We start from the raw sequence: 110,898 nt of genomic DNA on the forward strand, positions 1-110,898 counted from the left end.
ACGCAGGGAGATCTGAGCAATCCGCTCAAACCAAATATCCACTTGGAGATTACCTCGGGGGAAGGTATTGCTGGCGTTACCAGCCCATCCTCCCTATCCACCAAGCAAATTCAAGCCCTGTACGACACCATCGTCAAAACCATCCGTATCCGTCCAATCGGCGGACACGACAAAACCTCCGATGCCACGCCTGCCGCCCCAAAGGTTCCAGATCGTCTGCCCTTAGGTAGCAAGGTGGCCAGTGGCCGGCCTTGCCCTGAAAGCGGTCTATGGCAATGCACGCATCCACAGGCCATGCCACGGCAGCAGTCGTTCACGATAGGCCAGACTATGCCGTCGGTGCTGGTGCCGAACCAGCGTAGTCTTTGGCAAAAGCTGAAAGGCACGCCAGAGGAACTGGCCATCGATAGCGAATGGGAATTAGTGCAGCATGGCTAGGTGTTTCCTATGCTGAGACGAAACCTCACTCCCAAATTCGACAGTCTTCCCCCTGCCGTCAAAGAAGCGATCCAGGCCTGGGTGCCGCTTAAAAACGGCCGGCCGCCGCATCATCCGGAACGCATGGCCTGTCTGGCGGTGATGCAGGCCATTGCCCGTGCCTGGGGCGGCGAGTGTCTGTCGAGGCTTTACCTGAACATGCAGCGCCCGCTGACATTCCGCTGCAAGGAGGGCCATGTTTGGCAAGGCACGCCGGCCAATCTGTTGTACGGCACATTCTGCCCGCAGTGTTACAACCATGGCCGGGAAACCTTGCAAGGCGTCAAAGCGTTCGCCAGATCGCGGGGATTGACCTGCTTATCGAAGCATTACATCAAAAACTCACAGCCACTTCGCTGGCGCTGCGGCAAGGGGCATGAGTGGACGACGCCATTGTGTAATTTGCGCAGTGGCACGGGCTGTCCAGAGTGCTATCGCGAGCGGGTTTATCACACGCTGCAGGAGATGCAGGACATTGCCAAAGCGCGCGGCGGGGTCTGCTTGTCAGAGCACTATGGCAATGTCGATCACAAGTTGACCTGGCAGTGTCATCGCGGTCACATCTGGGATGCGCCACCTGCGCGCATTTTGACGGGGGCGTGGTGCCGGCAATGCGCCCAGTTGGAACGTATCGGCAAATCGAACCCCACCGCCAAGCTCAAATATCTGCCGGCCAAGAAATAATCGCGGCTCGGCCAATCCTGAACCGATGGCACGTAATTTCAGCATTTTCTGACGGTCGCGCTTGGTTGTCAGTGTGTGTCTGCCTGGGTAATCTACTGGTGCGGCATTTGCCGCGAAGAGGCGCGGGCTCGGGGTGTTCTCACCACCCCGGACCCGCTGGCCAAACCAACTCATCATAGGAGTCAGTATGGTTGCCAATCATGTTAAAGCAGTCCCTGTCTTTTCTCAAAACCCGGATTCCCGCCAGCAGCAACTCTTTTCGCTGATTTCCATGTTGTGCACGCCGCGTCGCAGTCGTCCAAATTCCGACGAGTGCCGTTTGATCGTCGATAGCCGCTTGCCGTGGGCGTTCGAGCCGATCGATGGCAACACTTCATGGTTATATCTACCGCAGGTCGCGCAGGCGCGTCGGCTGGCAGGTTGCCTGGTTCTAACGGCCGATTAACGGCCTTCGGCGGAGGCGGGGAGCGAAGCTCCCCGGCCGGGATCGGTCAGACCTTCGGGCCGCGGAAGCTGTCGTGGCAGGTCTTACAGCTTTGCGATACCAGGTCGTACTGCTTGCGGATGGTGGCCAGATCGGCATTGTGCGCGGCCGCGTCGAGGTCGTCGACGGCCTTGAGGAAATTCTCTTTGGCGGTCTGGAATTTGGCCGGTTGGCTCCAGATCTCGGGTTTGGCCCGGCTCTTGGCGTCGATGCTGTGCGGCGCGAACAGGGTGAACGGCTGGGTTGCCGCCAATTTCAGCGCATCGGCGTGTTGAATAAAGTCGGCCTTGTTGTAGGGCGCGCGACCGCGGACGACCACGCCCATCGGTTCGAATTGCTGCAGGATTTTCTTGAAGGCTTGTTGGCGTTCTGCGCCGCCGGGTTCGGCAGCCACCGGCATGGCGAGTATGGCCAGCAGCGTTGTCAGAAGCAGTTTCTTCATGGTTTCAAATTCATGGTTGGGTCGATAGGCACCGCTGTGTTGCACGGTGAAATGTGGGTATTTTATCACGATGGGATAAAGTTGCTTAAGCAGGGCGGTTAAAACTTGTAAAGGCAAAATGTTATAATATAACATCTTGTTTTTTTATACGGGTAGCGCTTGATGGATGTGCAAAGCTTTGTGGCCGAGGCCGAGCGCCATTGCCTGTCGCGCGGCTGCAAAATGACGGCGTTGCGTCGTCAGGTGCTGGAGCTGGTGTTGCGCCATGATGGCGTGGTGAAGGCCTATCAAGTGCTGGCCGACCTGCAGCAGGAACGCGGAGGCAGTGCGGCGCCGCCGACGGTATACCGGGCACTGGATTTCCTGGTGGAGCAGGGGCTGTTGCATCGGGTCGAGGCGCTTAACGGTTATATCGTCTGCGACCATTTCGGCTGTGCGCACGAATCGTTGTTCCTGGTGTGCGGCCGCTGCGGTGCCATTTGCGAATTGGATGCCGCGTCCAGTCTATCGAGCCTGTCCGCCGCCACGGCGGCGGTCGGCTTCGTATTACAAGCGCAGAACCTGGTTTTGGCCGGAACATGCCAGCGGTGTCTGTCATGAAGCAAACCGTCGTCAATCTTTTTACCGGCTTTCTCGGTGTTGGCAAGACCACGGCGCTGCGTTATCTGATCGCGCATCAGCCGCCCGATGAGAAATGGGCGATTATCGTCAACGAATTCGGCGAGGTGGGGATCGACGGTGCGGTGCTGTCGGACGGCGAGGTGCCGGTGGCGGAAATCGCCGGCGGTTGCTTGTGCTGCGTGGCCGGGCCGCAGATGACGGCGACGGTGGCGACGCTGCTGCGCCGCGCCAAGCCCGACCGGTTGCTGATCGAGGCCAGTGGCCTGGCGCACGCCGCCGGGGTGATCGACGAATTACGTCAGCCGCCATTGTCGGAGGCGCTGACGGTGGGCGCGGTGCTGACCCTGGTCGATCCGCGTCAGTTCGTCGACGGCCAGTACCAGCGTCAACCGATGTATCGCGATCAGATCACGCTGGCGGATGTGCTGGTGGCCAATAAGGTCGATCTGGCGGATGTGCCGACATTGGAAGCGTTCCGGCATCAGACGGCGGCACTGTTCCCGCCCAAGGCGCTGGTCGCCGAGGTGCGCGACGGTGCCGTGGATCCCGCATGGCTCAAATTGGACAATACCGCGCGCACACAGCTCTACCGGCCGCGGCTGACGCGCGAAATGCCGTCGGATTGGCAGTCGCGGGGCTGGACGTTGGCGCCGGAACTGGCCTTCGACGGCGAGCGGCTGGTCGCGTTTTTCGATAGCCTGCCGCGCCGTGTTCCCGGATTGCAGCGCGCCAAGGGGGTGTTTCGCGTGTTGGACGATTGGGTCTGGCTCAATTGGACCGATGGCCAGTGGGGTGCAACCCAGGTGGCTTGGCGGCGCGATAATCGTTTCGAGCTGATCGCACCGCAGATCGACGAGGCCGAGGTCGAGGCCGCCCTGCGTGCCTGCCTGTGCTAGGGTCCCTAGATATTTAGAACAACAGGCGCGCCAATTGAACCGCGCCGAGAATGGATACCGCCAGGCCGGCGGCAGTGCGCACGGCCTGGCGCTGCAGGCGTTCGCGCAGCGCATCGGCAAATAGGCCCATGGCCAGCAGATTGGGCAAGGTGCCCAGGCCGAAGCACAACATGATCAGCGCGCCATCGAGCGCATGGCCGCTGGCCAGCGCGGAGATGCCGGCGCTGTAGACCAGACCGCACGGTACCCAACCCCAGACTGCGCCGGCCAGTACCGCTTGGCCGGCATGGCGGATGGGCAGCAGGCGTCGAACCAACGGCTGCAATCGGCGCCAGATCGGTTGCCCGAGGCGCTCGATGCGGGTGACAAACGCGGACAGGCCGGCCAGGTACAGGCCGATCGCGATGATCATCACGTTGGCGAGCAAGTAAAGGGCGAACTGTAGCGGCTGGGCGCGCAGCAAGGTCGCGCCGGCCAGTCCGCCGAGCAGGGCGCCGATCAGTACGTAGCTCGTCAGGCGTCCGAGATTGAATCCCAATAGCATGACGTATCGGTTTTTGCCCGCCGGCAGATTGAAGGTCAAGGCGGCGACAATACCGCCGCACATGCCGACGCAATGCCCGCCACCAAGCAATCCTGCCAGGAAAATAACCAATAGGCTGGTTTCGATCATCTGGAAAATGGCAAGTAAAAGGCCATTTTACCAGCACTTATTACATACCTGTTTGTCTACATTATCTTCAATGTCATAAATTTTTAGGCGGCGATTGTTGTTGCATTTGATTGGCCGCCAACTAGAAACAAAACAAAGGGGGCGTTTGCCTGCGTAAGCTGGCGGGCGTCATTCTTTCCGATGCATGGCAAGGAAGACCATGATGCCTTTTCTGACGTTGGAACACTTGGGCCGAACGGCCATCGTGACCATGAATCATCCGCCTGCCAACTTGTTGACGGCCGAGAGTCTGCAGGCGCTGTCGGCCCAGTTGTCGATATTGCAGGGCGACAAATCCGTTCGGGCGCTGGTGTTGACCGGTGCGGGCGAAACCTACTTTTCGGCGGGACTGTCGCTGGTGATGTTGGCCGCCGGCGAGCAGGCGCCGGCGGAAGGTCTGATCGATTTGCTGAGCGGAGTATGTCGGCAACTGCGTGAATTCCATGGCGTGACGGTCGCGGCGGTGAACGGGGTCGCGCTCGGCGCCGGCCTGGAGTGCGCATTGTCCTGCAATTTCGTTATTGCCGAACGTGGCGCGATTCTGGGGATGCCGCAGGCGCGGGTCGGGTTGATTCCGGGGGCGGGCGGCATCAAGTTGTTGGCTGACAAGGTGGGGCAGGCGTGGACCCGGCGTATGGTGCTGGCCGGCGAGACACTGGATGCGGAACGCGCTTACCAGGTTGGCTTGATCGAAGAGGTGGTGGATGGCGGCTTCGCCAAGATCGTCGCGGTCAGCTTGGCGGACAAAGTTGCGCGCCAGGGGCCGGAAGCGACCGCGTTGGCGCAAAGCCTGATCGATGCGGCGCCGCTGTTGTCTTTCGACGAGCATCTGCGGCAGGCGCGTCATGGCTACTTGCAACTGATCGGCGGCGAGGAACAGCGGCTCGGTGTGGCCGCCTTTCTGGACAAGCGCTCGCCGCCGTGGTGCGAGGATGAGGACTAGCGCCCTTAGCACGACCCTAGGTCGCGATCGACGTTGTCTCCTTGCTCTAAGCGAGTCAACTCCTCACAGCGTACAATCCGGCCGGCCTGGATGGTGAAGACGGCGATGACTTTATAGAACGTCTGCGTGGCGTCGGATTTTTTGACTGTGACGTAGTGCACACTGACGACTTTGTCATCTTGTGCGATCAGTTGGTCGATTCGCAGATCGAGACTTTCCACCCGCTGATGTAGCGTGGCCAAGTGGCGCACAAAGGATGTGTAATCGAGTTGCTTGCCGTCGACCAGTTGGGTGTAGGACGGCGCGAAATAGCGTTCGACCAGTCCGGGCTCGGTCGCGCCGCTTAGTACCGTTTGCAGGGCTTCGGTGACCAAATTTGCGTGGTTCATGTTGTGTGCCTCAGTGGTTGCGTGAGTCACCATTGTCCGGCAAGACGAATCGATATAATTTCTGTATTTTTTCAATGAATATCTTGATCGGATCAATGTGCCCAATGTAACCGTGATGCCATTGCACCATGATCGTTCAGCCGAGACCGGGCCGCACGCGCATGAAACCGGCCAGCTCTTCGTGGTGCGCGCCGGAACCCTGAGCGTGGCCGCCGATCACGTGCGCTGGTTGGTGCCGGCAGGTTGCATGGGGTGGGTGCCGCCCGGTTGCGCGCACGAGGCGCGATATCCGAGTGTGGTCGAGGGCGTGTCGGCCTATGTCGAGTTCGCTTGGTCCAGTCGGAACATGCCGCGCACGCTTAAAGTGGTGACGTTGACACCGTTAGTGAACGAATCGCTGGTGCTGGCGCTGGATGAGGCTCTGCCGCCGGCGCGGCGCGAACTGTATTGGCATGTCCTTGCCGACGCGTTGACCCATCTGCCAGCCATGGCCGCCGGGGTGCGCATGCCGCAGAACCGACGCTTGTTGCGTGTGGCTCAGACCCTGCTCGCGGCGCCGGACGACGATGCCGGGCTGGATGTTTGGGCGCTGCGGGCGGATATGTCGCGCAGTACTTTCATTCGCCATTTTCAAGCCGAGACCGGCTTGGGGTTCGGCGAGTGGCGGCAGCAGTTGCGGGTCTGGCACGCGCTGGGTCTGTTGGCCGAAGGTCGGTCGGTCACCGAAGTGGCGCTGGCGGTGGGGTATCGCAGCCCGAGTGCCTTTATTCAGGTTTTTCGTCGGCTGCATGGAGTGACGCCGTCGGCTTTCTCGGGAAGGGAATAAATGCCGAAGCCGCGACTTCTTGCGAGGTCGCGGCTTCGGTTGTTCGGCGCGAGGCCGAATTACTGCTGGATCTTGGCCTTGGCCTTCAGATCGGCGATGTACTGCTGGATGCGTTGCGATTGCAACTGTTGCTCAAGTTGCGGGCGCAGAGCGTCCATTTGCGGGAATGCTTCGGTACGCACGTCGTCGAGCTTGATGATGTGCCAGCCATACTGGGTTTGAACCGGCTTGCTGCTGATCTGCCCCTTGGCCAGCTTGGTCATCGCATCGCCGAACGGGCCGACAAAGCTTTCCGCATCGTTCCAGCCTAGGTCGCCGCCGTTGCCCTTGCTGCCCGGGTCGATCGATTTTTCCTTGGCAAGCGCGGCAAACGGTTTGCCCTTCTTGAGTGCGACGAGCACTGCGTTGGCTTCGGCCTCGGTTTTTACCAGAATGTGCTGAGCGTGATAGCTCTTCTTCGGCGGTGTGGCGGCCTTGAGCTTATCGTACGCGGCCTTGATGTCGCTATCGGTGACCGGGGTGGTGGCGACGAATTGCTTGATCAACTGGTTGGCAAGCGTCATGGCCTCGGCGTTCTCGATTTCGGCGCGCACATCCGGCTGCTTGTCGATGCCCTTGCGCACGGCCTCTTGGCGCAGTACTTCGGCGGTGATCAGTTGCTGCTTGACCATCTCCGGCAGGCGCGGATCGGCCTGCTGCCCTTGGGCTTGTGCCTGGGCGCTCATCATCTTGGTGACGGCGTCGACTCGTGCCTGGGAGATCTGGCTGCCATTGACTTGAATGTCGGCGGCCAAGACGGCGCTAGCGGCGAAGACGCAGGCGAGAGCGCCCGCGATCAAGGTCTTTTTCATTTGTGTTCCGTCTTCAATTCAATCGGTTATTGGATTTTGGCTTTGTTGCGCAGGTCGGTGACCGCTTGTTCGATCTGCTCTTCTTGCAGCTGGCGCGCGATTTGCGGCTTCAGCTGTTCGAGCGGCGCGGGCTTGGCCGGGCGGGACTCGACCAGCTTGACGACGTGCCAAATGTTGCCGGACGAGAGGACCGCGACTTGACCTGCCTTGAGGTTCTTCACGGCATCGACCAGTACCGGCGGCATGTTCGCGCTGTTGAGGATGCCCATTTCGCCGCCGGATTCCTTGGCTGCCGGGTCGATGGAACGGGTCTTGGCGAGCTGTTCGAAGCGGGTGCCAGGCTTCTTCAGGTCGGCGACCACTTTCTTGGCGTCGGCTTCGCTGCTGACGACGATCTGTTGCAAGTGCATGTCGGTCGAGCCGTTGACCTTGGCGGCGAAGGCGTCGTAACGGGTTTTGATGGCGGCGTCGTCAACCGGATGTTGCTTGACGATGTCGGCGGCCAGGGCTTCTTGCAAGATGCCGTTGGTGGCTTGGGCGACCTGATCCTGCACCTCGGAGGTCTTGTCCAGGCCGCGGCGCTTGGCTTCCTGCAGCATCAGTTCCTGGTTGATCAGCGAGTTCTTGATCTTTTCGCGCAGCGCCGGGGTGTCCTGGGCCTGGCCGTTGCTGTTCTTGACGATCTGGGCGATGACCTGGTCGACCTTGCTCTTGTCGATCGAGGTGCCGTTGACGACGGCGATGGATTCGGCCATGGCCAGGCTCGGCAGGCAGATGGAAGCGGCAATCAGGAGACTGGCCAGTTTGTTGAGTTTCATAGTTACCCCTTGAGTTGAATTCAGGATTCGTCGGGTGCCAGCGCATCGATCGCCAGCGCATGAATCCGGTTTTGCATCAGATCGCCCAGGGCTTGGTAGACCAGGCGATGCCTTGCCAGGCGGCTTAAGCCGCCGAATTGTTTACAGGTGATGGATAAACGGTAATGACCGCCGCCTGCGCGTGCGCCGGCATGGCCGGCGTGCAGGGCGCTGTCGTCGCTGATCTGCAGGTGCAGCGGCGAAAGGGTGGCCAGGCGCTGCTCCATCAGGGCCACGGTGTCGCTCATGCGGGAAACACCTTGCGCCAGGGTTTGATCTCGACCTCCGCATAGACGCCGGCCGCGACATAGGGGTCGGCGTCGGCCCATTGACGCGCCGCCGCCAAGTCGACGAATTCGGCGACGATCAGGCTGCCGCTGAAGCCGGCGGAACCCGGATCGTTGGCGTCGATGGCCGGGAAAGGACCGGCGACGATCAGACGTCCCTGGTCTTGCAATGCGGTAAGCCGCGCTAAGTGAGCCGGGCGCACCGCCAAGCGTTGCGCAAGCGAATCGGGTACGTCGCGGGCCATGATGGCGTACAGCATAGCTTCAATCTTCCTTGATGTAGCGCGACAGGGCCAGGCTCTGTGCGATGGCGAATACCACCAAGAGCCCCAGCACGCCGAACATTTTGAAGTTGACCCACACGGCTTCGCTGAAGCTGTAGGCGACGAACAGGTTGAGCGCTCCCATCAATAGGAAGAACGTCGACCAGGCGTAGCTCAGCTTGCGCCAGACGGTTTCCGGCAGTTCGATCTGCTTGCCGACCATGGCGCGGATGCCGTTCTTGCCGAGCATCTGGCCGATCAGCAGGCCGCCGCCCATGATCCAGTAAAGCGCGGTCGGCTTCCACATGATGAAGTGCTTGTCGTGCAAGAGCAGCGTGGCGCCGCCCAATACGACGATCAGCCCGAAGCCGACCCATTGCATGGGGTCGACTTTGCGACGGCGCGCAAGCGCCCAGCCGATTTGCAGCGCGGTGGCGACGATTGCGGCGGTGGTTGCCAGGTAGATGTTGCGGCTAAAGGAATAGGCCGCGAAAAACAGCAGTACCGGGAATAGGTCAGATAAGAATTTCATCGGCGAAGCGGCTATTGATATCCGGTGATTATGGCGGCAGCCGGCCAGCAATTCAAGCTAGAGCCTGTTTGCGCTCTTCTTGCGGTTGTGGCCGGCTGCCGGGTGCTTAGGCGTTCGATTGCTTGACGATGGTCATGGCACTGGCGATCAGGCCGCCCAGGTCGGCGACGTTGGCCGGCATGATGACGGTGTTGGTTTCCTTGGCGAGCTGGCCGAACGCGGCGACATATTGTTCGGCCACCTTGAGGTTGACCGCGGCCATGCCGCCTTCCTTGCCGATGGCCGTGCCGACCCGGGCGAGCGCTTCGGCGGTGGCCTCCGCGACCAGGCGCATGGCTTCGGCCTGGCCCTGCGCCTGATTGATGGCGGCCTGGCGTCGACCTTCGGATTCCTGGATGGCGGCTTCGCGCGCGCCGGTCGCCAGGTTGATCTGCTCCATCTTGCGCCCTTCGGATTCGGCGATGCGGGCGCGCTTGCCGCGCTCGGCGGTGATTTGCGCCTGCATGGCGTGCAGAATTTCCTGCGGCGGCACCAAGTCCTTGATCTCGTAGCGCAATACCTTGACGCCCCAACTGGTGGCCGCCTCGTCCAGCGCGGCGACCACGGCGCTGTTGATTTCGTCGCGCTCTTCGAATGTCTTATCGAGCTCCATCTTGCCGACGACCGAGCGCAACGTGGTTTGCGCCAGTTGCGAGATCGCCAGGACGTAGTCGCTGGAACCGTAGGAGGCGCGCTGCGGGTCGGTGACCTGGAAGTACAAGATGCCGTCCACCTTCAATTGCGTATTGTCGCGCGTGATGCAGATCTGGCTCGGTACGTCGAGCGGGATTTCCTTCAGGCTGTGGCGATAGGCGATGCGGTCGACAAAGGGCACGATGATGTTGAGGCCCGGGGCCAGCACGCCGTGGAAGCGGCCCATACGCTCGAGAATGAAGGCGTGCTGCTGTGGAACGACGCGTACCGACTGCAGGACGAATAGTAAAACCACGATGAAGAGTGCAATGGCGAATTCCATGTCGTTATGGGCTCTCTGTAGGGTGAAGGGATACGTAAAGCAAGTTGCCGTCGCGGCTGACGATCTGGCCGATCTGGCCGGCGGTCGGCGTCGGCTGGACGAGGTGCGCGTCCCAGGCGGCGCCGCGATAGGACACGCGAGCGCTGGCGGGGTCGGCCGGGTCGATCGAGAGGATGCGTACCGATTGGCCGATGTCGGGATCGTCCTGCGTGCGGTCGCGCGGCTTGGGTTGTCGACGTTTCCAGGCGGAAACGGCCGCGAAGGCGATCACCCCGGCCAGGCTTGCGGCAAGAAAAGGGGTCGAGCGGGATGGGCTGAAAAGCGCGTCGATGCCGCCGGCGGCCAGTGCGATGGCGAAGACCAACAGGTACAGCGTACCCGTGAGAAATTCCGTCGCCAAGGCTATCAGCGCCAAAACCAGCCAGGGCGTCGCGGCGGCATCGAGCAATGTGTTGATGGGCATTATTGTCTTGATGGCAAAAGTGCGGTCACTGGCGCCGCGGCGCTTTCAGAAGCGGTTGAGATCGGGGATGACGTGGGATAGCCGTTCTTCCCATTCGTCGTCAAGCCAGACATGCTCTTCCACTAGCGCCAGCAGTGCCCCCAACGCGACGAGTCCAATGAGCAGAATGATCATTTTTTTCTCCTTTGTTTTCAGGTGGATACCTGATTTAAGCTTAGGAGTCTGCTTGTGGAACGAGTCGGTTTTTTTATCTGAAGTAAACGGCCTCAGTATAGACGCATGGCTGGCTGGGCGGAAAGTAATGTGACATCGGGGCAAACCGCCCAGAAAAGTCATGCCTCTGGTATAGTGGACTGCAAGGAGGGGAAATGGTTCGATCGATATTGGTGGCCAATCCCAAGGGCGGGAGCGGCAAGTCGACGTTGGCGACCAATTTGGCCGGGTTTTACGCCAGCGCCGGTCGCCGGGTGATGTTGGGCGACGTGGATCGACAGCAGTCTTCATTGCGCTGGCTAGCGGGCCGCGCCGACGATCTGCCGGCGATCCAGGGCTGGGAAGTGGTGCCGGGCGAGCCGGCGCGTCCGCCGCGGGGCACGCAGGTGATGGTGCTCGATAGTGCGGCCGGGCTGCATGGCAAAAAACTGACGGCGCTATTGCGCCGGGTGGATCGCGTGCTGGTGCCGATTCAGCCGTCGCCGTTCGATATGTGGGCGACGGAAGACTTCTTTCAGCAGATTCTGGCCGAAAAGGCGTTGCGCAAGAGCCGGGTGTTCATGGGAGTGGTCGGTATGCGCGTCGACCCGCGCACACGTTCGGCCAAGGAGCTGGAGCAGTTTCTCGCCAGTCACGATATTCCGGTGCTGGGCTGGTTGCGCGATACCCAACTGTATGTGCAAGTGGCCGCCGGCGGTTTGAGTCTGTTCGATCTGCCGTCTAGTCGCAGCGCGCGCGATCGCGAAGCCTGGGCGCCGATCCTCGACTGGCTCGGCCAAAGCGGCAGCGATGATTGGTGCGATAAATAGCCGGGCGTCGGATGTTGTTTTTTTTGCCGGCGCGGTCTACTAAGATGAAGGATGGTAAAAAATATCTTGACGTTGAGGTTTGTCGCACGTACATTCGCTTCGTAATTGCGTGTGCGACCGACAAACGGAAGCGCAGGGCAAGCTGCAACAAGGGAGCCATGACGGCTCCCTTTTTGTTTGGGGCCCTCACTTTTTCCAATCCCGAAACGGACGAACATGAACACCGAACTGAATTACGCCGATATCTACCTGGTACCGAAGAAAACCGTGGTGGACAGCCGCAAGGAGTGTGATACCTCCGTGCAGTTGGGTAACCACCGCTTTGTCATGCCGCTTTACGCGTCGAACATGAAGAGCGTGGTCGATGCCGATACCTGCGAGTACTTCGCACGTCAAGGCTGGTTCTACACCATGCATCGCTTCAACGTCGACGTGGTGCGTTTCGTGGCCGATATGCAGGCCAAGGGGTTGTTCGCCTCGATCAGCGCCGGGGTTAACGAGGACACCGTGGTACAGCTGAACGAGCTGAAGGCCGCCGGTCTCACGCCCGACTACATCACCATGGACGTCGCCAATGCCTGGTGCGTCAAAGCCGAGCGCATGATCAAGGTGATCAAGGACATGTTCCCGGAAAGCTTCCTGATCGGCGGCAACATCGCCACCGCCGAGGCGGCGCGCGACCTCGAGGTGTGGGGTTGCGATGCGATCAAGGCGGGCATTGCCGGCGGTCGCGTGTGCATTACCAAGAACAAGACCGGCTTCCATCGTCCGATGGTTTCGACGACGCTGGATTGCGCGCATGCCGTCAAGGTGCCGGTCATCGCCGACGGTGGCGTGGTTGAGCACGGCGACGTGGCCAAAGCCATTGCTTGCGGCGCCACCATGGTCATGGCGGGTTCGCTGTTCGCCGGTTACGACGAGTCGGCCGGGAACATCGTCGAAATTAGCGGCAAGCACTACAAGGAATACTTCGGCAGCGCCTCGCAGTACAACAAGGGTGCCTACGTCAACGTCGAAGGCAAGAAGATCCTGGTCGAGTACAAGGGCAGTATGAAGAAGTTGTTGATCGAACTGATGGAAGATCTGCAATCGTCGGTCAGCTATGCCGGCGGCCGCGATTTGAACGCGTTGCGCGATGTGGAACGCATCGTCGTAAATCGCTGACGCGTTCCACCCGCCCAGGACGGGAAGCCGAGGTGGGGCTTCCCGACTGTCAGTCGAACAGCGGCGCGATCAGCGCCGCTAGTTTTTCCAGATATTCCGCATCCACCGAATCGAAGGCGTACAGCTGTTCGCTGTCGATATCCAGTACGCCGGTCACCGTGCCGCTTGTGTCGATGAGCGGCACGACAATTTCCGACCTCGACGCCGACGAACAGGCGATATGTCCCGGAAAGGCATCGACGTCCGGTACGACAAGCGTTTTCGCTTGTGCCCAGGCACTGCCGCACACCCCCTTGCCGTGCGCGATGCGCGTGCAGGCCAGCGGGCCCTGGAACGGGCCCAGCACCAGTTGATCGTTCTTGACCAGGTAGAAGCCTGCCCACAACCAGTCGAAGCTCATTTTCAGCATGGCCGCCAGGTTGGCCAGGCCGGCGATTAGGTCGGTTTCTCCTGCGAGCAGCGCCTCGGCTTGCGGTATGAGGGTCTGGTAGCGCTCGGCCTTGTCGGCGTCGGGACGGACGGTCAGGGTTTCTGCCATGGTGTCATACTCGAATTGAACGGGCTAAGATGATAGCGCGAGCGATGATTTTCGTCTTGCTAACCGCCTATTTTCCGTAAATGACAGGAATAACTGGAATGACAGGAATATGAAGAATCTGTCGCCGCTGGCCGAGCGTTTCGTGCTGCACGCCGGTGAAATGGGCCGTCACTGGGGCATGAGCCGGACGACAGGCCAGATCTATGCCTTGCTATATCTGTCGGCCCAGCCGCTCAATGCCGACGATATCGTCGATTCCCTCGGCATGTCGCGCTCCAATGTCGGTGCCGGGCTCAAGGCGCTGGCGTCGTGGCGCTTGATCGAACAGGCGCCTCAGCCGGGCGATCGACGCGAGTTCTTCATGACGCCCGACGACAGCTGGGAGGTCTTGCGGCGCTTCGTGGTGGAAAAGCGCCGCCGCGAGGTCGAGCCGACCCTGCTGTTGCTGCGTGAAGTCTTGCATCGCGAGGCGCTGCAGGAAGATGAGCGACAGGATCAGGCCCGGTTGCGCGCACTCTACGATCTGCTCGATTTGGTCAATAGTTGGTTCGACGATGTGCAGAAGCTGTCGCCGCAGACTCTGGAGCGTCTGATGCGGCTCGGCTCGCGCGTGGCGCGCGTGCTGGATGCCTTGCCGCCGGGGCGGCGCGAATAGCGCGATGCATCGGTCGGCAGGTCCCGGTGTTTCATTCAGCCCGGTATCAGGTGCTTGTACATGACGAAGGCGTCGACATAGCCCAAGGTGGGGTGTTTGAAAGCATCGGGTAACGTGCCGACGATCAAAAAGCCAAGTTTGCGCCAAAGGCGCACGGCTTGCGCATTGGTGGAAACGACCAGGTTGAACTGCATGGCGCGGAAACCCATCGCAACGGCCATGTCTTGCGAATGCAGGCACATTGCCGAGGCGGCGCCCAGCCCCCTCGCGTTTGGGCTGACGACATAACCGCAATTGCCGACATGGTTGCCCTGGCCGGGCTGGTTGGCTTTCAGGAAGTAAGTGCCGATCATTTCGCCTTGTGCGTCGAAGCAGACGAATGTCTTGGCCGGCGTCTCCATCCAGAACTGCCTGGCCTGTTCGGACGTGATGTCCTGGGGGAGGCTATAGGTTTCGCCCGCGCGAAATGTCGGTTCGAGAATGGTCCAAATGGTCGGCCAGTCCCCAGAAGTTGCCTCTTTAATCGATATGGTGTCGTTCATGTGCGAGTACCTATTGATCGCCGGTTGAGGTCGATGGCGCTGATGATTCGTTCGTTAGGCGCCAGCGTAGCGCAATAGACCGGCCAACACGGTGAGCGCGCCCGCCACGCCAACGGCATTGGCGACGATGAGCGGCGTGTTGCGAATGGCGATGCCGTAGATCAACCAGCTCGACAGCCCGACTACGCTGATGGCGAAGCCCGTGAACGAGACGGCGCCCGCGGATCGGCTGACAAAAATCTCATAGGCCTGGAAGTAGAACATCAGATTGCCTAGTGGGCCGATGCAGTTCATATATCGCTGAAGCCAACGTAATCGCTTGTCTCCTAGTGCCATGTGTTCTCCTTCCTGAGCGGGAAGAAAATCAATGTCTCACCGATTAGACAAATCCGCGGCGGGATCGTGAGCGGCCGCTTGGGCCGCCCACGGCATCGACGGCATTACTTGGTGTGCTGGCCGCCGTTGATGGCGATGTTGGCGCCGGTGATGAAGCCGGCGATGTCCGAGGCGAGGAACGCCACCAATGCGGCGATTTCCTCCGGGCGTCCCAGGCGGCCGACCGGAATTTGCGCCACGATCTTCTCGCGCACGTCTTCCGGTACCGCCATCACCATGTCGGTGGCGATATAACCCGGCGACACGGTATTGACGGTGATGCCCTTGCGCGCCACTTCCTGTGCCAAGGCCATGGTGAAACCGTGCATGCCGGCCTTGGCCGCCGAATAGTTGGTTTGGCCGAATTGCCCTTTTTGTCCGTTGATCGACGAGACGTTGATGACGCGCCCCCAGTTGCACTCGATCATGGTTTCGATCACCGGGCGGGTCATATTGAACACCGAATCCAGATTGGTGCGTAGTACGGCGTGCCAGTCGTCGAAGGTCATCTTGCGGAAAGTGCCGTCGCGCGTGATGCCGGCGTTGTTGACCAGGATGCTGATCGGGCCGATTTCGTCGTGCACTTGGTCGACCATGCGGCTGCACATGTCGGCGTCGGTGACGTCGCATAGATAGGCGTGTGCCTCGATGCCCAGAGCCTTCATGTCGGCAAGCCAGGCGGCTTCCTTGCCGGACTTGCTGTAGGTGGTAACGACGGTGTGGCCTGCCTGGCCCAACACCTTGCAGATGGACGTGCCGATGCCGCCCATGCCGCCGGTTACCAGGGCGATGCGCTTGGTCATGGTTTTCTCCTCCGTGGTGAATCCTGCTGAGCCATGGGGTCATGGCGCAGCGGATTCTTGGCTATGCAACGATTTGGCTCGTTTGCATTCGTTATACGTCAGAGAATACGGGGTGACTAAAAAATTGTAAACGGATAGTTCTATATAAAAATTTATGCTTAACAGATGGTTTTTGCAAAATCATTACAACAGTTCGTTGGTTAGACGCTGAAGTAAGTTGAGCCGGAACGGTCGGATTTTGCCTGCCTCTGCCGCCTGTTTGATCGCACAACCTGGCTCGGCTCGATGGGTGCAGTTATGGAAGCGACATTGCCCGATCAGGGGGCGCATTTCCGGGAAGTAGTGGATCAGGTCGGTCGCTTTTAGATGCTTGAGGCCGAACTCCTGTAGCCCCGGGGAATCGATTAAATCGCTTTTTTCATCAAGGTGATACAGCGTGGCGTGGGTGGTGGTGTGCCGGCCGGAATCGAGCGCTTCGGAGATTTCGGCGGTGCGCGCGCGCGCTTGCGGTAAGAGTGCGTTGGTCAAGGTGGATTTGCCCATGCCGGACTGCCCGACCATGACGCAAGTCTCGCCGTGAAGCCAGGGTAGCAGTGCGTCGGCGCCAAGCTTCGCCGATAGCTGAACCAGCGGGTAGCCCAGCGCCCGATAGGGTTCGAGCGCGGCCAAATAGTCTGCGCTTTCTGCCAGGTCGGCCTTGTTGATCACAATGACCGGCTCGATGTCGGCCGCCTCGGCGGCGATCAGACAGCGATTGAGGAATTCCTCGCTCGGCGTCGGCACGGCAGCGGTGACGAACAGGATGCGCGTGACGTTGGCGGCGATGATCTTGGTGCGCCAGTCGTCTTGGCGGTAGAGTAGGCTGCGGCGCGGCTCGGCGCCTTCGATCACCGCCTGTTCGCGGTTTTGAATCAGGATTTGTACCCGATCGCCGCAGGCAAAGTCGACACGCTTGCCGCGCGTGGTGCAGTCGTACTCCCGGCCATCGGCCTCAACGACGAAACGGCGCCCATGGCTGCGAATGATCTGTCCGGTCGATGGTTCTGTCATGCTGCGTCCGCTTGTAGCGCCTGGCATCGCGCGGCGCAAATGAAATCGTTCAAGGTCAGGCCGCCGGCATCGTGGGTGCGCCATTCGACGCGCACGCGGTCGTAATGCACCGACAGGTCGGGATGGTGGTCTTGCTGATGCGCGACCCAAGCCAGCGCGTTGACGAAGGCCATGGTGCGGTGATAATCGGCGAAACGGTACAGCTTGACCAGCGCCCGATCCTCGATTTGCCAGCCCGGCAGCTGTGCGAGCAGGCTCGCGGTGTCGGCTGCGCTGGGTAGATGTTGGGCCGATGCCGGCGTGCAATGCTGGTCGAGCAAGTTCATGACGGTTTTCCTTTTAGATGGGCGATGCGCAGCGTGGCCGGCGGATGCGAATCGTAAAACGCCGAGTAGAGCGGGTCGGGCGTCAGGGTGGAGGCGTTGTCGCGATATAGTTTGACCAAAGCGCTGATCAGGTCGCGTGCGTCGGTCTGGCGCGCAGCGAAGTCGTCGGCTTCGAACTCATGGCGACGCGATAGCCGACTCATCAGCGGCGTTAGCGGGAAGGTGAAGGCCGGCAGAACCAGGAAGAACAGCAACAATGCCTGGGCAGGCCCTGTGCTCGCGACGCCGAGCCCCTGGTAGAACCATGAGGCATCGACGAGTTGGCCAAGCAGCCAGAGCGAGATCAGCGATAGCGCAAAGGTGGCCAGTATTCGTTTGAGCACGTGGCGCAACTTGAAGTGCCCGAGCTCATGCGCCAGCACGGCTTCGATTTCCGCCGGGGTCAGGTGGGTGATCAGCGTGTCGAAAAATACAATGCGCTTGGCGCTGCCGAAGCCGGTGAAGTAAGCGTTGCCGTGGCTGGAGCGTTTCGAGCCGTCCATGACGAATACACCCTGGCTACGAAAACCGGTGCGCGCCAACAGCGCCTCGATGCGGGCTTTGAGCGCTTCGTCCGCCAACGGCGAAAAGCGGTTGAACAAGGGGGCGATCAGCGTGGGGTAGATCACCATCAGCAACAGGCTGAATCCGGACCAGACGAACCATAGCCACAGCCACCAGTGTCGGCCGCTGATGGCCATCAGCCACAGCGCCAGCGCGACGAGCGGCAGGCCGATGAGCGCGCCGATCAGCAGGCCTTTGATGCCGTCGCGCAGAAATAGCCCGAGGGTCATCTTGTTGAAGCCGAAGCGTGCTTCAATCGAGAAGGTCGAGTACAGCGACAGCGGCAGTGAAATCAGGCTGCTGACCAGTGTGCTCGCGGCGATGAACAGCGTGCCTTGCCAGATGGGCTGGCGCGATAGGGCGCCGGCCAGCGCCCACAGTAGATCGATGCCGCCGCCCAGCGTCAAGGCCAGCAGCAGCAATAGGTCGATGGCGGCCGAGGTCAGGCCTAGGCGGATCTTGGCGCGGGTGTAGTCGGCGGCCAGTTGATGCTCCGTCAGCGGTACGTCGGCGGCGAATTCGTCCGGCACGGCTGCTCGGTGCGTCGCGATGTGCCTGCTGTGGCGCAAAGCCAGCCAGACACGCAGCGAAAAGGTCAGCAGGACGACAACGAGAAACACCTTGGTAAAGACGGCAGCCATCAAATATCTTTTCTTGTGAGGTTTGCCGGATAGGCGGCAATAGCGGAAAATGACTAGATACTAGCAAAGACGAGTAAGTATGGCACAAGATCAAAACAACCTCATCTGGCTCGACATGGAAATGACCGGGCTGAACCCCGATACCGACCGGATTATCGAGTTGGCCGCGGTCATTACCGACAGTCAGCTCAACATTGTCGCCGAGTCGCCGGTGCTGGCCGTTCATCAGACCGACAGCGTTCTCGACGGCATGGACGACTGGAATAAGTCCACCCACGGTCGTTCCGGCCTGATCGAGCGCGTGCGCGCCTCGACATTGTCGGAAGCCGATGCCGAGACCCAGATGCTGGCCTTCCTGCAGCAACACACCTTGCCGCGGTCGTCGCCGATGTGCGGCAACTCGATCTGCCAGGATCGCCGTTTCATGGCGCGCTGGATGCCGACCTTGGAAACGCATTTCCACTACCGCAACCTGGATGTGTCGACCCTGAAGGAATTGTGCAAGCGCTGGAAGCCCGAGATCGCGCGCGGCGTGGTTAAAAAGGGGAAACACGAAGCCCTGGCCGATATTCTCGAATCTATCGAGGAAATGCGTTACTACCGCGATAACTTCATCAAGTTGTAAATCGCTTCCCGGTCCCGTCAGGCGGGGCCGGGCTATTCCGGACTATCCGCATGCCCGTCATTCGCACCAACGATATCAATGCTTCCTCGGCCTGGGCCCGGCTTCATCAGCACCAGCGCGCCACGCGCCACATGCATATGCGCCAGTTGTTCGAGGCCGATCCGCACCGTTTCGAACGCTTCACCATCGAACTCGATGGCTTGCTGCTCGATTACTCTAAAAACCGCATCACCGAGCGCACGCTGGAGCTGCTGTCCGATCTGACCGAGGCGGCCGATCTGGCCGGCTGGATGACGCGCATGAAGCAAGGCGAGCATATCAACGTCAGCGAGGACCGCGCCGTTTTGCACTCGGCGCTGCGTCTGCCGGCCGATGCCAGTTTGCCGCTCGATGGCCGCGACGTGGTGCCGGAGGTGCACGCCGTACTTGCGCGTATGCGCCGGTTCTCCGATGCGGTGCGCGCCGGTGCCTGGCTCGGCGCCACCGGCCAAACGATCACCGACGTGGTGAACCTCGGTATCGGCGGCTCCGATCTCGGTCCGTTGGTGGTGGCCGAAGCGCTCGCGCCTTATGCCTGCGCGCATCTCAACGTCCATTTCGTTTCCAATGTCGACGGCCAACACATCGCTCAAACTTTGCAGAAGCTCGATGCCCGGCGCACGCTGTTCATCGTCGCCTCCAAATCCTTCACCACGCCCGAAACGCTGCTCAATGCCCAAGCGGCGCGTCGCTGGCTGACCGGGCAATTGGGCGAAGCGGCGGTGGCGCGCCATTTCGTCGCCGTGTCGACCAATGGCGACGCCGTGACCGCGTTCGGCATCGATCCGGCCAATATGTTCGAGTTCTGGGACTGGGTCGGCGGGCGCTTCTCCGTCTGGTCGGCCATTGGCTTGCCGGTGATGTTGTCGGTCGGTTTCGAGCACTTCAGTGCCTTTCTCGCCGGCGGCCATGCCATGGATCGCCACTTTTTCGAAGCGCCGTTCGAACGCAACATCCCGGTGGTGCTGGCGCTGTTGGGGGTTTGGTACAACACATTCTATCGCGCGCATACCCACGCCATCATGCCCTACGACCATGGCTTGCGCCGCCTGCCGGCCCACATCCAGCAACTGGACATGGAGTCGAACGGCAAGCGGGTGGGGCGCTACGGCGAAAGGCTGGATTTCGATACCGGGCCGGTGATCTGGGGTGAAGAGGGTGTCAATAGCCAGCACGCCTTCTTCCAATTACTGCACCAGGGAACCCGGCTGGTACCTTGCGACTTCATCGTCCCGATGAACAGTCACTACGATTGCGGCGATCAGCATCAGGTGCTGGTCGCCAATTGCCTGGCGCAAACCCAGGCGCTGATGCACGGCAAGACCGAGGGCGAGGTGTTGTCGGAGATTGGCGATTTGCCGGGCGATGTCGTCGACATGTTGCTGCCGCAGAAACTGTTCCCGGGCAATCAACCGTCCAATACCATCGCGCTGAACAAGGTGACCCCCTATACGCTGGGCATGTTGATGGCGATGTACGAACATAAGGTGTTCGTGCAAGGGGTGATCTGGGGAATCAATTCGTTCGATCAATGGGGGGTCGAGTACGGTAAGCAATTGGCGCGGCGGATCCTGCCGCAATTGTCGCCGCAAGGTGCGGCGGCCGATCACGATTGCTCGACCAATGGATTGATCGCACATTTTCGGAGTCGACATGACCGATATTGACGCACTGTCGCGCAAGGTGGGCGAACTGCTGAAAAAGCGCGGCGAGCAGGTGGCGACGGCCGAATCCTGCACCGGCGGCATGATCAGTGCCGCGTTGACCGATATTGCCGGCTCGTCGGACTGGTTCGGCTACGGTTTCGTCACCTATAGCAATCAGGCTAAGCAAGATCTGCTGGGTGTGCGTGTGGAGACCCTGAACGAAGTGGGCGCGGTCAGCGAGCACACAGTACGCGAGATGGCCGACGGCGCTTTGCGGCGCTCGGGTGCGCATTGGGCTTTGGCTGTGTCCGGTATCGCCGGGCCGGGCGGTGGATCTCCCGATAAGCCGGTGGGGACGGTGTGGTTTGCCTTGGCGGGGACGTCAGGCGTCAGTGAGGTATTCGTCCGTCGTTTCGATGGCGATCGCGCCGCTGTGCGGCGCCAGACCGTCGAGGTGGCGTTGGCGAGATTGATCGATCTACTTGCCGCGCCGCTACTTGTCTGAGTCCTTGTTGCGCTTGGCACGCGGGTGCGCGGCGTCGTAAACCTGTGCCAAGTGCTGGTAGTCGAGGCTGGTGTAGATCTGCGTGGTGGAAAGATTGGCGTGGCCGAGCAGTTCCTGTACGGCGCGCAGATCGCCGGATGATTGCAATAGGTGCGAGGCGAACGAGTGCCGCAGCATGTGCGGGTGCACATGCTGGCTTGCGCCGCTCTTTACGCTCCAGCTGGCCAGCCGTTTTTCGATCTGCCGGGCGCCAAGCCGACGGCCTCCCTTGCCGGTGAAAAGCGCGGTTTCGCCGTCTTGCGCCAGGCGTTGTCGCAGGTAGGCCTGCAACGCTTGGCGAGCCACGCTGCCGACCGGCACGATACGCGTCTTGTTACCCTTGCCGAGTACGCGTGCCAATCCCTGCTCGAAATCCACATCCGGGATGTCCAGTCCGGCCAATTCCGATAGCCGTAGCCCGGAGGAGTACATCAGCTCGAACATCGCCTTGTCGCGGCAATCCAGTGCGGATGTCGGTTCGACGCCGTCGAGTAGCGCTGCGGTGGCATCCACGGCCAGTGCGTGCGGCAGGCGCCGACCTTCTTTGGGTGGGCGTAGCCCTTGGCAAGGATTGGTACTTTGCCCTTGTTGCGCGATACGCCAATCGAACAGGCCGCGCCAGGCGGATAGCATGCGACCCAGACTGCGGCCAGACAGGCCGCGGGCATGGAGTTGGGCGATGAAGTGGCGGATATGCGAAGCGGTGAGGGAACCGGGCGGTCGAGTACCGGCCAGTTCCGCCAGAGCGCTGAGGTCGCGTCGGTACGCGTCGATGGTGTGGCGGCTTTTTCCCTCGCGCCGCAAGGCGTCGAGAAAGCCGTCGAAATCCTCAGTCCAGGGCATTCTGCGTCTGGGCGCTGCCGGCATGCCGGTGCGTCTTGACGATGCTGGCTTCGATATCGGCCAAGGTGATGTCCCAGTGCTGCATCAAGTGCCGCAACAGCGCCATTTCCGGTGGGCTGATGTCGCCGTCCGCCTTGGCGACGTCCATGGCCAGCGCGCAGGTCAGTAGGCGCTTGCCGCGATCGGCGACCTCTTCGAGCAGGGCGTCGATGCGCTGGCGATCGATCAGATGGATGGTGCCATCCTGCTCCGCCTCGTCCGAAATGTCGTCGCAGTAGTCGACCAACACCTGGGTAAACTGTTTTCGGCTTAGACCCAGAAGGTCGTATGCCATGATCTTTTCTAGCGTGTCGAGCTCGCGCTCGTCCATTTGGCCGTCGGTGATCATGAACATGGCGATGAAGCGTGCCATGGCCTGGGGAGAGTTGACTCGGTAGGATCTCATGGTGTTGTGCCTCCTGCGGCCGCCTGAAAGCGCGCCAGAAATGCCGGCGGAATCAGAGCTATTTTTCTGTTTGAGTAATCGAAGAATACGATCCCTGTTTTCAATCTTGCCACTTCTCTACCGGTCTTGTCATCGATTGCCTGGTAAATCAGATCGAAACCATGGCGGGCGTGGTCGCTGACGCCGATGCGGATGCGTAGTTGCATGCCATGGAAGACCTCTGCCTTATAGCTGATGGCGGCATCGGCAACGATGATGCCGTAGCCCTCGATGTCCAGCTCGCTATAACCTAGATGCTGCAGGAAGCGCAACCTGGCCTCATGTGCATATCTTAAAATTGCATCATTTGCCATGTGATTGCCATAATTGATGTCGCCGATGCGCACATCGAGCACGGTTTCGAACAAAACAGGATCTGGCAGGCTAAGCTGAATTCGGGCCATGGTCGGGATCTCGAAGCAAATGGCGCTCAGTCTAATCGACTGTTTTAATCTGTATCAACCACCTAGTGGAATGCTTTGCTAGACTGGACTTGCGGGGGGCTAAACTCCCAACAAAGGAGGGGCATCATGTACCAACGAATTTTCGTGCCGGTGGACGATAGCGAAACCTCGAACCTGGCGTTGGCGGAAGCCTGCAAACTGGCCTCTGAATGTCATGCCCAGCTACGGCTGGTGCACGTCGTGGATCTGGCTCAGTTTGGCTGGGGCGGCACCGAGTTTCTCGATGCTTCCGAATTGCAGAAGTCGGTCAAAGAGGCCGGCGAACTGGTGCTCAAGCAGGCGCACGAGAAGGCGCGGGCGTTGGGGGTCGAGCCGGAATGCAAAATCCTGGAAAGTTGGGGCGACAAGATCGCCGCGGTACTGGTGGAGGATGCCAGCGCGTGGGGTGCCGACCTGCTGGTCATGGGGACGCATGGTTGGACCGGGGTGATGCATTTGCTGATGGGTAGTGTGGCCGAGGGCGTGCTCAAACTGTGCGACGTGCCGGTGCTGCTGGTGCGCTATAACGGCAAGTAAACCCTAGCACCTTGACATGAAAAAGGCGGAGTCGCGTTAAAACGCTCCGCCTTTTTGCTGGCCGGCTAGCGGCTGGCGTATTAGCCCAGCAGTGCCTCGGCACCGCTTTCCTGGGTTTCCATCTTGGCGCGTACAGCCTTGCGCAGGCTCTTGTACAGGTCAGGGTGGGTTTCTTTCAGGTATTCCACGATTTCGAAGTCTTCGCGGCGTACCTTGGATAGGTCGATCTGTTCGACATGAACCAAGCGCAGCAGCTCGCGCACAGGCTTGGGCATATTGCGGCCGCTCTCGTAGCGCGAACCGCCGGATTGAGTAACGCCGATGCGGCTCCAGAACTCTTGTTGGTTCAGGCCGAGCTTGCGACGGATTTCACGCGGATTGGTGATTTTCTCGAACAGTTTCATTTTGATGTCCTCTCATTGGCTATGCGAAATCGGCACTATTAGTTGTTCGGCATCGCCGACAATCTAACACTAGCAAAATATCTAAATTGGGTATCCCAAAACTTTGTAAAAAATTTGAAAGCTTGGGGCTAAGTAATTTTACGCAATGTTAGCTGATTCTAATTGTTAAGAACAACGGGATTTTATGCCAATGTCGCATAGTCATAAGAAAATGACATAATTTGAAACAAAAGAGAGGGGAGGGGTGGCGAGCCTGACCCCCGGCACTTGCACGATGCGGCTTTGGCTGCTTCCTTCCGGACCTGACCAGGTGAACCGCGATGCAATGCGGGGAGACCCGCCATAGAGGAACGAAGTATATCGATTCGGGTTTGGGCTGTCACGATCTTTTTCCGGGCCGGGATGCCTGCCATTGCCGTAGGCCCTGGATGATGCTTTGCTATTGGCTAAGCGCGATAAGCCGCCAAGCGGCACCCACAACGAAAGCGAACCATGCGAACTGTTTCCGAATCCCTGCTGGCCAGGCTGGTGGCCTTCGATACCACCAGTCGCCATTCCAACCTGGCATTGATCGACTGGGTCCGGCAGTATCTGGACGACCTGGGCGTCGAGTGCCGGCTAACCTACAACGATGAACGCAACAAGGCCAATCTTTTCGCTCTGCTGGGCCCGGCCGATCGGCCGGCGCTGATTTTGTCAGGCCATAGCGATGTGGTGCCGGTGGATGGGCAGGCATGGTCGATGGCGCCATTCGAGTTGACGGCGCGCGACGGCCGCTTGTATGGGCGCGGCACGGCCGACATGAAGGGATTCATCGCCTGCGTGCTGGCATGGTTGCCTTCGGTGCTGGCCGCGCACGCCGAAGGGCGATTGCGGCAGCCGGTTGGACTGGCGCTTTCCTACGATGAGGAAATCGGCTGTCTGGGGGTGCCTCGCCTGGTATCCGATCTGATCGCGCGTGGCGTGCCGGTCGCCGGTTGTGTGATCGGCGAGCCCACGTCGATGAAGCCGGTGGTGGCGCATAAGGGCATTGCTCATTTTCGCTGCCGGGTTCTGGGTCGTTCGGTGCATTCCTCACTGACGCCGAAGGGCGTCAATGCCATCGAATACGCTGCGCGCCTGATCAGCCACATCCGCAAACTGGCCGATGCCGAGGCGCAGTTCGGCCGCGCGCGTCCACTGTACGATGTGCCGTTCGCCACCCTGCAGACCGGCACCATTCGTGGCGGAACCGTGGTCAATATTGTGCCGCGCGAGTGCGAATTCGTGTTCGAATGCCGCTGGCTGCCTGGCGAGTCGTTGGCACGCTACGTCGATTCGGTGCGCGACTACGCCGCGTCGCTGGTGGAAGAAATGCGCAGACAGGCCCCCGAGGCCGACATCGAAATCGAGCAGTTGGTCGACTGTCCGCCGTTCGAATCGCCCGAGGACGGTCAGTTGATGGGCTATATCGACGAGTTGTGCCCCGGCGCGGCGCATCGGGCGGTGGCCTATACCACCGAGGCCGGCTGCTTCAGCGCCGCCGGCTTTGCCTGCGTGGTGCTTGGGCCGGGGTCGATCGAACAAGCGCACCGGCCTGACGAATATATCGAAATTGCCCAATTATCGGCATGTACCGAGTGGTTGAACGATTTGCGGGAAATTTTGTGTCGTTTGTAGATTGAATACAAAGAGTTTCTTTGCACCGCTCCAAAAAACCTGCAAAATCATCTTTGTCTGACAAGTATTCTCTTGCCAGTTATTTACCCTGGCGTTTGGCAAAAAATAGTTCGAATGCAAGGCGCATAACGCAGCTGGCAGTTGTTCTGCGAGCCAAGGAGGTGCATAAGGACAGTGGTACCTGCGGCAAGGATGCAGGTGATGTAGTTTGGGCACAAAGAGATAATTAGAGAAAAAATTCATGAAACAAGAAACAGTCGCCGCGCCTGCGGCAACCCGCGATGGGTTTACTTCCAGTTTTGGCGTCTTGGCGGCAACGCTGGGCTCTGCGGTCGGTCTCGGCAATATCTGGAAATTCCCCTATCTGACCGGCACCAATGGCGGGGCCGGATTCCTGGTCGTCTATGTGCTGGCCACATTGCTCGTCGGCCTGCCGGTGATGATCGCCGAGATCATGTTGGGCCGCAAAGCCAAGGCCAACGCCTATACCACCATGAAGACCCTGTCGCCTCGGGGCCAGCCGTGGTGGCTGATCAGCGTGGCCGGTGTGTTGTCGGCTTTTCTGATCATGGCCTTCTATTCCGAAGTGGCCGCCTGGGTGTTCGCCTATGTGTTCAAAGCCGCGGGTTCCGGCCTCTTGACCAGCGATCCCAAGGTTACCGAGGGCGTGTTCGGCCAATTGATCGGCGACCCGATGCAGTCGCTGATGTGGCAATGGTTGGTGCTGGTGCTGATGGGCGGTATTTTGTTGCTCGGGGTCTCCAAGGGCATCGAGGCCGCCACCAAGAAACTGATGCCGGTTCTGTTCATTCTACTGGTGGTGGTCGGCGTGCGTAGCTTGATGCTGCCGGGCGCGGCCCAGGGCCTGGCGTTCCTGTTCAAGCCGGACTTCAGCAAGATCACCGGCGCCGTGGTGTTGACCGCCGTCGGGCTGGCGTTCTTCAAACTGTCGATCGGCATGGGCACCATGATGACTTACGGCAGCTACTTCCGCGACGATCAGAACATCCCGCTGACCGCTTTCCGCGTGATGTGCGCCGATCTGTTCGTCTCCATGCTGGCCGGTATCGCCATCTTCCCCGCGGTGTTCGCCTTCGGTTTCAAGCCCGCCGCCGGGCCGTCGCTGCTGTTCATTACCATTCCGGCCGTGTTCCACAACATGCCGTTCGGCCACGTGTTCATGTTCGCCTTCTTCGTGCTGACCGCCGTGGCGTCGATGGGCGCGATGCTATCGATTCTCGAAGTGCCGATCGCGCTGCTTAACGAACATTTCAAAATGAAGCGCGCTACCGCCACCTGGTTGTCGCTGGCGCTCTTGGCGTTGGTTGGTGCCACTTGCGCCTTGTCCAATAGCAGCATGGCCAACGTCAAACTGTTCGGCATGACGGCCTTCGATCTGTTCGACTTCGCGACTTCCAACATCATGATGCCGCTGGGCGGTATCGGCCTATGTCTGTTCGTGGGCTGGGTGTGGGGCAAGCAGCGCTTCGAGGCCGAATTGAGCAATCAAGGCGCATTGCAAAATCAGGGGCTGCTGCGTGCCATCTTCACGGTGTTGCGCTGGGTGTCGCCGGTGCTGATCTTGATCGTCATGCTCAAGGGCTTGAACGTCTTCTAAAATCGTGTGCAATGAACGATAAGAAAAAGGCAGCCAGTGGCTGCCTTTTTCATTTGGGTGCTTCGCCGCTGGGCGAGTCGGGGTCGCCCACGCTGGCCTCGGCATGCTGCATCGGGCAGAAGCCGTTGACGTCGGCGGCGGGCTTCTCCAGCAGAAAGACAACGGCGGTATTGAGTGCGCCGAATGCCCAGGCCGCCAACAAGAAGAAGGTATAGGCCGCGCGTTTGTCACTGAATAGCTGTGTGCCGTGTAGCCTGAGCTCGTAGGGGTCGAACAGCGCGAAGAACGTCACCGAGGCCAGGCAGGCGATGACGAAGGATGGCCAGAACAGCAATATGAGTTTACGCACGAGGTCTCTCCTTGACTTGTTATGTTTTCCAGCTTAGGAGGGACGTACCGGGAACGCAATATGTCTTTATTGCGTTTGTCATTTAATTATTTTATATAAAATTCTTTTGGAATTTTTTATGTGACGACCGAGAGGGGCGGCATGCCACGTCATCGGTGGCATGCCGCGAGTGTGCTGCTTAGCTCAGCGCCTTTTCGATGCGCGCCAGTGCTTTTTCCAGGTTGCCCATGCTGGTGGCGAAACTAATACGGAAGTAGCCTTCCGCGCCGAAGGCCGAACCCGGCACCACGGCAACGTCTTGCGTTTCCAGTAGGTAGCCGCCGAGCGCCATATCGGTCGCCTCGCCGATCTTACCTTCGGCGTGCAGGTGTGCGATGGCTGCGCGCGCGTCGACGAAGGCGTAGAACGCCCCGCCGGCCGGCAAGCATTTCAGGCCACGGATACGGTTGAAATAGTCGACGACGTACACATGGCGTTGATTGAACGCTTCCAGCATCGGCGCGATGCAACCCTGATCGCCGTTGAGCGCCGCCTCGGCCGCAACCTGCGAGATCGAAGTCGGGTTGGAGGTCGATTGCGATTGGATATTCTCCATGGCTTTGATCAGCCATTCCGGCCCGCCGGCGTAGCCGATACGCCAACCGGTCATCGAGTAAGCCTTGGAAACGCCGTTGAGCAAGATGGTGCGTTCTTTCAGCTCGGGCGCGGCGTTGAGGATGTTATAGAAACGCGTGTCGCCCAGCAGTACATGTTCGTACATGTCGTCCGAGGCGATCATCACCTGCGGGTGGCGCTTGAGGACTTCGGCCAGTGCGGTCAGTTCTTCCAGCGTGTAGACCGCGCCGGTCGGGTTGGACGGGCTATTGAGCACCAAGAGCTTGGTTTTCGGCGTGATGGCGGCTTCCAGTTGCGCGGCGCTCAGTTTGAAACCTTGCTCGATACCACAGCTCACCACCACCGGCGTACCTTCGGCCAACAGCACGATGTCCGGGTAGGAGACCCAGTACGGCGCGGGAATCACCACTTCGTCACCCGGCCCGATCAGTGCCATGCACAGGTTGAAGAAGCTCTGCTTGCCGCCGACCGAAACCAAGATCTGCTTGGCGCTGTACTCGACGCCGTTGTCGCGTTTGAATTTATTGATCGCCGCTTGTTTCAGACTTGGCGTGCCCGCCACCGGGGTGTATTTGGTGAAGCCTTTGTTGATGGCATCGATCGCGGCGGCCTTGATGTGCGCCGGGGTGTCGAAGTCAGGCTCGCCGGCGGCGAGTGCGATCACGTCGCGGCCCTCGGCCTTGAGTTTTTGCGCCTTGGCGGTAATGGCGAGTGTCGGGGATTCCTTGATGGCGAGAACACGCTTGGACAGTTCCACTTTACTTTCCTTGGGTCTGGTCGTGAGGTAAAAAATGCGATGGCTAACGCGTCGATCATACCGCCAAGCCAGGCCGCGAGCTAGGGTCGCGCCTGGATGGTTTTAGCTGAAGAGGGTGCGTGCGCCGTCGAAGCGGGCGGAGAAGTAGCGGTTATCCAGCCGGTCGATGCGAATCACGCTATTGCTATGCGGGGCGTGCACGAACTTGCCGTCGCCGATATAGATGCCCATGTGCGAGTAGGGGCGGTTTAAGGTGTTGAAGAACACCAAGTCGCCCACCCGCAGCGATGAAGTGTCGATCGGTCGAGACAGGTTGGCGATTTGCGCGGCGTTATGCGGCAGTTTGAGGCCGACCGCGTTGAGATAGATATAGCTGACCATACCGCTGCAATCGAGCCCGGCGGCCGGATTGCTGCCGCCGAACTGATAGCCGACGTCCAGCAGGCTCAAGGTGTACATCAGGATCTCGCGCCCGGCGCCCTCGGCTTCCAGATGCGATAGCTGATACTGCTGCCCGCCCGCCTGTGGCCGCGGCCGCTGCTTGAGCGGCGGGGCGCTGCTGCATGCGGCCAGCAGCAGGATCAGCAAAGTTGAGCAGAGGCGGCGCATCATTTCAGTTTGGCTTCCAGTTCTTCCCAGCGGGCCAGTTTCTCCAGTAGCAGCCCTTCGATTTCCTCGATGCGCGCCTGCCAGGCGCGCGCGTCGCTCGGGGTGTCGCGATAACAGTTGGGGTCGAGCAGCTTCTGATTGAGCGCCTGCTGTTCGGCTTCCAGCTTTTCCAGTAAATCCGGTAATTCGGCCAACTCCCGGTTCTCATTGTAGGACAGCTTGGCTTTTCCGGCTTTGGGCTTTTCCTGCTTGGCTTGGGGCTGGACCGAGGCCTGTGTGCGCCCGGGGGCGGGTGCTTGCAAACTGGCCATGCGATCCTTGGTGTCGAGCCAATCCTGGTAGCCGCCCGGGGCTTCCTCCAGTCGGCCGTCGCCTTCGAAGGCGATGACCTGGGTCACGACGTTGTCGAGAAAGGCACGGTCGTGGCTGACCAGGAAGACCGTGCCATCGTAATTCGCCAGCAGTTCCTCCAGCAGTTCCAGGGTGTCGATGTCCAGGTCGTTGGTCGGCTCGTCGAGCACCAGGACATTGGCCGGCCGCGTGAACAGCCGCGCCAGCAGCAAGCGGTTGCGCTCGCCGCCCGAGAGCGAGTGTACCGGGCTGCGCGCACGCGCCGGGGCGAACAGGAAATCCTCCAGGTAGCTCATGACATGCTTGCGAGTGCCGCCGATGTCGAGGAATTCGTTGCCCTGGCTGATGATGTCGACGACGGAGGCGTTTTCGTCCAGTTGTTCGCGGAATTGGTCGAAATAGGCGATCTGAAGGCCGGTGCCGCGGCGCACGCTGCCGCTGTCGGGTTCGAGTTCCCCCAGGATCAATTTGAGTAGCGTAGTCTTGCCGATACCGTTGGGACCGATCAAACCGATCTTGTCGCCGCGCAGAATGCGGGTGGTGAAACGATCGATCAGCGTTTTGCCGGCAAACCCCTTGTTGACTTGCTCCAATTCCGCCACCAGCTTGCCGGAACGTTCGCCGCTGGCGAGTTGGAAGTTGACCTGGCCGACGCGTTCGCGCCGCGCCGCGCGCTGTCGACGCAGTTCCTCCAGTCGGCGCACCCGGCCCATATTGCGCGTCCTGCGCGCCTCGATGCCCTTGCGGATCCAGACTTCCTCTTGGGCGTGGAACTTGTCGAATACCCGGTTCTGCTCCTCTTCGGCGGCCAGTTCCTCGGCTTTGGTGCCCAGGTAGGCGGCGAACGAGCCGGGATAGCTGCGCAAAATCCCGCGGTCGAGCTCGACGATGCGGGTGACGGTGTTGTCCAGGAAGCGGCGGTCGTGAGTGATCAGCAAAACGCTGCCGCCATAGGACTTCAGCAAATCTTCCAGCCAGACGATGGCATCGACGTCGAGGTGGTTGGTCGGTTCGTCCAATAGCAGTACGTCCGGGCGGGCGCAAAGGGCGCGAGCCAGTGCCACGCGTTTTTTCCAGCCGCCGGACAGCTCGCCGATGCGCTTGTCGGCCGGCAAGCGCAAGTGGCCGAGCGCGGCGCTGATCTGCGCGTCGAACTGCCAGCCGCCAAGCGCTTCCAGCTTGTGCTGGATCGGCGCCATCTCCGCCAGTAGCGCATCATGGTCGGCCTCCGGCCGCTCCAGGGCGGAGGTCAGGCGGTGGTAGTCGGTCAGTAGTTGCTTGAGTTCGCCCAGTCCCTCGGCCACGGCCTCGAACACCGTGTGTTCCGCATCGAGCGCCGGCTCCTGCGGCACATAGGCGACCGAGATGTCGCCCTTGATGTTGATGCGCCCGTCGTCGAGCCGGGTCGTGCCGGCGATGGCCTTGAGCAGTGAGGATTTGCCGGCGCCGTTGCGTCCGATCAGTCCGACGATTTCGCCGGGCTCGAGGGAGAAGTCGACGTGATCCAGCAGTGCGTGGTGGCCGTAGGCCAGGCAGGCCTTTTCGACGGTGATGAGTGCCATGGTGTGTCTATACGGGTAGGAGAAAATCGACGGGTATTGTAGCGTGCATTCGCCGAAGGCAATGCACGAATATGCGATACAATGCTGCCCTGGTCAAAAACAGTAGAAGGACGACTCCATGTTTTTTGTCGATCGCTCCGTGGCGGTAATCAAGCCCAAACAACCGTTCCATCAATGGCTTCATGCGCTGCCGGACAATGACCTCGATCTGACGCTCGATACGCTGCGCAGTAACTGCAACGCCATTCTTTTGCCTGATTTCGACGAGCCTGAAAAGTGCGTGGCTTATCTGGACGAAATCTACGAGCAACTGTTCAAGATGGAGTTGGCGGGTTGGTGCGAAGATACCGCGCTTTGGCCGCAAGATATGTCGCTCAAGGCGTTCTGGGAATGGTTCGACGTCGAAATCCACTCCCAGGTGTTCGACAGCGTCGAGGGCGATATCACCAACCGTCCGGCCGGCGAGACCGAATGACCGGGCGACGCGTCGCGTTGGAATCGGCGGCGGATTTTACCGTGCCGCTACGTCGGTCGCGCTGGTGGCTGGCCGTGATCGCCGGTTGCTCGCTGGCGTTCTGGGTATGCTGGCCCGATGCCGCGCCGCTGTGGTGGCTGATACCGCTGCCTGGCCTGCTCTGGTGCCTCTGGCGCGAGGCGGGCGACCTCGAGGCGCTCGAAGTGCGCGGCGGCGAACGGTTGGCTGTCCGCCAAGGCGGCGAATGGACCGACGTCGAGCTGTGCGACAGCAGCGTGGCGCTGCCCGGATTGATTGTGCTCCACTATCGGCAGGCAGGCCGGCGCCGACATTGCGTGCTGCTGGCCGATTCCGCGTCGAGCGACGCATTGCGTCGCCTGCGGATGTTCATTCGCTGGCGCGTTCATGCGCCGGTGTTCCAGGGATCCCGATGATGCAAACGCGCACCTTGCCCGAGTGGCTTTCCTATCTTGAAACCCTGCACGCCAAAATGATCGACCTGGGCCTGGAACGGGTTGGTCGCGTGCGCGATGCCATGGCGCTCGCACCGGCCTGTCCGGTGATCATGGTTGGCGGCACCAACGGCAAGGGCTCGGTCAGCGCCATGCTGTCCACCATGCTGATGCGTGCCGGTTTCCGCGTCGGCACCTACACTTCCCCGCATATCCTGCGCTACAACGAGCGCGTCGCTATCGATATGCGGCCGGTCGACGATGCGGCATTGCTTGATGGTTTCGCGGCGGTCGAGGCCGGGCGCGGCGACGTGCCGCTGTCCTATTTCGAATTCGGCACCTTGGCGGCGGTGTGGTGCTTCCTGCGCGCGGAGGTGGACGTGATCGTGCTGGAGGTCGGGCTGGGCGGTCGGCTCGATGCCGTCAACGCGTTCGAGCCCGACGTGTCGGTCGTGGTCAGCATCGACCTCGATCATCAGGACTATCTCGGCGACAACCGGGAAAGTATCGGCTTCGAAAAAGCCGGAATCTTCCGCTCCGGCAAGCCTGCCGTCTGCGCCGATGTCGATCCGCCGCAAAGCCTGCTCGACCACGCTGCCGCCATCGGTGCGCCGCTCTACCTGGTCGGCCGCGATTTCGGCTTCAACCGCCTCGAACAGCAGTGGTCGTTCCATCTGGGCGAACGGCACTGGCACGCGCTGCCCTTGCCGGCGTTGCGCGGTACTTACCAACTCGGCAACGCATCTGCGGCGCTGGCGGCGCTGGCCTTGTTGCACGATCGCCTGCCGGTCGATCTGGGCGCCATCAAGCGCGGCTTGCTCGAAGTCGATTGGCCCGGGCGTTTCCAGGTGCTGCCGGGGCGGCCGCAGGTGGTGTTCGATGTCGGCCATAACCCACACGCGGTGCGCGCCTTGGTGGCGAACCTCCGCCAGTTGCCGTTCGCCGAAAGTCGTTATGCGGTGTTCTCGATGTTGGCCGACAAGGATCTGGAGACCGTGGCCGCTTTGGCGGCGGACGAATTCGACGGCTGGTTCGTCGGGGGGCTGGACATGCCGCGCGGGCAGAGCGGGGCGCAGATCGCCGAACGGCTCAAGGCGCAAGGGGCGAAAAATCTGCGGGTTTTCGATACGGTTTCCGACGCATGGAAGAGTGCCTTATCGGTTGCCGCGGAGAATGATAGAATCGTCGTTTTCGGGTCGTTCCATACCGTTGCCGAGGCGATGTCCGCCCGGCAGTCACTAACCTGAGGATTGCATGGCCGGTCTGTCCGCTCAAGAAGAACTGCTGCTGCTGAAAAAGCGCGCGCGCCGACGCCTGGTGGGCGCCGTGGTGCTGGTGCTGATCGCCACCGTGGTGTTGTGGAAGGTGCTGGGCCGCGGGGCGGAACAGCCGATGCGACCCGAATCGGTGTTGGTGGTCGGTGTGGCTTCGGGGGCGGCGCAAAGCGCGGCGCCTGCCGCGCCGGTCGTGTCCTCCGCGCCGAAGGAAGCTTCGCGCCCCGAGGCGACGGCCTTGCCCGAATCCCTCTCCACGATGTCGCAGCCGGTCGCGCCGGATCTCAAGGCGCGCGCCGAGGGTTCTGCGCCGCAAAACGCCGTGCCGTCCCACAAATCCGCTGGCGGCGAGGCTTCCGCCCCCGCGCACAAGCGTGCGGCCGACGCTTCCGCCGCACATGCCAAGCCGGCGCATGCCAAGACGCCGCCAGCGGCCGCCAAGCCGCATAAGGCGGTCGACCCGGCCGCCATTCTAGAGGGACGCGCCGAGGGGGGCGACGCCGCGCCGGTGGCCAAGCCAGCCGACGGTGGCGGCAAGTTCGTCATTCAATTGGCCGCGCTATCCGATTCGGCCAAGGCCGACGCCCTGAAGGCGCGACTGGCCGATTTGGGTGTCGATGCCCGCTTTAGCCGAGTGCAGACCAGCAAGGGCGCCGTCACTCGGGTGCGGGTCGGTCCCTTCGCCAGCCGCGCCGAGGCCAATGCCGTGCTGAAGAAGCTGGCCCATGCCGGCGTCTCCGGCATCGTGGTAGGGCAATAAGACCATGACCGCGCTCGATTACGTCGTGATCGCCATCCTGATCGGTTCCGTGGTGGTCGGCCTGGTGCGTGGCCTGGTGGTCGAGGTGCTGTCGCTTGGTGCTTGGCTGATCGCTTTCTGGTGCGCCAAACAGTTCTCCCCGGCGCTGACCGGTTTCGTGCCGAGTACCCTGGCATCGCAAGGTTTGCGCATGGTGGTCGCCTTCCTCGCGGTGTTCTTCGTTGTCTGGCTGCTTTCCTGCTTGTTGCGCGTGGTGCTGACCGGTTTGTTGGACTCGGCCGGACTCGGCGGAGTCAACCGATTGTTGGGCGCCGGTTTCGGGCTGGCGCGCGGCGCGCTGGTGCTGGCGGTGCTGACCCTGATCGCCGGGTTGACCGATCTGCCGCGCGAGCCTGTCTGGCGCAATGCTTTGTTGGCGCCCCCGCTGGAGGCTGGGGCACTGGTATTAAAACCCTGGTTGCCGCCGATATTGGCCGGCAGCCTGCATTACCCGGATAAAGGGTGAGACAAGCGGAATATCTTGATATCTTCAACTCAAGATTTCCGCTTTTTTTTATGGTCATTTCGGTTTCTGGAAGAGAGCGAATATGTGTGGAATCCTGGGTGTGGTCGGTCAGTCGGCCGTCAATCAATTGCTATATGACGGTTTGCAGGTGTTGCAGCATCGGGGTCAGGATGCGGCCGGCATCGTTACCGCTTCCGGCAAAACCTTTCACATGCACAAGGGTAGCGGCATGGTGCGCGACGTCTTTCGCACACGCAATATGCGTTCGCTGCAAGGTACGGCCGGCATCGCCCATGTGCGCTATCCGACAGCGGGCTCGGCCACCTGTCTGGCCGAGGCGCAACCGTTCTACGTCAACTCGCCCTTCGGTATCGTGCTGGCGCACAACGGCAACCTGACCAATACCGACGAACTCAAAGCCGATATGTTCCGGCACGATCTGCGGCATATCAATACCAGTTCCGACTCGGAAGTACTGCTCAATGTCTTTGCGCACGAAATCGCACAGCGCGTCGAGGGCTATGAGCTGTCGGTCGATGCGGTGTTCGGGGCCGTCGAGGAAGTGCATCGCCGGGTAAAGGGCGCTTACGCCGTGGTCGCTATGATCGCCGGCTACGGCCTGGTGGCTTTCCGCGATCCGAACGGCATCCGCCCGCTGGTCATGGGGGTGCATGCGCATAACGGTAAAACCGAAACCATGTTCGCCTCCGAGTCGGTGGCGCTCGATTGCTCCGGCTTCGAACTGTTGCGCGACGTCGAACCTGGCGAAGCCGTGTTCGTGTCCTTCGACGGCGACGTCCATGCGCGCCAGTGCGCGGGAGCCACACGGCGTGCGCCTTGCCTGTTCGAGTATGTCTACTTCGCCCGGCCGGATTCGGTGATCGACGGTGCCTCGGTCTACCTGTCGCGCATCGCCATGGGTGCCAAGTTGGCCGACAAGGTGCGCCGCGTGCTGCCCGAGATCGATATCGACGTGGTGATGCCGATTCCCGATACCAGTCGGCCGAGTGCGCTGCAACTCGCCAACTGCCTGGGGCTGCCGTACCGCGAGGGCTTCATCAAGAATCGCTACATCGGCCGTACCTTCATCATGCCCGGTCAGGCGGTGCGCAAGAAATCGGTTCGCCAGAAGCTCAATCCGGTCGCCTCCGAGTTCAAGGGGCGCAATGTGATGTTGGTCGACGATTCCATCGTGCGCGGTACCACTTCCAAGGAGATCGTGCAGATGGCGCGCGACGCCGGCGCCAAGAAAGTCTATTTCGCTTCCGCCGCACCTGCGGTACGCTTCCCCAATGTCTATGGCATCGACATGCCGACCCGGGCCGAATTGCTGGCCACCGGGCGCAGCGAGCAAGAGATCGCGCGCGAGATCGGCGCGGACGCCGTGATCTACCAGGATCTGAGCGCCTTGATGGAAGCGGTGCACAGCGTCAACCCGAACCTGAGCGAGTTCGAGACCTCGTGCTTCGACGGCAAGTACATCACCGGCGATATTTCGCAGGCCTACCTCGACGCTATCGAATGCTCGCGCCTGGCGGCCAAGGCCGGCGAGGAAGATGCCTCGGCACAGCTTATCGACTTGAACCTGAACGTGGCCGAGCAGAACTTGATTTAGGGGTTGTCCGGCAAGCGACGGCATAAACAATAAAAGAGCAACCATGAGCGCATCCAACCCACCATTGCATCCTGAAACCCTGGCCGTGCGCGCCGGCCGCGAGCTGAGCGAATTCGGCGAGCACAGCCAAGGCGTATTCCTGTCGTCAAGCTTCACCTTCGGCAGCGCCGAAGAGGGCGCGCGCCTGTTCTTGGGCGAACAGGAAGGCTATACCTACTCCCGTTTCACCAATCCGACCGTCAGTGCGTTCCAGAACAGGCTCGCGGCGCTGGAGGGCGGCGAGCGCGCCATTGCCACCGCCAGCGGCATGGCGGCGATACAGGCCGTCATGTTGAGCAATCTGCAGGCGGGCGACCATCTGCTATCGTCGCAAAGCTTGTTCGGTTCGACGTTGAATCTGTTTGCCGGCACGTTGTCGCGTTTCGGCATCGAGACCAGCTTCGTCGCGCCGACCGACTTGGCGGCCTGGCGTGCAGCCATTCGGCCCAATACGCGCATCCTGTTCGTCGAAACGCCCTCCAACCCATTGACCGAAGTGGCGGACATCGCTGCGCTGGCGGCGTTGGCGCACGCGCATGGTGCGCTGCTGGTGGTCGATAACTGCTTCTGTTCGCCAGCTTTGCAGCAGCCGCTCTCACTCGGCGCCGATTTGGTGGTGCACTCGGCCACCAAGTTTCTCGATGGCCACGGGCGGGTGCTCGGTGGCGCGGTGGTAGGCAGCGATCGCCTGATCGAACCGATCTATCTGCATGTGCGTACCGCCGGTCCGTCGCTGTCGGCATTCAATGCCTGGGTGTTGCTCTCCGGGCTGGAAACCCTGTTCATCCGTATGGATCGGCAGTGCGCGACGGCATTGCAACTCGCGGGCTGGCTCGCCGAGCTGCCGCAGGTGGAGCGTGTTTACTACCCGGGGCTGGCCAGTCACCCGCAGCACGAGCTGGCCATGCGTCAGCAGCGCCAGGGCGGCGCCGTGCTGTCCTTTGTGGTCAAGGGCGGGCGTGAAGCGGCCTGGCGTGTTGTCGATGCGATCGAGTTGATTTCGCGCACCGCCAACCTGGGCGATGTCAAAAGCACGCTGACGCACCCGGCATCCACGACGCATGCGCGCGTCACGCCCGAGGCGCGCGAGCGGGCCGGCATCGTCGAAGGTCTGCTGCGCGTCGCGGTTGGGCTTGAGCATGTCGATGACCTGAAGAACGACCTCTTGCGCGGATTGTAGCCCGCAGGGATGCGCGAGCCGCGCATCCTTTGTTCGCCTGTCGCCGCCTAGCGCGGCGACGTCTCTCTGCGGCTTGTGCCGGCCATCTCCGCATTTCTGCTCGTCTAAGAACCCAGTGAATAGTACGTCTGTTTGAAACGGTGTTTGTTTTGTCGCCGGTTTTAATTATATTGTCATGGCCTGCCGGATGGACGTGGGCGTCGCATGCTATACGGCTATTGACATGGATCAAATTAAAACGTAAGTTTCAAACGTGTGTTCTAAACGCGCTTAGCATCAAAAGCGCGATAACAAGATGACAGGAGCAGGAAACAGTATGGACACAGCCAAGCCCGATACCACCAGCCGGATACTCGACGTATCCGAGCGTCTATTCGTCGAGCATGGTTTCGAGGGAACGTCGCTGCGCATGATTACTCAGCAAGCCGGCGTCAATCTCGCCGCGGTCAATTACCACTTCGGCTCGAAGGATGCCTTGTTCGAGGCGGTATTCCTGCGTCGGCTAGCGCCGCTGATCAATGCCTGTCTGTCGGAATTGGATACGCTCGAAACACAGCCCGAGCCCTCGGTCGAAGGCTTGGTCATGAGCTTCATCCGTCCCTGTTTGATGCTGTCGAAAGATCCTTCGCGCGGCGGAGCGATCTTCGTGCGTTTGCTGTCGCGCACCCTGGTCGAGAACCATCGCGTGCTGCGCGAAACGCTATCGCAGCAATACAGCCTATTCGTCGAACGCTACAGTGCCGCTTTTCAACGCGTATTGCCCGATCTGGATGCCGAAGAGCGCGCTTGGCGTATGCATTTCTCCTTCAGCGTCATGTTTAACGCCTTTGCCGGCAACGATGTCTTGAAGATTTTTACTCGCAGCCAGGTGGTCAGTGCTCGCGACCCGGACATGATCGTCAAGCACCTATTGCCGTATGTGGTCAGTGCCTTGGTGGCGCCGGCACGTATCTGAAGTTTGCAGTCATGGCTGGATATCCCGTCCGGCAAAACAATAAATCCCGGCAGATCAGGGCCATCGATGCCCGGCAAGCCGGAACATGGGTCAACACGAGGAGAAGTCTATGTTGTTATCTGTTGTCGTCCTGATCGTGCTCCTGGGGTCGCTGGCGTACTTCCGCGCCCCGGTTCTGCTGTGGAGCGTGGCGGTGGCAGCCTGGCTCGGCGCGCTGCCGGTGTTGGGTGCCGCGAGCGGCGTCGCCCCCTGGGTGTGGGGCGTGTTCGTCGTGGTGGCTGCGGTGCTGAACATCACGCCGTTGCGCCGTGTCGTGTTCACCGGACCGGTATTCGCCATTTTCAAGAAAATCACCCCGGCCATGTCGCAGACCGAGCAGGAGGCGATTAATGCCGGTACCGTGTGGTGGGATCGCGACCTGTTCTCCGGTAAACCCGACTGGCGTCGTCTCGAATCCTTCCCGGCGCCGAAGTTGTCGGCCGAGGAGCAAGCGTTTATCGACGGCCCGACCGAAACCTTGTGCGGCATGATCGACGATTGGTCGATCACCCACGAACAGATGGATTTGCCGCCGCAGGTATGGGATTTCATCAAGCAAAGCGGCTTCCTGGGCATGATCATCCAGAAGAAGTACGGCGGCCTTGAGTTCTCCAATTACGGCCACGCCAAGGTGGTCACCAAGATCGCCACCCGCAGCGGCTCGGCCGCGGTGTCGGTGATGGTGCCCAACTCGCTGGGGCCGGGCGAATTGCTGCAGCATTACGGTACCGAGGCGCAGAAAGATTACTATCTGCCGCGTCTGGCGCGTGGCGAAGATATCCCTTGCTTTGCCTTGACCAGCCCGTATGCCGGCTCCGACGCCGGTAGCATTCCCGATTTCGGCGTGGTTTGCCGTGGCGACTATACCGATCCGCGCACGGGCGAGCACCATCAGAATGTGCTGGGCATCCGCGTGACTTGGGAAAAGCGTTGGATTACGCTGGCGCCGGTGGCGACCGTGCTCGGCCTGGCCTTCAAACTGTTCGACCCGGATGGCCTGTTGGGCGATAAGCAGGATATCGGTATCACCTGCGCCCTGGTGCCGACGGCGCACGCTGGCGTGGAAATCGGCCGGCGCCATTTCCCTGGCGGCGCGGTATTTATGAATGGTCCGACCTGGGGTAAGGATGTCTTCATCCCGATGGACTGGGTGATCGGCGGCCAGGAGTACGTCGGCCAAGGCTGGCGCATGCTGGTCGAGTGCCTGTCGGTGGGACGTTGCATCTCGTTGCCGGCCATGTCGGTGGCTTCCGGCAAGCTGGCCAGCTTCGTGACGGGCGCCTTTGCCCGCATTCGCGACCAGTTCGGCCTGCCGGTCGGCAAGTTCGAAGGTGTCGACGAGGCGCTGGCCCGCGTAGGCGGTCACACCTACCAGATGGAATCCGCGCAGGATCTGGCTTTGACCGGTCTGGACCTGGGTGAAAAGCCGTCGGTGTTGTCGGCGGTGCTCAAGTATCACAACACCGAACGCATGCGCAAAGTGGTCAACGACGCTATGGATATCCATGGCGGCAAGACCGTGGTGCTGGGGCCGCGCAACTACCTGGGACGCGCTTATCAAGCGATCCCAATCGCCATCACGGTCGAAGGCGCCAACATCCTGACCCGCTCGATGATCATTTACGGTCAGGGCGCTATCCGCTGTCATCCGTTCGTGCTGCGCGAAATGCGCGCCGCCATGGATAATAATCTGGCCGAGTTCGACGATGCCTTCACCGGTCACATCGGCTTTATCGGCAGTAACAAGGTGCGTGCCTTCTGGATGGGCCTGACCTGCGCCGCGCTGGTGCGTAGCCCGAGGGGCGGGGCGACCGGGCGTTACTATAAGCAGATTACCCGTTTCTCCAGTGCCTTCGCGCTGCTGTCCGATATGGCTATGTTTAGCCTCGGCGGTTCGCTCAAGTTCCGTGAGAAACTGTCTGCCCGCTTGGGCGATATGCTGTCCGGCCTCTATATCGCCACCGCCGCGCTCAAGCGCTTCGAACGCGACGGCGCTCACCAGGATGATCTGCCCTTGGTGTGCTGGGCGGTCGAATCGGCGCTGCACGATGTTCAACAGGCCATGCACGGCTTCCTCAACAATTTGCCGAACCGTGCGCTGGCCTGGGCGCTGCGTCGCCTGATCTTCCCGTGGGGGCTGACGCTCACGCCGCCGTCCGACAAGCTGGGTACCCAGGTGGCGCGTACGCTGATGACCCCGGGCGCCGCGCGCGAACGGTTGACGCGTGGGATCTTTGTCTCCAAGGACGAGCGCGACGCCGTCGGCGTGATGCCGATTGCTCTGCAGGCGATCCTCGACACCGAACCGCTGGAGCAGAAGCTGCGCAAGTTGGCGCGCGAAGGTAAGTTCAAGACCCTGACCGCGCGCGAACGGCTGGCGGAAGCGCTGCAGCAGCAACTGCTGACCCAGGCCGAATTCGATGCCGTGACCCGTGCACGCAAGCTCAAGCGCGATGTGATCATGGTCGATGACTTTGACATGAAACTTGAAAAGCATGACGAAGGCTTGCTCGAACGGCTGATTTTCTGATTGCACTGCAACATATGTCTCGACCGGGCCGATATTTCGGCCCGGCTTGGGCGATGGAGGTGGTTATGACAAGCGATTCATCGCCCGCGCCGGCGCTGTGCGTTCAGGCGACGCAAGAGAGTCTGGACGATCATGGCAGGGTACGTGCCGGCTGGCTTTTGACCCAGATCGACCTGGCGGCGACTCGGGCCGGCGAGCGCCTGACCCAGGGGCCCGTTGCGGCGGTTTCGGTCAATGCCTTTCAATTGCAGGTGCCGATCTATCTCGGCGACATGGTGACGCTTTATGCCGAATGTTTACGCAAGGGGCAGCACTCGCTGGTGCTCAAGATGACGGCACAGGCCCAGAGGGGCGACGGCTCGATGGTTGCGGTGGCGGAAGTGATCATGACGTATGTGGCGGTCGATTTTCAGGGGAAGTCCCGGCAAATCGGTTAAATTTTGGTGATTGTATACAGATTTGGGTGGCGTGTTGCAAAGCGGCGATGTGAAACACGCGTTTGGAACAAGTGCTCGGTTTTTTAGTGGACAGACTCTAATTCTCTGGTAGTATCCCTGCAGGAACGCCTTGCGTTTCTCATAAAATACGCCAAATCAAATATTATATGCATCGAGAGGGATAACATGAGACTCAAGCTCCTCAGTCTGTCGGTGATGGCCATGGGCGCCGCGGCGCTGTCCGGTCAAGCACTGGCTTCGGGCTACAACTTCGGTTCGCAAAGCGTGGCCGCCCAAGGTACCGCGCACGCCAACGCCGCCGAAGCGGCAGATCCGTCCACGATCTATTACAACCCGGCCGGCATGTCCGAACTGGATGGCACGCAGTTCCAATTCGGCTTGACCGACGTCATTCCGGACTCGAAGTATACCGATAGTGGGTCGTCGCATCGTTACTTGAACGGCACTACCGGTTTGGGTCTGGGCGGCAATCAGACCAACAGCAGTTTCGCCCCGAGCTCCGTCATTGCACCGACCATGTACTTATCGCACAAGATCGACGACAAGTTCACGATTGGTATGGGTATTTTCGTGCCGTTCGGCGCCAAGCTGGGCTATGGCAGCAATTCGGTCAATCGTTATGCGCTGGAAAATATCAGCCTGCAAACGATCAACTTCAATCCGTCGATTTCGTTCAAGCTGGACGAGCACAACAGCTTTGGTTTCGGCCTTTCGGCGCAGTACATGAAGGCCAAACTGCAGAAGGCGGTCGATACCCAGACGGGGATCTTCCTCTATGGCGCAGGCTTGGTCCAGGCTGGCCAAGTGGCACAGGGTACTGCGCTGATGGGGCTTGCTCCGTCATTGGGCGACGGGCAGGTGACGTTGGATGCCGATGGCTGGGGCTATGGCTTCAACCTCGGCTGGTTGTACAAGATGGACGACCACACCCGCTTCGGTTTGGCTTACCGCTCGCGCATCCGTACGACGCTCGACGGTACCGCGACTTGGGATTACAGCGGTGTCTCCAATGTCCCGGCGGTACAACAAGCCTTGGCTGCCTCGGTTCACAATACCTCTAGTGCCCACACCACCGTGGACACCCCCGACTCTGCATCGGCCAGCTTTTATCACGATCTGACCGATAAGGTGGCTGTGATGGGTACCGCCACTTGGTGGGGCCACTCGGCGATGAAGAATATTACCATCAACTTCGATAAGTCTGGCGAAGGGGCGATGGTAATCCAGCAAGGCTGGAAGGATTCGTGGACCTACGCGCTGGGCATGAACTACAAGTACAGCGATGCCTTGCTGCTGCGTACCGGTGTCGCCTACGAGCAAAGCCCGGTGCCGAACGACAATCTGCGTCACGTCGCGCTGCCGGATAGCGACCGTACCTGGTTGTCGCTGGGTGCCAACTACAAGTTCAACAAGAATAATTCGATCGACTTTGCCTATAGCTACATCTGGTTCAAGAACGCCAACGTGAACTACACCGACAGCTGCAACCCCACCAATGTGAACAGCGCCGGTGGCTCCTGCACCGGTAACGGCGAAACCACGAAGGGTTCGTACAAGACCAATCTGCAAATGATCGGTCTGGCTTACAACTACAGCTTCTAATCAACCGATCGGTTAGAGGCGTGGTGGCGGGCGGTGCCGTAACAGGCGCCGCCCGTCGGCAGTAACGGTAGGGTTGAGGGGCCCGACCGAGAGGCGGTGGGTTCCGTCGTTCCAGGCGGAAGATACACCGTGACTCAAACATGAGTATTCAATCAACGAGGAAACCATGTCTCAAACCAAATTCATCGTGCGTAAGGTGGCGGTGCTCGGCGCCGGTGTGATGGGGGCGCAGATCGCCGCTCATCTGGCCAACGCCCGCGTGCCGACCGTGCTGTTCGACCTGCCGGCCACGACCGGCGACAAGAATGCCATCGCGCTCAAAGCGATCGAGGCGCTCAAGAAGCAAAAACCGTCGCCGCTGGCGGGCAAGGATGCCATCGGCGCCATCACGCCGGCCAACTACGACGATCACCTGTCGCTGCTGAAGGATTGCGACCTGGTCATCGAAGCCATCGCCGAGCGCATGGACTGGAAGGCCGATCTGTATCGCAAAGTGGCCCCGCACCTGGGCGAAAACAGCATTTTCGTCACCAATACCTCCGGTCTGTCGATCAACACCCTGGCCGACAGCCTGCCGGAAAGCCTGAAGCCGCGTTTCTGCGGCGTGCATTTCTTCAATCCGCCGCGCTATATGCACTTGGTGGAAATCATTCCTTGCCGCGGCTCCGACGCCGGCATGCTGGATAACCTGGAACGCTTCCTGGTGACCACGCTCGGCAAGGGCGTGATCCGTGCCAAGGATACGCCCAACTTCGTCGCCAACCGCATCGGCGTGTTCTCGATGCTGGCGACCATTGCCAATGCCGAGAAATTCGGCATTCGCTTCGACGTGGTCGACGATTTGACCGGACCGCGCCTGGGACGCCCCAAGTCCGCCACCTTCCGCACCGCCGACGTGGTGGGGCTCGACACATTCTCGCACGTGGTCAAGACCATGCAGGACACCCTGCCGAACGACCCGTGGCATGGCTTGTTCAAGTCGCCGGAGTGGCTGCAGAAGCTGATCGCCGCAGGCGCCTTGGGCGCCAAGACCAAGGTCGGCATCTATAAGAAGGAAGGCAAGCAGATGTTTGTCCTCGACCCGAAGAGCGGCGAATACGTCGGCTCGGGCGAGAAGGGCGACGACGCGGTCAAGGACATCCTCAAGAACCCGGATCCTGCAGCCAAATTCAAGGCTTTGCGCGAAAGTCAGCATCCGCAGGCGCAATTCCTGTGGGCTTGCTTCCGCGACGTATTCCATTACATCGCCGTGCACCTGGCCGACATCGGCCATTCGGCGCGCGACGTCGATTTCGCCATTCGCTGGGGCTTCGGTTGGAGCGTCGGTCCGTTCGAGACTTGGCAATCGGCCGGTTGGCAGCAGGTTGCCGGCTGGATCAACGAAGACATCCAGGCTGGTCGTGCGCTGTCATCCGCCGCGTTGCCGGCATGGGCATTGGCCACCGATCGTAGCGGCGTGCACTTCGTCGACGGTTCCTATGACGCCGCCGGCAATCGTCTGGTTGGCCGTTCCAGCCTCGATGTCTACAGCCGTCAACTGGCACCGGCGCGTGTATTGGGCGAACAGAATGCCCCGCTGGGCGAAACCGTGTTCGAGAACGACGGCGTGCGCGCCTTCACCACCGGCGACGACGTGTTGGTGGTGTCGTTCAAGAGCAAGGCCCATGCCATCGGACCGGACGTGCTCGAAGGCGTCAATGCCGCACTGGATATTGCCGAAGCACGTTTCAAGGCTCTGGTGATTTGGCAGACCGAAGAACCGTTCTCGGTCGGCGCCGACCTGCAGTCGATGATGCCGGCTTTCATGATGGGCGATTGGGATAGTATCGAGAGCATGGTGCGCCGCTTCCAGGACACCTCGATGCGCCTGCGCTACAGCCAGATCCCGACCGTGGCCGCGACGCAAGGTTACGTCTTCGGCGGCGGCTGCGAGTTCGCCATGCACGTCGACCGCGTGGTCGCCGCGTTGGAGTCCTACGTCGGCCTGGTGGAAGTGGGCGTCGGCCTGCTGCCGGGCGGCGGCGGCTGCAAGGAGTTCGCATTGCGTGCCTCGCAACAGGCCAAGGGCGGCGATATTCTGGCCGCGCTCAAGGACTCCTTCATGACGGTCGCTATGGCCAAGGTCGGCACCAGCGCGATCGAGACCCAGGAAATCGGTTACTTCCGACCGACCGACGTGGTGGTGTTCAACGCCTATGAACTGCTGTACGTCGCCAAGCAACAGGCACTGGCCATGGCCGAATCCGGCTATCGTCCGCCGCTGAAGGTCAAGTCTTTCCCGGTTGCCGGCCGTACCGGTGCAGCATCGATCAAGGGCCAACTGGTGAACATGCTCGAAGGGCGTTTCATCAGCCAGCACGACTTCTTCATCTCCGGGCTCATCGCCGATGTGATGACCGGCGGCGATGTGGATGCGGGCACCGAGGTCGACGAGCAGTGGATTCTGGATCTGGAACGCAAGGCCTTCATGACCTTGCTGAAGAACAGCAAAACCCAGGATCGTATTGCCAATATGCTGACCACCGGCAAGCCGCTGCGTAATTGAGGGAGATAAAGAATCATGGTTAAGCAAGTTCAAGAAGCCTATATCGTCGCCGCGACCCGAACCCCGGTGGGCAAGGCCCCGCGCGGTATGCTGCGCAATGTGCGCCCGGACGATTTGCTGGCGCACGTCATCCGCGGCGCGCTGGCTCAAGTGCCGTCGCTCGATACCAGTCTGATTTCGGACGCCGTGGTCGGTTGCGCCTTCCCGGAAGCCGAGCAGGGTCTGAATATGGCGCGTATCGGCGTGTTGTTGGCCGGCCTGCCGGACACCGTCGGCGGCGTGACCATCAATCGCTACTGCTCGTCGGGCATCAATGCCGTGCAGATGGCGGCCGACCGTATCCGTTTGGGCGAGGCCGACGTGGTGATCGCCGGTGGCGCCGAGTCGATGTCCATGGTGCCGATGATGGGCAATAAAATCGCCCTGAACCCGGAAATTTTCGCCAAGGACGAGAATTACGCCATTGCCTACGGCATGGGCCTGACCGCCGAGAAGGTGGCGCAGCAGTGGGGTGTCTCGCGCGAAGATCAGGACGCCTTCGCCGTCGAGTCGCACCGTCGCGCCTTGGCGGCGATCCAGTCCGGTGCCTTCAAGTCGGAAATCACGCCGTTTGAAGCCACCTATCGCCGCCCGAATCTGGAAACCGGTGAAGTGCAGATCAGCAAGAAGCTGCTCGATACCGACGAGGGTCCGCGTGCCGATACCACGCTGGAAGGTCTGGCCAAGCTCAAGACGGTGTTCGACGCCAAGGGTTCGGTCACTGCCGGCAACAGCTCGCAGATGTCCGACGGCGCCGGCGCCGTGGTGCTGGTCTCCGAAAAGATCCTCAAGCAGTTCAACCTGACGCCGTTGGCTCGCTACGTGACCTTCTCGGTCAAGGGGGTTCCGCCGGCCATCATGGGTATCGGTCCGAAGGAAGCGATTCCGCTGGCTTGCCGCCAAGCCGGCATCGGCCAGAACGATCTGAAATGGATCGAGCTGAACGAAGCCTTCGCCGCGCAAGCGCTGGCGGTGATCCGCGATCTGGAGCTCGATACCTCGATCGTCAACCCGCATGGCGGCGCCATCGCCTTGGGCCACCCTCTGGGTGCGACCGGCGCGATCCGTACCGCCACCGTGCTGCACGGTATGCGCAACAAGGGTATGAGCGGCTACGGTATGGTGACCATGTGTATCGGTACCGGCATGGGCGCTGCGGGGATCCTGGAAATCCTGTAATCCTTGTCGCATAAGAAAGTCGAAACCCCGCCGAACTCGCGTTCGGCGGGGTTTTTCTTGTGGGAGCGGCTTTAGCCGCGATCGTGGATGTCGGCCGTCTTGCCTCAGAGCGCATCCCAACAAAGCCACAGCACAATCGGTCCGGCCAGGATCAGCCATTTGAGCACGTAGTAGGTCAGGCGGTTGCGGGCCTTGATGCGTTTGCCAAGCAGGCGCACCTGTTGGACGTAATGGAAGGCGCGATTGAGGCCGCCGACCCGGTCGCCATCGTTGTTGGGGGCGCTGGCGGCGGCGAGCAGTAGCCGGCTGAGCAGGCGGTTGACCCAGGCTGCCGGTGCGAACCACATCGGTCGTTCGACATCGCAGAATAGGATGATGCGCGGCAGGTCGGTCGCGTTTTCGGCATAGTGCAGATAGGTTTCGTCGAATAACACCGCTTGGCCGTCGCGCCAGCTGTAGCGCTCGCCATCGACTTCGATATAGCAGTCGTCGTGGTTGGGTGTGACCAGTCCCAGGTGGTAACGTACCGAGCCGGCAAAGGGGTCGCGATGCAGCACCAGCCGGCTACCGGGTGGCAGCGACGCGAACATGGCCGCTTTGATATTGGGAAACTGCTGCAGCAGCGCCGTGGTGTAAGGGCACAGCAAGGTTGCCGATGGGTGCGGCTCGCCGTACCACTTCAGATAAAAGCGCTTCCAGCCCGATTTGAAAAACGAGTTGAAGCCGACATCGTCGTAGCGATTGGATGCTTTGATGTCGCCCATCCCGTAGAGCTGGATGGCTTCGTCGCGAATGCGCTGCCAGTCGGCGGTGAGTGTGGCCAATTCGGGAAAGTTGCTGGCCGGCAGGTATGGCTTGGCTGGCGCGCGCGCGAACAGATAAAGGAAACAGTTGATGGGCGCCATGAAGGTGGAGTGGTCGCTCAGTTGGCGCCAGAAGTCCAGCCGCACTCGACCGCGGAAGTGGATGTAGACGGTGGCAAGTGCAAAGGCGGCCAAAATCGCCAGCTTGATATAAGGCATTTTATGTCAGGCGAATAAAAAGTGTCGAATCATGATTTATAGCACGATAAAGCACGGGCTGTACTGTCCGCAGGACTGAGCAATAGCGTGGTAAAAATAATACGACCGGCGGTCAATTTATTATTTCCCGTTGGAGAAGCCGGTCTTTTCTGATGACAGGGTAATTTCGACGATGCTATTCTGTCTAGAGCCCGGGCTCTAAACGATCGTTCGATTCGTGGTCCGTTATCATTAGTGAGGAGAGATCATGGGGAATCCGCTTGCCGAACCGGTATTGCTGGGCGAGCCACTGGAGGCGGCATTCGCCGAGCTACGGCAAGCCAGCCGCGAGGCGCCGTGGCCGACGTTGGACGAACGTCGCCAACGCCTGGCTCGTTTGGCCGACATGCTGCTGGCGCGCCAGGACGCCATTGCCGATGCCATCAGCGCGGACTTCGGTCATCGTAGTCCGATGGAAACCCAGCTGGCCGAGCTATTCCCCTCGTTGGAGGGTATTCGACATGCAAGGAGCCGCTTGAAACGTTGGATGCGGCCGCAGCGGCGTGGCGTTTCCATCTGGTTCCGCCCGGGGCGCAATCGCGTGCTACCTCAGCCCCTGGGTGTCGTCGGTATTGTCGTACCCTGGAATTATCCCTTGTTCCTGGCGATTGGGCCGTTGGTTTCGGCCTTGGCCGCCGGCAATCGCGCCATGATCAAGATGTCCGAATTCACGCCGCGTACCGGCGCGTTGCTGGCCGAGTGCCTGGAGCAGGCGCTGGGGCGCGATGTGGTTCGGGTTTTCAATGGGCCGGTCGAGTTGGCACAACACTTCTGTAAGTTGCCTTTCGATCATCTGCTGTTTACCGGCTCGACGCCGGTCGGGCGCCAAGTGATGCGCGCGGCGGCCGATAATTTGACGCCGGTGACGCTGGAGTTGGGCGGCAAGTCGCCGGTGCTGGTGGCGCCGGATGCCGACTTGGCGCGCGCGGCGAAGTCCATTGTGGGCGGTAAGCTGCTTAACGCCGGCCAGACCTGCGTGGCGCCGGACTATGTGCTGGTGCCGCGCCGACAGCGCCAGACATTGATCGAGGCGTTGAGCGCCGCCGCCGCGAAACTCTATCCGCATTTGGCGGAAAACGCCGATTACAGCGCGATCGTCAATCAACGTCACTATGAACGACTGCTTGGCTGGGTCGAAGAGGCGCGCGCCGCCGGTGCGCAGGTGCTGGCGGTCAACCCGCGTGCCGAGTCGCTGGCGTCGGTGCGCAAGGTGCCATTGACCTTGGTCTGGCAATGCCCGGACGAAACGCAGCTTATGCGGGAGGAATTGTTCGGGCCGGTGTTACCGATCGTCGAATACGACGATCTGGCGCAGGCTATCGATTACATCAATCAGCGCCCGCGGCCGTTGGCGCTGTACCTGTTCAGCGACGATGCCCGCGTGCAGGAGACGGTGCTGCAGCGGACCGTCTCCGGCGGGGTGGTGATCAATGAAACCATGTTGCATGTGATTCAGGACGATTTGCCGTTCGGCGGGGTCGGCGCATCTGGCATGGGGCATTACCACGGCTACGAAGGCTTTCTGTCGTTCTCCAAGCTCAAGCCGATCTACCGCCAGCCGCGACTGAATACCCGTGGGTTTCTGCTGCCGCCATATGGCGCACTGGCGCGCTGGCTGATGAAAATGATGGTGCGTTAGCATGCTGACACGTCGGCAATTGATCAAAACCGGGCTGCTTGGCGGGGTGCTGATTGCCGGGGCCGGTTGGTGGGCGCGACCCGACGGCGATCTGGTGGCGGCCTTGCCGTGGCCGATGGCGTTCCTGACCGCGCACGATGCCATGCTGCTGAGCGTGGTGGCACCGGTGATGTTGGCGGTGGAGGGGTTGGATGCGCCGTTGGTGGTGCGCGGCGTCGATCAAGCGATTGCCGCACTGCCTTTGGCACTGCAGCGCGAGTTGCGTCAGTTGTTCGATTTGTTGGCCAATCGCTGGGGGCGACGCTATGTCGCGGGCGTCGTCGAGCCGTGGCATCGGGCCGATCCGGCCGATATCGCCCATTTTTTGCAGGCATGGCAACTCAGTCGCTGGCAGCTGCTGCGCACGGGCTATCAGGCGCTGCATGCACTGATCAATGCCGCCTGGTATGGTGATCCGATCAGCTGGCCTGGCATGGGCTATCAGCGGCCGGCGCGCATTGTGGGGCTATTGCGATGACGGCGATCAAAATGGCGATCCCCGACCCTTGGGAGACGGGGTTGAGCCAGGGCTGGCAGGTGACCGACGGTGCCGAGCTGACAGAGGATCTGACCTTGCAAGCCGATGTGGCGATCGTCGGTAGCGGCGCCGGTGGCGGCATGGCGGCCGAGGTGTTGGCCGAGCACGGTTTCTCTGTGGTGCTGATCGAGGAGGGCGGATTGAAAAGCTCGCGCGACTTCCATTTGTTGGAGCGCGAGGCCTATCCGACGCTTTATCAAGAAGCGGCGGCGCGTAAGACAGCCGACCGCGGCATCACCATTCTGCAGGGGCGAACGGTCGGCGGCGGAACCACCGTCAACTGGACTTCGTCGTTTCGCACGCCGGTATCGACCTTGGCTTGGTGGCGCGAGCAGCTGGGCTTGCACACGCTGACCGAGGCGACGCTTGCGCCATGGTTCGAGCGGGCGGAAACCCGGCTCGGCGTAGCCGATTGGTTGGTCGAGCCCAATGCCAACAATCAAGCGCTGGGTCGTGGCTGCCGCGCCTTGGGGATTCCTTACGGTCAGATCCGGCGCAATGTGCGCGGCTGCTGGAACCTCGGCTACTGCGGCATGGGCTGCGCCACCAACGCCAAGCAGTCGATGTTGGTGACCACCATTCCGGCGGCGCTGACCCACGGTGCGCGCCTACTGACCCGGTTGCGGGTCGAGTCGCTGCAGTTCAATGCCGCAGCGGATCGGGTCTCGTCGCTGCGCTGCCTGGCATTGGTAGGAGATGGTATTCGGCCCAGCGGCCGGACGGTCACTATCCAGGCACGCCAGGTGGTGTTGTCGGCCGGCGCCATCGGCACGCCTGCACTGTTGTTGCGTAGCGCGGCACCCGATCCGCACGGTTTGTTGGGCCGGCGCACTTTCCTGCACCCGGTGGCGCTGTCCGGCGCCCGTTTCAAACAACGCATCGATGCTTTCGACGGCGCGCCGCAAACGCTGTATAGCGATCATTTCATGCATACCCAGCCGATCGATGGGCCGTTGGGTTTTAAACTGGAGGTGCCGCCGGTTCATCCGTTGCTCATGGCGGCGACCTTATCCGGCTTCGGGGCGGCACATGCGGCGCAGATGCGGGATTTGCCGCATTTGCAGGTGATGCTGGCGCTCTCGCGCGACGGTTTTCATCCGGCGAGCCAGGGCGGCGCGGTGCGTCTTGGGCGCGATGGCCTGCCGCAGCTCGATTATCCGTTGGGCGATGTGGAGTGGGATGCGATCCGTCGCAGTTGGCTGACCATGGCCGAGTTGCAGTTCGCCGCAGGGGCCGAGTCGGTGCTGACCGTACATGAATTGGCACGTCCGGCGCGGAGCTGGGCCGAGGCGCGCCGCCAGATCGGCGACTTGCCGCTCAAGGCGGGGTTGGCACGGGTGGTCAGTGCGCACGTGATGGGTGGCGCCGCCATGGGGGCGGATGCCCGCAGCGGGGTGGTGGATCAATGGGGGCGGCATTGGCAGTTGACTAACTTGACCGTGATCGACGGTTCGGTGTTTCCCACCAGTATCGGCGCCAATCCGCAGTTGTCGGTGTATGCCTTTTCGTTGCGCGCCGCCGAGGCGTTGGCGACGCGCATGCGTCCGTAGACGCGGCCGTGGGAACGGCCTCAGCCGCGATTTACTTGCGGTGGCCCATCGCGGCTAAAGCCGCGCCTATGCGTGTCTAGCAGGGGTAGCGGTCGGCCAGCATCTGGTAGGCGGCGACGAACTGCGGCTGCACAAATGGCTTGAGTAGCGCCAGTACCTGGCGTACGCCGCGATAGCCCGACAGTTCGGTGATCGGCGCCTTCGGACGCGAAGTCTGCTCGAAGGCGAACCAGAACTTGACCACCAGCCAGATATTGGTGCCGACCGGACCGATATCTTCTTGCTCCATCTTCAATAGACCGAGGCGGATGAATTCCTCGAAATGCCGTGCCAGCAGATTCTGCAGGTCGGTATTGACGAATTGGTGGTACTCCGACTGCAACTGCGGATTGCGTGCCAGCAGGCCGGGCAGGTCGTAGAACATGAAGCGGAACTGCCACATCGCCTGGAACGCGGTATCCAGGTAGTTGACCAGATCGTCCACGGTCATGGTGCGGTTGTTCGGCGCCGCCAGACGTTGGTTGATGAAGTCGCGATACTGCAGAAAGATCTGGTAGACGATCTCTTCTTTGTTGCGGAAGTGATAGTACAGATTGCCCGGGCTGATGCCGAGGTGCGCCGCGATGTGGTTGGTGGTGATGCTGCGTTCGCCTTGCTCGTTGAAGAGCTTCAGGCTTTCCTGAATGATGCGGTCGTAAGTCTTGATGCGGGTTCGGCTCATGGCGTTCAGGCTTGTCGATTTTTCGTTATTGTCGCACGTTTGGAGCCCTTGCTCTAGGCGAAAATCGATTTATAAGCCAGTATCGATTTTCGCCTCTCTCAGTTGTCAGTCGTTCAGTCTCACGGCGTGTTCGCGGGTCTCGTGGAACACGATGTCCGGCCAGCGTTCTTGGGTCAAATTCAGGTTGACGCGGCTGGTGGCCAGGAAGGCCAGATTGCCGCCGGCATCGGTCGACATCTGTCCCACCAGCGCCGATTCGAATTCTTCCAGTTTTTTGCGATCTGCGCAGCTGACCCAGCGCGCGCTCCAGATGCTGGTCGAGTCGAACACCGCGTCGACCCCGTATTCCGCCGCCAGGCGCGAGGCCACGACTTCGAACTGCAGGACGCCCACGGCGCCCAGAATCAGATCGCCGCCGCTGTGCGGCTTGAACACTTGCACCGCGCCTTCCTCGCCCAGTTGCTGTAAGCCCTTGTGCAGTTGCTTGAGCTTGAGCGGGTTCTTGATGCGCACCGTGCGGAACAGTTCCGGCGCGAAGAATGGGATGCCGGTATAGGCCAGTGCTTCGCCTTCGGAGAAGCTGTCGCCGATCTGGATGTTCCCGTGGTTCGGAATGCCGATGATGTCGCCCGCGAAGGCTTCCTCGACGGTTTCGCGCGCATGGGCCATGAAGGTGACCACGCTGGAGGCGGCGATGTCGCGGTTCAAACGCAGGTGCTTGATCTTCATGCCGCGCTCGAAACGGCCCGAGCACACGCGCAGGAAGGCGATGCGGTCGCGGTGCTTGGGGTCCATATTGGCCTGGATCTTGAATACGAAGCCGGAGAAGGGCGTCTCGTCGGGGTGTACGCTACGCACGGTGGCGTCGCGTTCGCTCGGTGCCGGCGCCCAGTTGATCAGCGCATCGAGAATTTCGCGCACGCCGAAGTTGTTGATTGCCGAGCCGAAGAATACCGGCGTCAATGTGCCGTCGAGGAAGGCTTGCAGGTCGAATTCGTTCGAAGCACCCTTGACCAGCTCGATCTCCATGCGCAGTTGTTCCATTTCCAGCGGGAACAATTCGTCCAGGCGCGGATTGTCGATGCCCTGGATGACCTCCACGTCGGTCAGCAGTTTTTCGCTACCAGGTTCGAACAGGATGACCTCATCCGACAGCAGGCTGTAAACCCCGCGGAAGGTCTTACCCATGCCGATTGGCCAGGTAACCGGCGCACAGCGGATTTTCAGAATGTTCTCGACTTCGTCGAGTAGTTCCAGCGAATCGCGCACTTCGCGGTCGTACTTGTTCATGAAAGTGACGATCGGCGTGCTGCGCAGTCGGCAAACGTTGAGCAGCTTGATGGTCTGATCTTCCACGCCCTTGGCGGCGTCGATCACCATGAGCGCCGAGTCGACCGCGGTCAGTACGCGATAGGTATCTTCCGAGAAGTCCTGGTGGCCGGGGGTGTCCAGCAAATTGACCGTGTGCTCGCGGTACTCGAACTGCATGACGGACGAGGCAACGGAAATGCCGCGCTGCTTTTCGATCTCCATCCAGTCGGATGTGGCGAATTTCCCGGTCTTCTTGCCCTTGACCGTGCCTGCTTGCTGAATCGCACCCGAGAACAACAACAGTTTCTCGGTCAGGGTGGTTTTACCGGCGTCGGGGTGGGAGATGATGGCAAAAGTGCGGCGGCGAGCCACTTGCTCGGCAAGTTGGTTCAATTCTGTGGACATGTCGGCGGCGGATGCGGCTAAAAGGCGAAATTTTACCCTATTCGCAAACGGGAATGAATCTTTATGTTCGAATTCCGTCGCCGCTGTCGGATATCAATCTTCGAGCCAGATCATGCTGGCCATCCGGCCGGTGCGCCCGTCGCGCCGGTAGGAGAAGAAACGGCCGCGCTCGATTACCGTGCAGCAGTCCCCGCCGTAAACTTCGTCGATGCCGAGTCCGGCAAGTCGTAGTCTTGCCAATAGGTAGATGTCAGCCAGGTATTTGTCGTCATCGATCATGGAGAATGCCTGAGCCGACCGTGGGTCGGCCGCCATGAAGGCGTCGCGCACTTCGGTTCCCACCTCGAAGGCGTCCGGGCCGATGGCCGGGCCGAGCCAAGCCATCAACTGCGCGCCGGGTTGCCGCATGGCCGTCACCGTCGCCTCGACGACGCCGTTGCACAGGCCGCGCCAGCCGGCGTGCGCCGCGCCGACCACCGTGCCGGCTCGGTCGCACAGCAGTATCGGCAAGCAGTCCGCGGTCATGACGGTGCAGACGACATTGGCTGTACGGGTGAAGCTGGCATCGGCATCGGTGAGCGAGTCGACCGTCTCCGCGGCCACGACCCGGCTGCCGTGTACCTGCACAAGCCATGTCGGCTCCGCCGGCAGGTGCTGCGCGACCAACGCGCGGTTGGCGGCGACATTCTCCGGTGCGTCGCCGACGTGATCGCCCAAATTCAGGCTGTCGAACGGCGCCGGGCTGACGCCGCCTTGGCGCGAGGTGGTCAGTGTGCGCACCCGCTCGGGTGCCGGCCAGTCCGCGGTCAGCCACTCAGTCGCGGACATAGAGCACCTCGACGTCGTGGTCGTCGTCATCGTCCCAGTCGCCATCCTCCAGTTCGTCGTGGCCGGTCTGGACGGTGCCCGGCCGTTCGGCGCGGAGCGCCGCCAGCAGATTGCGCATGTCATCGGGAATGCGCGCGCGCCAGCTCATTTCCTGTCCGCTGGCCGGGTGCGTCAGCGTCAGTTGGCAGGCGTGCAGCGCTTGACGGCCAAGCGCCTTGACCGCCAGGGCGACCTCTTCGGGCATCGGGTGGCGCGGATTGCCATACAGCGGATCGCCGGCCAGCGGGTGGCGCGCCTCGCGTAGGTGTACGCGAATCTGGTGCGTGCGGCCGGTTTCCAGCTTGCATTCGATGTAGCTGTGGCTTGGGTAGCGTTCCAGGACGCGCAAATGGGTCACGGCCGGCTTGCCGCCGAATTTCACCACCGCCATGCGTAGTCGGTTGTGCGGGTCGCGGCCGATGGCGGCATCGATTTTGCCGTCGCACGGCACCTGACCGTCGGCGATGGCGCGATAGAGGCGGGTGACGGTGCGCGCCTGCAGTTGGCGCACCAGCTCGGTCTGAGCCGGCACGGTACGCGCCACCACCATCAGGCCGCTGGTTTCCTTGTCCAGCCGGTGCACGATACCTGCGCGCGGCACGTGCGCCAGCTGCGGGTCGTGGTGCAACAGACCGTTGAGCAGGGTGCCGGTCCAGTTGCCGGCCGCCGGGTGAACGACCATACCGGCCGGTTTGTTGATGACGATGATGTGCTCGTCCTGGTAGACGATGGGCAGATCCATCGGCTCCGGAGTGAAGGATAGCGTCTCTTCGCTTGGACGGATCTCGACGCGGATGTGCTCGCCGCCTTGTAGGCGGGTGCGCGGCGTGGCGGGCTTGCCGTCCAGCAGTACCGCACCGTCTTTGATCCATTGCGACAGGCGGCTGCGCGAATAGTCGGTCAGCAGTTTCGCCAGGGCGGCATCCAGTCGTTCGCCTGCCATCGACTGGGATACATCGAATTCTTGCGAGGTGGATACCTCGTTTTCCGAGTTGTCGCTATAATCCTCGGAATCAAAATAAGGATCGGTCATGAAAAGATACGTTGCAGCTATGTTGGTTGTGCTGGGATTGTCCGCCTGTGCGACGCCCGATACCTATGACGAGACACGCGGCTGGACCGTGGACAAGCTGTATACGGAGGCCCGTTCCGAGCTGGATTCCGGTAATTATACGCGCGCAGAGAAATTATACGAAACGTTGGAAGCGCGTTTCCCTTACGGACGCTATGCGCAACAGGCGCAGATGGACATCGCCTACACCTATTTCAAGGATCACGAAAGCGAACTGGCGCTGGCCGCGTGCGACCGATTCATCAAACTGCATCCGTCCCACCCCAACCTGGATTACATCTATTACCTCAAGGGGCTGGTCTATCTGAATAACGACGATAGCTGGTTCGGCAAGTGGGGCGGCCAGGATATGAGCGAGCGTGATCCCAAGGCGTCGGGCGAGGCTTTTACCGCATTCAACGAAGTGGTCAGCCGTTTCCCGAACAGCAAGTATGCCGAAGATGCGCTGAAGAAGATGAACCAGCTGGTGGATGCGCTGGGGGGGTATCAGATGCATGTGGCGCGCTATTACATGAAGCGCGGTGCCTACGTGGCGGCGGTCAACCGTGCCCAAACCGTGTTGCGGGAGTACGGCAATACCCGTTACGTCGAAGAGTCGTTGGCGCTGATGTCGGAGGGCTACGGTCGCCTCGGCATGACCAAGTTGCATGACGATGCGCAGCGAGTATTGGCGCTTAACTATCCCAAGAGTGCCTACCTGAGCCAGCCGTGGAAGGAAACAGAAATGCCTTGGTGGAAGTTCTGGCAATAATTTCCGCGATCGAAAAAAACAACGCACACCCTCGGGTGTGCGTTGTTTTTTATCTATTAGCAATAAATGATATTTATTGCATTGCTAGGCAGGCTGGCGCATCCTTTGCTGATGAATGGGCGGCTGTGCGCGCCGATCCTTAAATCGCGTTTTCGTTGGTTTCGCCCGTGCGGATGCGCACCACTTGTTCGACCGGTGTGACGAAAATCTTGCCGTCGCCGATCTTGCCGGTGCGTGCGGTGGCGACGATGCAGTCGATGGCCCGGTCGACCAGATCGTCCGGCAACACGACTTCAATCTTCACCTTGGGCAGGAAGTCCACGGCATACTCCGCACCGCGATAGAGTTCGGTATGGCCCTTCTGGCGGCCGAAGCCCTTGACTTCGCTGACGGTCAGCCCGTTGACGCCGAGCTCGGACAAGGCTTCGCGGACTTCGTCCAGTTTGAATGGCTTGATGATGGCTTCGATCTTTTTCATGTGGGGACTCCAGTGCGAAATTTATATAAATGCGGAGTGAATGTCCTGCTCTCGGACAGTATTAAGCAGATAGCTTAAACTGCCTGCATATTTGCTGGTATTATGACGCGCTTTCCTGAAACTTGTCGCGGGTGCTGAATGGCTCACATTATCAAGCTGCGGGGTGGGGTCGCCCTGTCACAGTTCCGTCTGGAAAAACTCATTGCGGCGGCTCAAGCTGCCGGTCTTCCTGAAATCAATCTGTCTGCCGAGTATTGGCATCTGGTCGAGAGCGATGCGCCACTCGACGCCACAGGCCAGGAATTGCTTGCCCGAATCCTGACCTATGGCGAACCGGCGCCCGAGGCTATGCCCGCCGGTGAACTATTCCTGGTGACGCCACGGCTGGGTACCTTGTCGCCCTGGGCATCCAAAGCCACCGATATCGTCACGCATTGCGGGCTATCCTCGGTGCGCCGCGTCGAACGCGCAACCGCCTTCCGCGCCGCTTCGGCCACTGCGCTGACGCCTGCTCAACGCACTACGCTCGCCGGCCTGCTGCACGACCGCATGACCGAAACGGTGTTGAGCGATTTCGAACAGGCCGAGCGGCTGTTCGTTCATGTCGCGGCGCAGCCGATGACCACAGTGGACGTGTTGACCGGCGGACGCGATGCGCTCGCGCGCGCCAACGTCGATCTGGGGTTGGCGCTGTCGGCCGACGAGGTCGATTACCTGGTGGAAAACTTCCGCCGTCTGGCGCGTAATCCCAGCGACGTCGAATTGATGATGTTCGCTCAAGCCAATTCCGAGCACTGCCGTCACAAGATTTTCAACGCCCAGTTCATCGTCGACGGGCAGCCTTGCGAAAAATCGCTGTTCGGTATGATCCGCGACACTCACGCCGCTCACCCCGAAGGCACCTTGGTCGCTTATAGCGACAATGCCTCGGTCATCGAGGGCGCGACGGTCGAGCGCCTGTACCCGGAGCCGGAAACGCACGGCTATCGCTACCACGATGAGCCGACCCATCTGTTGATGAAGGTCGAGACCCATAACCATCCGACGGCGATTTCGCCGTTCGCCGGCGCCTCTACCGGTTCCGGCGGCGAAATCCGCGACGAGGGCGCCACTGGGCGCGGTTCGCGTCCGAAAGCGGGCCTGTGCGGCTTCGCGGTTTCGAATCTCAATATTCCGGGTTTTGTTCAGCCTTGGGAGCATTATCAGAAGGATCGGCCGCAATACGGTCGACCGGGACGGATCGCCTCGGCGCTGGAGATCATGCTCGACGGGCCGATCGGTGCCGCCGCCTTCAATAACGAGTTCGGCCGGCCCAACCTCGCCGGGTACTTCCGTACCTTCGAGGAAATGTTCGACGACGAAATGCGCGGCTATCACAAGCCGATCATGGTCGCCGGCGGCCTGGGCAATATCCAGGGACGGCAGATCAAGAAGGATCGCATTGCCGAAGGCGCATTGTTGATTCAATTGGGTGGTCCTGGGCTGTTGATCGGTCTGGGGGGTGGCGCGGCATCCAGTATGGATACCGGTGCCAACCACGAAGCGCTGGATTTCGACTCGGTGCAGCGCGGCAATCCGGAAATGCAGCGCCGCTGTCAGGAGCTGATCGACCGTTGCTGGCAGTTGGGCGAAGCCAATCCGATCGTTTCGATTCACGATGTCGGTGCGGGCGGCCTGTCGAACGCCTTCCCCGAATTGGTGAACGATGCCGGGCGTAGCGCGACCTTCGAATTGCGTCAGGTGCCGCTGGAAGATACCGGCATGACGCCGATGCAGATCTGGTCCAACGAGTCGCAGGAACGATACGTGCTGGCGATCCAGCCGCGCGATCTCGAACGCTTCCGCGCCTTGGCCGAGCGCGAGCGCTGTCCGTTCGCCGTGGTCGGTACCGCCACCGACGACGGGCGCCTGCGTGTGCGCGACGATCATTTCGGCAACCTTCCGGTCGATATGCCCATGGAAGTGCTGCTGGGCAAGCCGCCGCGCATGACGCGAGAAGCGGTGTCGCGCGAATTGGCATTCAACGTCTTCGATGCCGCTTTGTTCGATCTGCGCGAAACGGCATACCGAGTGCTGCGCCACCCGACCGTGGCCGATAAATCCTTCCTGATTACCATCGGCGACCGAACCGTGGGCGGTATGACCGCGCGCGACCAGATGGTCGGGCGCTGGCAGGTGCCGGTGGCGGATGTGGCCGTGACCACGATGGGATTCAATACCTTGCGCGGCGAAGCCATGGCCATGGGCGAGCGCCCGCCGGCGGCGCTGTTTAATGCGCCGGCTTCCGGACGTCTGGCCGTGGGCGAAGCGCTGACCAATATCGCCGCCGCCCACATCGGCGCAATCTCCAATATCAAGTTGTCGGCCAACTGGATGGCCGCTGCCGGCCATGCCGGCGAGGATGCCAACCTGTACCGCACGGTCGAGGGCGTGTCGCACTTGGCGTGCGAGATGGGGTTGTCGATTCCGGTCGGCAAGGATTCGCTGTCGATGAAGACCGTCTGGGAGGATCAGGACGGCTCGCAAAAATCGGTGACCGCGCCGTTGTCGCTGGTGGTGTCGGCCTTCGCCCCGGTCGAGAATGTGAACAAGACCGTCACGCCGGATCTCAAGGACGAGAAGGATACCGACCTGATCCTGATCGACTTGGGTTATGGCCGCTGCCGTCTTGGCGGTTCGATCTACGGCCAGGTGTGGAAGCACATGCGCGGCCGTTCGCCGGATGTCGAAAGTCCGCAACAACTGGTGTCCTTCTTCGATACCGTGCAGTCGCTGATCCGCGACGACATGCTGCTGGCCTATCACGACCGATCCGATGGCGGTTTGTTCGTCACGCTATCGGAGATGATGTTCTCCGGTCGTGTCGGCTTGACCATCGACCTGCAGGAGTTGGTCATCGAGCGCCGCAAGACGCAGCGCTATATCGACGACTTCGTGCAGCCGACGCCGGAAGCCGCTACCCGCGGCCGTATCATGCGCGTGCTGTTCAACGAAGAGTTGGGCGCCGTGCTGCAGGTCAAGAAGGCGAACACCGCCGAAGTGATTTCGCGCTTCATGCAAGCCGGTATCGGCCGCGAGTTGTTCGTGCTCGGTCGCATCAATAACAAGGATCGCTTGATCGTCAAGCATCGTGGCCAAGAGCTGTTGAATGAAAGCCGTACCGACCTGCAGCGCGCCTGGTCCGAAACCAGCTATCGCCTGCAGCGCCTGCGCGATAATCCGGCCTGTGCCGACAGCGAGCATTTGCTGTTGTCCAATAGCAAGTCGCGCGGTTTGTATGCCGAGCTGAGCTTCGATGTGCATGAAGATCCGGCCGCTCCCTACGTGCAAACCGGCGCGCGTCCTCGCGTCGCCATCTTGCGCGAGCAGGGTGTCAACGGCCAGATCGAAATGGCCGCCGCCTTCGATCGTGCCGGTTTTGGTGCGGTCGACGTGCATATGAGCGACATTCTGTCCGGTCGCGTCTCGCTGGCGGACTTCCACGGGCTGGCCGCCTGCGGCGGTTTCAGCTACGGCGACGTGCTGGGCGCGGGCGAGGGCTGGGCCAAGAGCATTCTGTTCAATAGCCGCGCGCGCGATGCGTTCCAGGCTTTCTTCGCGCGCGGCGACGTGTTTGCGCTAGGGGTGTGCAACGGTTGCCAGATGATGTCGCATCTTGCCGGCATGATCCCGGGCGCCGAACATTGGCCGACCTTCCGTCGCAATGCCTCCGAACAGTTCGAGGCGCGTTTCGCCATGGTGGAAGTGCCGGAATCGCCGTCGATCTTCCTCGGCGACATGGTGGGTAGTCAGTTGCCGGTGGTGGTCAGTCACGGCGAGGGGCGCGCGGTGTTTGCCAGCGGCGAACAAAGCCAAGCGACGATCGCGCTGCGCTATATCGACCTGGAAGGCCGTCCGACCGAGACCTATCCGCTCAACCCGAACGGCTCGCCCGCCGGTATTACCGGTGTGACGACCGCCGATGGTCGCTTCACCATCATGATGCCGCATCCGGAGCGGGTGTTCCGCACGGTGCAGAACAGTTGGCATCCGGCCGAGTGGGGTGAGAACGGCGCGTGGTACCGTATGTTTGCCAGCGCACGTAAGTGGGTGGGTTGAGTCGTTTTCTAGGCAAGAAAAAAGCCGGTCAGTTAACGCTGACCGGCATTTTTTTTGATCGGGTAGGAGCGGCTTAGCCGAGATTTTTCGGACCGAATGCGCCCGGCAGCAGTTGGTCGAGCGTGGTGCTCACCGACTGTGTGCCGTCGCAGATGAGTCGTATCTGCATAGCCGGGCCAAACTCGTTGAGTACCTGGCGGCAGGCGCCGCAGGGCGGGGTGGGCGTCGGCGTCGGCGTGTAGACGCAGACGGCGATCACTTCCTGCATATTGGCCTGGGCGCGCGCCGAATACACGGCGGTGCGCTCGGCGCAGTTGGTCAGGCCGTAAGAGGCATTTTCCACGTTGCAGCCGGTGAATAGCTGCCCGTCCGCGGTCAGCAAGGCGGCTCCGACGGCGAAGCGGCTATAAGGCACGTAGGCATTGGCGGCGACAAGGCGCGCCGCCTCTTCGAGTTTAGGCCAGTTGATTTGGCTGTTGGACATGCGGGCTCTCGTCTGTGCTGAATGGGAGGTGGATATTCTCTCTTCATGTAGAAACTGTCAATCGTCCGGTTATTCGTTCTGCATTGTGAAGGCCGCGCCGAGGCTTGCTTTGTATCCTTTAATCAAATATTTAAAATGTTTATTGTATGTGGCAAAGATAATTCTTCTCTGTTAGTCTAGCGATTCAGACACGGCGTCGATGCAGGCAGTTTCGATGTCGGGGCAATTACATTGGAATAATCCGCAAAATGGGCTCGTCAGGGATGGAGAAAAGCGCTGGGGTCGTTCTCGAAGCGCTTGGCCGAATCGTCGGGTTGTCCGCCGAACATGTCGCCGTTTTGACGGCGTATAGTCATCTTCTGTTTTCCCGGCGCGAAGCGCTGGCCAAACAGCTTTTCTGGTATCTGCTCAAACACCAAGGCAATGCTCGGCCCGATGCCGCGCAGGCCGATCGAGTGGAAGCGCTGTTGCAGTCGCTCGAGCGGATGTTGACCCTTCCCGCCGACCCGGATGCGCCAGAGAGCGTGCTGACGCTGGCTGTGCGACAGGGGTTGCCGTTGGCCGCTCTCGGTGGACTCGCCGAATGCATGGCCGAATATCTGGCGAGCGAAGTAACGACCCTCGATGAGCCGGTCCTCATCAAACAAGCGCTGGAAGAGGCGCTACGCAAGCGGCTCTCCCTCGATTTGATCCTGCAATTGCAGCACTCGGGCCAGCATGACGCCAATGCCCTGGCCGCCCGCCTTTATGCCACCTTGAGCGGCGTGAGTCTGGCGCTGATCAACGCGCAGAGCCGAGAGCAATTGTTTCACGACATCTGTCGTATCTGCGTCGACGAGGGTGGCTTTGCTTATGCCTGGATCGGCCTGGTCGACCCGTTGGCGAAATGCATTGCGCCAGCCGCCATGGCTGGCACCGGGGCGGAGGATTTTATCGCCGATATCCGTGTCGATCTCGGCAGTCAAGCGCCGTCGGCGCTCGCCGTTGCCACGGGCGAAGTGCAATGCGTCGACGATACGCTGCAGCAGCCAAGTCTGCTGGCATGGCGCGACGCCATGCGCATCGGCGGCGTGCGCAGCATGTTGGCGATCCCGCTGCATCTCTATGGCCAGGCTATCGGCACCTTGGTGCTGTACGCGCGCCGTTGTCACTATTTCGATCGCGATACGGTCGGACTGGTGCGCGCCATGGCGGGCGAAATCAGCCATGCGCTGGAGCGCCAGGATGCGATGGCCCGTAGCCAGAAGGCGGAAAACGACCTGGCTTACTTGATTCAGCACGATCCTCTGACCGGACTGCCCAACAGGCAACTGATGCTCGAACGCATCGGACAGATGATTCATCTGGGGCAACCGGATAGTCAGATCGGTGTCGTGACCCTGGCGATCGACGGATTCCACGAACTGAACGCCCGTATGGGGCATGCCTCGGGTGATATGGTACTGCGAGAGGTTGCTCTACGGATGAGCCAGCGCGCCTTGCCGCACGGATCGGTGGGCCGGGTTGGCGCAGCACGCTTCGTCGCCGCGAGCGATGCCAGCGAGCCGCTCGACTGCCTGGTGGCCGATCTGCAAGACGCGATGCGCGAACCGATCCAATGCCAGGGAGAGCGCATCAGCCTGCGCTGTAGCATTGGGGTGGTGCAGGAGCACGCCGCCTCGGCCGAGGCCGCCGCGCTGATGCGCTGTTCCGACCTGGCTTTGATCCGGGCGCGAGAGGCGGGCGGTGGACGCTGTCGCTTCTATGACGAAGGTATGGATGTTGAGATTCGTCGCATGCATGCACTGCGCGGCGATTTTGCGCGCGCACTGGCCGACGACGAGCTCGAGTTGTTCTATCAACCCAAGATCAATCTGGTCGATCATCAAATCAGTGGTGTCGAAGCGCTGGTGCGCTGGCGCCGGCCGGACGGTTTTATGACCCCTGGCGAATTCTTCCCCGCCATCGAGCATACCGAGCTGATGCGCGAACTCGACTGGTGGGTGATGAGCGAGGCTTTGCGCCATTCCAGCGTTTGGATGGCACAGGGAAAGCTGATCCCGGTCAGCGTTAACTTGTCGGCCATGACCTTGCGTCACGAGAGCTTTCTGCCGCGCATTCAGGCGCTGATCATGCGCCATCCGATTCCGGACGGGCATCTCGAACTCGAAGTGCTGGAGACCGTCTCGCAGAAAGAGGCGGAAGAGATCGTGCATAAGCTGGAGAGCTGTCGCGAATTCGGTATTTCCATCGCCCTGGACGATTTCGGCACTGGCGCGTCTTCGCTGGTGCATCTGCAGCAGTTGCCGTTCGATACCATCAAAATCGATCAGCGTTTCGTGCGCAAGCTGCTCAAGGCGCCCGGTAACGAGGCCATCATCCGCAGCATGATCTCCTTTGCCCACTACACCGGCCGCAAGCTGGTGGTCGAGGGCGTGGAGAGCCAGCCGATTTGGGATCGACTGCTGGAAATCGGCTGTACCTCGGGGCAGGGCTACGCTATTTCCGCCCCGGTCTCCGCCAGCGGTCTGATGGATTGGATCGCCGAGCGCGAAACCTCCGAGGAACTCAGGTCGGCCTAAGCGGATACGCCGCAAGCGCGGCCTCAGCCGCGCTTTTCCTGCATGTCCACCCATTCGCGGCGTAAGCCGCTCCTCCGGCCTATGCGCTGTGCTCGACCAGGTCTTCGCGCGTCAGTAGGAAGACGAAGCCGTCGCCGCCGCTGGTTTCCAGCCAGACGAACGGTAGGTGCGGGAATGTCGCTTCCAGTACCTCGCGGTTATGGCCGATTTCGACCAATAGTACGCCGCGGTCGTTGAGGAAATCCGGCGCGCGACGCAGGATTTCGCGCGTGGCATCCAGGCCGTCGTGTCCCGAGCCCAATGCCAACGCCGGCTCGTGACGATATTCGTCCGGCAGTGTTTCGACCGATTCCGCATCGACGTAAGGCGGGTTGGAGACGATCAGGTCGTAGTGATCGGCCAGACCCTCGAACAAGTCGGTATGGATCAGGTTGATGCAGTCGCCCAGGTCGTAGTTCTCGACGTTGATGGCGGCAACTTCCAGTGCATCCAGCGAAATGTCCACCGCGTCGATCTCGGCATCCGGGTAGTGGTGCGCCATCTGGATCGCCAGGCAGCCCGAGCCTGTGCACAGGTCAAGCGCTCGATGCACCAGTTCCGGATATTCGATCCACGGTGCCAGCGGCTCGCCGAGCAACTCATAGACGAACGAGCGCGGTACGATCACCCGCTCGTCGACATAGAAGTTGAAGTCGCCCTGCCAAGCTTCGTGGGTCAGATAGGCGGTGGGGATACGCTCTTCGACGCGGCGTTCGATCAAATCGATCACGTCGCGGATCTCCTCCGGCAACAGGCGCGCATCCAAGTAGGGGTCCAACTGATCCAGCGGCAGGTGAAGCCCTGCCAGCACCAGGTAGGCGGCCTCGTCGTGGGCGTTGCTGGTGCCGTGTCCATAGGACAGTCCGGCCTGATTGAAGCGCGATACGGCGAAACGCAGCAGATCGCGCGCCGTGTGTAGCGTATCGATGGCTTGTTTGTACATATTGTTCTTTTCCATGGGCTTCTCAGAACGGTAGTTTGGCGTCGGTGGCCTTGCCGATTTCGCGGCGGAAATCCGCCATGATACGTTCCAGTGCCGTCTGACTATCGGCTTCGAAGCGCAGTACGATCACCGGGGTGGTGTTGGAAGCGCGCATCAGACCGAAGCCGTCGGCGTACTCGACGCGCAGGCCATCCATGGTGATGACCTCGTCCGCATTCTCGAAACGAGCGCTTTGTTGCAACTGCTCGATCAGGTTGTGGTTTTCGCCTTCCTTGGTCTTGAGGTTCAATTCGGGGGTCGAGATGGCGTTGGGCAGCGCGTTGAGCAGCTCGCTGGGGTCTTCCACGCGCGCCAGGATTTCCAGCAGGCGGGCGCCGGTGTACATGCCGTCGTCGAAGCCGTACCAACGCTCCTTGAAGAACACGTGGCCGCTCATTTCGCCGGCCAACAGTGCGCCGGTCTCCTTGATCTTGGCTTTGATGAAGCTGTGGCCCGTGCGGCACATGACCGGCGAGCCCTTGTTTTCTTTGATCCAGGGCTTCAGCAGTCGCGTCGATTTGACATCGTAGATGACCTTGGCCTTGGGGTTGCGCTCCAATACGTCGGCCGCATACAGCATCAGTTGCCGATCCGGCCAAATGATATTGCCGTCCTTGGTGACCACACCCAGGCGATCGCCATCGCCGTCGAAGGCCAGACCGATCTCGGCATCGGTTTTGGACAGTGCCTCGGCCACGTCCTTCAGATTTTCCGGCTTGGCCGGATCGGGGTGGTGATTCGGGAAGGTGCCATCGACATCGCAGAACAGTTCGCGCACGCGGCAGCCCAGGCGGCGGAATAGAATCGGCGCGAAAGCGCCCGCCACGCCGTTGCCGCAGTCGACGACCACGCTGATCGGCCGGTCGAGCTTGATGTCGCCGGTGATACGGTCGAAGTAGGCCTCGGTGATGTCGTCCGTTTCGAGCGAACCTTCGCCGCTCTCCAGTTGACCGTCGACGATGCGTTGATAGAGCGACTGGATGTCGTCGCCGGCCAGGGTGTCGCCGGCCAGAACCATCTTCAGGCCATTGTATTCCGGCGGGTTGTGGCTGCCGGTGACCATGACGCCCGACTGGGTGCCGAGATGGTGGGTGGCGAAGTACAGCATCGGAGTCGCGACGCGGCCGATGTCGATGACGTCGACGCCGGCCGCGCGTAGGCCTTCCGACAGCGCTTCGGATAGCTCGGGCCCGGACAGGCGGCCATCGCGGCCGATTACCACGCGCGATACCTTGCGGGCGCGGGCTTCGCTGCCGATGGCCTGGCCAATGAGACGTGTGCTTTCCACGGTCAGGGTCTTGCCGACCACGCCGCGGATGTCATAAGCCTTGAAGATTTCTTTGGAGAGTTTGTTCATGACTGTCGAGTAGTTTCAATCTGGTCAATGTCAACGGCCGACATGTGGTCGGCCGACGGGGTGTTCAAAGCGCCAGTGCCTGGCTCATTTGTATCAGTTCATGTAGCTTCTGCAGCGCCGTGCCGCGCTCGAGGGCGTCGCGCGCGCGTTCGATGCCGTCGGTCAGGCTGTCGGCAACGCCGGCTGTGTAAATGGCCGCGCCGGCATTGATCAGGACGATGTCCCGAGCCGCCGACGGTTCGTTGCCCAGTACCGACTCGATGATGCGAGCGGATTGTTCTGCCGAATCGGCATAGAGCGCGGAGATCGGGCTGCGGGCAAAGCCATAGTCGCGCGGATCGAGCACCGACTCGCGGATGGCGCCGTCCTTCAATTCCGCCACCCACGAGCAGTCGGAGAGGGTGATCTCGTCCAGCCCGTCCATGCCGTGTACCACCAGTACGTGCCGGCTACCCAGCTCCTTGAGTACGCGTGCCTGGATGCCGACCAGGTCGTAATGGAAGACGCCCATCACCTGATTGTCGGCGCCGGCCGGGTTGGTTAGCGGTCCCAGGATGTTGAAGATGGTGCGCACGCCAAGCTCGCGCCGGATCGGCGCCACATGGCGCATGGCGCTGTGGTGGTTGGGCGCGAACATGAAGCCGATGCCGATGCGATCGATGCATTCGCCGACTGCGTGGGCGTCGAGATTGATATTGACGCCGAGGATCTCCAAAACGTCGGCGCTGCCGGACTTGGACGACACCGAGCGGCCGCCGTGCTTGGCCACGCGCGCGCCGGCGGCGGCCGTGACGAAGCTTGCCGCGGTGGAGATGTTGAAGCTGTGGGTTTTGTCGCCGCCGGTGCCGCAGGTATCCACCAGGAAGTCGCGCTTGCCGACCGGCACCTTATCGGAAAACTCGCGCATAACCGTTGCGGCGGCGGCGATCTCCAGTACGCTCTCCACTTTGACGCGCAGGCCGATCAGAATGGCGGCGGTCAGTTCGGGGGAGATCTCGCCGCGCATGATCTGACGCATCAACTCGAGCATTTCGTCGTAGAACAGCTCGTTCTGGTCTATCAGGCGGTTCAGTGCGGCTTGAGGTGTGATCATGCCTTGTGTTCCGTGAGGTTCTGCGGGCGCGCATGCATCCGCAGGAAATTGCCGAGCATGGCGTGGCCGTGCTCGGTCAGTATGGATTCGGGATGGAATTGCACCCCCTCGATCGGCAGCGACTTGTGGCGTAGACCCATGATTTCGCCGTCTTCGGTCCATGCGGTGACTTCCAGGCACTCCGGCAGGGAGTCGCGCGCGATGGCCAACGAGTGGTAACGGGTGCAAACGACCGGGGAGGGAAGACCCGCGAATACGCCGACATCGTTGTGTAGCACCGGCGAGACCTTGCCGTGCATCAGCGTCTTGGCGTGCACCACGCGCCCGCCGAATGCCTGGCCGATGCTCTGGTGGCCGAGGCAAACCCCCAGAATCGGCAGCTTGCCCGCGAAGTGCCGGATGGCCTCCAGCGAAATGCCGGCTTCGTTCGGCGTGCAAGGCCCGGGGGAAATGACCAGATAATCCGGCGCAAGCGCCTCGATGTCCGCCAGCGTGATCTCGTCGTTGCGGTGAACGAGCACTTCTTGTCCCAATTCCCCTAGATATTGCACCAGGTTATAGGTGAAGGAGTCGAAGTTGTCGATCATCAGGAGCATGGTGTGATGGCGGCCTTGTGGAAGCAGACGTGTCGTTGGCGAGTGTTGCGCGTGGCAGCCGATATTGTCATTCCATTTGACCGATACGGCAACCTTTTCCCCCAGGATTTTTCCCCGAGTCGTTCGGCGTGCATCGGTTTTTTGGCCGTGGCCGGATCCCGTGTCGTATCTCGGCTACAAGCTGTCATGAATTAAGGGTAATCTATTGGTATCAAACAACGCGAACAACCAACACACTTATGAACTTGCGTCAGTTGGCTGCGCTCTTGCAGCTATCTCCCGCGACGGTCAGCCGCGCGCTGAACGGTTTTCCCGAAGTGAACGCCGAGACGCGCGAGCGCGTGCAGCTTGCTGCGGCCAAGCATGGCTATCAGCCCAACACCGTGGCACGCCGCTTGGCGACTGGGCGAACCGATCTGATCGGGTTGATCTATCCGTTCGAGCCGACCGACCTGGGCGATCCGGTCTTTCTGGATGTCATCGCCGGCATCACCGAGCGGCTGGGCGAGAATCAGCGCGATCTGGTGATCATCTCCGCCGCGCGCAGCAACGAACTGGCGACCTATCGGCGCACGGTTTCCGGTAGCCGGGTCGATGGGCTGATCGTGGCGCGCACGCTGGTCGACGACCCGCGGCTGCAATATCTGCAGGAAACCGGTTTTCCCTTCGTGGCCCACGGGCGCAGTCAGTTGCGACACGACTACCCTTGGTTCGATTACGACAACGAGGCCGGCATGCATTTAGCGGTGCGTGCGCTGGTGGCGCAGGGGCATGGCGATATTGCGCTCATCGGCGCGCCGCTGGCGCTCAACTTCGCCAGGCAGCGTCGGCAAGGTTTTGTCGACGAGCTTGGGTGCACGGGCGGCGCGACTTGCGATGCTTGGTTGCAGCAAGGCGGGCTGACGCCGGAGGATGGGCGCGCGGCAATGGAGCGGTTGTTGAATGGTGCGCGTCGGCCCACGGCCGTGGTGGTCGACAATAACGTGGCGGCGCTGGGTGTGATGCAGGCGCTGCGTCGCGCCGGCTTACAGCCGGGGCGGGACATCTCGCTGGTGGTGTTCGGCAATCTGCCGCAAGAAGAAGATGGGTTGCATGTCAGCGCGGTCATTCAGCCGGATCCGCGCCATGCCGGCCATACCTTGGCCGAACTGATGTTGGCCCGGCTGGCGGGCGAACCGGTAGCGGCGTTGACCCGGCTATGGCAACCGGTCTTGCTGCCGGGCAATACCATCGTCCCGCTGCAGCGATCTTGATGGCATTGTTGTAATAATGCTACCTCAAAGCGGTTTAATTTATTGCATGGCAATAATGAACATGCTTTATGTGAAGGTGTTTTTGCGGGCAAGTACATGAAACGTAAAGAGAAATGGCGCCTTGTATTTGGCGCCATTTTTTTGCGACCGCACATTTCCTCTCTGTAATTTTCGTACTTTTTTGCGCTAACTCAAAAAAATCCCCAAGTGACATATCCATGACATATTTTTTGCGAATATGATCGTCGCTAACGAATTAAACCGGTTTGAGAAAAATTTAAAGCGGTTTAAGTCAGAGTTGTGTCGCGACCTGAACGGTCCGGCCTGAGGTTTACACATCAACGCAGTACAGGGGGAGATAATGAAACAACAACGATTGATTCCGCTTGCCTTGGCTCTGGTGGTTGCCGGCATGGCAAACTCCGCGTTCGCCGAAGACCCGATCACGTTCGGCGGCTATCTGCGCAGTGGCGTCGGTTCGACCCAAGGGGGTGGCGGTGGGTCGCAATCCTGTTTCCAACTGCCGGGGGCCAGCAGTAAATACCGCCTGGGCAACGAGTGCGAAACCTACGCGGAACTGGCCTTGGGCAAGAACGTGTACACCGAGCCGGATAGCGGCGCCAAGTTCACCGTCAACTCTCGCCTGGCGATGTCCGCCAGACAATGGCAAGACTGGGAAGACAACACCCAGTCCTACAATAAGAACACCCAGAGCAATAACGACCCGAGCACCAAGTTCGCGCTGCGCGAAATGTACGTCGAGGCGGAAAACATCGGACTTGGCGATGCCAAACTCTGGGCCGGCAAGCGTTTCTACGATCGTCACGACGTCCACATCATCGACTACTACTTCTGGGATAATTCCGGCCCGGGCGCCGGTGTCGAGAACATCGACTTCGGCTTTGCCAAGTTCGCCTATGCCTACCGCGGCAATACGGTCGACTCCGGCAATACCTCGACCGATGGACTGGATCACACCGTCGGCGTCAGCGGCCACGATTTCCGCCTGTCCGGCATCAAGACCAATCCAGGCGGCGAGCTGACGCTTGGGCTGGATATCCGTAGCGCCAACCGCACGCCGAACGACACGGCGAACAAATCGACAAGCGGTTACGCCATGAACGTGATGCATACCCAAGGCGGGCTCTTAGGCGGCTTCAATACCTTGGCGCTGCAATACCAGACCGGTGACATCGCCTATGGCTACGGCTACCCGAATCCGAACGGCAATACCCAAGACAAAACCTATCGCGTCGTGGACGAACTGCAATGGCAGCAAGGCAAGTTCGGCGGGATGGCCGTCGCGTTGTGGGAGCGCCAAAAGCCGGTCAGCGGCAATGGCCAGACCTGGATTTCGCTCGGTGCCCGCCCGACCTATTACTTCACCAAGCACCTCGGTGCGGCCATTGAGTTGGGCTACGACCAGGTGACGCCGGATAACGGCGGCGCGGTGCGAAAATTGACCAAGCTGACGACGGCATTGCTGGTGTCGCCGGACTCCGGCTTCTGGAGCCGTCCGCAGTTGCGCTTGTTCGCTACCTATGCCAAGTGGAACGACGCCGCGCAACAAGCGGCTGCGGCCGGAAGCGCGTTGGCGGCCAATGGCCCGTTCGACGGCAAGACCCACGGCATGACCATCGGCGCGCAGGTGGAGGCTTGGTGGTAATCGCAATGTAAAGCGTGGGGCCCGCGGGTCCCAATGGGCGGGAGAGAGGCTCCCGCCCGCAGAGATGGCAGCCCTTCGGGGCGGAAAGTAAAAGCTAATGACGACGAATCATCAATGGTGGCGCGGCGGTACGATCTATCAGGTCTACCCACGCAGCTTTGTCGACAAGAACGGCGACGGTATCGGCGACTTGCCCGGTATTATCGAACGGCTGTCCCATATCGCCGGCCTGGGCGTCGACGCCATCTGGATCAGCCCGTTCTTCAAATCGCCGATGAAGGATTTTGGTTACGACGTGTCCGACTATCGCGCCGTCGATCCGATGTTCGGCAATCTGGACGACTTCCGCGTCCTGATCGACCAGGCGCATCGATACGGCCTGAAAGTCATGATCGACCAGGTGCTGTCGCACACCTCGGAACAACACGCCTGGTTCGTCGAAAGCCGCGAGAGCCGGGATAATGCGCGCGCCGACTGGTATGTCTGGGCCGACGCCCGCGCCGACGGTACGCCGCCCAACAACTGGTTGTCGGTGTTCGGCGGCTCTGCCTGGCAGTGGGACACGCGCCGTCGCCAGTACTATCTACACAATTTTCTCGCCAGCCAGCCGGATCTGAATTTCCATAGTGCTGCCGTGCAGGACGCCATGCTCGATACCGTGCGTTTCTGGCTGGCGCTGGGGGTCGACGGACTACGCTTCGACGCCTGCAACTTCCATTTTCACGATCCGCTGCTGCGCGACAATCCGCCAGCGGCCGAGCGCGACAGCAAGACCGTCAGCCAGGACAATCCCTATGGCCAGCAGGCGCACCGCTACGATAAATCGCAGCCGGAAAACCTGGCCTTCCTCCAACGCCTGCGCGCGCTGCTGGACGAGTTCGGTGCGGTCGGCCTGGGCGAGATCGGCGATGACGACAGCCTGGCGCTGATGGCGGCCTATACCGGGGGGCAGGACAAACTGCACATGGCGTACAGCTTCAATCTGTTGACGCCAGAATTCAGCGCCGACTATCTGCGCACGCAGATCCGCCAGCTGGAGGCGCAAATCGGCAGCGGCTGGCCTTGCTGGACCACGGGTAACCACGATGCCATGCGCGTGCTGACACGCTGGGGCCGCAATACCGAACACCCGCGCTTCGTGCGCACCGTACTGGCCATGTTGTTGTCGATGCGCGGCTCTGCCTGTTTATACCAGGGCGAGGAGCTCGGTCTGCCCGAAGCCGAACTGCGTTACGAGCAACTGCAAGACCCCTATGGCATCGAGATGTGGCCGAAATTCAAAGGACGCGACGGTTGCCGCACGCCGATGCCCTGGCGGCACGATCTGCCGCACGGCGGATTTAGCAGTGCCGAGCCATGGCTGCCGGTGCCGGCCGAGCATCTGGCGCGCGCCGTGGACCTGCAAGAGGCGGACGCCGATAGCACGTTGCGCTTCTATCGCCACTTCCTGGCCTGGCGGCAACAACAGCCCACGCTCAAGCATGGCGATATCCGGCTGCTCGACGAGCATCCGCAGGTTTTGGCTTGGATCAGGGCCGAGTCGCTGGTTTGCGTGTTTAATCTCGGCGCCGAGCCGCAGCGCTATAGCCTGCCGTTCGAGATCGAAGATCTCGACGGGCATGGGCTGGACGGTGCAACCAGGCAGGGGCGCGAGCTGACGCTGGCGGCATGGGGTGCCTGGTTCGGTCGGCGCGTCACGAAATAATAAGTCGGGAGGGAGTCATGGCAGCAGTCAGCCTCAAAGGCATCTGCAAAGATTTCGGCACGGTACGCACTTTGCACGGCATCGATCTGGAAATCCGCGACGGTGAGTTCATCGTCTTCGTCGGCCCCAGCGGCTGCGGCAAATCCACCTTGCTGCGCAGCATCGCCGGGCTGGAGGAAATCAGCGAGGGCGAACTGCAGATCGACCTGCAGCGCGTCAACGAGTTGCCGCCGGTCAAACGCGGTATCTCGATGGTGTTCCAGTCTTATGCGCTCTATCCGCATATGTCCGTGTTCGAGAACCTGGCCTTCGGCCTCAGACTCGCGCACAAATCGAAAGCCGAATACACGCCGCAGGTCGAGCAGGTGGCGCGCGTGCTGCAGATCGACCACCTGCTGACCAGGAAGCCCAAGGAACTGTCGGGCGGCCAACGTCAACGCGTTGCCATCGGCCGTGCCATCGTGCAGCGCCCCAAGGTGTTCCTGTTCGACGAACCGCTGTCCAATCTGGATGCTTCGCTGCGGGTGCAGATGCGCATCGAGATCGCCAAGCTGCACCGCGAGTTGGCCACCACCATGATCTATGTCACCCACGATCAGGTGGAAGCCATGACGCTGGCCGATCGAATTGTGGTGCTGCGCGCGGGCCGCATCGAGCAAGTCGGTTCGCCGACCGAACTCTACCACCGGCCGGCCAATCGCTTCGTTGCCGGCTTCATGGGCTCGCCGTCGATGAATTTCCTACCCGGACGCATTGCGCAGATCGATGAGAACGGCATTGTCGTGGCGCTCAGCGGCGGTGCGCGTGTCTCGGTGCAAGTCGCACCCGGTCGGGCATTGCCCGGCGACGAAGTCTGCGTCGGCGTGCGTCCGGAGCATCTGCATCTGGCCGCCGGCGACAATGAACTTGCCGGCGAGGCGATGGCCATCGAACAGTTGGGCGACTCGACCGTGCTCTATCTGCAGTCCGCCGCGGCCGCCGAGCCGTTGGCCGCCCGACTGCCGCCCTTGTTGCCGCTTTCGCATGGCGATGCTTGCACGCTGAGCTTCGCGCCGCATCACGCCCATTTGTTTGACGTCACCGGCAAGGCATTCGAGCGCATGAGCCCGATACCGGCCGCAACCACAGGTGAAAGCTACTCGTTGTAAAAAACCATTCGAGGAGACATAAGCATGAGCATCACGCGCCGCCATTTTGGCAAAGTAACACTGATGACCCTGGCCCTGTTGAGCGCCGGCGCCCTGACCGCACCATTGGCCTATGCCGATAGCGGCAAGCTGCTGATCTGGATCAATGGCGATAAAGGCTATCGCGGTCTGCAGCAAGTCGGCGACGAATTCGCCAAGCAGACCGGCATCCAAGTCGTCGTCGAGCATCCGGAAGACGCCGCCGGCAAATTCCAGCAGGCCGCCGCCGCCGGCAAGGGGCCGGACATCTTCATCTGGCCGCACGATCGTATGGGCGAGTGGTCGAGCGCCGGCCTGTTGTCGCCGGTGACGCCGAGCAAAAAGATTCGCGCCGAAAACGACGAACTGGGCTGGCGCGCCTTTAGCAGCGGCGGCAAGGTCTGGGGTTATCCGATCGCGCTGGAGGCGGTGGCGCTGGTCTACAACAAAGACCTGGTACCGACGCCGCCGAAGAGCTTCGACGACGTGATCGCACTGGACAAGAAATTGTCGGCCAGCGGCAAGAAAGCCATCCTGTGGGATTTCACCAATACCTATTTCACCTGGCCGCTGTTGGCGGCTGGCGGTGGCTATCCGTTCAAGCAGCGTGCCGACGGCACCTATGATCCGAAAAACGTCGGCGTGAACAATGCCGGCGCGGTGGCCGGCGTCAATACGCTGATGAAGTTGATCAATAGCGGTGCGATGCCTAAGAGCGCCTCTTACTCCGACATGGAAGCCGGGGTGAACAAGGGCAAGATCGCCATGATGATCACCGGCCCCTGGGCATGGGATAACCTGAAGAAGAGCCACATCAACTTCGGCGTGGCGCCGATCCCGAAGGTGGGCGGCAAGTCCGCCGCGCCGTTCGTCGGCGTGCTGGGTGCCATGATCAACTCGTCGAGCAAGAACAAGGAACTGGCGGTCGAGTTCATCGAAAACCACATGCTGACCCCGCAAGGCCTGAAGACCATCAATAACGACGTGGCGCTCGGCGTGCCGGCCAATAAGGCGTTCTACAACCAGTTGAAGAGCGACCCGAACATCCAAGCCACCATGCAAAGCGCCAAGAGCGGGGCGCCGATGCCGAACAATCCGGAAATGGGCAAGTTCTGGTCGACCATGGCCTCCACGCTGCAAAACGTCACCACCGGTCGTCAGGCGGTCAAGCCCGGCCTGGACGCCGCGCAGCAACGCATCCTCGGTAACTGATGCGGGTAAGGGCGCCGGCTCTTTGCCGGCGCCTGGAGATGACTCACGGAGAAAGAAATGTACGCGATTGATTGGCGCCGTATCGGAAAAACGGCGGGCGTGGTGCTGACGTTGTTGGCGTTGTGGCTGGTGTTCGGCATCTATCGCGCCGGCCATCCGTGGTTGGCCTCGGGCGGCCTGGCGTTTCTGGCCGCCTCCGCGGCGCTGTTCAGTTGGCAGCGCGCTTATGCCTGGCGTTATCTGTATCCGGGCATTGTCGCGATTCTGGTGTTCATCGTTTTCCCCGCGCTCTACACCATGCGCATCGGCTTTACCAATTACAGCTCCAGCAATCTGCTGAGCTTCGAGCGCGCCACCGCCTATCTGATGGATCAGACCTGTACCAGCGGCGGCGATCCGCTCAAGCTGCAGCTGTTGCACCGGGGGCAGCGTTTCGAGCTGGTGTTGCAGAACGAGGAGGGGGGCGCCTGGCATAGTGCCGCCATCGCGCTTGCCGCCGATAAGCCGCAAACCTTGAGCCTGACCGCAGGCGGCGACCCGGCGGCGGGCGAGCAAGTGCCGTTGCGCGATCTGATCGCGCTGCAGCCGGCATTGCGTTCTCTGACGCTCAATGTGCCCGGACTCGCCACGCCCTACCGGCTGAATTCGCTGACCAGCTTCGCGCCCGCCGCGCCGCTCTATCGGCGCAATACCGACGGCAGCCTGAAAAATCTGCAGACGGGTGACGTGCTGCGGCCGAATTTCCAGACCGGGTTTTATCAAACCGCGGCCGGGGCCAATGTGCAGCCGGGGTTCCGCGTCGATGTCGGTTGGAAGAACTTCGTCCGTCTGTTCGGCAGCGCCGAACTGCAGGCGCCGCTGATGAGGGTGTTTGCTTGGACGGTGCTGTTCGCCGGTCTGACGGTGTTGATCACCTTCTGCATCGGTTTCGCCTTGGCCACCGTACTCAGCTGGGAGGCGTTGCGCATGCGCACGACCTACCGGGTGCTGCTGTTTCTGCCCTATGCCGTGCCGGGCTTTATCTCGATTCTGATTTTCCGCGGGCTGTTCAACGAGAACTTCGGTGAAATCAATATGGTGCTGCATGCGCTGTTCGGCATCCGCCCCAACTGGTTCTCCGACCCATTGCTCGCCAAGAGCATGCTGCTGATCGTCAATAGTTGGCTCGGCTATCCGTACATGATGTTGCTGTGCCTGGGACTGATCAAATCGATCCCGAGCGACCTGTACGAAGCCTCGGCCATCGCCGGCGCCACCGCTTGGCAGAACCTGACCCGCATCACGCTGCCGCTGATCCTCAAGCCGATCATGCCGCTGTTGATTGCTTCGTTTGCCTTCAACTTCAATAATTTCGTGTTGATCTCGCTGTTGACCGACGGCCGTCCCGACTTTACCGATAGCCTGGTGCCGGCCGGTACCACCGACATTCTGGTGTCGTACACCTATCGCATCGCCTTTCAGGACTCCGGGCAGAACTTCGGCTTGGCGGCGGCTATCTCGACCTTGATCTTCCTGTTGGTGGCACTGCTGTCGGTCGTCAATCTCAAACTGATGCGGGTCAACGCCCAGGACAAACGATAAGGAGCCGACCATGGCCATGGTTCAAGATAAATCGCATCTCGGCAAAATCCTGGCGGCGCACGCCGGCCTGATCGCCTTCTTGCTGTTGACGATGTTTCCCTTCTTGATGATCGTCTCGATCTCGTTGCGACCGGGCAACTTCGCCTCCGGCAGCCTGATTCCCGACACCATCAGCTTCGAACACTGGAAACTGGCGCTCGGCTTTTCCTATACCGACGCCAGCGGCCGGCTGATCGCACCGCCGTTTCCCGTGCTGCACTGGCTGTGGAACTCGGTCAAGATCGCGCTGATCACCGCCAGCGTGGTGCTGTTGCTGTCCACCACCAGCGCCTATGCCTTCGCCCGGCTGAAATTCCGCGGTAAAGAGCTTGGCCTGTCGGCGCTTCTACTGGTGCAGATGTTTCCGGCCGTGCTGTCGCTGATCGCCATCTACGCCATTTTCGACGAGATCGGCAACTATGTGCCATGGCTCGGTATCGACAGTCACGGCAGCGTGATCCTGGCCTACGCCGGCGGTATTGCGCTGCATATCTGGACTATCAAGGGCTACTTCGACACCATTCCGGCCGAGATGGAAGAGGCCGCCATTGTCGACGGCGCCAGTCACTTCCAGGCTTTCTGGCACGTGCTGTTGCCGATGGCGCTGCCGATTCTGTGCGTGGTGTTCTTGCTGGCCTTTATCGGCGCCATCATCGAATATCCGGTGGCCTCCATCCTGCTGCACCAGGAACAAAACCTGACCCTGGCCGTCGGTTCGAAACTTTATTTGTACGAGCAGAATTATCTCTGGGGCGACTTCGCTGCCGCCGCCATCTTGTCGGGCCTGCCGATCACCTTGCTGTTCGTGGTGGCGCAGCGCTGGATGGTCAACGGCCTGAGCAGCGGCGGGGTCAAGGGGTAATCGGCGCGAGTGAGGCGCGCCGCGTTGTGAAGTGTCATCGCAGAACGGAGTCGATTTGCAGGGTCCCGTCAGACGGAGGCCCTGCCTTTTTTTGCCGGTTATTCCTCGGCTGCTGGCCACAGGCTAAGCGCGCCGGCCGACAGCACTACACGCTGTCCCGCCGTCAGGTCGCGCGCCTCGGCCGCATCGACCAGGACATCCACCATTTCCTGCCCCACCTGCACGCTGACCCGCCACAGCACGTCGGCAGGCTGAAGCGCCAAGACCGTGGCGTGCAATTGGCAGCGGCTGCGGTCGCCGGGGGCGTTCAAGAACAGCTCGGCCGGGGTGCCGGCGGCGGTGACGCGTCCTTGGGCGAACTGCAGAACATGGTCGGCCAGGCTGAAGACTTCGGCCAGGTCGTGGCTGACCAGCACCATGGTGAAACCGAAGCGCGTCTGCATCTCGCGCAACATTTGCCGCAGTTCGTGCCGTAAGGCTTGTTCCAGCGACGACAAGGGCTCGTCGAGCAGCAATAGTCGAGGCCGGCAGGCCAGCGCGCGCGCCAATGCCACGCGTTGACGTTGCCCGCCCGACAAAGTGGCCGGGCGTTGGTGTGCATAGGGTTCGAGGCCGGTCAATACCAGCAATTCTTCCACCAGCGGTCCGCCGTTGCGGCCAGCGCCGAAGGCGACGTTATCGCGCACCGAACGTTGCGGGAAGAGGGCGAAGTCCTGGAATACCATGCCGATGCCACGGCGTTGTACCGGCACTTGTCGCCGGCCGTCGAGCCAGATTTCGTCGCCGAAGGCGAGTCGCCCCCGGCGAGGCTGCTCTAGGCCGGCGAAGAGCCGCAGCAAAGTGGTCTTGCCGGCGCCGGAGGGTCCGAACACGGCGGTGGTTTTGCCTAGCGGCAGACTACCTTCGGCCTGTAGCCGGAAGGCGCCGGATTCGGCGCGGTGGTCGAAGGCGAAACGGATCATGGGTTGGCTCCATGCCGGTCGGCGTAGCGGCGTAGCAAATTGACCAGCAGTACCACGGAGAAGGCGAAGCCGCATAGGATGCCGGCGTAGACGTGGGCGGCGGGGTAGTTCATCTGCTCCACTTGCTGGTAGACCGCGATCGACGCCACCTGGGTGACGCCTGGGATGTTGCCGCCGATCATCAGCACCAAACCGAATTCACCGACCGTGTGTGCAAAACTCATCACCGCACCGGCCGCCAGCGCCGCGCGCACTCCCGGCAGTTCGACGGCGACGAAGGTGCCGAGTCGCGAGCGGCCCAATGTCCAGGCGGCTTCGCGCAGACTGGCCGGTTGCGCCGCCAGCGCCGCCGCGACCGGTTGCACCATGAACGGCAGGCTGAACAATACCGAGCCGAGCACCAGCCCGGGAAACGAAAACACCAGTTGCAGCCCGAGCGTCTCGCGCAACCAGCCGCCGAGGCTGCCGGTGGGCGACAAGAACAGCAACAGATAGAAACCCAGCACGGACGGCGGTAGAACCAGCGGCATCGAAACCAGGGTTTCCACCAATGGCTTGAGCGGCGAGCGGCGGTGCGCCAGCCAGCCGGCCAGCGGCACGCCGACCACGAGCAAGATCAGCGTGGTCAAGAGCGCCAGGCGGGCGCTGAGCCAGAGTGGTGCGAGATCGGGTATCACGACGCCTCTCCTTGCAGCAGTTGCATGTCGTTGGCTTTGATCAAAGCCAGCACCGCGACACCGGGCTTGAGCGCCAAGCGCTCGGCCGAACCGCGGGTGATCACCGCTTGCAAGGGGTGGCCGTCGAATGTCAAACCGACCCGGCTCAGCAACTCGCCGTGAGTGATCTTGTCGACCGTGCACGGTAGCAGGTTGCGGATGCTCAACTGGCCGGAAAGCGCATAGGCCAGCGCCACGTCGATTTCGCGAAACGCCAGCGTCACGTGCGCGCCGGGCTGCCAGTCGGGTGCCTGGCTATCGCCCAACATCAAGGCCGTGCAGCGCTGTGCGCCGACCTCGGCCTCCAGTAGCAAGATGCCGTCGGACTGGCGCAGCGCGGTGACGGTGGCGGGCAAGCGGTTCATGGCAGGCGGTAGCCGTAGCTTTGCAAGATGGCGCGTGCCGCCGGGCTTTGCAGATAGTCGAACAACCGCTTGGCGTCCGGATTGGCTGTCGATGGCTTGAGCAGCACCATGTCCTGGACGATCGGGTCGTGGCTTTCCTGCGGTAGCTCGACCCAATGCCCCTGGCCCTTCATCTGGGCCGACACCACCTGCGATTTTGCGACGAAACCGGCCTGCGCCGCGCCGCTGGCGACGAATTGCGCCGTCTGGCCGATGCTGTCGCCGGTGACCAATCTGGGTAGCACGCTATCGCGCAGATGGTAGTAATTCAGCGCATGCATGGCTTCCGTGCCGTAGGGCGCGGTTTGCGGATTGGCGACCGCTACCTTGCCGGAAGCGGTTTTCAGCCACGAATGCCAGTTCTTGCCGTCAAAGCCGCTATCGAGCGACCACAGCACCAGCGTGCCGATCGCGTAGGTTTTAGGTGCGTTCGCCGCGAAACCGGCGGCCTGCAGTTTTTGCGGGAAGGTGTTATCGGCGGACAGGAACAACTCGAACGGCGCGCCGGCCATCACCTGCGTGGCGAACTTGCCGGACGACGAATAAGACGGTTGCACCGCGACGCCGGTGTCGTGGGTAAAGGCTTTGGCGATGTCCTCGAAGGCATATTGCATATTGGCGGCCACCGCCACCTTGACTGGAGATGCCGAGGCGACCAGGGGCAGCAGGGCGAGTAGGGTACAGAGCAGCGTCTTTTTCATGGTGGTGTCCTAGTGTCAGGCCAAGGAGGCCAAAAGGATGTCGGTTGGGCTGATCAACGCGCAAGCAGGCGAGCCCGCTTCTAAAGCCAGCCGGTTCAGGGTGACGGTGTCCAGCATGGCGTGCAGCGTCATGCCGTGCGGCAGATCGAGCGTCACTTCGCTGTTGACCGTGCCGGGATGAATCTGCCCGATGCGGCCGCACAGGCAGTTGGGCAATGCGATATGCGGCGCCGCTTCGGGGTGCGCCAGTAAGACGGCGCCGGCTTTGAAAAAGGCCAGTACTTCGGTGCCCGGCGCCAGCTTCATCCGGCGACTGCTGTCGCGTGTGACGCTGACTTGCAGTGCCGCGCCATGAGCGAGTTCGACGGTGGCCAGGTCGTTGACCGCGCCGACGGCCAGCGCTGCCACACGGCCGAGGAATTGATTGCGGGCCGAAGTCTGCAGTCCCAAGCGCGCCAACAGTGCGCCTTCGTGCCGGCCGTCCAGCGTTTCGTCCAGCATGCTCGATAGGCGCTCTAGCAGGGCATCCGCCGCCAGCACCGCCTCGCCTCGCGTCGTCAAAACCGTACCGCCCCCGCCGGTGCCGCCGCTGACTCGGGTGAACAGTGGCTCGCGACTGGCGCGGTTCATGGCGTCGAGGATCTGCCAGGCGCCCTTGTAGCTCAGCCCGACTTGACGTGCGGCGGCGCTGATCGAGCCGGTGGCGCGTACCGCCGACAATAGCGCCAGGCGCTTACGGCGAGGGTCGGGTTGGGGGTGTGTTGAGCGCGGCATGATGGCGTTATGTATTAAAGTACATAACGATACGCCGAACGTATTGGATTGGCTAGTACGGTGACATGGCGCGCGCTGGGAGCGGCCGTCGGATTGGCGGCGGCATCGGTCGGAGGGCTGGGCCCTCCGCCTCTGGGAAAGGCCTTAGTCGGCCGTTAGCACAACGGCGCCTCATGACGAGGTTTCCTGTACCTGTGTTTCACCGTCTTGTATGGCGAGTGCAAACAATTTGACTGGGCGATGTCGTGCGATCAGTTGTGCTAGTCGGGGCGAGTGGCTCGTCACCCAGAGCTGGCTGTAGCGGCTGGCTTCGGCGATCAGCCGCGCCAGCGCCGGGAATAGGTCGGGGTGTAGACTGTTTTCGGGTTCGTTCAGTGCCATGAAGCCGGGAGGGCGTGGGCTAAGCAGTGCGACCGCCAAGCACAAAAAGCGCAGCGTGCCGTCGGAGAGTTCTGCCGCCTGCAATGGACGGTACAGGCCGTTGCGGTGCATCAGCATCTGGAAGCGACCGCTAGGCTGTACTTCTACACTGAAGGTGCAGTCCGGGAAGGCGTCGGATAGCACACTGTTCAGTATTTCGTCGTCGCCGATTTCCTGGATGGTCTGAAAGGCCGCCGCGAGGTTGGCACCATCGTGCGCCAGAATCGGGGAGCGGATACCCACTTGTGGTGCGCGTAGCGGCGAACCGGGCCAGACGGCGAACTCGTGATAGAAGCGCCAGCGCCGCATGGACTCGCGTAACTGAGAGATTTCCGGATACCGATGCGGCTCCGCGAGTTGGCCAAATAGCGATTCCTCTTCGTAAAGGCTGCCGGGATAAGTGACGCGTTCCCCCTCGACCGACAGCAGAAACGCCGCCTGATTGCGCCGCTCCAGTAACAAGGCGGAAGGACGGCGGCCCTGTCCGGCCAACCATAGGCTTTCCTCCTTGACCAGCGGGTCTAGCGAAAACAGGCTGATCCCTGGTGTTGGATAACTGAGTTGCAGTTCGTAATCGAATTCGTCGCTGCGTGTCGCCAGGATGATGCGTTTGGGCGCGGTTTTGCCCTGTCCTTTGCGTGGCGCTCCGGCCCAGATGGCGTTTTGCATGCCGCCTTCTTCCGCCAGTGCGATGGATAGCCGCCCGCAGGCGGCTTCGTGCAGCAGACGAACCGCTTTATACAGATTGGATTTTCCGCAACCGTTTGCGCCAACGATGACGTTGAGGGGTTCCAGTTCCAGGTGCAAGTTCCGAATGGAACGGAAACCCGTGAGAGTGAGCGAATGCAGGGTCATCTGGTTTTGCCATGAAGGAAAGTCCTAGGACTGGCCGGAGGGCAGTGATGCCGCCTCTGCCGGGGTTTACTGCTCGGCGCGCCAATGCCCGCTTTTCCCGCCCTGCTTCTCCAATAAGCGTACGCCGTCGATGCGCATGCCGCGGTCGACGGCCTTGAGCATGTCGTAGACCGTCAACAGGCCTGCCATGACGGCGGTGAGCGCTTCCATTTCCACGCCGGTGCGGCCGAGGGTTTCGGCGGTGACTTGCAGCGTCACGCGCGCGTTCGTCTCGTCCACGCTGAAGTCGGCGGCGACATGGGTCAGCGCCAGCGGATGGCATAACGGGATCAGTTGTGCGGTGTGTTTGCTGCCCTGGATCGCCGCCAGGCGCGCCACACCGATGACATCCCCCTTGCCGGCGCGGCCGTCCAGAACCAGTCGCAATGTGTCCGGTTGCATGGTGATGAATCCGGTGGCAGTGGCGCTGCGGCGGGTTTCCGCTTTTGCGCCGACATCGACCATGTGTGCCTGGCCTGCGTCGTCGAAATGGGTGAGCGAAGACATGAATGAATGGGCCTGTTAAATATAAAATCGGGTTAACATTACCATATGCAAAAAACCCTGGGTGTGATCGGTTGGTCCGGCAGCGGCAAGACCACCCTGATCGAACAATTATTGCCCCGACTCAAAGCGCGCGGTCTGCGTGTGTCGGTCATCAAACATTGCCACCATGCGCTGGCGCTCGATGTGCCCGGCAAGGATAGCCACCGCATGCGGCAGGCCGGCGCCAGCGAAGTGATGGTGTTGTCGCCTGCCGGCTGGGGCGTGTTCGCCGACGTCACCGAGGAACCGTCGTTGGCGGAGCAATTGTCGCATTTGAGCGCCGTCGATCTGGTGCTGCTGGAAGGGCAGAAACAGCTCGCGCTGCCGAAGCTGGAAGTCTATCGCCCGAGCGTCGGCAAGCCGCCGCGCTATCGGGACGACCCGGACATCGTCGCGGTAGCTTGCGACGAGCCGCTGGCGGCCGATCGGCCGGTGCTGGATTTGAACGATATCGAGGCCGTGGCGGACTTTATCGTCGCCTGGACACGGGCCTCGTGCTGAAGGAAGCCAATATGATACTCGTACGCTATTTCGGCGTGCTCAAGGATAAGCTGGGGCTGGAGCAGGAACGGCTCGACTGGCCAGGTGGTACGACTCGCGACCTGTTGACGCTGCTGCGCGCGCGCGGCGGCGATTGGGAGCAGGGGCTGGCACCGGGCCAAGTATTCCGTTTGGTGGTGAACCAAGCCATCGTGCGCGGCGACGCTGAGATTCCCGCCGATGCCGAAGTGGGGATTCTGCCGCCGGTGACCGGGGGTTGACTATGCAATTGTCGATCAGCGTGACGCAAGCGGCCTTCGATCTGGCTGTGGAAGAGGCTCGGCTCGCGGCCGAGGCCGGCGACGCCGGCGCGGTCGTCGCCTTCGTCGGGCGCGTGCGCGGCCAGGATGGCCCGGTGGCGTTGGCCTCGCTGTTTCTCGAACACTATCCCGGCGTGACCGAAAGCGAGATCGCCCGTATCGCCGGCGAGGCGGCGGCGCGCTGGCCGCTATTGGCTTGCCGGGTGGTGCACCGTGTCGGTCATCTGCTGCCAGGCGAGGGCATCGTGTTGGTCTTGATGGCCTCCTCTCACCGCCAGGCGGCCTTCTGTGCCGCCGAATTTCTAATGGATTACCTGAAAACCCAGGCGCCGTTCTGGAAGCGCGAATGCTTCGTCGACGGTAGTCAGCACTGGGTGGAGGCCAAGGCGACCGATGACGATGCCTGTCTGCGTTGGTCCTGAGCGCGCGGCTGTGGCCGGCCTGTTGTTGGCCGGCGGCGCCGGGCGCCGCATGGGCGGCGTCGACAAGGGCTGGCAGCTGTTGGCGGGTCGCGCGCTGGTAGAGCATGTGTTGGATCGGCTCGCGCCGCAGGTCGGGCCGCTTTGGCTCAGCGCCAACCGCTCGCTCGAACGCTACCGCAGCCTGGGGTTGCCGGTACTGCCGGATGACGCGTGTTGGACCGATATGGGACCGTTGGCCGGTTTGGCGACCCTGGCGCCGCATTTGCCTCCCTCCGTGGATTTTGTCCAACTGGCCCCTTGTGACACACCGTTGCTGCCAACCGATCTGGTGGCCAGGCTCTACGCGTTTCTGGCGTGCCACGCCGATTGCGCCGCCTGCTACCCGCAGACGTCCGACGGTCCGGAACCGGTGATGCTGCTGCTGCGGCGTGCTGCGTTGTCTGGCTTGCCGGACTATCTACGCCAAGGAGGGCGCAGCTTGCGCGGCTGGCTTGCCGCCTGTGGCGGTGCGGCCGTGCCCTTCGACGCCTCGACGGCTTTCGCCAACGCCAACGATCCCGACAGCCTGCAGCGGCTGGATCTTTTGTTGCGCGCCGCCACGGTGCGCGATTCCGGAGCTTGATAATGATGGATTACTACCAGGCGCTCGACGCGCTGGCACAAGCGCTGCCGCCGCTGGCCGACAGCGAAACCTTGCCGCTAGCGGCGGCAACGGGCCGGGTGTTGGCCGAGCCGCTGTCGGCTAGGCTCGATACGCCGGCCTTCGACAATAGCGCCATGGATGGCTACGCGCTGGCCGATCCGGCCGGCACCTTGACGCGCTTCGCGCTGGTCGGGCGCACCGCCGCGGGCGACACACCGGCGGCAGCCCTGCAAGCGGGCGAGGCGCTACGGATTTTTACCGGCGCACCGCTACCCCCCGGTGCGACTGCCGTGGTGCCGCAGGAGTATGCACGGCTCGAAGGCGGACAGCTACAGCTTGAAGCCCCGTTGCCGGTAGGACGCAATATTCGTCGCCAGGCGGAAGAGTTTGCCGCTGGGGCGGCGTTGTTGGCTGCTGGCAGCCGGCTTGGTCCCGCTGCCATTGCGTTGGCCGCAAGCCAGGGCTATGTCGCGCTGCCGGTGCGCCGTCGGCTGCGTGTGGCGGTGTTCTCCAGCGGCAATGAATTGTGCGAGCCGGGTGACGCGCTGGCGCAGGGCAAGATTTACGATGCCAATCGCTATCAGTTGTTGGCCTGGCTCGCCGCCTGGCCGGTCGAGGTGGTCGATGGCGGCATACTGCCGGACAGCTTGGCCGAGACACGTGCGCGGCTGGCCGAGGTGGCCGACGGGGTGGACGTGATTCTGACCAGTGGCGGCGCGTCGGTTGGCGAGGAAGATCATCTCAAGGCGGCGTTATGCGCCATCGGCCAGCTCGATGCCTGGAAACTGGCCATCAAACCCGGCAAGCCGTTCGCTTGGGGTCGGGCCGGCGCGGCGCATGTATTCATGTTGCCAGGTAATCCGGTGGCGACCTTTGTCACCTTTCACCTGCTGGTGGCGCCGGCCTTGCGTTGCCTGAGCGGGGTGTCGCCTGCGCGCCCGGCGAGCCTGCGCGTCCGCGCCGCCTTTGCCCGCGCAGGCGGCGAGGCGCGACGGGAGTTTCTGCGTGCCCGTCTCGGCATCGGCGCCGATGGTTTGCCCGAGGCGACACCGCTTTTTGGCCAGGGCTCGGCCATGTTGAGCGCCTGCGCCGAGGCGGATTGTCTGTTGGAGGTGCCGCCGGCGACCGCGGTGGCGGTCGGCGATTGGTTGACGGCCTTTCCGTTGGCTTGACCGGCGTTACGCGACCTGCGGCGGGTCTAGCCGACGCGGCCCGTCAATGTCGTCGAGTGCGGTGACGAAGCCGTTGTCCCGGTAGCTGGCGGCGATGCGCGCGAGTCGTTCGGGCTCGGCCGCAAGCGTAGCGGGTAGCATGATGCCGATGCGGCAAGGCAGCGCCAAGCGTTCGACAATATCGCGAAAGACCGTGCCGTGGCCCTCGGGCACGCCGTCGATCAGCGCGCGGCTGACCGGTAGGTAGATGGTTTGCGCCGGCCGGGCGCGGCTTAGCAGGTTGAGCAGGTGCACCGAGCGGGCGAAACGGTCGAGCACCACGGCGGTTTCGCTGGCACGGCACAGGGCGATGACCGTGTCTTCCCTCACTGCCTGACCGGTCGGCGCGCGGTAACGCGTGTGCGCCAGCCACATATCCGGCCGCGGCCGGCGCAATTCGGTTTCGACCCGATGCTTGAGAAACAGGCCGGCGTAGCCGCCATCGGCGTCGGCCACGATGGGAAAGTGGCTGAAGTAGTGCGACTGGACTTGGCGGATAAAGAAGCTCAATCGGTCGTCGCCCATGTCGTCGTCTTTCGCCATTGCGCACCGGCCTTGCGGCCGAAGTATTCCACCGGCCAATCCTGCCGGCCGGCCTCCTGGCGTACCCGCTTGCACAGGTTGTGATTGACGTAACCCAGCATGACGACGATCAGATCCACATGGAGCGGGAAGGTGCGACGGCAGTCGCCGGTCTTGCGCCCTTCCCAGTGCTCGACTTGATCGTAGCCGCGTAGCGCCAGTTGGCGCCGCACGGTCTCCACGGTATCGCCGCCGACAATCAGTGCTCTCATCGCGCATCCTCCCGGTTTACTGCCCCTGGATTTGGTCGAAAATGCCGCCATCGTTGAAATGCTTCGCTTGGGTCTTGCGCCAATCGCCGAAAGTCTCCTTGAAGGTGAACAGCTTCAGTTGCGGGAACTGGGCGCGGTACGCTGCGGCGATCTTGCTGTCCTGCGGCCGATAGTAATGTGCGGCCGCCAGCGTTTGGCCTTGCGGCGAATACAGATATTTCAGATAGGCTTCGGCGACCTTGCGCGTGCCGTGGGCGTCGACGTTCTTGTCGACCACCGCCACCGGCGGTTCGGCCAGAATGCTTTCCGACGGTGTCACGATCTGCACTTTGTCCGGTCCGAGTTCCTTGATCGATAGCAGCGCCTCATTCTCCCAGGCCAGCAATACGTCGCCCTGGCCGCGCTCGACGAAGCTGATGGTGGCGCCGCGCGCGCCGGCATCCAGGATCGGCACGTTCTTGTAGAGCGCCTTGACGAAGTTCTTGGCGGCGGACTCGTTGCCTTTGTTGTGGTGCAGCGCGTAGCCCCAGGCCGCCAGATAGTTCCAGCGCGCACCGCCGGACGTTTTCGGGTTGGGGGTGATGACCTGGATGCCGGGTCGGATCAGGTCGTTCCAGTCGCGGATGTGCTTGGGATTGCCCTTGCGCACCAGGAAGACGATGGTCGAGGTGTAGGGCGAGCTGTTGTTGGGCAGCCGCACTTGCCAGTTTTGGGCCAGTAGTCCTCGATCCGCCAGGGTGTCGATGTCGTAGCCGAGTGCCAGCGTGGCGACGTCGGCGCCAATACCGTCCAGGATGGCGCGCGCCTGTTTGGCGGAACCGCCATGCGATTGGCGCACGGTGACGGCTTGACCGCCGGTCTTTTTCCAGTAATCGGCGAATGCCTTGTTGTAACTTTGATAGAACTCGCGCGTCGGATCGTAGGACACGTTCAGTAGCGTGACGTCGGCGTAAGCACCGCTCAGACTCAGGGCCAGCGGCAGGGCATGGGCCCAGCGTAGGGTGGGGCGAGGCATCGGCATCTCCGTGCGGTGGGTATGACGGAGAGTCTAATGCAAATTACTTATTCCAACAAAATGGCTTTTTTCTATTTTTTTATTCTTTTATGGAATAAAAATTATTCAGATGCGGGCGTGAGGAAGCGCTTGATGCGATGGATCGGCGCCACGCTTTTCTTGCCGGATGCGTCCGTCTTCTTGATGGCGATCTTCTTAGCGGGCTTCTTGCTGGAGGATTCCGCGCGGTGGATGTGCACCGGCGGGGCGGCCTCGTCGTCGTCCATGTCCATATCGGGCACAGCGCGGCCCGATGCGGTGCTCTGAACCACGGCGCTGGCGTTGTTGGTGGCGGTTGGCTTCGGCACGGGCATGGCCTGCGCCGCTCCCAGCACAATCAGCAATGCCGCCGTAATCAGTCTCTTCACGGTCGGGTCCTGTCTTCTGCTGGCAAGTGGGTTATCGTCTTGCCGGCATTTGTCTCTACGGTGGCACCCATCGATGGGTGCGGTGAACCTGCCTTTAGTCGTTTGCGAGGCCAGTTGGCCCGCGCGCTGTCGACGGGACAGGTTTTTATGCCAAGAATCGGCTTTGATTTGAATGAATTATCGGAAACGGCCTGAGTAGCGTCTGTTGGGCGAATGTGTTGATATGTAATGGAATGTACATATATCGCCGTGGCAAAAGGCCGAGCGGCTTGCATTCGTGGCGACAATCGCCGATACCGGAGAATAGGTTGCGATGCCGCGCGGAGGGGGGAGGCGGCCGATCGACCGTGTTGTGAGTGCTTTTGCCGGCCGTGTCCGGCTTTTCAATCAGGTTTGCTATGCTGCCAGCCCCCGTCCCCGAGAATGAGTCGTTACGGCTTGCCGCACTCGATTCCTTCGATCTGCTGTACACCCCGGCCGAAGAGCGCTTTGACCGGCTGACCCGTGTGGCGGCACAGGCATTGTCGATGCCGATCGCGTTGATCTCGCTCGTGGGGCGCGAACAGCAGTGGTTCAAGTCGCGCGTCGGCTGCGCCTGGTCGGAAACCCCTCGCCCCCTGTCCATCTGCGCACACGCCATCTTGCTCGATGATGCACTGGTGGTGCCCGATATCCTGCTGGATCACCGGTTTCACGATTATCCCCTGGTGGGCGGCGTGCCGGACGTGCGTTTCTATGCCGGCGTGCCGTTGCGGCTGGCCTTCGGTTTCAAGGTGGGAACGTTATGCGTTATGGACACCCAACCGCGTACCTTGGACGCCAACCAGCTCACCACCTTGCTCGACCTGGCGCGCGCGGTGGAGGAAACCTTGCTGCAAGACCGCATGGCGCAGGCGCACCCGAGCGAGGGCGGCCTGATGTCCTGCAGTCAGCGGCCCTCGCTGTTGGATGCCGCCAGCGGCTGCTGGAACCGGGCCGGTTTCGAGGCGTTGTTGCAGGCCGAAGCAGCTCATGCTCGCCAGCATGAGCTGCCGTTCGCTTTGTTGATGTTGTCGGTGGAGGGATTGTCGGCCGACGAGCCGGTGTTGGTCGCCGAGGTGGCCAGCCGGCTGCGACGCGTGCTGCAGGGTGCCGGCATTGTGACGCGTTTTTCGCCCGAGTCGTTCGTATTGCTGATTTCCCCGTGCGACAAGCCGATGCTCGGCCGGATTCAGCGCCGGGTGCGCGCCGCGATTCAGGAGCGGCCGTTTTCCGGCCGGGCCGTGACAGTCAGTTGCGGCGGGGCCATGGTCGGCTATCCTGGCTTCGATGTGGCGTTGGCGCTGGTCGATGCCGATCGGCGCCTACAACAAGCGCGCCGTCGGGCCGGGGCGATGTGACGTTGCCTGGGCCTTATGCATCCAGCCCGTTTTGCACCATCTCCGCCGCGCGGATCAGCGCGCGCGCCTTGTTTTGCGTTTCCTGCCATTCCGACTGGGGTACCGAATCGGCGACGATGCCGGCGCCGGACTGCACGTACAGCATGCCGTCCTTGACGATGCCGGTACGGATGGCGATGGCCAGATCCATCTCGCCGCTGAAGGCCAGGTAGCCGACCGCGCCGCCGTAAATGCCGCGTTTGCTCGGCTCAAGTTCGTCGATGATTTCCATGGCGCGGATCTTCGGTGCGCCCGATAGCGTGCCGGCCGGAAAGGTGGCGCGGATCACGTCGATGTTGGGTACGCTGTCGTCGATCGCACCCTCCACGCTCGACACGATGTGCATCACATGCGAGTAGCGTTCGATCACCATTTTGTCGGTCAGCTGTACCGAGCCGGTATCGGCCACTCTGCCGATGTCGTTGCGCCCCAGGTCGATCAGCATGACGTGTTCGGCGATCTCCTTCGGGTCGGCGAGCAGTTCCTCGGCCAGTGCCTGATCCGATTCGGGCGTCGCGCCACGCGGCCGCGTACCGGCTAGCGGCCGTACCGTGACCGTGCCGCCGCCTCGGCGTACCAGGATCTCCGGCGAGGAGCCGATCACATGGAAGTCGCCGAAATGATAGAAAAACATGTAAGGCGACGGATTGAGGCTGCGCAGCGCTCGATACAGCGCCAGCGGCGGTTCCTGATACTGCATCTGCATACGCTGCGCCAGAACCACCTGCATGATGTCGCCGGCCAGGATGTAGCGTTTGCACTGCTCGACCGCGCGCATGAAGGCTTCGGCCCCGAACTCCGATATCGCAAGGCTTTTCTTGCCCGGCAGCGACAGGGGAATGTCCACCGGATTGCGCAGCTGGGCACGCAGTTGGCCAAGGCGGGCATGGGCACGGAAGTAGGCATTTTCCTGTGCAGGGTCGGCATACACCACCAGGTACAGCTTGCCTGACAGGTTGTCGAAAACGGCGACTTCTTCGGATAACAGCAGCAGGATGTCGGGCGTATCGACCGTGTCCGGTTTGTCGGTTTCGGCCAGGCGCTTTTCGATATGGCGCACTGTGTCGTAGCCGAAATAACCGACCAGACCGCTAGGCGTGCGCGGTAGGCCATCGACCGGGGCGGCGCGGAAACGTGCTTGGTACTCTTTGATGAAGTCGAGTGGATTGCCGTGATAGGACTCGACGACGGTATCGTCTTCTTCGACCTGTAGCGTACTCTGTTTGACGCGCAGCCGCGTGCGGCAGGGCAGGCCGATGAACGAGTAGCGACCGAAGCGCTCGCCGCCGACGACGGATTCGAGCAAGTAGGAATAGGGTTGATTGGCCAGCTTAAGATAGACCGACAGCGGGGTGTCCAGGTCGGCGAACAACTCCAGTACGACGGGAATACGGTTGTAGCCGCGACGCGCCAGGTCGTCGAACTCGCTCTGTTTCATGTTGGTCGTTGTCCCTGAGTTTGTTATATGCAGCCAGTGATAGCCACTCAATTGGCGTATGGTTTTAAACCATTCTTGCCGAATTCACAGGGGAAGTAAATCGGGACGCCGGCACCTGCCTGTCCGGTGTGCTGACCGGCCGGACACGCAGGTGCAAGGCGATGAAGCGTCAAATAGCCGGCGCCGGCGGTTTGATCATGTCGTACAAGGATTCCAGTGTGTCGAGCGCCAAATCGGCGCCGAGACTGTCGGCATCGGCGTAGCCATAGCGCATCAAGGCGACCGGGCAACCGGCATTGCGCGCCGCCAGCACATCGTTGGCCGAATCGCCGACCATCAAGAGTTCGCTCGGTTGCACGCCGAACGCTTGGCAAGTGTGGGTGAGCGGCAGTGCCGACGGTTTTTTCTCCGGCAGGGTGTCGCCGCCGATGATCAGCGCGAAATCATCCGCCAAGCCAAGCTCTTGCAGTAGCGGCTGCGCCAAGCGCTCGGATTTATTGGTCACCACGGCGAGCGGCAATTGCAGCGCCTTGAGTAGCCCCAGCGCGGTGGTGACACCGGGGTAGACCGTGGTGTGCACCGTCAGGTGCTGGCGGTAGTATTGCACGAAGAATCGGAAGCCTTGCTCCCATTGCTCATGGGCCGCCAGTGTGTCGCGCTCATCGGTGATGGCCCGATGCACCAGGCTTGCGATGCCGTCGCCGACATGTTCGCGGATACGTGCGTGTTGCAATGCCGGCATGCCCAGGTGATCGCGCATGGCGTTGGCGGCGGCGATCAGGTCGGGCAGAGAGTCGACCAGGGTGCCGTCGAGATCGAAGGCGATCGCTTTGATGTGTTCGAGTTTCATTTTTGTCATTCAGTCGGAAACCAGGGGAAGGTTGCGCAGATCGACGACCGGTTCGCGGCCGAAGTCGGCGCTGCGTAAATAACGCAGGATACGGTGTGCCGCCTCGCCCGCATCGGTCAGTTCGCCATCGGCCTTGAGCGCATCGAAGCGCGGCTTGAGCGGAAACTGGCGTGGATCGGCGGCGCGGATGGTCGCTTGCATATCGGTGTCGACCACACCCGGATAGAGCGCCGCCACGCGTGCGCCGTGCGGCAGCTCGGTCTGTTCCAGCGCGACATGGCGGCTGAAGTGATCGAGTCCCGCCTTGCCCGCGCCATAGACGCCCCAGCCGGGGTAGGCCTTGGCCGCGGCACCGGACGAGATGTTCAGTAGCCGCACATCGGGCGACAACGCCGGTGCTGCGGCCAGAAAGGCATTGGCCAATAACACCGGGCTGATCAAGTTGATGTGCAAGGCGTCGATGACCGCCTCGGGAGGGTATTCCCCCGCCGGCGCCATTGGTGCGACCACGCCGGCATTGTTGATCAAGTCGATCGACTCGAACGGCCCCGGGCCGAGCGCGGCAAGCAAGCGCGGCATCAACGAGGCGGTCTCCCCGGCGTTCGCCAGGTCGGCCTCGACGAAGCGGAAGCGGCCGGGAAGGTCGGCGCCGAGTCCGTGCGGCACATGGCGCGCCACGCCCACCACGGTCGACGACGGGTCGGTCAATAGCTTGCGCGTCAGCGCCAGGCCAAGACCGCGCGAGGCGCCGGTGATGAGATAGGCGCGCATCAGACCGCTCCGGCCAGCGCTCGGCGCATGGCCTCGATGGCGACGCGGTAGTCGGGCGCATTGTAGACGGCCGAGCCTGCGACGAAGGTGTCGGCGCCGGCGCGGGCGATCTCGGCGATGTTATCGGCCTTGACGCCGCCATCCACCTCCAACCAGATTTCGCCGCCGTGCTTGGCGGTCCAGGTGTCGATGCGCGTGCGCGCCGCACGGATCTTGTTCAGGCTTTCGGCAATGAACGATTGACCGCCGAAACCCGGGTTGACCGACATGATCAGCACCATGTCGATCTTATCCATCACATGATCCAGGTAATGCAGCGGCGTGGCGGGATTGAACACCAGGCCGGCTTTGCAGCCGTGGTCGCGGATCATGGACAGCGTGCGGTCGATATGCTCGGACGCTTCCGGATGGAAGGTGATCATGTTGGCCCCGGCCTTGGCGAACATCGGCACCAGGCTATCGACCGGTTTGACCATCAGGTGCACGTCGATCGGCGCTTCGGTATGCGGGCGAATCGCCTGGCAGACCATCGGCCCCATGGTGAGGTTGGGGACGTAGTGATTGTCCATCACGTCGAAATGGATGATATCCGCGCCGGCGTCGATCACATTGCGGACTTCCTCGCCCAGGCGGGCGAAGTCGGCGGACAGTAGGCTCGGAGCGATGCGATAGGTCGGTTGCATGGCGATGGCGGTGGTAGTGTTTCGGGAGAGCGTATTGTAACGCGCCCCATGCGGCTTGTTCGGATAATATAATGAGGAAAATCCTCGCAGCATCGCGCGGCATCAGAAGACAAGAGGAGTGACCATGTCGGACAAGCAACTGGCATTTCAGGTGGAGCCCGAAGCCTCCTACGCAGAAGAACAATCGGACGTGGCGACCGACGTCTACGTCTTTCACTACCATATCCGTATCACCAATACCGGCAAGATCGCCGCCCAACTGATCAGCCGTCACTGGATCATTACCGACGCCAACGAGCAGGTGCAGGAGGTTCGCGGCATGGGCGTGGTGGGCGAGCAGCCGCGCATCGAGCCCGGGCAGAGCTACGAATACAGCAGCGGCGCCACGCTGGGCACGCCTTACGGCAGTATGCGCGGTCGCTACCACCTTGTGAGCGACGACGGTCAACGCCACGAGGTCGAAATACCGGAAATGCAATTGGTCGCCCCCCGCGTGCTGCATTGATCCCCCGCTCAATCAAGGCCCCCACATGCGCTTTACGCACCATGGTCCGGCACCGACCGGCCGCCACGACTGGCAGACGCTGAAAACACTGTTTCCCTATTTGCTGCAGTTCAAGTGGCGCTTGGGATTGGCGCTGTCCTGTCTGATCTTGGCCAAGGTGGCCACGGTCACCACGCCCTTGTATCTGAAGCACGTCATCGACGGACTGTCTGTGCCGGCGACCTTGGTGGCGGTGCCGGTGGCCGCGCTGATCGGTTACGGCTTCGCCCGGCTGATGTCGAGCTGGCTGGCCGAATTGCGCGACGCCATTTTCGCCAAGGTCATCCAGGGTACGGTACGCACCGTGGCGCGTTCGGTGTTTCAACATCTGTTCCGGCTGTCGTTGCGCTTTCATCTGTCGCGCCAGACCGGCGGCATGACCCGCGATATCGAGCGCGGCACGCGCGGTATCGGTTTCCTGCTCAACTTCGCGGTGTTCAACATCCTGCCGACTTTGCTGGAAATCGCCATGGTGACCGGCATTCTGCTGTCGCGTTATCAGGGGTGGTTCGCCGTGGTGACGCTCGGCACCATCGTGGTCTACATCGGCTTCACCTTGTCGGTGACCGAATGGCGCACGGTCTTTCGCCGCAGCATGAACGACCTGGATTCGCGCGCCAATGCCCGTGCCATCGATGCATTGATCAACTTCGAGACCGTCAAGTATTTCAACAACGAACGCTACGAGTCCGAGCGCTATGACCACAATCTGGCCGATTGGGAGGCGTCCGCGATCAAGAACCAAGTATCGCTGTCGATGCTGAACGCCGGGCAAGGCGCCATCATCGCCCTCGGCGTGACGCTGGTCATGGCCATGGCGGCGCGCGGGGTGGTGCGGCACGATATGACCGTCGGCGACGTGGTGCTGGTGGCGACCTATATCACCCAGCTCTACGCGCCGCTTAATTTCCTCGGCTTTATCTATCGCGAGATGAAGCACTCGCTGGCCGATATGGAGCGTATGTTCGTCATCATGGAGGCCGGCGCCGAAGTGGTCGACCGGCCCGGCGCCAAGACGCTGGCGTCGCGCGATGTGGCCGTGCGCTTCGAGGATGTCGACTTCGGCTACGAACCGGATCGCCAGATTCTGCATCGACTGAGCTTCGAGATCCCTGCCGGCAGCACGCTGGCGGTGGTGGGCGCCAGCGGCGCCGGCAAGTCGACATTGGCGCGGCTGATGTTCCGCTTCTACGATCCGACCGCCGGGCGCATCGCCTTCAACGATATGGATACCCGCGATTTGACGCAGGATTCGCTGCGCGCGCACATCGGTATCGTTCCTCAGGATACGGTGCTGTTCAACGACAGCATCTATTACAACATCGCCTATGGCCGGCACGACGCCACGCGCGAAGAAGTGATCGAGGCCGCGCGCTCGGCGCACATCCACGATTTCGTCATGGGCTTGCCGCAAGGCTACGATACCCAGGTGGGCGAGCGCGGCCTCAAGTTGTCCGGCGGCGAGAAGCAGCGCGTGGCCATTGCCCGCACGCTACTGAAAAATCCGCCGATCCTGATTTTCGACGAGGCGACCAGCGCGCTCGATTCCCGTACCGAAAAGGCCATTCAACACGAATTGGCCGACATCGCCGCCAACCGCACCACGCTGATGATCGCCCACCGGCTCTCCACGATCGTCGACGCCGACCGCATCCTGGTACTGGATGGCGGGCGGGTGATCGAGGAGGGTACGCATCGCGAATTGCTCGCGCGCCAAGGGCGCTATGCCGAAATGTGGCGTCTGCAGCAGGAACGGCGGGACGATGCCGCGGTGCTTGAGTTGGGTCAATAAGCTTTCTGTTATTTTCGACCTCAGCGTGGTACAGTCGGATCATCCCCATGAAAATGGCATTAGATCCAGTTAATGGGTATGCGTCGCGTGCTGGCAGGTCCCTTACCGCCCGACGGCTCTCCCGCAGAACCGCTCGTATGCACGGCGCCATTTGCAACCAGCTCACATAGCTCACATAGCTCATAGGAAGTAGCGCAATGGTTATTGCCGAACTCGAACCCAAAGCGGTCTGGGAACATTTTCAGACCCTGTGCGACATCCCGCGTCCTTCAAAACACGAAGAACAAGTACGCGATTATCTCAAGGGCTGGGCCGACCTGAACGGCCTGGATTCCACGATCGATGCCGCCGGCAACCTGATTATCCGCAAGCCGGCCACCCCGGGCATGGAAAACCGTGTCGGCGTGGTCATGCAGGGTCACCTCGACATGGTGTGCCAGGCTAACACCGGTACCGAACACGACTTCTTCAAAGACCCGATCCGCCCGGTACTGCAAGACGGTTGGCTGGTCGCCGAAAATACCACCCTCGGCGCCGACAACGGCATCGGTGTGGCGCTCGCCATGGCGGCGCTGGTTAGCACCGACATCCAGCACGGCCCGATCGAGGCGCTGTTCACCCTGGACGAAGAGCAGGGCATGGGCGGCGCGCTCAACCTGGAAACCGGCCTGCTCAAGGGCAAGTTCATGCTCAACCTCGATACCGAGGAATGGGGTCAGTTCTACATGGGTTGCGCCGGCGGTATCGACGTTAACGTCGAACGCAAATTCGCTACCCGCGCAGTACCGGCCGGCTATCAGGTCGCCAAGTTGTCTGTGACCGGTTTGCGCGGCGGCCACTCCGGTGCCGATATCCACCTCGGCCGCGGCAACGCCAACAAGATTCTGTTGCGTACCCTCAATGACCTGGGTCGCGAAACCGATCTGTGCCTGTCCTCGTTCACCGGCGGTACCGCCCGCAACGCACTGGCGCGCGAAGCCTTTGCCGTGGTGGCCTTCCCCGCGGCCGACCAGGACAAGGTGGCGGGCCTGCTCGACAGCCTGCAGCAAGTCCTGCGCGACGAGTTGACCGGCATCGACGACGGCGTGGCGCTGAGCTGTGCCTCGGCCGAAGCTGCAACGGTGATGGCCGTCGACGATCAGAAGGCGATCTTGTCGGCGCTGCATGCCGCGCCGCACGGCGTCAAGAGCATGAGCCAGCGCGTTACCGGCGTGGTTGAAACCTCGAACAACCTGGGCGTGATCCGCATCGGCGACGGCAAGTTGTTCTGTAACTTCATGGTTCGCTCGCTCAACAACTCCGGCACCATGATGCTGGCCCACGAGGTCATCAGCCTGTTCTCGTTGATCAATGCCGAGATCACTACCGAAGGCGGCTACCCGGGCTGGGCACCGAATCCGGAATCCAAGCTGCTGGCACTGTGCCGCGCGATGTACCAGCGCGACTTCAAGGCCGAATCGCAGGTCAAGGTCATCCACGCCGGCCTGGAGTGCGGCATCATCGGCGACAAATACCCGCAGATGGACATGGTGTCCTTCGGCCCGAACATCCGCGGCGCGCATGCCCCGGGCGAACGCGTCGAAGTCGCTTCGGTCGGTTACTGCTGGGATCTGGTCAAGTCGATCCTGGCCGAGGTGCCGGCGGCCTGATTTCCGGTTTGGAAATATTGGTCACGAAACGCCGATCATGAGATCGGCGTTTTTCTTTTGGTATTAATTTTATTATTATTTAATTGTGTAAATAATAATAAAATTCGACGCCAATCTATTTTTAGCTTGAAATAATATGAATGATCCGGATAAAATGCCGGACATCGTCATCTTGCTCGCAAGATGCTTTTTTCAACCAATACGGAGACCCTTCATGCCGACCGAGCCTGAGCCCTATCCGTATTGGTGTGCCTGCCGTATTCCCGCCTGATTTCTGTCCCTGTGTACAGTCTTGTCGGCGGCGGCGAGCCACCGATACCTGCAACCCTGACCTGATTCGTTCCGCCGCCACAGTTGTGGTCGCACAAGCGCTTATCGCCTTGTCCGGCGGGTCAGGGTATGGACCGGCACGTTCTGCCTGACCTCCCGAGACAGGAGTGATTCCATGTTATCCGACGAACCTGAACCCCGACCCGGGATTCGGGACGACAAGCACGAAAAGGAAATTGTGGCCGACAACGCGCGGCCGCCTTGAACGGCATTGCCGTTGTTTTTGCCATTTCCAGTTTTCCTTTTCCTGTTTTTCTCCTGAATAAACCCCATTAAATATTTCATGCCCTGTCATTTAAATGTGACTGGAGGGTGTTTTATTGTCTGCCATTTTATATGTCGAATGGCGCCGCTATTCCGTTGCCGATAAAAACGGAATGGGAGAAATTCATGCATCGTCATCAGCCTCCGCGCACCCGGTATCAACGCGGCTTCCTCGCCTTGTGGGGTAAGAAATCGGCCAAGCGCCCCGATCTGGGGCAAAAGGAACAGATTCAGGCCCGTATCGCCAGGGAAACCGCAACCTCCATCGAAGAAACCCTGCAACATCTCGCAAGCCATCCGGATGGTTTGACCGAGCGCCAGGCTAGTTTGCGCCTTGAGCGATATGGCCTGAACGAAGTGTTGCACGACAAACCGCCGCACCCGTTGCGCCAGTTGCTGCAAGCCTTCAATAACCCTTTCGTCATCGTGTTGATCGTGTTGGGCGTGCTCAGCTATGTCATGGATGTGGCCACTGCCGCGCCGGGCGATCAGGATTGGACCAAGGTCATCATCCTTGCCGCGATGATCTCGATCAGTGGTCTATTGCGTTTCTGGCAGGAATTCCGCTCGGCCAAAGCCGCTGACCAGCTCAAGTCGCTGGTGCGCAATACCGCGACCGTGTTGCGCCGGATGGACGCCTGGAGCAAGCCGGTCCGGCACGAAATCGCCATGACCGAACTGGTGGTCGGCGACGTCGTGCATTTGCAAGCGGGCGATATGATCCCGGCGGATATCCGGCTGCTGCATTCGCGCGATTTGTTCATCAGTCAGGCGGCACTGACCGGCGAGGCCCTGCCGGTGGAGAAGTACGACACCCTGGGTGCCGTAATCGGTAAATCGGCTGTGGCCCGCACGGGGGGCGCCGCGAATCTGCTGGATGCGCCAAATGTTTGTTTCATGGGCACCAACGTCGTCAGCGGAACCGCACAGGCCGTGGTCGTGGCCACCGGCACCGATACCTATTTCGGTGCGCTGGCCCGCAATGTGGTGCACCACAAGCGCATCGAAACCAGTTTCGATAAAGGCGTGAACAGCGTGTCCTGGCTGTTGATCCGTTTCATGCTGGTCATGGTGCCGGTGGTCTTTCTGATCAACGGCCTCACCAAGGGGGACTGGGTCTCGGCACTGACCTTCGCCCTGGCCGTCGCAGTGGGATTGACACCGGAAATGCTGCCGATGATCGTATCGGCCAACCTGGCCAAGGGCGCCGTGGCCATGGCGCGTCGCAAGGTGGTGGTCAAGCGTCTCAACGCCGTGCAGAACTTCGGCGCCATGGATGTGCTGTGTACCGACAAGACCGGCACGTTGACCCAGGACAAGATCATTCTGGAACATCACTACGATGTGGCCGGCAACCGCGACGACGAAGTGCTGCGCCTGGCTTGGCTCAACAGCCATCACCAGAGCGGCGTGAAGAATCTGATGGATATTGCCATCGTCGAGCACGCCAATCGCCAGGATGAGCATTTCCGCCAAGGGCATTTCCACAAAGTCGACGAATTGCCTTTCGACTTCATTCGGCGTCGTCTATCGGTCATTTTGGCCGACTCGGCGGGCAGGCATTGCATGATCGCCAAAGGCGCGGTGGAAGAAATGCTGGCGGTGGCCAGCCATATCCGCGACGCCGGTGGCATCCGTCCGCTGACCATGGCCGATCGCAGCCGGTTGCTGCAGCAAAGCCAGGCGTTCAACGATGAGGGCTATCGCGTGTTGTTGCTGGCGACCCGCGACATCCCCATCGACGAGCAGAAGGATAACTACCGCACAGCAGACGAAAATGGGCTGGTGGTGCGCGGGTTCCTGACCTTCCTCGACCCGCCGAAGGATTCCGCAGAGCCCGCCATCCGCGCGCTGCAAGAATACGGCGTGGCGGTCAAAGTGTTGACCGGCGACAACGCGATTATTACCGCCAAGGTGTGCCGCGAAGTGGGCCTGGAGCCGGGCACACCGTTGCTGGGCAGCGAGATCGATGCGCTGAGCGACGAAGCCTTGTGCTTGCTTGTGCGGGAGACCACCGTGTTCGCCAAGCTGACGCCGCTGCAAAAGGCCCGCGTCGTCAAGGCGCTGCAGGCCAATGGCCATACCGTCGGCTTTCTCGGCGACGGCATCAACGACGCGCCGGCGCTACGCGACGCCGACGTCGGCATCTCGGTCGATAGCGGTGCCGACATCGCCAAGGAGACGGCCGACATCATTTTGCTGGAAAAGAGCCTGATGGTATTGGAGGAGGGTGTCATCAAAGGACGAGAAACCTTCGGCAACATCCTCAAGTACCTGAACATGACGGCCAGTTCCAACTTCGGCAATGTGTTCTCCGTCTTGGTGGCTTCCGCCTTCTTGCCCTGGGAGCCCATGCTGGCGCTGCAAATGCTGATCCAGAACCTGGTTTACGATATTTCGCAAATGCTGCTGCCTTGGGACAAGATGGATCCGGAATTTCTCAAGCGGCCGCGCAAGTGGGAAGCCGGCAACATCAAACGCTTCATGTTGTGGCTCGGGCCGACCTCTTCGGTGTTCGACATCACGACCTATATCCTGATGTGGAGCGTATTCGGCGCCGGCGCGGCCTGGATGGCGCACGGCGGCACCGCCGGACAGGAAGTCATGAATTCAGGCTGGTTCATTGAAGGCCTGGTTTCGCAAACGCTGGTGGTTCATATGCTGCGCACGCGCAAGATCCCGTTCGTGCAAAGTATGGCGGCTTTGCCGGTCATGCTGTCGACCAGCATCGCCATCGCCATTGCCTGCTATCTGCCTTTCTCGCCGCTGGGCCAGGCCTTCGGCTTCATCCGGCTCGATCCGTCCTACTTCGGCTGGCTGGCCGCTACCATGGCGGGCTATCTGTTGCTGACCCAGGTGGTGAAACAGATCTACATCCGTCGTTATCGCGAGTGGTTCTGATCGCCGCGGGAGGAAGCGTCTGAGCAAAAGCGCCGCAAACTTCGCGGCGTTTTTGCTTTGTCGCATCTAGGTGCAAGACGAACGCTTTACGGTTGGTAGCATGCCATGATTTTTTTCAGCACGCGCGCATCCTCTGCTGTTCCCCGTCCCTCGATGATGGCGCGCATGGCTGCTTGGCCGTGCCGGGCGATCGATTGCTCGGTACATGCTACGTCGATTTCCGCCGCGGAAGCGGTACAGTGTAGTCCTACGCCGAAAACGAACGCTCCGCAGATTAAGTGCATCCGGTGCATGATTTCTCCTTCACTGAATGATGAATGACGCTCTTGGAATCAATGCTCGCCGCGTTTCGCGCGGCAGGAGGTTTGGCCTGACGCACCCAGGTAAGTTCTGGCTGTCGGCGGGCGAAGAGGTGCGCTATTGGACAGGTCAATGGTCTGAGCTCGTCCCGATTAAAAGCACCTCGCCACAAAAACAGGCCCAACCGCAAACGATGCGATTGGGCCTGTTTGACGATCAAGGCGACTACGATCAGACCAAAATACTCTTGGCGATCTGCACATCCTGAATGGCCAGGCCGGTCAAATCGGTGATGGTGATCTGCGACTGGTTTTGCCGTCCCGGGTGTTTGCCGGCGAAGATCTGTCCGAGTTCGACCAGCAGCTCTTTGGCAAGCAGCCCCGCTTTGACGGCGCGGGATACTTCGCCATAAGCCGCACACTGGCTGACGGCATCCACCGTGACCAGATCGGCCCGGGCCACCAGTTCGGTGGCGAGTTCCTGCTTGCCTTCGTCGTCGGCGCCCACTGCATTGATATGCGTGCCGGGCTGTATCCATTCGGACTGCAGAATGGGCTGGGTCGACGGGGTGCAGGTCACGATCAACTGGCATGCTCGGGCCAGCGGTTCGGCATCCAGCGTGCCGTGGATCCGGTAGCCCTTGGCCGCAAACTCGTGCTCGAATTGGTCGAGCGCGTCCTGCGTATGACCCCATACCCATACCGTGCGGCATGGGGTGACGGTTTGCAGCGCTTCCAGTTGCAGTCTGGCCTGCATGCCGGTGCCGACAATGCCGATCGCGTCGATTTTTTGCGGCGCCAATGCGGCGGCGGCCAGCGCCCCGGCCAGGGCGGTACGCAGCCCGGTCAGCCACCCTTCGTCCAGGAGCAACGCGGCGGGCTCACCCGTCAGTGCGGAGAAAGCCATCATCAGGCCTTGGTTATTGGCCAGGCCTTGCTTTGCGTTCCGGTAGAACCCGGATGCGACCTTGACGACGAACAGTTCGTCGCCTTCCAAATAGCCCGATTTTACGCAGCAATCGCCATGCGCTTCTTTGAATAGAAAATGCTGAACCGGCGGGAGTTGGACGTGCCCCTCGGAATAAGCGATGAAACCTTGCTTAATCATCGCGGCGGCTTTGGCCGGGTTATACAGCGCTAGAATCTGATCTTTATTGAGGATTTTCATTGCACTGCCCCGATAAATTTACTCAGCACAATATTCCGACCGCACAATACCACGCCCACTTTCTTGCCTTTGAACCGAGCCGCCGTTTGCAACATGCCGCCCAAGGCGACGCCGGCGGCGCCCTCTACCATCCAGCGGTCGGTTTGCGCCAGCAGCTTCATTGCAGCCTTGATGTCGTCTTCCGGCACCAAGACCGTCTGATCGATCACTTGCTGGCAAATATCAAAAGTGACCGCGCCCGGTTCGACGCCGCCGGCGGTGCCGTCCGAAATGGTGTCCGTTTCGTAGACTTCGATGATCTTGCCGGCCTGAAGGCAGGCATACAGACTGGTGGCATTGGCCGGCCAGCAGCCGATGACCTGGGTGGCGGGGGATAGCTGTTTGAATGCCGTGCCGACGCCGGAAATCAAACCGCCGCCGCCGACCGCAACGAAAACGGCATCCAAATCCGGGCATTGCTCGAACATCTCCAGGGCGGTGGTGCCCTGTCCGGCAATGACGTCCAAGTCGTTGTAAGGCGAAATAAAGGTCTTGCCTTGCGCCTCTGCGTGCTGCCGACCCAATATTTCGGCTTGCAGCGCATCGCCTTTAACCAGCACGACGGCGCTGCCATAGGCGCGAATGGCATCCAGTTTGGTGGCTGAAGCGGTCTCCGGCGCATAGACCGTGACGGCTACGCCCAGTTTCTGGCCGGCCAGTGCGACTGCCTGGCCATGGTTGCCCGAAGAGGCGGTGATGACGCCCTTTTGCTTGGCTGCATCGTCCAACACCGCCAGCTTGTTGCTGGCGCCTCTGAATTTGAACGAACCGGTCGCTTGCAGGTGCTCGCATTTCAAGTACACCTCGCATCCGGTCAGTGCAGAGAGTGCGGGGCTGTGGTCAAGCGGCGTGACGCGTACTTGGGGGCGAATCGCCTGGTGGGCTTCAACAATGTGGTCGAATAGCCTTTTCATGATGACTCCTTACTTTCTTTCAAATATTTAAAAACCGTGGCTCGCCCCATGTTGAGAATGCTGGCCACATAGTTGGCCGCACTCTTGCCACGAAATGCCCCTTGCCCATGCAATGCAATCACCAGTTCCCGTTTTTGCTCGCGCGCGAGAATGGATAGGCTGAGCTGATGCTCTTGTAGCCAAGTGTGTACATACGCGTTGATTCGTTCCTGCCAGTCGTCGCGAAACAATTCCTCCGGCTGGGGTTCGAGTTTCGTGCCGGCGAGAAAGAGATCCAGTGCCGCGCGGGCATTGGCAAAAACCGTGACGTCGAGGTTGATGCACAGCAAACCTTCGGCTGCGCCCGAATGATCCTTCAGCATGACGCTGATCGAGTGCAGCGTTCGGCCATCCCAGTTGAGCTTGGTGTACGGCCCGATGACATCGCGCCCCTCGGTGGTTCCCAAGGTGTCCAGCCCCGAGTTGTCGCCGATCGAACGCTTGGAAAAATTGTTGGCGACGTAAACAACCGTTTGGCTCTTCAGGTCGTGCAACACGACTTCCGCGTAGGGGTAGAGCAAAGCGGCGATGGCATCTGCCATTGGCTGGTGCTTTTGTATGAGTTCCATAAAATAGTCTCCTGAGTCTTTTTTAGACTTTATAGTCTATTATGTCAACGATATTATGCGGCAGCCGTAAAAATAGGATTGTTGCGTGGACCAAACTGTCTACGTTGGCGCTGGCTGCAGCAGTGGTGCGAAGAGGCGGGGGTAAGGCCAAGGAGAAGGCCTGGGGCGCGGGTGTCCCCAGGTTGGCTGGGTGTCAGCTCTTATCCTCTAGCTGGCGGGTCGGGTATGCGGTGCGAATGCCGGCCAATTCCATGGCGGTTTCCCATTTCGCTTCGAGCCGGGTGATGCGACGGTCGTGCTGGCGCAGCTCTTCCGCCACCGATTTGAGGCTGTCGCCCACGCGCTTGACGTCGTCCGACAATCTAAGTGCTTCACGGATGGCGGTGATGGCATCCTTGACGGCGCTCATGCCGCTTTCTCCTGTTGTTGGTCGGTTTCATCCAGCGCTTGCCGCACGGCGCGCAATCCTTCTTCCAGCGAGCGCCGGGCCGTGTCGACGGCGGCCGACAGTTCGGCGGCCATATCCGCCAGCAGAACCTCGTCGTCCGATGGCGCGTTTTGGCAGCGACGACGCACCAGCTCGGAGACGCTGATGCCTTCCTTGAGTGCTTCTTGCGCCAGGAATGCCTTGAATTCTGGCGAGCCGAGTACGGTGATGCGTTCGGTTTTCATTGGCTGAGCCTTGAGGGTTTCGATATGAGTATGTGTATGATCATTATAATATTATGGCGCGGCGGCACAATCCCCGTCGGCCGGCATCAGGGCGCGGCGCCGACCAGTTGCTGCAGGTGCGCCAGTCGGTCGCTGCTGGCCGGGTGATCCGCCAGCCAGCTGTGGTCGTCGCTCAGGGTCTGGATCTTGCTCATGGCGCTGAGCGCGCCTTGCAGCTTGAAGCCATGCAGCCGCAGGAAATGCACGCCGTACTCGTCGGCCTCTGTTTCTTCCGATTGCGAGAATTGGGCGTGTAGCAAGGTTTCCGCCAGATCGCCGACTGCGGACTGCGATAGTTGAACGGCGGCCTGGTTGCCGGTTGCCGCGGCGGCGTCGCGTAACGCCGATGTGGCGTAGGCGAGTTGCAACTGCTTGCGCGTGTGACCGAGTCGCGCATGACCGATCTCGTGACCGAGCACAAAACGCAGTTCGTCGTCGTTCATCATGTCCATCAAGCCGGAATACACCCGTACCGAGCCGTCGGCCGAGCAGGAGGCATTGACGTCTTTGGTCAGGTACACCTTGAAATTCAACGCCAATCCATCTTCGTTCTGGAAGTCGCGCGTCACGCGCGCCAGCCGCTTGCTGTACGGGTTCGAAGGCGGAGCGACGTGGTTTTTGGCATCGGTCGCGTGTATCGAGTCAAGCGCCAGCGTGCGTGCGTTGTCGTCGGAAAGCGTACTGGCGGTCAGCAGTTTGAGGGCGGCGCCGATGGCGCTGGTCAAGTCGACGGCTTGCGCCGGCCAGGCCGGCAGTAGCAGGAGGCAGCAGGGCAGAATCAGTCGGGCAAGTTTCATGACGAGTATTGAAGCGGCTCAATGTATAGGGTTGAAAAAGTATATTGGATAATTCATATGACGTAACTGTTGGCTTGATCCATGTCACGCCTACTAGCTTGACCCAAGGCGGTGGAAGTTCTAGTATGCAGACAAATGTTTGAGTAACGGACAAAAGTTTGCCATGACCGAACGAGAGCAAGAAATCCTGGCGCTGCTGCGGCAAGATCCGCTGATTCCACAGCAGCAGTTGGCCGATCAGCTCGGCATCAGCCGGTCGGCAGTGGCCGGCCACATCATGAACTTGATGCAAAAGGGGCTGATTCTCGGCAAAGGCTATATCTTGGCGCAGCAACGCTATGTGGTGCTGCTTGGCGGCGCCAATATGGATATTCGCGGCAGCACGCCGGCGCCGCTGCGCTTTGCCGATTCCAATCCTGGTCGCGTCAGTTGCTCGCCAGGTGGCGTGGCGCGCAATATCGCCGAAAATCTGGCCCGGCTCGGTGCCGACTGCCGCTTGATCAGTTGCGTCGGCGACGATCTCTATGGCCGCTCGCTACTGGAGGCCACCCAACGATCCGGCGTCGATGTGCGCCCGTGCCTGGTGCTGCCCGATGCCGTTACTTCCACCTACCTATCTATTCATGGGCCGGATGGCGATATGTCGATCGCCATCAACGACATGGAAATCCTGGCGCGGCTGGATGCCGGCACCTTGGCGCCACAGCGCGAGTTGGTCAGGCATGCCGGCCTGATCGTTGCCGATACCAACCTTTCTTCGGAGGCGCTGGCCTGGTTGTTTGCCGAGGCGCGCGACACGCCGGTGTTCGTCGATACCGTGTCGGCGTTCAAGGCCGAGCGCATCCGCCCGTGGCTGGCGCAGATCCATACCCTCAAGCCCAATCGGCTCGAAGCCGCCACCTTATCCGGTTTGCCGCTCGACACCGCGCACGATGTGCCGGCGGTGGCCGATTGGTTCCACCGCCAAGGCGTGCGCCAGTTGGTATTGAGCATGGGCGGCGACGGCGTGTTCTTCAGTAATGGCGCCGAGCAGGGCTGGAGTCCATCGCCGACGGTGGAGATCGTCAATGCCACCGGTGCCGGCGACGCGCTGATGGCCGGCCTGGCGTGGGGTTGGCTGCAGGAAATGCTGCTGCCCGACACGCTGCGCTTGGCGCAAGCCTGCGCGGCATTGACTTTGAGCTGTGCCGCCACCAATAACCCGACCCTATCGCTGGCAGCCGTCCAGCATCTGACTCGAACCTTGACTCAAATGGAGCCCTCATGACGCAACACAGCTATTTGGACATTCATCCAGAAGTCGCCGCCGCCGTCGCGGCCAACCGGCCGGTAGTGGCGCTGGAGTCCACCATCATCTCGCACGGCATGCCGTATCCGCAGAACGTGGAAACCGCGTTGCGCGTCGAGGCGGAAGTGCGCGCGCACGGCGCGGTACCGGCGACCATCGCCATTATCAATGGCCGGCTCAAGGCCGGTCTCGCCCCGGAGGAAATCGAACACCTGGGCAAGACCGGGCGCGAGGTGGCCAAGGTCAGCCGTCGCGATCTGCCGTTCATCGTGGCGCGTCATCAAACTGGCGCCACCACGGTGGCCTCGACCATGATCATTGCCGCCATGGCCGGTATCCGGGTGTTCGCCACGGGCGGTATCGGCGGTGTGCATCGCGGTGCACAGCAGAGTTTCGATATCTCGGCCGACTTGCAGGAGCTGGCTCAAACACCGGTGGCCGTGGTGTGCGCCGGCGCCAAGTCGATCCTCGACTTGGGTTTGACGCTGGAGTACCTGGAAACCAATGGCGTGCCGGTGGTGGGTTACCAGACCGATAAGTTGCCGGCTTTCTTTACGCGAGAAAGCGCTTTCGGCGTCGACTACCGGTTGGACGAGCCGGGCGAGATCGCCGCGGCGATGCGAGCCAAGTGGGCGATGGCGTTGCAGGGTGGCATGGTGATCGCCAATCCGATTCCGCACGAATACGCGATGCCGTCCGCCGCTATCGACGCCGCCATCGAGCAAGCACTGGGCGAGGCCGAGGCGCAAGGCGTGGTCGGTAAGGCGTCCACCCCGTTCCTGTTGGCGCGTGTGTGCGAATTGACCGGTGGCAATAGCTTGGCGGCCAATATCCAATTGGTGCTGAACAATGCGCGCTTGGCTTCCGCAATCGCGCGCGAATACTGTGTGCTTGGCTAGATCCGTCTGCTGTTGGAGGGCGCCGCGAATTTTCGTGGCGCCCTTGTCTATTCGGTGATGACTGTCGGTTAGCGCTTGGCGATGTCGTCGGCACTGGCTGAAGTTGTCAAGAAAGGCCCGCCCGTGCTTGATGGCCGCCCGACCCATTGTTTAGTATTTCATTTCTTTTCTTTGAAACGAAACTTAACAATGGAGGTTGTCTCATGGCTAACAGTCACCGCAACGAGAACGCCGCTCACGGCGCCCGCAACGTTATGAAGGTAGATTACGTGACTGGGAAAGTGGGGGCCTTGGTCGGCAGCGAGGGGGATGACGACCTGGAAGGTGCCGCCGGCATCGATCACTTGCACGGAAAGGGCGGCAATGACCGCTTGTTTGGTTATGGTGGGAACGACCACCTGTTTGGCGGTGCTGGCAACGACCAGTTGTTTGGCGGCGATGGCGATGATTACCTGAACGGGGACGAAGGCGATGATCTTTTGGAGGGCGGCGCAGGCGCGGATCGATTAAATGGTGGGGCGGGTAACGACATCTTGCGTGGCGGCGCGGGCAACGACTCGCTTTCCGGCGATGCGGGAGACGACGAGCTGTATGGCGACGACGGCGAAGACGCACTGTATGGTTGCGCCGGAAAAGATCGGTTATTCGGCGGCGCCGGCAATGATGCTTTACACGGCGGTGGGGATGACGATTACCTCGATGGCGGCGCTGGCGATGACATTCTGATCGGCGGCCTGGGCGATGACGTGCTGACCGGCGGAGCGGGGCGCGATAGCTTTACATGGGAACATGCGCTCCTGCGCTGGAAATCGGGCGAGCGCGATGTGATCAAGGACTTCGTTCTGGACGAGGACAAGCTGCAATTTCTGCAAGGGGCCGAGGCTTGGGCAGCGACAGGCAGGAGGCCGCATATCACGACGGGGCTCTCGCTCTCTTTGTCCACGGAAGGCGACGATACGGTACTGCATATTACGTCTTCGCGCGGCAGCAACGAAATCGTCTTCGAGAATACCGATTTGCTGCAAGGCGGTAGTCTGTCGGAGGCGGAGGTGCTGCAACGCCTGTTCGATAACGGCGCCCCTGCGGTCATGTGGTAGTTAGACGGCTCCGCCAAAAAGCGGCCAGGTGGCCGCTTTTTTATGTGTTGGCGGTACCTGGGTACAGGTAGCAACCCGGTGCGTGGTCGTTGACGACTCCGGTGGCCTGTAGGTAGGCGTAGATGATGGTCGAGCCGACAAAACGCATGCCGGCCTTCTTCAGCTCGCGGCTGATTTGATCGGAGAGCGGAGAGGTCGCCAGGTGCTGGCGAAGGCCTGCCGGGCGCAGTACCGGTTGGCCCGCGACGTGATCCCATAACCAGCGCGAAAACGAGCCGTGCTGCGCCTGCATGGCGAGAAACGCCCGGGCGTTGTCGCGCGTGCTTGCCACTTTTAGGCGGTTGCGGATGATGCCGGGGTCTTGCAGCGCCTGTTCCAGCTCCGAGTCGGTCATGGCGGCCACCCGTACCGGGTCGAAGTGGTGGAACACACGACGATAACCTTCGCGTCGCTTGAGAATGGTAATCCACGATAAGCCGGCCTGCGCGCCTTCCAGAATCAACATTTCGAACAGATGGCGGTCGTCGTGCTGCGGTCGGCCCCATTCCTCGTCGTGATAAGCCTGGTAGAGCGGGTCGTCGCCACACCAGCTGCAACGGGTCGGTTCGGTCGTCATATGCGCTCCAGGGTATTCGAATGGCGTAGTAGTTTCGCCCGAGTTGCCCGGTTTGGCAATGAACTAAAAAGCCGCCCGGGTGGGGCGGCGGTAGGATCGGCTTCCGCCGCGAAGGTATCGTGCCCGGCCAATCGCGGTTGAAATCGCTCCTACGGGTGGCGGATCAGGTAGTCGAAGGCCCCCAGGCTCGCCTTGGCGCCTTCGCCCATGGCGATGACGATCTGCTTGAACGGCACGGTGGTGGCGTCGCCGGCGGCGAAGATACCGGGCGCCGAGGTCTGGCCACGAGCGTCGACCTCGATTTCGCCGCGTGCGCTCAGTGTCAGGGTGTCCTTCAGCCAGTCGGTGTTTGGCAGCAGGCCGATCTGCACGAAGATGCCTTCCAGTTCGATGGTGCGGTCGCGGTCAGTGGTGCGATCGCGATAGACCAGGCCGGTCACCTTTTGACCGTCGCCCAGCACTTCGCGTGTCTGTGCCGATTTGATGATCGTGACGTTAGGCAGACTGGCGAGCTTGGCTTGCAGCACCGCATCGGCGCGCAGCGTGTCGGCGAATTCCAGCAAGGTGACGTGCGAGACGATGCCGGCCAGGTCGATGGCCGCCTCCACGCCGGAGTTGCCGCCACCGATCACCGCCACGCGCTTGCCCTTGAACAGCGGGCCATCGCAATGCGGGCAGAAGGCCACGCCGCGGTTCTTGTACTCAGCTTCGCCGGGTACGTTCATTTCGCGCCAGCGCGCACCGGTGGCCAGGATCACCGCCCGGCTCTTGAGCACCGCGCCGCTTTCCAAATG

Annotated in this window: 116 protein-coding genes and 1 other RNA gene (1 of these 117 only partly in view); 55 read left to right on the plus strand and 62 right to left on the minus strand. The window is 61.2% G+C overall.

Annotated features, from left to right (window positions below; genetic code table 11):
• The 3 genes from DFP86_RS19370 to DFP86_RS16195 form a co-directional block, all read left to right on the plus strand.
• Positions 1-438: T6SS immunity protein Tli4 family protein (locus DFP86_RS19370; protein WP_208108370.1), on the plus strand; the 438-nt coding region annotated here is incomplete at its 5' end.
• Positions 439-447: 9 nt separating this feature from the next.
• Complete coding sequence (locus tag DFP86_RS16190) at positions 448-1,161, plus strand: zinc-ribbon domain-containing protein (protein WP_133683168.1); 714 nt, start codon at positions 448-450, stop codon at positions 1,159-1,161.
• Between the two features lie 187 nt (positions 1,162-1,348).
• Positions 1,349-1,606, plus strand: coding sequence for a hypothetical protein (locus DFP86_RS16195; protein WP_133683170.1), 258 nt, complete (start codon positions 1,349-1,351; stop codon positions 1,604-1,606).
• Positions 1,607-1,652: 46 nt separating this feature from the next.
• Here the strand turns inward: DFP86_RS16195 and DFP86_RS16200 are convergent, their stop codons facing one another.
• Positions 1,653-2,087, minus strand: a complete 435-nt coding sequence (locus tag DFP86_RS16200; protein WP_133683172.1) for a c-type cytochrome — start codon at positions 2,085-2,087, stop codon at positions 1,653-1,655.
• Positions 2,088-2,249: 162 nt separating this feature from the next.
• Between DFP86_RS16200 and DFP86_RS16205 the strand changes: the two genes are divergently transcribed.
• Positions 2,250-2,687, plus strand: coding sequence for a transcriptional repressor (locus DFP86_RS16205; RefSeq protein WP_133683174.1), 438 nt, complete (start codon positions 2,250-2,252; stop codon positions 2,685-2,687).
• Entirely contained in the window at positions 2,675-3,604 is a 930-nt protein-coding gene (locus DFP86_RS16210; RefSeq protein WP_208108374.1) for a CobW family GTP-binding protein, read from the plus strand. The genes DFP86_RS16205 and DFP86_RS16210 overlap by 13 nt, the downstream gene beginning before the upstream one ends.
• Before the next feature lie 13 nt (positions 3,605-3,617).
• On the opposite strand, the gene DFP86_RS16215 is transcribed toward DFP86_RS16210, so the two are convergent.
• Positions 3,618-4,277 (minus strand): sulfite exporter TauE/SafE family protein, encoded by a 660-nt coding sequence (locus tag DFP86_RS16215; protein WP_133683179.1) that lies wholly within the window; start codon positions 4,275-4,277, stop codon positions 3,618-3,620.
• A gap of 199 nt (positions 4,278-4,476) precedes the next feature.
• On the opposite strand from DFP86_RS16215, the gene DFP86_RS16220 reads away from it, so the two are divergent.
• The gene (locus DFP86_RS16220; RefSeq protein ID WP_133683180.1) at positions 4,477-5,259 is read left to right on the plus strand and encodes an enoyl-CoA hydratase-related protein; all 783 of its coding nucleotides are present in this window, start codon (positions 4,477-4,479) and stop codon (positions 5,257-5,259) included.
• Positions 5,260-5,264: 5 nt separating this feature from the next.
• Here the strand turns inward: DFP86_RS16220 and DFP86_RS16225 are convergent, their stop codons facing one another.
• Positions 5,265-5,648 carry a nuclear transport factor 2 family protein gene (locus DFP86_RS16225; RefSeq protein ID WP_133683182.1) on the minus strand — a complete coding sequence of 128 codons (384 nt, stop codon included), beginning with the start codon at positions 5,646-5,648 and terminating at the stop codon, positions 5,265-5,267.
• Between the two features lie 115 nt (positions 5,649-5,763).
• Here DFP86_RS16225 and DFP86_RS16230 point away from each other — a divergent pair, with 115 nt between their 5' ends.
• Positions 5,764-6,474, plus strand: coding sequence for an AraC family transcriptional regulator (locus DFP86_RS16230; protein WP_133683184.1), 711 nt, complete (start codon positions 5,764-5,766; stop codon positions 6,472-6,474).
• A 59-nt stretch (positions 6,475-6,533) separates the two neighbouring features.
• Here DFP86_RS16230 and DFP86_RS16235 read toward each other — a convergent pair whose 3' ends face one another.
• The 8 genes from DFP86_RS16235 to DFP86_RS19770 form a co-directional block, all read right to left on the minus strand.
• Entirely contained in the window at positions 6,534-7,325 is a 792-nt protein-coding gene (locus tag DFP86_RS16235) for a peptidylprolyl isomerase (protein WP_133683186.1), read from the minus strand.
• A gap of 26 nt (positions 7,326-7,351) precedes the next feature.
• Positions 7,352-8,143 carry a peptidylprolyl isomerase gene (locus tag DFP86_RS16240; protein ID WP_133683188.1) on the minus strand — a complete coding sequence of 264 codons (792 nt, stop codon included), beginning with the start codon at positions 8,141-8,143 and terminating at the stop codon, positions 7,352-7,354.
• Between the two features lie 20 nt (positions 8,144-8,163).
• Positions 8,164-8,430 carry a BolA family protein gene (locus DFP86_RS16245; protein ID WP_133683190.1) on the minus strand — a complete coding sequence of 89 codons (267 nt, stop codon included), beginning with the start codon at positions 8,428-8,430 and terminating at the stop codon, positions 8,164-8,166.
• Positions 8,427-8,729: a YciI family protein gene (locus DFP86_RS16250; protein WP_133683192.1), complete on the minus strand. Its 303-nt coding sequence runs from the start codon at positions 8,727-8,729 to the stop codon at positions 8,427-8,429. Before DFP86_RS16250 ends, DFP86_RS16245 begins: the two co-directional genes overlap by 4 nt.
• A 4-nt stretch (positions 8,730-8,733) precedes the next feature.
• Positions 8,734-9,264 (minus strand): septation protein A, encoded by a 531-nt coding sequence (locus DFP86_RS16255; protein WP_133683193.1) that lies wholly within the window; start codon positions 9,262-9,264, stop codon positions 8,734-8,736.
• Positions 9,265-9,370: 106 nt separating this feature from the next.
• Entirely contained in the window at positions 9,371-10,279 is a 909-nt protein-coding gene (locus DFP86_RS16260) for an SPFH domain-containing protein (RefSeq protein ID WP_133683195.1), read from the minus strand.
• Between the two features lie 4 nt (positions 10,280-10,283).
• The gene (locus DFP86_RS16265) at positions 10,284-10,742 is read right to left on the minus strand and encodes an NfeD family protein (protein WP_133683197.1); all 459 of its coding nucleotides are present in this window, start codon (positions 10,740-10,742) and stop codon (positions 10,284-10,286) included.
• Positions 10,743-10,787: 45 nt separating this feature from the next.
• Positions 10,788-10,916, minus strand: a complete 129-nt coding sequence (locus DFP86_RS19770; protein WP_279526904.1) for a hypothetical protein — start codon at positions 10,914-10,916, stop codon at positions 10,788-10,790.
• Between the two features lie 194 nt (positions 10,917-11,110).
• Between DFP86_RS19770 and DFP86_RS16270 the strand changes: the two genes are divergently transcribed.
• Together DFP86_RS16270 and DFP86_RS16275 are read left to right on the plus strand one after the other, a co-directional pair.
• The gene (locus DFP86_RS16270; protein ID WP_133683199.1) at positions 11,111-11,764 is read left to right on the plus strand and encodes a ParA family protein; all 654 of its coding nucleotides are present in this window, start codon (positions 11,111-11,113) and stop codon (positions 11,762-11,764) included.
• A 216-nt stretch (positions 11,765-11,980) separates the two neighbouring features.
• Positions 11,981-12,928 carry a GMP reductase gene (locus DFP86_RS16275; protein WP_133683201.1) on the plus strand — a complete coding sequence of 316 codons (948 nt, stop codon included), beginning with the start codon at positions 11,981-11,983 and terminating at the stop codon, positions 12,926-12,928.
• A 49-nt stretch (positions 12,929-12,977) separates the two neighbouring features.
• On the opposite strand, the gene DFP86_RS16280 is transcribed toward DFP86_RS16275, so the two are convergent.
• Positions 12,978-13,466 carry a GAF domain-containing protein gene (locus DFP86_RS16280; RefSeq protein ID WP_133683203.1) on the minus strand — a complete coding sequence of 163 codons (489 nt, stop codon included), beginning with the start codon at positions 13,464-13,466 and terminating at the stop codon, positions 12,978-12,980.
• 109 nt (positions 13,467-13,575) lie between these two features.
• On the opposite strand from DFP86_RS16280, the gene DFP86_RS16285 reads away from it, so the two are divergent.
• Positions 13,576-14,121 carry a GbsR/MarR family transcriptional regulator gene (locus DFP86_RS16285; RefSeq protein WP_133683206.1) on the plus strand — a complete coding sequence of 182 codons (546 nt, stop codon included), beginning with the start codon at positions 13,576-13,578 and terminating at the stop codon, positions 14,119-14,121.
• 35 nt (positions 14,122-14,156) lie between these two features.
• Here the strand turns inward: DFP86_RS16285 and DFP86_RS16290 are convergent, their stop codons facing one another.
• The 6 genes from DFP86_RS16290 to DFP86_RS16315 form a co-directional block, all read right to left on the minus strand.
• Positions 14,157-14,663 carry a GNAT family N-acetyltransferase gene (locus tag DFP86_RS16290; protein ID WP_133683208.1) on the minus strand — a complete coding sequence of 169 codons (507 nt, stop codon included), beginning with the start codon at positions 14,661-14,663 and terminating at the stop codon, positions 14,157-14,159.
• A gap of 54 nt (positions 14,664-14,717) precedes the next feature.
• Positions 14,718-14,999, minus strand: a complete 282-nt coding sequence (locus tag DFP86_RS16295) for a SemiSWEET family sugar transporter (RefSeq protein WP_133683210.1) — start codon at positions 14,997-14,999, stop codon at positions 14,718-14,720.
• Positions 15,000-15,103: 104 nt separating this feature from the next.
• Positions 15,104-15,841 (minus strand): acetoacetyl-CoA reductase, encoded by a 738-nt coding sequence (phbB, locus tag DFP86_RS16300; RefSeq protein ID WP_133683212.1) that lies wholly within the window; start codon positions 15,839-15,841, stop codon positions 15,104-15,106.
• Positions 15,842-16,024: 183 nt separating this feature from the next.
• Positions 16,025-16,891 carry a ribosome small subunit-dependent GTPase A gene (gene rsgA / locus DFP86_RS16305; RefSeq protein ID WP_133683214.1) on the minus strand — a complete coding sequence of 289 codons (867 nt, stop codon included), beginning with the start codon at positions 16,889-16,891 and terminating at the stop codon, positions 16,025-16,027.
• Positions 16,888-17,217, minus strand: coding sequence for a 4a-hydroxytetrahydrobiopterin dehydratase (locus tag DFP86_RS16310; RefSeq protein ID WP_133683215.1), 330 nt, complete (start codon positions 17,215-17,217; stop codon positions 16,888-16,890). Before DFP86_RS16310 ends, rsgA begins: the two co-directional genes overlap by 4 nt.
• Positions 17,214-18,461: a M48 family metallopeptidase gene (locus DFP86_RS16315; protein WP_133683217.1), complete on the minus strand. Its 1,248-nt coding sequence runs from the start codon at positions 18,459-18,461 to the stop codon at positions 17,214-17,216. The genes DFP86_RS16310 and DFP86_RS16315 overlap by 4 nt, the downstream gene beginning before the upstream one ends.
• 79 nt (positions 18,462-18,540) lie before the next feature.
• Here DFP86_RS16315 and orn point away from each other — a divergent pair, with 79 nt between their 5' ends.
• The 3 genes from orn to DFP86_RS16330 are packed head-to-tail and all read left to right on the plus strand — an operon-like array spanning position 18,541 to position 21,276.
• Positions 18,541-19,086, plus strand: coding sequence for an oligoribonuclease (orn, locus tag DFP86_RS16320; RefSeq protein ID WP_133683219.1), 546 nt, complete (start codon positions 18,541-18,543; stop codon positions 19,084-19,086).
• 50 nt (positions 19,087-19,136) lie between these two features.
• The gene (gene pgi / locus DFP86_RS16325; RefSeq protein ID WP_133683221.1) at positions 19,137-20,792 is read left to right on the plus strand and encodes a glucose-6-phosphate isomerase; all 1,656 of its coding nucleotides are present in this window, start codon (positions 19,137-19,139) and stop codon (positions 20,790-20,792) included.
• Positions 20,788-21,276, plus strand: coding sequence for a CinA family protein (locus tag DFP86_RS16330; protein ID WP_424991639.1), 489 nt, complete (start codon positions 20,788-20,790; stop codon positions 21,274-21,276). Before pgi ends, DFP86_RS16330 begins: the two co-directional genes overlap by 5 nt.
• On the opposite strand, the gene xerC is transcribed toward DFP86_RS16330, so the two are convergent.
• From xerC to DFP86_RS16345, 3 genes are read right to left on the minus strand one after another with little or no spacing between them, the layout of a single operon-like run.
• On the minus strand, positions 21,265-22,158 hold the full coding sequence (gene xerC / locus DFP86_RS16335; protein ID WP_208108371.1) for a tyrosine recombinase XerC: 894 nt from the start codon (positions 22,156-22,158) through the stop codon (positions 21,265-21,267). The genes DFP86_RS16330 and xerC overlap by 12 nt on opposite strands.
• Positions 22,145-22,603 carry a TerB family tellurite resistance protein gene (locus DFP86_RS16340; RefSeq protein WP_133683226.1) on the minus strand — a complete coding sequence of 153 codons (459 nt, stop codon included), beginning with the start codon at positions 22,601-22,603 and terminating at the stop codon, positions 22,145-22,147. Before DFP86_RS16340 ends, xerC begins: the two co-directional genes overlap by 14 nt.
• Positions 22,600-23,046 (minus strand): acyl-CoA thioesterase, encoded by a 447-nt coding sequence (locus tag DFP86_RS16345; protein ID WP_133683228.1) that lies wholly within the window; start codon positions 23,044-23,046, stop codon positions 22,600-22,602. Before DFP86_RS16345 ends, DFP86_RS16340 begins: the two co-directional genes overlap by 4 nt.
• Before the next feature lie 126 nt (positions 23,047-23,172).
• Here DFP86_RS16345 and DFP86_RS16350 point away from each other — a divergent pair, with 126 nt between their 5' ends.
• Complete coding sequence (locus DFP86_RS16350; protein WP_133683230.1) at positions 23,173-23,622, plus strand: universal stress protein; 450 nt, start codon at positions 23,173-23,175, stop codon at positions 23,620-23,622.
• Positions 23,623-23,702: 80 nt separating this feature from the next.
• Here the strand turns inward: DFP86_RS16350 and DFP86_RS16355 are convergent, their stop codons facing one another.
• Together DFP86_RS16355 and ffs are read right to left on the minus strand one after the other, a co-directional pair.
• Positions 23,703-24,026 (minus strand): helix-turn-helix domain-containing protein, encoded by a 324-nt coding sequence (locus DFP86_RS16355; protein ID WP_133683232.1) that lies wholly within the window; start codon positions 24,024-24,026, stop codon positions 23,703-23,705.
• Positions 24,027-24,269: 243 nt separating this feature from the next.
• Positions 24,270-24,368, minus strand: an RNA gene (gene ffs / locus DFP86_RS16360) — signal recognition particle sRNA small type.
• A 150-nt stretch (positions 24,369-24,518) separates the two neighbouring features.
• Between ffs and argE the strand changes: the two genes are divergently transcribed.
• Together argE and DFP86_RS16370 are read left to right on the plus strand one after the other, a co-directional pair.
• Positions 24,519-25,685, plus strand: coding sequence for an acetylornithine deacetylase (gene argE / locus DFP86_RS16365; protein WP_133683234.1), 1,167 nt, complete (start codon positions 24,519-24,521; stop codon positions 25,683-25,685).
• Positions 25,686-25,926: 241 nt separating this feature from the next.
• On the plus strand, positions 25,927-27,303 hold the full coding sequence (locus tag DFP86_RS16370; protein ID WP_133683235.1) for a sodium-dependent transporter: 1,377 nt from the start codon (positions 25,927-25,929) through the stop codon (positions 27,301-27,303).
• A 49-nt stretch (positions 27,304-27,352) separates the two neighbouring features.
• Here DFP86_RS16370 and DFP86_RS16375 read toward each other — a convergent pair whose 3' ends face one another.
• The 4 genes from DFP86_RS16375 to DFP86_RS16390 all read right to left on the minus strand — a co-directional run bounded on the left by DFP86_RS16375 (position 27,353) and on the right by DFP86_RS16390 (position 31,546).
• On the minus strand, positions 27,353-27,652 hold the full coding sequence (locus DFP86_RS16375) for a hypothetical protein (protein WP_133683237.1): 300 nt from the start codon (positions 27,650-27,652) through the stop codon (positions 27,353-27,355).
• Positions 27,653-27,830: 178 nt separating this feature from the next.
• Positions 27,831-29,024: a pyridoxal phosphate-dependent aminotransferase gene (locus tag DFP86_RS16380; RefSeq protein WP_133683239.1), complete on the minus strand. Its 1,194-nt coding sequence runs from the start codon at positions 29,022-29,024 to the stop codon at positions 27,831-27,833.
• A 102-nt stretch (positions 29,025-29,126) separates the two neighbouring features.
• The gene (locus DFP86_RS16385) at positions 29,127-29,636 is read right to left on the minus strand and encodes a C40 family peptidase (RefSeq protein ID WP_133683241.1); all 510 of its coding nucleotides are present in this window, start codon (positions 29,634-29,636) and stop codon (positions 29,127-29,129) included.
• Complete coding sequence (locus DFP86_RS16390) at positions 29,633-31,546, minus strand: ATP-binding cassette domain-containing protein (protein WP_133683243.1); 1,914 nt, start codon at positions 31,544-31,546, stop codon at positions 29,633-29,635. The genes DFP86_RS16385 and DFP86_RS16390 overlap by 4 nt, the downstream gene beginning before the upstream one ends.
• Before the next feature lie 118 nt (positions 31,547-31,664).
• Between DFP86_RS16390 and DFP86_RS16395 the strand changes: the two genes are divergently transcribed.
• The 13 genes from DFP86_RS16395 (at position 31,665) to DFP86_RS16455 (ending at position 47,193) form a co-directional block, all read left to right on the plus strand.
• Positions 31,665-32,021 carry a hypothetical protein gene (locus tag DFP86_RS16395; protein WP_133683245.1) on the plus strand — a complete coding sequence of 119 codons (357 nt, stop codon included), beginning with the start codon at positions 31,665-31,667 and terminating at the stop codon, positions 32,019-32,021.
• Complete coding sequence (locus DFP86_RS16400; protein ID WP_133683247.1) at positions 32,018-32,455, plus strand: protein YgfX; 438 nt, start codon at positions 32,018-32,020, stop codon at positions 32,453-32,455. Before DFP86_RS16395 ends, DFP86_RS16400 begins: the two co-directional genes overlap by 4 nt.
• Positions 32,455-33,720 carry a bifunctional tetrahydrofolate synthase/dihydrofolate synthase gene (folC, locus tag DFP86_RS16405; protein WP_133683393.1) on the plus strand — a complete coding sequence of 422 codons (1,266 nt, stop codon included), beginning with the start codon at positions 32,455-32,457 and terminating at the stop codon, positions 33,718-33,720. The genes DFP86_RS16400 and folC overlap by 1 nt, the downstream gene beginning before the upstream one ends.
• 7 nt (positions 33,721-33,727) lie before the next feature.
• On the plus strand, positions 33,728-34,507 hold the full coding sequence (locus DFP86_RS16410; protein ID WP_133683249.1) for an SPOR domain-containing protein: 780 nt from the start codon (positions 33,728-33,730) through the stop codon (positions 34,505-34,507).
• Between the two features lie 4 nt (positions 34,508-34,511).
• Entirely contained in the window at positions 34,512-35,012 is a 501-nt protein-coding gene (locus DFP86_RS16415) for a CvpA family protein (protein ID WP_133683250.1), read from the plus strand.
• 82 nt (positions 35,013-35,094) lie between these two features.
• Positions 35,095-36,627, plus strand: a complete 1,533-nt coding sequence (gene purF / locus DFP86_RS16420) for an amidophosphoribosyltransferase (protein ID WP_133683252.1) — start codon at positions 35,095-35,097, stop codon at positions 36,625-36,627.
• A 43-nt stretch (positions 36,628-36,670) separates the two neighbouring features.
• A complete protein-coding gene (locus DFP86_RS16425; protein WP_133683254.1) occupies positions 36,671-37,846 on the plus strand; it encodes an O-succinylhomoserine sulfhydrylase in 1,176 nt (391 codons plus the stop codon).
• Positions 37,847-38,162: 316 nt separating this feature from the next.
• Positions 38,163-38,801 carry a TetR/AcrR family transcriptional regulator gene (locus tag DFP86_RS16430; RefSeq protein WP_133683256.1) on the plus strand — a complete coding sequence of 213 codons (639 nt, stop codon included), beginning with the start codon at positions 38,163-38,165 and terminating at the stop codon, positions 38,799-38,801.
• A 109-nt stretch (positions 38,802-38,910) separates the two neighbouring features.
• Positions 38,911-41,370 carry an acyl-CoA dehydrogenase gene (locus tag DFP86_RS16435; protein WP_243729423.1) on the plus strand — a complete coding sequence of 820 codons (2,460 nt, stop codon included), beginning with the start codon at positions 38,911-38,913 and terminating at the stop codon, positions 41,368-41,370.
• Between the two features lie 65 nt (positions 41,371-41,435).
• Entirely contained in the window at positions 41,436-41,807 is a 372-nt protein-coding gene (locus DFP86_RS16440; protein ID WP_133683258.1) for an acyl-CoA thioesterase, read from the plus strand.
• Positions 41,808-41,993: 186 nt separating this feature from the next.
• Positions 41,994-43,430 (plus strand): OmpP1/FadL family transporter, encoded by a 1,437-nt coding sequence (locus tag DFP86_RS16445; RefSeq protein ID WP_133683260.1) that lies wholly within the window; start codon positions 41,994-41,996, stop codon positions 43,428-43,430.
• Between the two features lie 166 nt (positions 43,431-43,596).
• A complete protein-coding gene (locus DFP86_RS16450) occupies positions 43,597-45,975 on the plus strand; it encodes a 3-hydroxyacyl-CoA dehydrogenase/enoyl-CoA hydratase family protein (protein WP_133683261.1) in 2,379 nt (792 codons plus the stop codon).
• Positions 45,976-45,990: 15 nt separating this feature from the next.
• Positions 45,991-47,193 carry an acetyl-CoA C-acyltransferase gene (locus tag DFP86_RS16455; RefSeq protein WP_133683263.1) on the plus strand — a complete coding sequence of 401 codons (1,203 nt, stop codon included), beginning with the start codon at positions 45,991-45,993 and terminating at the stop codon, positions 47,191-47,193.
• Positions 47,194-47,297: 104 nt separating this feature from the next.
• On the opposite strand, the gene DFP86_RS16460 is transcribed toward DFP86_RS16455, so the two are convergent.
• Positions 47,298-48,215, minus strand: a complete 918-nt coding sequence (locus tag DFP86_RS16460; protein WP_133683265.1) for an aspartyl/asparaginyl beta-hydroxylase domain-containing protein — start codon at positions 48,213-48,215, stop codon at positions 47,298-47,300.
• Between the two features lie 247 nt (positions 48,216-48,462).
• Between DFP86_RS16460 and DFP86_RS16465 the strand changes: the two genes are divergently transcribed.
• The 3 genes from DFP86_RS16465 to DFP86_RS16475 are packed head-to-tail and all read left to right on the plus strand — an operon-like array spanning position 48,463 to position 52,020.
• Complete coding sequence (locus tag DFP86_RS16465) at positions 48,463-49,893, plus strand: coniferyl aldehyde dehydrogenase (protein ID WP_133683267.1); 1,431 nt, start codon at positions 48,463-48,465, stop codon at positions 49,891-49,893.
• Between the two features lies 1 nt (position 49,894).
• Positions 49,895-50,410, plus strand: coding sequence for a hypothetical protein (locus DFP86_RS16470; RefSeq protein ID WP_133683268.1), 516 nt, complete (start codon positions 49,895-49,897; stop codon positions 50,408-50,410).
• A complete protein-coding gene (locus tag DFP86_RS16475; RefSeq protein WP_133683270.1) occupies positions 50,407-52,020 on the plus strand; it encodes a GMC family oxidoreductase in 1,614 nt (537 codons plus the stop codon). The genes DFP86_RS16470 and DFP86_RS16475 overlap by 4 nt, the downstream gene beginning before the upstream one ends.
• Before the next feature lie 76 nt (positions 52,021-52,096).
• Here DFP86_RS16475 and DFP86_RS16480 read toward each other — a convergent pair whose 3' ends face one another.
• The 4 genes from DFP86_RS16480 to rluD form a co-directional block, all read right to left on the minus strand.
• Positions 52,097-52,741 carry a TetR/AcrR family transcriptional regulator gene (locus DFP86_RS16480; protein ID WP_133683272.1) on the minus strand — a complete coding sequence of 215 codons (645 nt, stop codon included), beginning with the start codon at positions 52,739-52,741 and terminating at the stop codon, positions 52,097-52,099.
• 105 nt (positions 52,742-52,846) lie between these two features.
• Positions 52,847-54,457 (minus strand): peptide chain release factor 3, encoded by a 1,611-nt coding sequence (locus DFP86_RS16485; RefSeq protein ID WP_133683283.1) that lies wholly within the window; start codon positions 54,455-54,457, stop codon positions 52,847-52,849.
• Between the two features lie 93 nt (positions 54,458-54,550).
• The gene (gene pgeF / locus DFP86_RS16490; RefSeq protein WP_424991637.1) at positions 54,551-55,315 is read right to left on the minus strand and encodes a peptidoglycan editing factor PgeF; all 765 of its coding nucleotides are present in this window, start codon (positions 55,313-55,315) and stop codon (positions 54,551-54,553) included.
• Entirely contained in the window at positions 55,272-56,357 is a 1,086-nt protein-coding gene (gene rluD / locus DFP86_RS16495) for a 23S rRNA pseudouridine(1911/1915/1917) synthase RluD (RefSeq protein WP_133683287.1), read from the minus strand. The genes pgeF and rluD overlap by 44 nt, the downstream gene beginning before the upstream one ends.
• Here rluD and DFP86_RS16500 point away from each other — a divergent pair.
• Positions 56,356-57,147, plus strand: coding sequence for an outer membrane protein assembly factor BamD (locus DFP86_RS16500; RefSeq protein WP_133683289.1), 792 nt, complete (start codon positions 56,356-56,358; stop codon positions 57,145-57,147). The two genes, rluD and DFP86_RS16500, sit on opposite strands and share 2 nt — an antisense overlap.
• A gap of 139 nt (positions 57,148-57,286) precedes the next feature.
• Here DFP86_RS16500 and DFP86_RS16505 read toward each other — a convergent pair whose 3' ends face one another.
• Positions 57,287-57,625 (minus strand): P-II family nitrogen regulator, encoded by a 339-nt coding sequence (locus DFP86_RS16505; protein WP_133683291.1) that lies wholly within the window; start codon positions 57,623-57,625, stop codon positions 57,287-57,289.
• A gap of 138 nt (positions 57,626-57,763) precedes the next feature.
• Between DFP86_RS16505 and purL the strand changes: the two genes are divergently transcribed.
• Positions 57,764-61,723, plus strand: a complete 3,960-nt coding sequence (gene purL, locus DFP86_RS16510; protein WP_133683293.1) for a phosphoribosylformylglycinamidine synthase — start codon at positions 57,764-57,766, stop codon at positions 61,721-61,723.
• Positions 61,724-61,796: 73 nt separating this feature from the next.
• Here the strand turns inward: purL and DFP86_RS16515 are convergent, their stop codons facing one another.
• Entirely contained in the window at positions 61,797-62,207 is a 411-nt protein-coding gene (locus tag DFP86_RS16515; protein WP_133683295.1) for a cytidine deaminase, read from the minus strand.
• A gap of 263 nt (positions 62,208-62,470) precedes the next feature.
• On the opposite strand from DFP86_RS16515, the gene DFP86_RS16520 reads away from it, so the two are divergent.
• Complete coding sequence (locus DFP86_RS16520) at positions 62,471-64,768, plus strand: putative bifunctional diguanylate cyclase/phosphodiesterase (protein ID WP_133683296.1); 2,298 nt, start codon at positions 62,471-62,473, stop codon at positions 64,766-64,768.
• 79 nt (positions 64,769-64,847) lie between these two features.
• On the opposite strand, the gene prmB is transcribed toward DFP86_RS16520, so the two are convergent.
• The 4 genes from prmB to pabA form a co-directional block, all read right to left on the minus strand.
• Positions 64,848-65,765, minus strand: a complete 918-nt coding sequence (prmB, locus tag DFP86_RS16525) for a 50S ribosomal protein L3 N(5)-glutamine methyltransferase (RefSeq protein WP_424991638.1) — start codon at positions 65,763-65,765, stop codon at positions 64,848-64,850.
• A 7-nt stretch (positions 65,766-65,772) separates the two neighbouring features.
• Positions 65,773-67,146, minus strand: a complete 1,374-nt coding sequence (locus DFP86_RS16530) for a phosphomannomutase/phosphoglucomutase (RefSeq protein WP_133683298.1) — start codon at positions 67,144-67,146, stop codon at positions 65,773-65,775.
• A gap of 64 nt (positions 67,147-67,210) precedes the next feature.
• Positions 67,211-68,239: an anthranilate phosphoribosyltransferase gene (trpD, locus tag DFP86_RS16535; protein WP_133683300.1), complete on the minus strand. Its 1,029-nt coding sequence runs from the start codon at positions 68,237-68,239 to the stop codon at positions 67,211-67,213.
• Positions 68,236-68,835 carry an aminodeoxychorismate/anthranilate synthase component II gene (gene pabA, locus DFP86_RS16540; RefSeq protein ID WP_133683302.1) on the minus strand — a complete coding sequence of 200 codons (600 nt, stop codon included), beginning with the start codon at positions 68,833-68,835 and terminating at the stop codon, positions 68,236-68,238. The genes trpD and pabA overlap by 4 nt, the downstream gene beginning before the upstream one ends.
• A 239-nt stretch (positions 68,836-69,074) precedes the next feature.
• Here pabA and DFP86_RS16545 point away from each other — a divergent pair, with 239 nt between their 5' ends.
• From DFP86_RS16545 to malG, 7 genes are all read left to right on the plus strand, one after another.
• Positions 69,075-70,088, plus strand: coding sequence for a substrate-binding domain-containing protein (locus DFP86_RS16545; RefSeq protein WP_133683304.1), 1,014 nt, complete (start codon positions 69,075-69,077; stop codon positions 70,086-70,088).
• A 361-nt stretch (positions 70,089-70,449) separates the two neighbouring features.
• Positions 70,450-71,754, plus strand: coding sequence for a maltoporin (locus tag DFP86_RS16550; protein ID WP_133683306.1), 1,305 nt, complete (start codon positions 70,450-70,452; stop codon positions 71,752-71,754).
• Positions 71,755-71,851: 97 nt separating this feature from the next.
• A complete protein-coding gene (locus DFP86_RS16555; RefSeq protein WP_133683308.1) occupies positions 71,852-73,459 on the plus strand; it encodes an alpha-glucosidase in 1,608 nt (535 codons plus the stop codon).
• Between the two features lie 17 nt (positions 73,460-73,476).
• Entirely contained in the window at positions 73,477-74,607 is a 1,131-nt protein-coding gene (locus tag DFP86_RS16560) for an ABC transporter ATP-binding protein (protein ID WP_133683311.1), read from the plus strand.
• A 24-nt stretch (positions 74,608-74,631) separates the two neighbouring features.
• The gene (gene malE / locus DFP86_RS16565; RefSeq protein ID WP_133683313.1) at positions 74,632-75,837 is read left to right on the plus strand and encodes a maltose/maltodextrin ABC transporter substrate-binding protein MalE; all 1,206 of its coding nucleotides are present in this window, start codon (positions 74,632-74,634) and stop codon (positions 75,835-75,837) included.
• A gap of 57 nt (positions 75,838-75,894) precedes the next feature.
• Positions 75,895-77,418: a maltose ABC transporter permease MalF gene (gene malF, locus DFP86_RS16570; protein WP_133683315.1), complete on the plus strand. Its 1,524-nt coding sequence runs from the start codon at positions 75,895-75,897 to the stop codon at positions 77,416-77,418.
• Positions 77,419-77,428: 10 nt separating this feature from the next.
• On the plus strand, positions 77,429-78,319 hold the full coding sequence (gene malG / locus DFP86_RS16575; protein WP_133683317.1) for a maltose ABC transporter permease MalG: 891 nt from the start codon (positions 77,429-77,431) through the stop codon (positions 78,317-78,319).
• Positions 78,320-78,417: 98 nt separating this feature from the next.
• Here the strand turns inward: malG and DFP86_RS16580 are convergent, their stop codons facing one another.
• The 7 genes from DFP86_RS16580 to moaC form a co-directional block, all read right to left on the minus strand.
• On the minus strand, positions 78,418-79,281 hold the full coding sequence (locus DFP86_RS16580) for an ABC transporter ATP-binding protein (protein ID WP_166642312.1): 864 nt from the start codon (positions 79,279-79,281) through the stop codon (positions 78,418-78,420).
• Positions 79,278-79,958: a molybdate ABC transporter permease subunit gene (gene modB, locus DFP86_RS16585; protein ID WP_208108372.1), complete on the minus strand. Its 681-nt coding sequence runs from the start codon at positions 79,956-79,958 to the stop codon at positions 79,278-79,280. The genes DFP86_RS16580 and modB overlap by 4 nt, the downstream gene beginning before the upstream one ends.
• A complete protein-coding gene (locus DFP86_RS16590; protein ID WP_133683321.1) occupies positions 79,955-80,362 on the minus strand; it encodes a TOBE domain-containing protein in 408 nt (135 codons plus the stop codon). Before DFP86_RS16590 ends, modB begins: the two co-directional genes overlap by 4 nt.
• Positions 80,359-81,102: a molybdate ABC transporter substrate-binding protein gene (gene modA / locus DFP86_RS16595; RefSeq protein WP_133683323.1), complete on the minus strand. Its 744-nt coding sequence runs from the start codon at positions 81,100-81,102 to the stop codon at positions 80,359-80,361. The genes DFP86_RS16590 and modA overlap by 4 nt, the downstream gene beginning before the upstream one ends.
• 15 nt (positions 81,103-81,117) lie before the next feature.
• Entirely contained in the window at positions 81,118-81,876 is a 759-nt protein-coding gene (locus DFP86_RS16600; RefSeq protein WP_133683325.1) for a TOBE domain-containing protein, read from the minus strand.
• 171 nt (positions 81,877-82,047) lie between these two features.
• Positions 82,048-83,151: an AAA family ATPase gene (locus DFP86_RS16605; protein ID WP_133683327.1), complete on the minus strand. Its 1,104-nt coding sequence runs from the start codon at positions 83,149-83,151 to the stop codon at positions 82,048-82,050.
• A 66-nt stretch (positions 83,152-83,217) separates the two neighbouring features.
• Entirely contained in the window at positions 83,218-83,697 is a 480-nt protein-coding gene (moaC, locus tag DFP86_RS16610) for a cyclic pyranopterin monophosphate synthase MoaC (protein WP_133683328.1), read from the minus strand.
• A gap of 45 nt (positions 83,698-83,742) precedes the next feature.
• Between moaC and mobB the strand changes: the two genes are divergently transcribed.
• The 5 genes from mobB to DFP86_RS16635 are packed head-to-tail and all read left to right on the plus strand — an operon-like array spanning position 83,743 to position 86,773.
• Positions 83,743-84,237: a molybdopterin-guanine dinucleotide biosynthesis protein B gene (gene mobB / locus DFP86_RS16615; protein WP_133683330.1), complete on the plus strand. Its 495-nt coding sequence runs from the start codon at positions 83,743-83,745 to the stop codon at positions 84,235-84,237.
• Between the two features lie 11 nt (positions 84,238-84,248).
• Positions 84,249-84,497 (plus strand): MoaD/ThiS family protein, encoded by a 249-nt coding sequence (locus DFP86_RS16620; protein ID WP_133683332.1) that lies wholly within the window; start codon positions 84,249-84,251, stop codon positions 84,495-84,497.
• Between the two features lie 2 nt (positions 84,498-84,499).
• Positions 84,500-84,958, plus strand: coding sequence for a molybdenum cofactor biosynthesis protein MoaE (locus tag DFP86_RS16625; RefSeq protein ID WP_208108373.1), 459 nt, complete (start codon positions 84,500-84,502; stop codon positions 84,956-84,958).
• Positions 84,930-85,580 carry a molybdenum cofactor guanylyltransferase MobA gene (mobA, locus tag DFP86_RS16630; protein ID WP_133683336.1) on the plus strand — a complete coding sequence of 217 codons (651 nt, stop codon included), beginning with the start codon at positions 84,930-84,932 and terminating at the stop codon, positions 85,578-85,580. The genes DFP86_RS16625 and mobA overlap by 29 nt, the downstream gene beginning before the upstream one ends.
• Before the next feature lie 2 nt (positions 85,581-85,582).
• Positions 85,583-86,773 carry a molybdopterin molybdotransferase MoeA gene (locus DFP86_RS16635; RefSeq protein ID WP_133683337.1) on the plus strand — a complete coding sequence of 397 codons (1,191 nt, stop codon included), beginning with the start codon at positions 85,583-85,585 and terminating at the stop codon, positions 86,771-86,773.
• A 6-nt stretch (positions 86,774-86,779) separates the two neighbouring features.
• On the opposite strand, the gene DFP86_RS16640 is transcribed toward DFP86_RS16635, so the two are convergent.
• From DFP86_RS16640 to DFP86_RS16655, 4 genes are all read right to left on the minus strand, one after another.
• Positions 86,780-87,355 carry a hypothetical protein gene (locus DFP86_RS16640; RefSeq protein ID WP_133683339.1) on the minus strand — a complete coding sequence of 192 codons (576 nt, stop codon included), beginning with the start codon at positions 87,353-87,355 and terminating at the stop codon, positions 86,780-86,782.
• Positions 87,319-87,606 (minus strand): DUF2325 domain-containing protein, encoded by a 288-nt coding sequence (locus DFP86_RS16645; RefSeq protein WP_166642313.1) that lies wholly within the window; start codon positions 87,604-87,606, stop codon positions 87,319-87,321. The genes DFP86_RS16640 and DFP86_RS16645 overlap by 37 nt, the downstream gene beginning before the upstream one ends.
• A 16-nt stretch (positions 87,607-87,622) precedes the next feature.
• Positions 87,623-88,621, minus strand: coding sequence for a sulfate ABC transporter substrate-binding protein (locus DFP86_RS16650; protein ID WP_133683344.1), 999 nt, complete (start codon positions 88,619-88,621; stop codon positions 87,623-87,625).
• A 101-nt stretch (positions 88,622-88,722) separates the two neighbouring features.
• Positions 88,723-89,028 carry a hypothetical protein gene (locus tag DFP86_RS16655; RefSeq protein ID WP_133683345.1) on the minus strand — a complete coding sequence of 102 codons (306 nt, stop codon included), beginning with the start codon at positions 89,026-89,028 and terminating at the stop codon, positions 88,723-88,725.
• Between the two features lie 398 nt (positions 89,029-89,426).
• Between DFP86_RS16655 and DFP86_RS19375 the strand changes: the two genes are divergently transcribed.
• Positions 89,427-90,407 carry a diguanylate cyclase domain-containing protein gene (locus DFP86_RS19375; RefSeq protein WP_166642314.1) on the plus strand — a complete coding sequence of 327 codons (981 nt, stop codon included), beginning with the start codon at positions 89,427-89,429 and terminating at the stop codon, positions 90,405-90,407.
• A 13-nt stretch (positions 90,408-90,420) separates the two neighbouring features.
• On the opposite strand, the gene trpE is transcribed toward DFP86_RS19375, so the two are convergent.
• The 4 genes from trpE to rpe all read right to left on the minus strand — a co-directional run bounded on the left by trpE (position 90,421) and on the right by rpe (position 94,188).
• A complete protein-coding gene (gene trpE, locus DFP86_RS16665; protein ID WP_133683347.1) occupies positions 90,421-91,884 on the minus strand; it encodes an anthranilate synthase component I in 1,464 nt (487 codons plus the stop codon).
• Positions 91,885-92,053: 169 nt separating this feature from the next.
• Positions 92,054-92,734 (minus strand): phosphoglycolate phosphatase, encoded by a 681-nt coding sequence (locus DFP86_RS16670; protein WP_133683349.1) that lies wholly within the window; start codon positions 92,732-92,734, stop codon positions 92,054-92,056.
• A 9-nt stretch (positions 92,735-92,743) separates the two neighbouring features.
• The gene (locus DFP86_RS16675) at positions 92,744-93,505 is read right to left on the minus strand and encodes an SDR family NAD(P)-dependent oxidoreductase (RefSeq protein WP_243729424.1); all 762 of its coding nucleotides are present in this window, start codon (positions 93,503-93,505) and stop codon (positions 92,744-92,746) included.
• Positions 93,505-94,188 carry a ribulose-phosphate 3-epimerase gene (gene rpe / locus DFP86_RS16680; RefSeq protein ID WP_133683352.1) on the minus strand — a complete coding sequence of 228 codons (684 nt, stop codon included), beginning with the start codon at positions 94,186-94,188 and terminating at the stop codon, positions 93,505-93,507. The genes DFP86_RS16675 and rpe overlap by 1 nt, the downstream gene beginning before the upstream one ends.
• Positions 94,189-94,312: 124 nt before the next feature.
• On the opposite strand from rpe, the gene apaG reads away from it, so the two are divergent.
• The 4 genes from apaG to mgtA all read left to right on the plus strand — a co-directional run bounded on the left by apaG (position 94,313) and on the right by mgtA (position 101,668).
• Positions 94,313-94,693, plus strand: coding sequence for a Co2+/Mg2+ efflux protein ApaG (apaG, locus tag DFP86_RS16685; protein WP_133683354.1), 381 nt, complete (start codon positions 94,313-94,315; stop codon positions 94,691-94,693).
• Between the two features lie 25 nt (positions 94,694-94,718).
• Positions 94,719-96,524, plus strand: a complete 1,806-nt coding sequence (locus tag DFP86_RS16690) for an ABCB family ABC transporter ATP-binding protein/permease (protein ID WP_133683356.1) — start codon at positions 94,719-94,721, stop codon at positions 96,522-96,524.
• Between the two features lie 197 nt (positions 96,525-96,721).
• Positions 96,722-98,173 carry an aminoacyl-histidine dipeptidase gene (locus DFP86_RS16695; protein WP_133683358.1) on the plus strand — a complete coding sequence of 484 codons (1,452 nt, stop codon included), beginning with the start codon at positions 96,722-96,724 and terminating at the stop codon, positions 98,171-98,173.
• A 720-nt stretch (positions 98,174-98,893) separates the two neighbouring features.
• On the plus strand, positions 98,894-101,668 hold the full coding sequence (mgtA, locus tag DFP86_RS16700; RefSeq protein ID WP_133683360.1) for a magnesium-translocating P-type ATPase: 2,775 nt from the start codon (positions 98,894-98,896) through the stop codon (positions 101,666-101,668).
• 86 nt (positions 101,669-101,754) lie between these two features.
• Here the strand turns inward: mgtA and DFP86_RS16705 are convergent, their stop codons facing one another.
• The 7 genes from DFP86_RS16705 to DFP86_RS16735 form a co-directional block, all read right to left on the minus strand.
• A complete protein-coding gene (locus tag DFP86_RS16705; protein ID WP_133683362.1) occupies positions 101,755-101,961 on the minus strand; it encodes a hypothetical protein in 207 nt (68 codons plus the stop codon).
• A 238-nt stretch (positions 101,962-102,199) separates the two neighbouring features.
• A complete protein-coding gene (locus DFP86_RS16710) occupies positions 102,200-103,135 on the minus strand; it encodes an ornithine cyclodeaminase family protein (RefSeq protein WP_133683364.1) in 936 nt (311 codons plus the stop codon).
• Complete coding sequence (locus DFP86_RS16715) at positions 103,132-104,088, minus strand: threonine/serine dehydratase (RefSeq protein WP_133683366.1); 957 nt, start codon at positions 104,086-104,088, stop codon at positions 103,132-103,134. The genes DFP86_RS16710 and DFP86_RS16715 overlap by 4 nt, the downstream gene beginning before the upstream one ends.
• Complete coding sequence (locus DFP86_RS16720) at positions 104,085-104,696, minus strand: helix-turn-helix transcriptional regulator (RefSeq protein ID WP_133683368.1); 612 nt, start codon at positions 104,694-104,696, stop codon at positions 104,085-104,087. The genes DFP86_RS16715 and DFP86_RS16720 overlap by 4 nt, the downstream gene beginning before the upstream one ends.
• A gap of 193 nt (positions 104,697-104,889) precedes the next feature.
• The gene (locus DFP86_RS16725) at positions 104,890-105,105 is read right to left on the minus strand and encodes a hypothetical protein (RefSeq protein ID WP_133683370.1); all 216 of its coding nucleotides are present in this window, start codon (positions 105,103-105,105) and stop codon (positions 104,890-104,892) included.
• A complete protein-coding gene (locus DFP86_RS16730) occupies positions 105,102-105,368 on the minus strand; it encodes a hypothetical protein (RefSeq protein WP_133683372.1) in 267 nt (88 codons plus the stop codon). The genes DFP86_RS16725 and DFP86_RS16730 overlap by 4 nt, the downstream gene beginning before the upstream one ends.
• A gap of 86 nt (positions 105,369-105,454) precedes the next feature.
• On the minus strand, positions 105,455-106,204 hold the full coding sequence (locus tag DFP86_RS16735) for a M48 family metalloprotease (RefSeq protein ID WP_133683374.1): 750 nt from the start codon (positions 106,202-106,204) through the stop codon (positions 105,455-105,457).
• Between the two features lie 163 nt (positions 106,205-106,367).
• On the opposite strand from DFP86_RS16735, the gene DFP86_RS16740 reads away from it, so the two are divergent.
• From DFP86_RS16740 to DFP86_RS16750, 3 genes are all read left to right on the plus strand, one after another.
• A complete protein-coding gene (locus DFP86_RS16740) occupies positions 106,368-107,471 on the plus strand; it encodes a PfkB family carbohydrate kinase (RefSeq protein ID WP_133683376.1) in 1,104 nt (367 codons plus the stop codon).
• Complete coding sequence (locus tag DFP86_RS16745; protein WP_133683379.1) at positions 107,468-108,391, plus strand: pseudouridine-5'-phosphate glycosidase; 924 nt, start codon at positions 107,468-107,470, stop codon at positions 108,389-108,391. The genes DFP86_RS16740 and DFP86_RS16745 overlap by 4 nt, the downstream gene beginning before the upstream one ends.
• Before the next feature lie 203 nt (positions 108,392-108,594).
• Complete coding sequence (locus DFP86_RS16750; RefSeq protein ID WP_133683381.1) at positions 108,595-109,488, plus strand: calcium-binding protein; 894 nt, start codon at positions 108,595-108,597, stop codon at positions 109,486-109,488.
• A gap of 40 nt (positions 109,489-109,528) precedes the next feature.
• Here the strand turns inward: DFP86_RS16750 and DFP86_RS16755 are convergent, their stop codons facing one another.
• The gene (locus DFP86_RS16755) at positions 109,529-110,104 is read right to left on the minus strand and encodes a DNA-3-methyladenine glycosylase I (protein WP_133683383.1); all 576 of its coding nucleotides are present in this window, start codon (positions 110,102-110,104) and stop codon (positions 109,529-109,531) included.
• A 149-nt stretch (positions 110,105-110,253) separates the two neighbouring features.
• Positions 110,254-110,898: the end of an alkyl hydroperoxide reductase subunit F gene (gene ahpF, locus DFP86_RS16760; RefSeq protein WP_243729425.1), read on the minus strand. Its footprint extends 936 nt past the window's final position; only the last 645 of its 1,581 coding nucleotides appear in the window; the start codon falls outside the window, past its right edge — the gene reads right to left on this strand; it ends in the stop codon at positions 110,254-110,256.

Source organism: Paludibacterium purpuratum, assembly GCF_004363805.1.
Classification (GTDB): Bacteria; Pseudomonadota; Gammaproteobacteria; order Burkholderiales; family Chromobacteriaceae; genus Paludibacterium; species Paludibacterium purpuratum.

Coding starts and splice junctions, on each gene's coding strand:
- DFP86_RS16190 (WP_133683168.1), top strand. CDS start 448: ATGCTGAGACGAAACCTCACTCCCAAATTCGACAGTCTTCCCCCTGCC.
- DFP86_RS16195 (WP_133683170.1), top strand. CDS start 1,349: ATGGTTGCCAATCATGTTAAAGCAGTCCCTGTCTTTTCTCAAAACCCG.
- DFP86_RS16200 (WP_133683172.1), bottom strand. CDS start 2,087: ATGAAGAAACTGCTTCTGACAACGCTGCTGGCCATACTCGCCATGCCG.
- DFP86_RS16205 (WP_133683174.1), top strand. CDS start 2,250: ATGGATGTGCAAAGCTTTGTGGCCGAGGCCGAGCGCCATTGCCTGTCG.
- DFP86_RS16215 (WP_133683179.1), bottom strand. CDS start 4,277: ATGATCGAAACCAGCCTATTGGTTATTTTCCTGGCAGGATTGCTTGGT.
- DFP86_RS16220 (WP_133683180.1), top strand. CDS start 4,477: ATGATGCCTTTTCTGACGTTGGAACACTTGGGCCGAACGGCCATCGTG.
- DFP86_RS16225 (WP_133683182.1), bottom strand. CDS start 5,648: ATGAACCACGCAAATTTGGTCACCGAAGCCCTGCAAACGGTACTAAGC.
- DFP86_RS16230 (WP_133683184.1), top strand. CDS start 5,764: ATGCCATTGCACCATGATCGTTCAGCCGAGACCGGGCCGCACGCGCAT.
- DFP86_RS16235 (WP_133683186.1), bottom strand. CDS start 7,325: ATGAAAAAGACCTTGATCGCGGGCGCTCTCGCCTGCGTCTTCGCCGCT.
- DFP86_RS16240 (WP_133683188.1), bottom strand. CDS start 8,143: ATGAAACTCAACAAACTGGCCAGTCTCCTGATTGCCGCTTCCATCTGC.
- DFP86_RS16245 (WP_133683190.1), bottom strand. CDS start 8,430: ATGAGCGACACCGTGGCCCTGATGGAGCAGCGCCTGGCCACCCTTTCG.
- DFP86_RS16250 (WP_133683192.1), bottom strand. CDS start 8,729: ATGCTGTACGCCATCATGGCCCGCGACGTACCCGATTCGCTTGCGCAA.
- DFP86_RS16255 (WP_133683193.1), bottom strand. CDS start 9,264: ATGAAATTCTTATCTGACCTATTCCCGGTACTGCTGTTTTTCGCGGCC.
- DFP86_RS16260 (WP_133683195.1), bottom strand. CDS start 10,279: ATGGAATTCGCCATTGCACTCTTCATCGTGGTTTTACTATTCGTCCTG.
- DFP86_RS16265 (WP_133683197.1), bottom strand. CDS start 10,742: ATGCCCATCAACACATTGCTCGATGCCGCCGCGACGCCCTGGCTGGTT.
- DFP86_RS19770 (WP_279526904.1), bottom strand. CDS start 10,916: ATGATCATTCTGCTCATTGGACTCGTCGCGTTGGGGGCACTGCTGGCG.
- DFP86_RS16270 (WP_133683199.1), top strand. CDS start 11,111: ATGGTTCGATCGATATTGGTGGCCAATCCCAAGGGCGGGAGCGGCAAG.
- DFP86_RS16275 (WP_133683201.1), top strand. CDS start 11,981: ATGAACACCGAACTGAATTACGCCGATATCTACCTGGTACCGAAGAAA.
- DFP86_RS16280 (WP_133683203.1), bottom strand. CDS start 13,466: ATGGCAGAAACCCTGACCGTCCGTCCCGACGCCGACAAGGCCGAGCGC.
- DFP86_RS16285 (WP_133683206.1), top strand. CDS start 13,576: ATGAAGAATCTGTCGCCGCTGGCCGAGCGTTTCGTGCTGCACGCCGGT.
- DFP86_RS16290 (WP_133683208.1), bottom strand. CDS start 14,663: ATGAACGACACCATATCGATTAAAGAGGCAACTTCTGGGGACTGGCCG.
- DFP86_RS16295 (WP_133683210.1), bottom strand. CDS start 14,999: ATGGCACTAGGAGACAAGCGATTACGTTGGCTTCAGCGATATATGAAC.
- phbB (WP_133683212.1), bottom strand. CDS start 15,841: ATGACCAAGCGCATCGCCCTGGTAACCGGCGGCATGGGCGGCATCGGC.
- rsgA (WP_133683214.1), bottom strand. CDS start 16,891: ATGACAGAACCATCGACCGGACAGATCATTCGCAGCCATGGGCGCCGT.
- DFP86_RS16310 (WP_133683215.1), bottom strand. CDS start 17,217: ATGAACTTGCTCGACCAGCATTGCACGCCGGCATCGGCCCAACATCTA.
- DFP86_RS16315 (WP_133683217.1), bottom strand. CDS start 18,461: ATGGCTGCCGTCTTTACCAAGGTGTTTCTCGTTGTCGTCCTGCTGACC.
- orn (WP_133683219.1), top strand. CDS start 18,541: ATGGCACAAGATCAAAACAACCTCATCTGGCTCGACATGGAAATGACC.
- pgi (WP_133683221.1), top strand. CDS start 19,137: ATGCCCGTCATTCGCACCAACGATATCAATGCTTCCTCGGCCTGGGCC.
- xerC (WP_208108371.1), bottom strand. CDS start 22,158: ATGCCCTGGACTGAGGATTTCGACGGCTTTCTCGACGCCTTGCGGCGC.
- DFP86_RS16340 (WP_133683226.1), bottom strand. CDS start 22,603: ATGAGATCCTACCGAGTCAACTCTCCCCAGGCCATGGCACGCTTCATC.
- DFP86_RS16345 (WP_133683228.1), bottom strand. CDS start 23,046: ATGGCCCGAATTCAGCTTAGCCTGCCAGATCCTGTTTTGTTCGAAACC.
- DFP86_RS16350 (WP_133683230.1), top strand. CDS start 23,173: ATGTACCAACGAATTTTCGTGCCGGTGGACGATAGCGAAACCTCGAAC.
- DFP86_RS16355 (WP_133683232.1), bottom strand. CDS start 24,026: ATGAAACTGTTCGAGAAAATCACCAATCCGCGTGAAATCCGTCGCAAG.
- argE (WP_133683234.1), top strand. CDS start 24,519: ATGCGAACTGTTTCCGAATCCCTGCTGGCCAGGCTGGTGGCCTTCGAT.
- DFP86_RS16370 (WP_133683235.1), top strand. CDS start 25,927: ATGAAACAAGAAACAGTCGCCGCGCCTGCGGCAACCCGCGATGGGTTT.
- DFP86_RS16385 (WP_133683241.1), bottom strand. CDS start 29,636: ATGATGCGCCGCCTCTGCTCAACTTTGCTGATCCTGCTGCTGGCCGCA.
- DFP86_RS16390 (WP_133683243.1), bottom strand. CDS start 31,546: ATGGCACTCATCACCGTCGAAAAGGCCTGCCTGGCCTACGGCCACCAC.
- DFP86_RS16395 (WP_133683245.1), top strand. CDS start 31,665: ATGTTTTTTGTCGATCGCTCCGTGGCGGTAATCAAGCCCAAACAACCG.
- DFP86_RS16400 (WP_133683247.1), top strand. CDS start 32,018: ATGACCGGGCGACGCGTCGCGTTGGAATCGGCGGCGGATTTTACCGTG.
- folC (WP_133683393.1), top strand. CDS start 32,455: ATGCAAACGCGCACCTTGCCCGAGTGGCTTTCCTATCTTGAAACCCTG.
- DFP86_RS16410 (WP_133683249.1), top strand. CDS start 33,728: ATGGCCGGTCTGTCCGCTCAAGAAGAACTGCTGCTGCTGAAAAAGCGC.
- DFP86_RS16415 (WP_133683250.1), top strand. CDS start 34,512: ATGACCGCGCTCGATTACGTCGTGATCGCCATCCTGATCGGTTCCGTG.
- purF (WP_133683252.1), top strand. CDS start 35,095: ATGTGTGGAATCCTGGGTGTGGTCGGTCAGTCGGCCGTCAATCAATTG.
- DFP86_RS16425 (WP_133683254.1), top strand. CDS start 36,671: ATGAGCGCATCCAACCCACCATTGCATCCTGAAACCCTGGCCGTGCGC.
- DFP86_RS16430 (WP_133683256.1), top strand. CDS start 38,163: ATGGACACAGCCAAGCCCGATACCACCAGCCGGATACTCGACGTATCC.
- DFP86_RS16435 (WP_243729423.1), top strand. CDS start 38,911: ATGTTGTTATCTGTTGTCGTCCTGATCGTGCTCCTGGGGTCGCTGGCG.
- DFP86_RS16440 (WP_133683258.1), top strand. CDS start 41,436: ATGACAAGCGATTCATCGCCCGCGCCGGCGCTGTGCGTTCAGGCGACG.
- DFP86_RS16445 (WP_133683260.1), top strand. CDS start 41,994: ATGAGACTCAAGCTCCTCAGTCTGTCGGTGATGGCCATGGGCGCCGCG.
- DFP86_RS16450 (WP_133683261.1), top strand. CDS start 43,597: ATGTCTCAAACCAAATTCATCGTGCGTAAGGTGGCGGTGCTCGGCGCC.
- DFP86_RS16455 (WP_133683263.1), top strand. CDS start 45,991: ATGGTTAAGCAAGTTCAAGAAGCCTATATCGTCGCCGCGACCCGAACC.
- DFP86_RS16460 (WP_133683265.1), bottom strand. CDS start 48,215: ATGCCTTATATCAAGCTGGCGATTTTGGCCGCCTTTGCACTTGCCACC.
- DFP86_RS16465 (WP_133683267.1), top strand. CDS start 48,463: ATGGGGAATCCGCTTGCCGAACCGGTATTGCTGGGCGAGCCACTGGAG.
- DFP86_RS16470 (WP_133683268.1), top strand. CDS start 49,895: ATGCTGACACGTCGGCAATTGATCAAAACCGGGCTGCTTGGCGGGGTG.
- DFP86_RS16475 (WP_133683270.1), top strand. CDS start 50,407: ATGACGGCGATCAAAATGGCGATCCCCGACCCTTGGGAGACGGGGTTG.
- DFP86_RS16480 (WP_133683272.1), bottom strand. CDS start 52,741: ATGAGCCGAACCCGCATCAAGACTTACGACCGCATCATTCAGGAAAGC.
- DFP86_RS16485 (WP_133683283.1), bottom strand. CDS start 54,457: ATGTCCACAGAATTGAACCAACTTGCCGAGCAAGTGGCTCGCCGCCGC.
- pgeF (WP_424991637.1), bottom strand. CDS start 55,315: ATGACGACGACCACGACGTCGAGGTGCTCTATGTCCGCGACTGAGTGG.
- DFP86_RS16500 (WP_133683289.1), top strand. CDS start 56,356: ATGAAAAGATACGTTGCAGCTATGTTGGTTGTGCTGGGATTGTCCGCC.
- rluD (WP_133683287.1), bottom strand. CDS start 56,357: ATGACCGATCCTTATTTTGATTCCGAGGATTATAGCGACAACTCGGAA.
- DFP86_RS16505 (WP_133683291.1), bottom strand. CDS start 57,625: ATGAAAAAGATCGAAGCCATCATCAAGCCATTCAAACTGGACGAAGTC.
- purL (WP_133683293.1), top strand. CDS start 57,764: ATGGCTCACATTATCAAGCTGCGGGGTGGGGTCGCCCTGTCACAGTTC.
- DFP86_RS16515 (WP_133683295.1), bottom strand. CDS start 62,207: ATGTCCAACAGCCAAATCAACTGGCCTAAACTCGAAGAGGCGGCGCGC.
- DFP86_RS16520 (WP_133683296.1), top strand. CDS start 62,471: ATGGAGAAAAGCGCTGGGGTCGTTCTCGAAGCGCTTGGCCGAATCGTC.
- prmB (WP_424991638.1), bottom strand. CDS start 65,765: ATGGAAAAGAACAATATGTACAAACAAGCCATCGATACGCTACACACG.
- DFP86_RS16530 (WP_133683298.1), bottom strand. CDS start 67,146: ATGAACAAACTCTCCAAAGAAATCTTCAAGGCTTATGACATCCGCGGC.
- trpD (WP_133683300.1), bottom strand. CDS start 68,239: ATGATCACACCTCAAGCCGCACTGAACCGCCTGATAGACCAGAACGAG.
- pabA (WP_133683302.1), bottom strand. CDS start 68,835: ATGCTCCTGATGATCGACAACTTCGACTCCTTCACCTATAACCTGGTG.
- DFP86_RS16545 (WP_133683304.1), top strand. CDS start 69,075: ATGAACTTGCGTCAGTTGGCTGCGCTCTTGCAGCTATCTCCCGCGACG.
- DFP86_RS16550 (WP_133683306.1), top strand. CDS start 70,450: ATGAAACAACAACGATTGATTCCGCTTGCCTTGGCTCTGGTGGTTGCC.
- DFP86_RS16555 (WP_133683308.1), top strand. CDS start 71,852: ATGACGACGAATCATCAATGGTGGCGCGGCGGTACGATCTATCAGGTC.
- DFP86_RS16560 (WP_133683311.1), top strand. CDS start 73,477: ATGGCAGCAGTCAGCCTCAAAGGCATCTGCAAAGATTTCGGCACGGTA.
- malE (WP_133683313.1), top strand. CDS start 74,632: ATGAGCATCACGCGCCGCCATTTTGGCAAAGTAACACTGATGACCCTG.
- malF (WP_133683315.1), top strand. CDS start 75,895: ATGTACGCGATTGATTGGCGCCGTATCGGAAAAACGGCGGGCGTGGTG.
- malG (WP_133683317.1), top strand. CDS start 77,429: ATGGCCATGGTTCAAGATAAATCGCATCTCGGCAAAATCCTGGCGGCG.
- DFP86_RS16580 (WP_166642312.1), bottom strand. CDS start 79,281: ATGATCCGTTTCGCCTTCGACCACCGCGCCGAATCCGGCGCCTTCCGG.
- DFP86_RS16590 (WP_133683321.1), bottom strand. CDS start 80,362: ATGAACCGCTTGCCCGCCACCGTCACCGCGCTGCGCCAGTCCGACGGC.
- modA (WP_133683323.1), bottom strand. CDS start 81,102: ATGAAAAAGACGCTGCTCTGTACCCTACTCGCCCTGCTGCCCCTGGTC.
- DFP86_RS16600 (WP_133683325.1), bottom strand. CDS start 81,876: ATGCCGCGCTCAACACACCCCCAACCCGACCCTCGCCGTAAGCGCCTG.
- DFP86_RS16605 (WP_133683327.1), bottom strand. CDS start 83,151: ATGACCCTGCATTCGCTCACTCTCACGGGTTTCCGTTCCATTCGGAAC.
- moaC (WP_133683328.1), bottom strand. CDS start 83,697: ATGTCTTCGCTCACCCATTTCGACGACGCAGGCCAGGCACACATGGTC.
- mobB (WP_133683330.1), top strand. CDS start 83,743: ATGCAAAAAACCCTGGGTGTGATCGGTTGGTCCGGCAGCGGCAAGACC.
- DFP86_RS16620 (WP_133683332.1), top strand. CDS start 84,249: ATGATACTCGTACGCTATTTCGGCGTGCTCAAGGATAAGCTGGGGCTG.
- DFP86_RS16625 (WP_208108373.1), top strand. CDS start 84,500: ATGCAATTGTCGATCAGCGTGACGCAAGCGGCCTTCGATCTGGCTGTG.
- mobA (WP_133683336.1), top strand. CDS start 84,930: ATGACGATGCCTGTCTGCGTTGGTCCTGAGCGCGCGGCTGTGGCCGGC.
- DFP86_RS16635 (WP_133683337.1), top strand. CDS start 85,583: ATGATGGATTACTACCAGGCGCTCGACGCGCTGGCACAAGCGCTGCCG.
- DFP86_RS16640 (WP_133683339.1), bottom strand. CDS start 87,355: ATGGCGAAAGACGACGACATGGGCGACGACCGATTGAGCTTCTTTATC.
- DFP86_RS16645 (WP_166642313.1), bottom strand. CDS start 87,606: ATGAGAGCACTGATTGTCGGCGGCGATACCGTGGAGACCGTGCGGCGC.
- DFP86_RS16650 (WP_133683344.1), bottom strand. CDS start 88,621: ATGCCTCGCCCCACCCTACGCTGGGCCCATGCCCTGCCGCTGGCCCTG.
- DFP86_RS19375 (WP_166642314.1), top strand. CDS start 89,427: ATGCTGCCAGCCCCCGTCCCCGAGAATGAGTCGTTACGGCTTGCCGCA.
- trpE (WP_133683347.1), bottom strand. CDS start 91,884: ATGAAACAGAGCGAGTTCGACGACCTGGCGCGTCGCGGCTACAACCGT.
- DFP86_RS16670 (WP_133683349.1), bottom strand. CDS start 92,734: ATGAAACTCGAACACATCAAAGCGATCGCCTTCGATCTCGACGGCACC.
- DFP86_RS16675 (WP_243729424.1), bottom strand. CDS start 93,505: ATGCGCGCCTATCTCATCACCGGCGCCTCGCGCGGTCTTGGCCTGGCG.
- rpe (WP_133683352.1), bottom strand. CDS start 94,188: ATGCAACCGACCTATCGCATCGCTCCGAGCCTACTGTCCGCCGACTTC.
- apaG (WP_133683354.1), top strand. CDS start 94,313: ATGTCGGACAAGCAACTGGCATTTCAGGTGGAGCCCGAAGCCTCCTAC.
- DFP86_RS16690 (WP_133683356.1), top strand. CDS start 94,719: ATGCGCTTTACGCACCATGGTCCGGCACCGACCGGCCGCCACGACTGG.
- DFP86_RS16695 (WP_133683358.1), top strand. CDS start 96,722: ATGGTTATTGCCGAACTCGAACCCAAAGCGGTCTGGGAACATTTTCAG.
- mgtA (WP_133683360.1), top strand. CDS start 98,894: ATGCATCGTCATCAGCCTCCGCGCACCCGGTATCAACGCGGCTTCCTC.
- DFP86_RS16705 (WP_133683362.1), bottom strand. CDS start 101,961: ATGCACCGGATGCACTTAATCTGCGGAGCGTTCGTTTTCGGCGTAGGA.
- DFP86_RS16710 (WP_133683364.1), bottom strand. CDS start 103,135: ATGAAAATCCTCAATAAAGATCAGATTCTAGCGCTGTATAACCCGGCC.
- DFP86_RS16715 (WP_133683366.1), bottom strand. CDS start 104,088: ATGAAAAGGCTATTCGACCACATTGTTGAAGCCCACCAGGCGATTCGC.
- DFP86_RS16720 (WP_133683368.1), bottom strand. CDS start 104,696: ATGGAACTCATACAAAAGCACCAGCCAATGGCAGATGCCATCGCCGCT.
- DFP86_RS16725 (WP_133683370.1), bottom strand. CDS start 105,105: ATGAGCGCCGTCAAGGATGCCATCACCGCCATCCGTGAAGCACTTAGA.
- DFP86_RS16730 (WP_133683372.1), bottom strand. CDS start 105,368: ATGAAAACCGAACGCATCACCGTACTCGGCTCGCCAGAATTCAAGGCA.
- DFP86_RS16735 (WP_133683374.1), bottom strand. CDS start 106,204: ATGAAACTTGCCCGACTGATTCTGCCCTGCTGCCTCCTGCTACTGCCG.
- DFP86_RS16740 (WP_133683376.1), top strand. CDS start 106,368: ATGACCGAACGAGAGCAAGAAATCCTGGCGCTGCTGCGGCAAGATCCG.
- DFP86_RS16745 (WP_133683379.1), top strand. CDS start 107,468: ATGACGCAACACAGCTATTTGGACATTCATCCAGAAGTCGCCGCCGCC.
- DFP86_RS16750 (WP_133683381.1), top strand. CDS start 108,595: ATGGCTAACAGTCACCGCAACGAGAACGCCGCTCACGGCGCCCGCAAC.
- DFP86_RS16755 (WP_133683383.1), bottom strand. CDS start 110,104: ATGACGACCGAACCGACCCGTTGCAGCTGGTGTGGCGACGACCCGCTC.